Consider the following 115,343-nt stretch of genomic DNA (forward strand, 5'->3'; position numbering starts at 1 on the left):
TAGTAATGAATTTAAAAAACAGAGGGTAATGTTATACCAAAATGGCAAAAAACGAGCGGATATTGTCACCGAATACGACCTGACTAAATCCGCATTAGATAAGTGGATTAAGCAATATCAAACCACTGGTGAGTTTACAGCTCAAGCTAATCGTCGTGCTCAAGAAAATGAGCTCATAGCCCTACGTAAAGAGAATAAGCGATTGTTAATGGAGAATGACATCCTAAAGCAAGCGGCGTTGATAATAGGACGAAAATCAAATTAATCACCGAGAATCAACATCGATATAGTTTACGTGCGTTATGTCGATGTTTACAAGTGTCAAGAAATAGCTTCTATTATCAACTACAATTAACCAGTAAAAAAACAGACAAAGAGCTTAGTAAAAAAGTGAAAGCGGTATTTAACGATAACTATCAATCCTATGGAACAAGGCGACTACAAGTAGCGCTTAGAAAGAAAAGCATACTATTATCCCGTCGCCGAATTGGTCGAATCATGCAAGAAAACGGATGAGTATCAAAATATACCTGTAAAAAATATCGTGCTAATACAGAACAAAGCAACGAATCAACAGTAAGTAATCAACTTAATCGTGAGTTTACCGTAGGCCAACAACGAAAAGTGTTAGTGACTGATTTAACTTATGTGAGAGTAAAACAACAATGGCATTACCTTTGTGTGATTATTGATGTAAGCAATCGAGAAATCGTGGGACGAAGTGCTGGAAAACATAAAAATGCTCAACTGGTTATGGATGCTATCAGCCAAATCCCTATTAACTTAAATTCAGTTGAGTTATTTCATTCAGATAGAGGAAAAGAATTTGATAATCATCTACTTGATGAATGTTTACAGGAATTTGGCATTGAGCGTTCATTAAGCCATAAGGGATGCCCTTATGATAATGCTGTTGCTGAAGCAACATTTAAAGCGGTGAAAACTGAATTTGTGTCAAACACGATTTTTGATTCACTTGAACAACTCAGGCTACAATTTAATCACTATGTGGATTGGTTTAATTATAATAGACTCCATTCGTCTTTAAATTACCAGTCACCCATTGAATATAAAATGAATCTATGACCTTATCTTTTTGGTACTAAAAAGTGTGGACATACCAAAGAAAACTCTTTTTTATCGTAAATATTTTCAGACAATAAAATTAAACAGATTCTTTTAGTGATAATCCAAAATCAATAAACCCTTCAGAACTTATAACAAGACACCATTTATTTAAAGAATCAAAAAAATAATGATGTTGAGGAATATTTTCTATAGCAAAAGCAAGGAAACTATCAAATTGATTAAATTTTAAGTGTACTGCAAAATTTAAAGATGAATCATTTATATAGTAAATATCCCCGCTTTCTCTAATTTTAGTAGATATATCATTATCTACAATAAATTTTCTTATTGTAGATAACCATTTGGAATAACTTCCAAAAAGTTGATTGCTTTTGTGTTTAAAAGTTTTTGACCAATCAATTTTCGTTCCTTTCCAGTCAAAAGAATTAGATAATTTATGTGCAATCTCTTCCCAATTATCAACTAGCTCTGGTGGTTCTGATAATTGCGAAAGTTTCATTTTTATTTCATCATCAAGAGTCATGAGTCTCTCCGGGGCTTAGAAGGAAGATTAAATAGGCCTTGAAGTTTAGTTACTATTGATTCTGTAGCATCAAATAAAAAATGTTCTCCTTTCTCTTTTCCACTAAATACGTTTATATGAGCACCACTTCTTTCATCATACTCAATCCTAAACCCAGTTTTTCCATCAGCAGTAGTCATTCCAACTGGCTTCCCTTTTATAGAACCAAATTTTCCCGTATTAATTTTTTCAGCCTTAAAACCTCTTTTTTCTAACCACTTCAATGCTTTATTCATTGCTCGTTGATATGAATCTTTAGTTGATCCACAACTCCAGCCCCACGGATCCACCCAAGTCAACCCATTAGGCGCATACTGATACAGATTAAACCCACCAGCTAAACCAATCGGGTCTGGCTGAGTAAATCTACCTATATCCGGATCATAGTACCTGAAAGTATTGTAATGTAAGCCGGTTTCTCTGTCTAAATATTGTCCCTGATATCTGAGGTTTTGCTCTACTGATTCATGTTCGATTTCATGAATCCGTTTTCCCCAGAGCTGAAAGCTACATTCCCACAGTATTTTACCGTTTTCGTCGGTCAGCTCTTCCGGACAACCGTTCAGGTCAGTGTGGAAGTAGCGGATATGTTGTTCTTGGTTGCCGTCTGTATCTATCCGCGCCAGTGGTTCGTAGCTGTTCTGGTCGGTATAGATATACAGGCTGGTAGGATGATTCGGGCCGGTTTCCTGAATCATTCTTAAGCCGTCCCACAGAAAGCGGGTACGGTTGTAGGGTTTGCCTTCACGGTCTCTAGCTGATGCTTTTCAATACGCCGGCCAAGGGCATCGTAAACATACCCATAACGCTGGCTGCGGCCTGTTTGCTCAATGCGTACTTCGCTCAGGCGGTGGTCGGCGTCGTAGTGATAGTGCTGGGTTGCGCCGATGGTCTGTTTGGTCTGGGTTCTGCCGTGCTCGTCATAGCGGTAGTGGTGCCCTCTAAAATGCAGGAGCTGGTTACAGCGAATCAGGTTGTGGTTGCTGTAGTCTTCTCTGTATTTGCTGTCCAGCAGGTTGGCAGCGGCATCGTATTGCAGGGTTTCCCAGTATCTCTGGTTGCGGCAGCCTTCGATTCTGCCGGTGCGATCATAGCGGTAATCGGTCTGGCCGTGTTTGCTGTGTTTTTTGCTTACCAATCGGTCGAGGTTGTCGTACTGGTAGTTGGTACGCTGCTTTAGGGGGTCGATAACGCTGCGCAGGTTGCCGCGCTGGTCGTAGTAGTAACGCCATGTGCTGCCATTGGGGTCGACGCTGATGGTGGGTAAAGCCCAGTGGGGCAGCCACTGGGTTTGGGTGGTACGGCCGAGGGGATCGTAGTATGCTACACTATAAAAAATGTAAAACTTTCACGACTGATGAAGCAATGTAACCAAGCATCAGAAAAATGAACAATGCTGGTTAGAAACTAGAAATATGTAATAATTAATATACTATAGAAATAGGTGACATAATTAACTGTCACCTATGGCAATTAAATATATAAAATTTAATAGGATCTAAAATAATTAATAGACTTCATCTAATCAAAATAATACTATATTGAAATTATTATATATTTATTTGAAAAATGCTGCTTGATTTTTAACTGACGCTATTTCTACAAAAGACCTTCTTCTTTAAATTTGGCAAGTACTTCGCGCCCTTTTTCAGATAATTCCAGTTTTTTTAAATAAATTTTAAGTCTATTTTCTGATGCTGTAAAAAAAACCTTTGAATATTTGAGCATTGAAGATAATGTTTCATCAGGAAAAGGAATGTTAGGATTGTTATATTCATCTTCATCAGGATCATAATCATTTTCAACTTCACTTTTAATAATCATTGATAAAAATGCATCAAACGAATTTGCAACAAACTTCAGATTAGTATTTTGTTCTAGATAACCATTTTTTACAGACATGTCAAAATAGAGATCATTAACTTCATGATCCCAATAATAAACTTCGCCATTTGGGCTTAAGCAAAGTAGATCGCCATAATTAAGTGTTGCTACAGCAAAATAATTCTCAGGTATTCTATTCAGATATGTATCGTTAGTAGCTAATAAATCTTCTCTATTTTCTTTTGAAAAACCCAAAATGACCTCTAATGGTAATGATTCTCCATCACAATCAATACAGTAGTCAAAATTAACTTCAGTATCAAAAACAACTACATTATATTTTTTCAAAAAATCAATATAAGAATTGTTTGAATCTATTTTTAACTGTAACTTTGAAATACGTTTATCAATGTTTTTTGGAACATTATATTTTGATTTAAGCATGCTAACTCCTAAAATATTACCCATGTATAAGAACGGATGCACTGCCTGTATGAGGAAAGTTGTTATGCAACTCCGCATCCAAAAGAATCATATAATCTTTATCGACATGATGCCAAACCTTTCCAGGAGGAGCTTTGTCACCAGAATAACCAATTTGTTCATTTGCTATCTTATTATCATGTGCTCGATTACCATTAAATTTATTTGATGTTGCATATTGTTCAGCATACGGGGAAAAATCAGCAACACCATCTTTACTATATGTTACAGCACGTCCTTTATGATCATAAAAAGTTACAGAACCATCTGCATGGTATGTTGTTTTAGAATGATCTAAGTTTTTATTCTTTTTTGAAGGCATTCGATTTTTTCTAGCTGTTCCACATTTAACCCACCCCCACGGATCCACCCAAGTCAACCCATTAGGCGCATACTGATACAGATTAAACCCACCCAGCAGCCCAATCGGATCTGGCTGTGTAAATCTACCTATATCCGGATCATAGTACCTGAAAGTATTGTAATGTAAGCCGGTTTCTCTGTCTAAATATTGTCCCTGATATCTGAGGTTTTGCTCTACTGATTCGTGTTCGATTTCATGAATCCGCTTTCCCCACAGCTGAAAGCTGCATTCCCAGAGTATTTCGCCGTTTGCATCGGTAAGCTCTTCCGGACAGCCATTCAGGTCGGTATGGAAGTAGCGGATATGTTGTTCATAGTTGCCGTCTGTGTCTATCCGTGCCAGTGGTTCGTAGCTGTTCTGGTCGGTATAGATATACAGGCTGGTGGGGTGATTTGGGCCGGTTTCCTGAATCATTCTTAAGCCGTCCCACAGGAAGCGGGTACGGTTGTAGGGTTGGCCGTCACGGTCTATCTGATGCTTTTCGATACGCCGGCCTAAGGCGTCGTAGACGTAGCCGTAACGCTGGCTGCGGTTTAGTTGTTCGATGCGTACTTCGCTCAGGCGGTGTTCAGCGTCGTAGTGGTAGTGCTGGGTGGCGCCGATGCTCTGTTTGGTTTGGGTTCGGCCGTGCTCGTCGTAGCTGTAGTGGTGTTCTCTGAAATTCAGGAGCTGGTTACAGCGGATGATATTCTGATTGCTAGGGTCTAATTCTATTGGCCGTCTGTGGTCTAATAGGTTAGCAGCAGCATCATATTGCAGGGTTTCCCAGTATCTCTGGTTACGACAGCCTTCGATTCTGCCGGTGCGATCATAGTAGTAATCGGTCTGCCCGTGTTTGCTGTGTCTTTTGCTTACCAGCCGGTCGAGGTTGTTACATTAAGAATTATGCTAATCATTAGAGTTTGAGCTAGTACATACAATTATCTTATTGGAACATTAGCTTTTATATGTTCATGACCATAGCCTTTCATTTTTTAATTAGCTTTTAATTTTTCGAATTTTAGCTAAACCTTTTTCTAGGCTACTTATATTTTTATACTTATCGGGAACTGTACTTTTAGCGAGATATTTATACCATTCATCTACAGTAGTTTTGAATAATTCTAAGCCTTCTTGAGTAACGTTTGACATCTTAATAACAGTATCAGTTTTTAATTTTCCTGCATCATCAAAAGGTTCAAGACCAATTAATAATTCATTATTTTTTAAAAAGTTTAATAAGGCTGTTGAACTTTGAATAATATCCTCTTGCCATTGCTTACTTTTATTTCTCGTAAGTAATAATGGAATATTATGTAAGGTAAAATCAATTTTGCTCATTACTTTACTCCAATAACAGTTGATACATCATCTAATTGTGTTAATTGATTGGTATTTTTATTTTTCACAAAAATTACCCTAGCTTCGCCGATTTTGAATAGGTTACACTAATTCAAAAAACTTGGAGTGGCAACACCTATTCAAACAACAAAACTGTGGTCTGATGTGTTTGGTAACGTTTAACTGTGTACTTTGATGTTAATGATAGCTGCAATTGTAGGCCGTCAATATTTCTTCTGCATAATATGAGGTAGATTTATATTTTGTAGTTTTGCACTGATATTAGGCATGATATCTTGATATTCCTAAGCAGCGACATAATGCCACAATAGGGTAACGATGTTGATTATTTTTTAGAATTTTGATTTTCGCGCCATTGTTAGTGCAGCCTGCTTTAGGATTTCGTTTTTCATACGCAGTTGTTTAAGTTTTTTGCGTAAGGCCATTAATTCATTTTGTTTTGGAGTGCGATTACCTTTAGAGTTAAATGAGCTACTTTTACTAGATTGATTTATCCAACGTTCTAAAGCAAATGGTGTGAGATCCTATTCTTTGACCAAATCATTGCGTGATTTCCCCCTTACAGATAACGTTTCATCATTCGCGATTTGAAATCAGCGCTGAAAGTTTGTCTTGGGCATTTTTGTTGATTCATATACTTTGCTTTTTTGGCGTTAAATTTATCTTACCCCTTAAAAAAGTTATTTGAATGAGTATAGCCTATCCAATATCAATTATTTTCAATAACACTTAATTTATCCGATAAGATCCTTATCTTGCATCATGCTGGGCATAGTTATATTATGGATGTAGAGTCATATTATTTAAGGAATAAGTTATGTTAAAGTCAATTGATCCAACTACGACCCATTCTTGGAAATCTCTTCAAGCTAGCTATGAAAAACATCACAGCAAAACAATTGCGCAAATATTAAAAGAGGAAGCTAAACGAGTTGAAAATCTCAGCATTCCTTTTGAAGATGAGTTTTTGGTTGATTTATCCAAAAATAGGATAACGCAAGAAACGTTAGAACTACTCTATAAATTAGCTGATGAATGCGATCTAGTTGGTGCAACTAAAGCTATGTATAGTGGTGAAAAAATTAATCGTACAGAGGATCGTGCTGTATTGCATGTCGCACTTCGTAATGTATCAAATACCCCAATTTATGTTGATGGTAAGAATGTGATGGATGATGTTAATGCAGTACTGGCAAAGATGGAATCATTCAGTAAAAAAATCATTAGTGGCGAATGGAAAGGTTATACTGGAAAAGCGATCACTGATGTTGTAAATATTGGAATTGGTGGTTCAGATCTGGGGCCTCATATGATTACCGAAGCGCTACGTCCTTACAAAAACCATTTAAATATGCATTTTGTTTCTAATGTTGATGGTACCCATATTGTTGAAGCGCTTAAAAATTTAAACCCTGAAACCACATTATTTTTAGTAGCATCTAAAACTTTCACCACTCAAGAAACCATGACTAATGCTCAAACGGCACGAGCATGGTTACTTGATGCAGCTCAAGATGATAAAGCCGTTGCTTTACATTTTGTTGCGCTTTCAACTAATGCTAAGGAAGTTGAAAAATTTGGTATCGATACCGCTAATATGTTTGAATTTTGGGATTGGGTGGGTGGACGCTATTCATCATGGTCGGCTATTGGCTTATCAATTGTATTATCAATTGGATTTGATAATTTTAAACAATTTTTAGCTGGAGGCCATGCAATGGATAAGCATTTCCAAAGTACGCCAATCGAGAAAAATATACCTGCATTATTGGCACTAATTGGTATTTGGTACAATAATTTTTGCGGTGCTGAAACTGAAGCAATTTTACCTTATGATCAATATATGCATCGTTTTGCTGCTTATTTTCAACAAGGGAATATGGAATCAAATGGTAAAAGTGTTGATCGGAATGGTAATAAAACTGCCTATACTACTGGTCCAATTATTTGGGGTGAGCCAGGTACGAACGGTCAGCATGCGTTTTATCAATTAATTCATCAAGGTACTAAACTGATTCCTTGTGATTTTATTGCACCAGCTATTAGTCATAATCCAGTTGGTGATCATCATCCGAAATTGTTATCTAACTTTTTTGCACAAACCGAAGCTTTAGCTTTTGGTAAAACAAAAGAGCAAGTTGAACAAGAATTTATTGCCGCTGGTAAAAACCTTGACGAAGTGAAGTCTGTGGTACCATTTAAAGTCTTTGATGGCAATAAGCCAACTAATTCAATATTAGTGAAAAAAATCACCCCTTATACTCTTGGTGCGTTAGTTGCCATGTATGAACATAAGATCTTTGCTCAGGGGGTTATTTTAAATATCTTTAGTTTTGATCAATGGGGAGTAGAACTAGGTAAGCAATTAGCGGGTCGGATTTTACCTGAATTGGCAGATGATAAACCAGTAAATTCACATGATGAATCTACAAATAACTTAATTAATCAATACAAAAAATGGCGTTAAGATGTTTTAGAAAATACCTGTATGTGAGTATAAAACAAAAACCTTCAGCTTAGGCTGAAGGTTTTTTTATAAGCAATATTTATTACTTTTTAATTCGCATTATTGGCGTTTTACCTGCTTCTACTGCACCTGATAGTTTGGTGAGTTCCACAATTGTTTCCATATTAGAAATAACCACAGGTGTTAATACGGATTTTGCTTTACTTTCAAGTAGTGGTAGGTCAATTTCAATAATGGTATCGCCTGCTTTAACTTGTTGGCCTTCTTCGGCAATTCGCGTAAAACCTTCACCTTTTAGTTCCACAGTATCAATACCAAAGTGAACAAAAAGTTCAATGCCTTCATCAGATTCTAAAGCAAAAGCATGATTGGTTTCGAAGATTTTGCCAATTTTACCACTTAATGGTGCAACAATTTTATTGCCAGAAGGTTTAATTGCTACTCCATCACCAACGATTTTTTCAGCAAAAACCACATCTGGTACATCTTCGATTTTGACAATTTCGCCACTTAAGGGGGCAATAATTTCGATGCCATTTTTATTATCATCGGATACGAATTGTTTAATTTTATCGAATAGACCCATTATTGTCTCCTAACAAATTTGCTTTTCAGCAGTATAATTTTCAATTAAATCAATAATTTCTTTGGCGGTTGCTTTTTCTAATGCAGTATCAGCAAATTTTTTCGCCTCTTCATAATTTGTATTACGAATTAATTTTTTAATTTTAGGAATTGATACTGCGCTCATACTAAATTCATCAAGCCCCATACCAAGTAATAAAATTGTCGCTCTTTCATCACCAGCAAGTTCGCCACACATACCAGTCCATTTTCCTTCTTTATGAGAAGCATCTATAACATTTTTGATTAGTGTTAGTACTGAAGGTGAAAATGGGTTATAAAGATGAGAAATCAATTCATTACCACGATCAACGGCAAGCGTATATTGTGTTAAATCATTGGTTCCAATACTAAAGAAATCGACTTCCTTGGCTAAGTGATGTGCAATTACAGCGGCTGCTGGCGTTTCAATCATTACACCAATTTCAATATTTTTATCAAACGCTTTACCTTCAGCATTTAATTGTTCCTTAAGGATATTGATTTCAGACTTTAATATGCGGATTTCTTCTACAGAAATAATCATTGGGAACATAATGCGCAATTTACCAAATGCTGATGCACGTAAAATTGCACGTAATTGTGCATGAAGCACTTCTTTACGATCTAAACAGATACGAATTGCTCGCCAACCTAAGAATGGATTTTCTTCTTTTGGTAAATGCATATATGGGACATCTTTATCACCACCAATATCCATGGTGCGTACAATCACAGATAAACCATTTGTTGATTCAGCTACTTCTTTATATGCTTTAAATTGTTCTTCTTCGTCAGGATACGCTTCACGATCCATAAATAAGAATTCTGTGCGGTATAAACCAACACCTTCATAACCATTACGTTCAGCACCAGCAATATCCCGTACTGTACCAATATTGCCACAAATTTCTACTTGGTGACCGTCAAGGGTTACAGCGGGTAGATCTTTTAATTTAGCAAGTTCTTCTTTGTCACTAAGGTATTTAGCTTGAACTTGTTTTAACTTTTCTTGAGTAGTGTGATCTGGGTTGATATAAATAGCATTATTGATCGCATCTAGAATAATGAAATCACCTTGTTTGATTGCTTGAGTTGCATTAGATGTGCCAACGATAGCAGGGATTTCTAAAGAACGAGCCATAATTGAGGTATGCGAGGTGCGCCCACCAGCATCAGTAATAAAACCCAATACCATTTCTAAGTTTAGTTGAGCTGTTTCAGACGGCGTTAAGTCAGTTGCAACTAAAATACATGGCTGGCTAATAGCACTTAAGTCAACAATTTCAATACCTAAAATATTTTTTAGTAATCGTTTACCGATATCACGAATATCTGCAGCACGTTCTTTTAGATATTCATCATCTAAATTTTCGAGCTCTTTAGCTTGAGTTTCAAAAACAGATTGAACAGCAGCATCAGCGCTTGAGTGCTTACTTTGAATACGAGAAATAACTTCTTGTTCAAGATCTTCATCTTCAAGAAGCATAATATGCCCTTCAAAAATGGCCGCTTTATCTTCTCCTAATGTTGATTTCGCCCGTTCCATGATCGCATGAAGTTGTTTGCTTGATTTTTCTCGAGCTTCCTTAAAGCGCTCAATCTCAGCGTCAATCTTGTTATCAAGAATTTGTCTATTGCTAATAACAATAGGTTCTTCTTTTAATAATAGCGCTTTAGCAAAAGCGATACCTGGGGAAACAAGTGTACCTGATACCATAACATTTAATCCTTATTCAATTTTAAAACCATTCATAGCTAGTCGGGAGTTATTTATTCCAACTCGGGAATTAATTTTACTAAGTGATCAACAGCTTCTTTTTCGTCTTCGCCTTCAGCTTCAATAGTAATAGTTGTGCCTTGTGATAAAGCTAATGTTTGTAATTTAAATAGGCTTTTAGCGCTTGCACTTTTGCCATTAGATGTGACCGTGATTTCTGCGTTAAAGTTTTTGGCTTCTTTAACAAATTGTGCAGCAGGGCGGGTATGAAGACCGTTAGATGCTGTAATGGTTACATCTTGTTTATACATATTATTTTACTCCCAAAAAATTTTCGTTCTAGCGACCAATATAAATAAAAACAGCCTGAAAGGCTAGTAAGATTTCATATATCTTTTATATTAGGTCAATCGTATTATCTTAATTTATTAAGATAGTCATATTTGATCAATACTGATAGATACGAGTGATCTTATCACTGCATTTTTTAAATTCTACCTGTCCATGAATACCATGTTTTATATTTTCAAAAACCATTTCTTCACTACCATCAAGCTGTGATGCTCGTATCTCTTCTCTACAGAAAGTTTCAAATCGTTGTAATTCTTGCTCACTATCACCTAATTTATAAGCTTTAGGTAAATCTTGACCTGTTACATTAGTATGTATTTTGTTTCGCACATCAAGGACAATCATACCTTTATTTGATAGAAATAAGCCACAGGCAGTTAATGATAATGATAATCCTACAAAAAATAATAGCTGCAGAAACAATTTCATGGTTAATTCTACAATGTTCAAAATAATTCCTTTATAAAGTGCAGGAACCTGTTTATTATTTATAATTATATACTAATAATCAGAGAAAGTGCAGAGTACATTTTTTTATGATGCAATAAGACTAAGGTGAAGTTTATGTCAAATGCGATTAATTATGACGAATTTAATGGTCAACTAATTCAAAATAAAATAGGTATTACCGCAGCCGAACTGCACGGTTTTCTTTCAGGCATATTAGCTGGCGGTAATTTTGATGAAAGCTGGCATTCATTGGTTGAAGATATGTTAAATAATGGTCAAAAAATACCTGCCTCATTGGATGAAAAAATAAGCCATCTTTATACACTTACCAAACAACAATTCTTTGAAGAGGATTTCAGTTTCCAATTATTACTAAGTGATAAGGATTTATATGCACAGCTTGATGATCTAGTCGGCTGGGTGAATCATTTCTTGCTTGGCATTGGACTTGTACAACCTAAAATTAACCACATTAAAGGTGATGTTGGTGAGGCTATTTATGATCTTCGCCAAATTGTTAAATTGGGCTATGATGAAAATGAAGAGCAGCAAGAACTTGGTTTTGCTTTTGAAGAAATAAGAGAGTATGTTCGCATAACTTCGATGCTATGTTTTGATGAATTTAATGAGCCAGATATTCGCCCAACAATCCATTAATAATAATTACACACCTCAAGGTCATTATAATGATAAACACTGATATCAAAACAGAACTCTTGGCACGGCGAGAGAAATTATTAGCCGAAATGGTGCCAAATAGTATTGCTCTTTTTTTTGCAGCTCCAGAAGTTGTACGTAGTAATGATACGCATTACCCGTATCGACAAAATAGTGATTTTTGGTATTTTACTCTTTTTGCCGAACCAGAAGCGGTTTTTGTGGTTATTAAACAAAAGGATAACACGGCGAAATATGTATTATTTAACCGCAAAAAAGATGCTTTGGCAGAGATATGGACAGGTTACCGTTTAGGTCAGCAAGCCGCATTAAAGGCTATATTTATTGATGAGGCATATTTATTTGATGAAATTGATAGGATATTACCTGATTTATTAAATGGTAAAACGGCAGTTTATCATGCTGATCAACAGTATGCATATGCAGATGGTATTGTGGATCATGCGATTAACACCTTACGACAAGGTAGTAGAATGAATTTATCTGCACCTAACTGTAAAATTGATTGGCGTCCTATCGTCCATGAAATGCGCATGGTTAAATCAGATTTTGAAATAAAACTTTTACGTCAAGCTTGCAAGATTAGTGCAAAAGCTCATATTAGCGCTATGCAGAGATGTCAACCGAATATGTATGAATATCAATTAGAGGCCGAAATTTTACATGATTTCGCTTGGCATGGCGCCCGCTCACCGTCTTATAATACTATTGTAGGTAGTGGTAATAATGGTTGCATTTTACATTATGAAAATAACAGTGATCAGTTAAAAGATGGTGATTTAGTTTTGATTGATGCGGGTTGTGAATACCAATACTATGCAGGAGATATTACACGCACTTTTCCGATTAATGGTAAATTTAGCCAAGCTCAGCGTGAAATTTATGACATTGTTTTAGCATCACAATATCAAGCTATTAAATTATTTAAGCCAGGCACATCAATTATGGATGTGAATAATCATGTTGTTAGAACGATGGTAGAGGGTTTAGTTAAATTAGGTATTATGCAAGGAGATATAGATACTTTAATTGCTAACAAAGCCTACACTCACTATTATATGCATGGTTTAGGACATTGGTTAGGCATAGATGTGCATGATGTTGGTAGTGATCGCAGCCGCATTTTAGAGCCAGGTATGGTATTAACAGTTGAACCTGGGCTTTATATTAACCAAGATGCAAATGTGCCGGCACAATATAAAGGCATAGGCATTCGGATTGAAGATAATATTTTAATTACTGAGTCAGGCAATGAAGTATTGACCTCTGATGTGCCCAAAGATCCAGTGAAAATTGAAAAATTGATGGCAAACAAATTTGCTTATTAGTTGTATCGTTGCCATAATTTCTTAATTGAAGTTATGGCTTTTCCATCGACATCACTATTAATCTAGACTAATTGATTTATCGCGATTAAAGATAATTTTTATTTTTAAATCTTTGCTAGCAATTGGTTGATATTTCCAACTTTTCATGGCGTTGATTACTGAACGATTAAAAATATTATTAGGGTTGGCCTCTATTATTCGAATATTTTCAACCCGCCCATCTTTGTTAACATCAAACATAGCAATCACATAACCTTCTAAACGCATATCAAGCGCTCGCCGTGGGTATTCGGGTTGATTTCGTCTAATTGGCGAAGGGTTGCCTGAATATCGATGACTATCTGAAATCTTTGGGGCTACGGAAGTATTAGCGACATTTTCACTGGCAACCTCTTGCCTGACCTGTTGACGTGAAGCTTTTTGGGCTGGTGAGCGTTTTTTCTTCGGTTTTGATTCTTTTTTCACCACGATGTTCTTTTGGGGATCTACAGTAGGTTTGTCGGGTGTTTTTTCAACAATAGGGTCGATTGTTTCTTCTTTAACGACTTCTGGTTCAACAACTGGATCAGTGGGAATTTCTTCAATCGGTTTATTATCAATAATTTCTTTATTTTCCATACCTTTAATATCGGGGGTATTTTCTACTAATGATTGCTCGGGAGCTGCCAATTGCGATAAATCGACCATAACAGCTTTAATTGCATTATCGCCTTCATCAATAACAATATTTTCAGTAAATAAGGCCGAGCTAAACAGTAGCGCAAATAATACAAGATGTGATACTACAGAAGCCGATGTACATATATAGCGACTCTTAGGCTTCTTTTTAGTAGGGCTCAAAGGAGCCTTAGCATTATCTATGTCTATATCAAAGTTAATCTTCATAGCAATAATCATTTTTAACTTAAGTTAAGTATTCTAGATGAAAATGCTTATCATTTGTAGCATTTTTTGAAATATGATAGATAAGACCTTGTTGCATCATGATATTTATCAGATAATAGAAAATAGATATCTATTATTTATAATGGTTAGGCTGATGAACACTCCGTCAATGAATCAAATACTCGATCTTGTTAAAGACGATTTAATAAAAGTAAATCAAGCTATACAAGCAGAACTTAGTTCTGATGTGGCTTTAATTAATCAGTTAGGTAATTACATCATTAGTAGTGGTGGAAAGCGCATACGCCCTGTTATTGCATTATTAATTGCTAAAGCACTTCACTATCAAGGCGATAAACATATTATCACAGCAGCTTTTATTGAATTTATTCATACTGCCACTTTATTGCATGATGATGTTGTTGATGAGTCTGACTTACGCCGTGGTAAATCGACCGCTAATGCACTTTTTGGTAATGCTGCAAGTGTGCTTGTTGGTGATTATATTTATACACGTTCTTTTCAAATGATGGTGCGTACAGAATCTTTTAAAGTATTGACGATCATGTCGGCTGCAACAAATGTGATTGCTGAAGGCGAAGTACAACAATTGATTAATTGTAACGATCCCGATATCACGAAAGAACAATATTTAGATGTTATTTATCGCAAAACCGCACGTTTATTTGAGGCGACCGCGCATTCTGCTGCGGTCTTAGCTGGTGCAAACGAGCAACAAGAGATTGCTTTGCAAGAATATGGCAAATATTTAGGTACAGCTTTTCAAATCATTGATGATCTACTCGATTATAGCGCTGATAGCAACCAAAAATTAGGTAAAAATTTAGGCGATGATCTTAACGAAGGTAAACCAACCTTACCGCTTTTACATGCAATGCGCCACACTAAAAATGCTCAAGATGCAACTTTAATTCGTCAAGCAATAGAGCAAGGTAATGGGCGAAATTTATTAGATCGTATATTACAAATCATGGATGAATGTGGTTCGCTAGATTTTACGCTACAAACCGCTCAAGAAGAGGCTCAAAAAGCGTTTGATGTTGTCGCTATTTTACCCGATTCACCCTATAAACAAGCATTACAAGATCTTGCCTTATTGTCAGTAAAAAGAGAGAACTAATTAACAGATAAACTAGTCTGTTATTAGTTAATTTTATGCTCAAGCGCATGTCTACTTAAAATGCTTTGTCACCCGTTGTATATGCAATAATTTCAAAATTCAATTAAGGTAATTCTGTATGCTTAGAAGATTTTTGCCTATTTTTTTTATTTTAATTTCAATGATTTCGGTTCAAGGTAGCGCATCTATAGCCAAATATTTGTTTCCTATTCTCGGGCCTCAAGGAATGACTGCTTGGCGGTTATTTTTTTCGGCAATTTTGTTAGTTTTGATATTTAAACCATGGCGCAAAGCCATGACCCCAAAAGCTTTGAAATACATTTTTTTATATGGTATATCAATTGGTTGTATGAATTTAGCTTTTTATAAAGCGATTGCAAGAATTCCGATAGGTATTGCTGTTGGAATTGAACTCACTGGACCTATTGTAGTGGCAATGTGTTCTTCTCGAAAAGTGCTCGATTTTATTTGGTTAGGTGTTGCCGTTGTTGGCCTTGCTATGCTTTTGCCTATTCATCAAGCATCAAACCATTTAGATCTCATTGGGATTTTATATGCGCTATTAGCAGGAAGTGGCTGGGCATGTTATATCTTATTTGGGCGTAAAGCTAGCGCCCTTCATGGTTCATCAAGTGTCGCAATTGGGTCGGTTATTGCTTCGTGCTTTTTATTTCCTATCGGTATCTGGCAAACTGGTAGCGCCATGTTTTCATTAGAACTTATTCCGATGGTTTTTGTCGTTTCATTATTGGCATCGGCGATTCCTTATGGGTTAGATATGATGGCTTTGCCTAAATTACCGGCTAAAACATTTAGTACATTAATGAGTTTGTCGCCCGTTTTTGCAGCACTTTCTGGACTAATTGTGTTACATGAACAATTAACCTACTATCAGTGGTTAGCAATTGTTTTTATCATTATATCGTCGATGGGGACAGTACTTGCAATCAGTCAACCGACAAAGATTAAATCGACTAGACCAAGCAATTAACGGTAATACCGTGCTGTTGCGAGCACGGTAATCTCTGCAGAAAACTTTTAGTTAAAGATAGGACAAGCTATTTTTTAGCTAAAAAACAGTGTAAATGGTGATTTAACGAGGTGGGAATCCCATGCCCCCTCCGCCCATTAATCCTTTCATTTGGCGCATCATTTTCATCATGCCTCCACCTTTCATTTTCTTCATCATCTTTTGCATATCTTCAAACTGTTTTAATAGTTTATTGACATCTTGAACTTGAGTTCCCGAACCATTTGCAATGCGGCGTTTGCGCGACCCTTTAATAATTTCAGGGTTAGCGCGCTCTTTTAATGTCATTGAACCAATAATTGCTTCCATTTTTATGGTAATTTTATCATCCATTTGAGCTTTGATGTGATCTGGAAGTTGACCAACACCTGGTAATTTAGCTAGCATTGCCCCCATTCCGCCCATATTACGCATCTGCTTGAGTTGGTCTTGAAAGTCATTAAAATCGAACTTATCGCCTTTTTTCAGTTTTTTGGCGATTTTTTCTGCTTTTTCGCGATCGACATTATGCTGTAATTCTTCAATCAAAGATAGCACATCACCCATACCTAAGATGCGCGAAGCAATACGATCAGGGTAAAATGGCTCCAAAGCGTCAGTTTTTTCCCCCATTCCTAAGAATTTTATCGGCTTACCAGTAATATGACGAATGGATAGCGCCGCACCACCACGCGCATCGCCATCAACTTTGGTTAAAATAACACCAGTAAGTGGCAAAGCATCATTGAAAGCTTTAGCCGTATTGGCTGCATCTTGCCCCGTCATAGCATCAACCACAAATAATGTCTCAATGGGATTAATGGCTTGATGCAGCGCTTTGATTTCATCCATCATGTCATTATCAATGTGCAAACGACCAGCGGTATCGACAATGAGCACATCAAAAAATTGCAATTTTGCATGAGAAATAGCTTTATTTACAATACTGACCGGTTTTTCAGTAATATCAGATGGAAAGAATTCGACATCAATCGCTTTAGCCAGTGTTTCTAACTGTTTAATTGCAGCTGGTCGATAAACGTCCGCAGACACAACTAGCACTTTCTTTTTTTGTTTTTCTTTGAGGAATTTAGCTAGTTTAGCGACACTGGTTGTTTTACCGGCACCTTGTAATCCTGCCATTAACATGACAGCGGGAGGCTGGGTCGCCAAATTAAGTGAACTATTGACTTCCCCCATTGCGCTTGTCAGTTCGGCTTGAACTATTTTAATGAATTCTTGACCAGGTGTTAGGCTCTTGCTGACATCTAATCCAACGGCTTTTTCTTTAACTTGATTAATAAATTCACGAACCACTGGTAGGGCAACGTCAGCTTCGAGTAATGCCATACGCACATCGCGCAACGCATCTTTGATATTGTCTTCAGATAATCGCCCACGGCCACTGATATTGCGGAATGTCTGTGATAAACGGTCGGTTAAATTCTCAAACATATTAACTCTCGTAATAAATGAAAAATTGCCATTATCATATCAGAAAATTTCAATAAGTCCCACGATCATAATTTTGCACTGACTTGACACAAAATTGTGTTCCTGTTGAAATGAGGGAAGAGAAAAAGATCACATTGATTATGTTAATAATTAAAAAGCAACTAATAGATTAAAAAGGAGAACATCGAGTATGGCAAAAGTAATTAGTACTGACAAAGCACCAGCCGCTATTGGCCCTTATGTTCAAGCTGTCGATTTAGGTAATATGTTATTTGCCTCAGGGCAAATTCCACTAAATCCAACAACAGGTGAAATGCCAAGTTGTGTGAAAGAGCAAGCGAAACAGAGTTTAGCTAATGTTAAAGCGATTGTCACAAAAGCAGGTTATCAAGTGAATAATATCGTTAAAACCACTATTTTTTTAGCTGATATGAATGACTTTACCGCTGTAAATGAAGTATATGAAGCATTTTTTACTGAAAATAATGCTTCTTTCCCTGCTCGTTCATGTGTCCAAGTTGCACGAATCCCTAAAGATGCTAAAGTTGAAATTGAAGTTATTGCAGCTAAATAAATTACTTATCTGATTAGCACCAAAAGGTGCTAATGCTTGTCAAAAATTTTCAGGAAATAAAGCGTTTTAGTATCAATCGCACTAAAAAACGTTACATTTTGAGTTATTTTAACCTTTAATTCTTTTTAGCAAAAAAGCTGCAAATTTCTAACCAAAAATCAATTTAATTATTTGTTGTTAACCTGTTATTTAGTGATTGATTGCTGATTTAGTTGGTGCAATAATCTACAATAATTTATTACTATTTTTTGTGTCAATTTGGATTGTAAATATGTTTGAAAAAGTAGAGCCATATGCAGGGGATCCTATTTTATCGTTAGTCGTTGAGTTTATGAATGATAGCCGAGATAATAAAACGAATTTAAGTATTGGTTATTATTATGATGAAAACAGCATCGTTCCCCAATTGCAATGTATAAAAACTGCTCGTGATGATATTTATCATCTCAATCAAGGTGCACAGCTGTATTTGCCGATGAGTGGTTTACCCGCTTATTGCCAAGCAATTCAATCATTATTATTTGGTGACGACCATGTGGCTTATCAAAACAAACGTATTGCAACGATACAAACATTAGGTGGATCTGGTGCACTTAAGGTGGGGGCAGATTTTTTATATCGTTATTTTCCAAATTCACAAGTATGGGTCAGCGATCCAACATGGGAAAATCATATCGCTATTTTTAGCGGTGCAGGGTTTAAGGTAAACAAATATCCCTATTTTGATGAGCAAACTTGTGGCGTAAAATTTGAAGCAATGCTTGAAACATTAAATCAACTACCAGCTAAAAGCATTGTGTTACTTCATCCTTGCTGCCATAACCCAACCGGTGCTGATTTAACACATACGCAGTGGGATAAAGTGATTGAGGTGTTAAAGGCCAGTGATCTTATTCCATTTATGGATATTGCTTATCAAGGTTTTGGCGAAAGTATTGATGATGATGCTTATGCGATCCGAAAAATGGCAGAGACAGGCTTGTGTGGATTTGTTAGTAACTCATTTTCGAAAACATTTTCACTCTATGGCGAACGTGTCGGCGGATTATCTGTTTTATGTGATAACAGTCAAGCCGCTGGTCGCGTATTAGGGCAGTTACAAGCTACTGTTCGCCAAAATTATTCAAGTCCATCAGCTTATGGTGCGCAGTTAGTTAGTTATGTATTAAATCATCCAGAGCTTAAAGCGCAATGGTTTAAAGAAGTAGAATCAATGAGAAATCGCATTGTAACCATGCGATCAACTCTGGTTGAATTATTAAAAAAAGCTGTACCTGATCGTAATTTTGATTATTTGGTTAAACAGCGAGGCATGTTCAGTTATACCGGTTTTAATAAAGAGCAAGTTACACAATTGAAAGATAATTTTGCTGTTTATTTGGTGGGCAGCGGAAGGATGTGTGTAGCGGGTTTAAATCACCATAATATCGATCGTGTGGCAGAAGCATTTGCTACATTAAAATAAACATGTTACTAAAAGGAGTATATTTTATGTTCCATAAAGTGTTAATGTTAATATTAGGTATAGTAATGACGACTTTAGTTGTTGGATGTAACACCGTTAAAGGTGTTGGTCAAGATGTTGAATCTGGCGGAAAGGCCATTTCACATACCGCCGAAAAAGTAAGTGATAAAATGTAACTAAGGTTATATATGTCTAGCAATATTTTCGCTTTTTAACTATTTTTAGAGTAAAAATGTTACGTAATTTGTTTATAGTTACATTGTTTTTACTTATTGGGTGCGGTTCGTTAAACTATCGAACTGCACCTTTAACGCTGGAAAATTGCCAGTATTCAAACCTATCAGGTCTTGAATTTTTATTAAATAAACTCCCCTCAAATACACAAAATTATCAACGTGTTTATATTGCCCAAAGCCGAGAAAGCAAACATTTACCAAGTTATTATGCTGGAATAAAAGGTAAATTAACTGATCAAATTTTGGTACGAGATTATCCCAAAGAAACATTTTGGCGAACTCCAAATTTGTTCGAAAGGGCTTCTTTATATGATGATGGATACGATGACCTTTATATCAGTAAAGCTCAAAAAGAAGCGCGTGACCGTAAAGCCAAATTCGTAGTAAGACAAGCTGTATTGCAGAATTGCCAAATCGTTTATATCGCTATTGATTCTTTAGCCAAAGATAGGGATAATTCTTCACTCATTGAATCTAATGATTTATCAATCATTAAAAAGGCGCAAAAATGATCAAGGGAAAAGAACTTAAAGGATTAGGCGGTTGGCTAATTTTAGTTGGTATTGAATTATTTTTTTATTTTATTTTTATTGGATATGTTATTTTTTCTAGACTAAATGTGATTAATTTTATCGACGTGTGGACACAATTATTGGATCCCTACACGGAAATGCAAACAGTTCATCTGGGGCTGTTTATTTTAGGTGACATCGGTCTAAATTGTTTATTTTTGCTTTTAAACGCTTATATTATATTTTTATATTTTACTAAAAGTTATAAATTTCCTAACTTTTTTATTATATTTAGTAGCAGTTTTATTGTTTTTAAGCTAATTCAAAGATGTTGGTATTTTTTTATCGTGTTACCATTTGAGTTTAAATTCGAGTTTTCTCTTATAAAAGATATTGTTATAGCAATCATTTATACCTGTATTTGGATTGCTTATATGTTAAAGTCAGTGCGAGTCAAAAATACATTTGTTAATGATCGCCGTAGTGACGATACCTATAGCTCCACTGTTAGTTAATTGTATTAAGGAAATAAAATGACATTAAATTTAGACAGTTCAACCAATAAAAAAGTCAAAAAAGCCGTTATCCCTGTTGCAGGTTTGGGTACACGCATGTTACCTGCAACAAAAGCAATTCCCAAAGAGATGCTTCCAGTTGTTGATAAGCCACTGATTCAATATGTGGTTAAAGAGTGTATTGCAGCTGGCATAACTGAGATTATTTTTGTAACCCACTCATCAAAAAACTCAATTGAAAACCATTTCGATACTAGTTTTGAATTGGAAGCCATGTTAGAGGCACGTGTTAAACGTCAGTTATTGCAAGAAGTACAAGGTATTTTACCTAAACATGTCACAATAACCAGTGTTCGCCAAGGTTTGGCTAAAGGGCTGGGTCATGCAGTGTTATGTGCTTATCCTTTGGTGGGTGATGAACCATTTGCTGTCGTTTTACCTGATGTGATCATTGATGAGTATGAAAGTGATTTAACCAGTGATAATTTAGCCGCAATGATTAATAATTATCATGAAACCAAACATAGCCAAATCATGGTTGAGCCAGTACCCAAAGAATTAGTCTCTTCTTATGGTATTGTTGATTGTCGTGGTGAAGTGTTATCTGCAGGCAATGTTGCACAAATGTATAGTGTTGTTGAAAAACCCTCTATTGACGATGCACCATCAAACCAATCTGTGGTCGGGCGTTATGTTCTATCTGAAAAAATCTGGCCTTTACTTGCTAAAACACCATTAGGTGCTGGTGGTGAAATTCAGTTAACTGATGCCATTGCCATGTTACTTGAAGAAGACAATGTTGATGCTTATTGCATTAAAGGCCGTAGCCATGACTGTGGTAATAAACTGGGCTACATACAAACATTTGTGCAATACGCAATGCGACACAAAAGTTTAGGTAGCAATGTTAAAGCGTGGTTAAAAACCATTTAATTTTCTTAGGATAGACTCGAAACCGAAAAGGGTACTGTTTGCGCCCTTTCGGTTATATAGTTTACTTTTTGTATTAGCTTTCTGATGGCTCATTTTCAAAAGTGACATTAGGATCGTTATACACGGTCATATTCATAAGCCCTACTTCTCGATCAGTTACGACAGCCGCTGTCATTGCACCAGATACATTGGCTAAAGTTCGTGCCATATCGATAATTGGATCGATAGCTAACACCATACCAATTAAAGGGAAGTATTCAGCCATACCCATGCCAGATAAGACTACAGTTGCGGCAACCGTTGCTGTACCGGGAATGCCAGCGATGCCGATTGAACCAATAACCACCACAATGACAAGCATAATATAAAACTGGATATTAGTCTCAATACCAACCATGTGCGCTACCATCACGGCAAGTAAAGCAGGGAAGAAGCCTGCACACCCATTCATTCCCATGGTGCTACCAAGCGAGCCGACTAAATTGGCAGTGCCAGTATTTACCCCCATTCGAACGGTTAACGTTGAGATAGTCATAGGTAATGTGCCGACTGATGAGCGACTAGTAAAGGCTAATAGCCATGTTCCTAACGCTTTTTTAATAAACATCGTTGGCGAAATACCATGGATCAAGACAATAGTAATATGCATAATTAGCATAATCGCTGTTGCAATATAGACCGCAACAACAAAGTTTGAAACCTGAATAATTGCTGGTATTCCATTAGAAATAATGGTGCGAGCCAGTAAAGCAATGACCGCGTAAGGCATGTATTTAATAACAGTCATCGCAATTGACATGACGATTTTGTAAAGTGCTTCGATAAATGTTTTAAATAACGCAATGGGTTGTGGGTTTTTCTTTTCCATTCTATTGGCGGCAAGCCCCATTAAGGCAGAAAAAACAACTAAGCCCACAATGTTTTCGTTTACCATTGATGCAATAATATTGCTAGGTATTAGATTGATAAAGGTATCAATAATATTGGTGTATTGTTTTGCGTGAGCTTGATGTACAGAGTTTGAGCTCATTGTACCTAAGGCAAATAGATTCGCTAACAAAATACCTACTATACAGGCAATGGCCGTTGTAAACAGTAACCAAAAAATCCCTCTAAATGCAATTTGCGGTAGATTTTTTTTGCCCGAAAAGTCAAGAATCACTTTAACAATCGATACAAAAATGAGTGGTATCACTAACATTCGGATAAAGGCAATAAAAGTACGACCAAAAAACCCATACCATGTTGCAGTTTCTTGCATCCAGATTGTTGATATATCTGGAAACCCTGCTACAGCTTGGATCCCTAAACCAAGCACTGCACCAAGTATTAGACCAACTAACATGCGAATTGAAAAATTAACTTTTTTATCTTGTAGCGGTTTCATCACCGCAAAAAAACAAATAAGTAATAGTCCAATACTAATGAGCGTTTGATAATGGGTAATTACTAAGAACTTTTCAAAAAAAGCTCCCTGAAAAATAGCACCTGGCATAATTAGCCTCTCTTTTGATAATTCAATTATCTAGTTAACAATCTATGTTTTATCACATGATTTGATGTATAACTATAAATACATTAATGCTGCTTATTTGGCTATAGAGCCAGCAATATTTAAAATATCCCAAGGTCTGGAAAAGGGTGGCGCATACAGAAAATCCATCATGGCAAAGTCATCAATTTTTAAATTTGCCCATATTGCAGTTGCTAACGTATTTACTCTTAATACCGCACCACTCCCACCAACTATTTGCCCTCCTAAAATCTCGCGAGTATCGGCATGGTAAATTAGTTTTGCTGTTACACTTGTTTGTCCAGCAACATAGTTGCTATGGTTTTTATCTTTAACCATTACAGTTTTATAAGGTATTTTGGCTTTTTTTGCTTCGCTTTCGGTTAAACCAGCTCGCCCTGCCTCAACATCAAAAACCTTTAGGGCTGATGTGCCAATAGTACCGGGGTATTCATTATGTCCTCCGCCTAAATTTTCGCCTGCGATTTTACCAAGCTTGTTTGCGCCTGTAGCAAGCGGAATATACACCATTGATTGGCTAATTCTATGGTGAAGTGCGGTACAATCTCCAGCGGCGTAGATGTCAGTAATATTGGTTTGCCCAAAGCGATTGGTTATGACTGCGCCGTTTTCAAGTGTGTTGATCCCCATGTTTTTATAGATAGCACTATTGGGTTTTACACCTGTTGCAATGATAACAACATCTGCTGGGTATTGCGATTTATCGGTAACCACATGAGTGACTGTATGAGCCCCTTCAAAGCCTAACACGCGTTCTTGTAAGTGTAGGTCACAATGTTGTTTGATGTTTTCTTCTATCAGTTCGGTAATTTGCTCATCAAAAGCATCAACAAGAATTCTATCATCTAGCTGAATAAGTTTAACTTTTTTTTGTAGGGCAACGAGTGATTCGGCTATTTCAAGCCCAATATACCCAGCACCAACAACAATAACATTTTGGGTATTTGGATTGGTTAACGCTTGTTTGATTGCTAGCCCATCATGTAGATCGCGTAAGGTGAAGATATTTTTTAGTTGATTATTTTTAAAAGGCGGAATAATGGGGCTAGCACCAACCGCAAGTAGTAGTTTATCGTAGTTATCATCAAAGCAATTGCCTGTATTGAGATCTTTAATGGTTAATTTTTTTTGATTAACATTAAGTGCAATAACTTCATGTTGCGTCTTGATTTCAATGCCATCTTTTTGGAATTGTGCTGGTGTTCTGGATATCATTTCATTGGCATCAGTAAAGTGGTTACCAATGAAATAAGGTAATCCACAAGCACCAAACGATACAATATCCGATTTTTCATAAATACGGATGGTGGCCTCAGGGTTTGTTCTTTTGGCTTTTGCCGCAGCACTTGCGCCTGCGGCTTGAGCGCCAATGATGATTATTTTCACTTAATTTTCTCCTTAGTGCTCAGAAACAGAATTATTCAATACTAGCTTATCATACGTTATCAATTATACGGATGATAGATAACTGCTTGGTTTTAATATTTGTTAGTTTAAAATTTGAATTATTTGAAAAATATCTGCTTTTTTATTTTATTAATCGTATTATGTTGTAAAAACTTTTCAAGTTACTATGTTTTTGAATATCAGTTTTTAAGTTTAACTGGTTGAATATAATTTATTAAATCTATAATTAAATTAATCTGTAGATGAGTGTCATTTAATGCAGGAATATAATAAAAGTTTTTGCCACCTGAATTTAAAAAAACTTCTCGATTTTCTTCGTCAATTTCGTAAATGGTCTCAATACAGTCTACCGAAAATCCTGGGCAGATGACTTGCACATTTTTAACGCCTCTTTGAGCTAATGTTTGTAGTGTGCTACTGGTGCTTGGTGTAACCCATTTACCTTTGCCAAATTTGGATTGATAAGCCATTTGAATGGGGATATTTATGCCATTTTCTCGACATTTTTTGACTAATAACTGCGTGGTCATTTCGCAACGTTGTATATAATCATCATTGCGGTTATGGATATAACGCTCAGGAATACCATGATAAGAAAGCACAAGCACGTCAGGTTCTCCTTGGTGGTGAAAAGCCTGCTTAATTTGTAAATAAAGTGCATTGATATAGCTTCGATGATCGGCATAATCTCGAATATAGTCAATATGATCAATGATATTGAGCGAAGTTATAATTTGCTTGATTTTATCAAGTACTGCGAGTGTAGTGGTTGTTGAATATTGTGGAAAGAGAGGTAATACTGTAATTTTTGTGCATGATCGCAGGTTATTTAACGCAGATTGCAAATTGGGATCGCCATAAGTCATGGCTAATTCACATTGAATATTAGGTAAATGGTGTTGTAATTTATCACATAATAATCGGCTATAATGCAATAAAGGCGAGGCGTTATTTATCCAGATTTTTTGGTAATGATGAATAATATAAGGCACTCGTTTAGGTATTACGCGGTACTTTAAAATTGGATACCAAAGCAGTTTTGGCAAATCAACTACATGCCGATCAAGCAAAAACTCGGTTAGATACTGCTTTATTGCATCTGGTGTTGCCACATTTGGTGTGCCTAGATTAACTAGCAATAATCCTTGTTTTTTGTCCATAAGCGAGCCTTATTTGACACAAAGATAAGGGTTGATAACATCAAGAAGCCTACCTAGTGCGCCTTGATTTTGTTTTAATACTTGATAAGCATTTTCGCCAATCTGTTTACTATTGGTGTTATTTTCTAAAAGATCATTAATTGCTGAATAAAGGGAAGCTGGGGAGCTATCGCAAATGATCATCCCTTTAGCTGCAATAAGCTGTTCACAAATAACTTTAAAATTGAAAAAATGTTCGCCACTAATGATAGGAATATGGTGGAGAGCTGGTTCTAATGGGTTATGCCCACCATGTTTCACTAAACTACCGCCAACGAAAGCGATATCGGCAAGACCATAAAGCGTGGCTAACTCGCCCATTGTGTCGCCTAAAATGACTTGCGTTTGTTTAGTAGGAACTTGCTTACTACTACGGTTTATATAAGTTAACCCGTGATCATTAATTAATTTTTCAACTGCTTTAAAACGCTCTGGATGGCGAGGAACAATAATTAATAGTAAATCAGGATGTTTGGTTAACAAAAGTTCAAAGGCAGCTAGGATGATTTCATCTTCACCATGATGTGTGCTTGCAGCGATAAAGACTGGTTGGTTTAATTGCCATTGTTGCTTTAGCTTTGTGGTTGTTTGCCGCTGTTGATCCGTTAAATTAATGTCAAATTTGATACTACCTGTTATCGCTAAATGATCGTTTGGCAACCCCAATGCGACAAACCGTTCGCCATCTTGTTTATTTTGAGCTGCCACTATACTGATTTTTGACAATAATTTACCAATAGCCGATCCTAGTTTGTGATATCTGTTAGCAGAGCGTTGCGATAATCTAGCATTGGCAATCACCAATGGAATATTTCGTTTATGGCACTGGCAAATAAAATTAGGCCAAAGCTCAGTTTCCATAATGATAACTAACTTAGGCTGGGTCGTTTTTAAAAAACGATTTATCGCGCAAGGTAAATCATAAGGTAAATATACATGATTGACACTATCGCCGAGCAATGCTTTAACTCGCTCAGATCCTGTTGGCGTCATGGTAGTAACAGTAATAGGTAAATTAGGGTATTGCTGTTGTAGCGCTTTAATGAGTGGAATCGCAGCAATCGTTTCACCGACTGATACGGCATGCACTAACATACTATTAGCTTTCACTTTTTTTTTACAAAAACCATAGCGCTCACGCCACCGCTTTCGATAAGCCGGAGCTTTACGACTGCGCCAAAGTAACCTTAGCCACACTAAGGGCTGAATCAAATATAATAAAACGGTATATAAAATTTGCATATCAATCAATTATCTTGATAGATCAAAAAAGTGCTGACGATAATAAGCCAGCTCGGCAATTGAATCACGAATATCATCAAGCGCTTGGTGTGAACTCTGTTTGCTAATTCCTTTTAATATTTCAGGCTTCCAACGTTTGGCTAGTTCTTTGATGGTACTGACATCTAAATAGCGATAATGAAAATAGCTTTCTAAATTAGGCATGTAGTTGAATAAAAAACGGCGATCTTGACCAATGGTATTACCGCAAATAGGTGAGCAGTTTTCAGGTACCCACTGTTTTAAAAATTCGATAGTCTGCTGTTCGGCTTGTTGTTCAGTGATTGTGCTTTTTCGAACACGTTCAATTAATCCTGATTTACCGTGGGTGTTTTGGTTCCACTCATCCATTAATGCTAATTGCTCATCAGATTGATGAACCGCAATTACAGGTCCTTCAGCAAGAATAGTTAAGTTAGAATCAGTCACAATAGTTGCAATTTCAATAATACGATCGGTTATTGGATTAAGTCCTGTCATTTCAAGATCGATCCAAATAAGATGACTACTGTTAATTTGTGGTTGGTTGTTCATAATTTTTGATAGAAATTTTCTTTTTGATACGCAGTAGTGTAGCATAATTGACAATCTGTTTTAGCAAAAAATGAGTACTATGGCAAAAAATCGACTTTCCAATAATCAAAAAAGACGTGTGGCGGCAAAACATCAACAACGATTAGCCATAAGGCAAGATGAAAACCTAGCAAGTTTTTCATCACCTCGTGATGGTGTGGTGGTAAGCCGTTTTGGTAAAACGGCTGATGTTGAAGATAGTGGTGGGCTTATTTATCGGTGTAGTATTCGACGTACGTTACCTTCGTTAGTGACTGGTGATAAAGTGGTGTGGCGTGAAAGTTTAGAGCCAAAGACCAACGGTATTATTGAAGCCGTTCACCCTAGGCATTCTGAACTTGTTCGACCAGATTTTTATGATGGGGTAAAATCTGTTGCGGCTAATGTTGATCAAATCGTGATTATTTCCGCTGTTTTGCCAGAATTATCACTTAATATTATCGATCGCTATTTAGTCGCTTGTGAAAGTACTGATATACAACCCATTATTGTTTTAAACAAAATTGATTTAATCAATGATCAGCGACGTGCTGAGGTTGAAAAAAAATTGGCGATTTATACTCATATTGGTTATCAAGTGTTGTATGTTTCATGCCAGCATCAACAAGGTATTGCAGTATTACAAGATATCTTGCAAGGTAAAGTTTCAATTTTAGTTGGTCAGTCTGGTGTGGGTAAATCAAGCATTATAAATTTGCTATTACCTCATCAATCACAATCGGCGATGACTGGTGGTATTTCAGAAATATCTGGTCTTGGGCAACATACAACAACCTCGTCAAGGCTCTATCATTTACCCAATGGTGGCGATATTATTGATTCACCAGGAATACGTGAATTTGGCTTATGGCATCTAGAGCCTGAACAAGTGATAAGTGGCTTTAAAGAATTTGATAACTATCTTGGCGGTTGTCAGTTTCGTGATTGTAATCACTTTGATACGCCAGGTTGTTTGCTACAAAAAGCCGTGCAAGATGGTAATATTGCACCATCCAGGCTTGCCAACTATCATCGAATTTTACAAACAATGCAAGAAGTAAAAGCGAAAACCAACAAAAGCTATAAATAATTAGCTATTTTTTACAATAGCAACGCTTTTGCTGGCATTAAAATATGCAAAAAAAACTAAATATAATTAAAAAATCATCTACTTATAAATAAGTGGATTACTAGGTTGTAACAGCGTAGACTAGTTAAACCAAGTAAAAAAATCCAATAAAATCAATAGTTTTTCTGAATGATTTTTAAAAGTAGTATGCATACAATTTGTATATCCGTAATTTGTATACCTACTGAAAATGATTGTTGTAGCTATTTTGTATGGGAATGCGTCAATACCTAAAGTAAATTGCCGTCTTAAAATATGAAAAGGTCGTCATAAAAGACTGTTTTTGTATGTAACGCTCTAAATATTTAACTATTTTAAATAAAAATTAATGCTTTAACCAAAAATTAAAAAACTAAAAACCTAAACGACATTAAACATTGATCTGCTCACAATCAGTAGTCACCGCTAATGGCAAATAGCTTGATTGTGAGCAGTGAACGAACCTATTTACTATTGATGGCCTTTAAAGCAAAACCAATAGCGACATATGCCCAACCTTGAAAAATAAGATCAATACCTAAAAACATACCTAAAACGTAAAGGCTGTCGTATGGCCAACCAGTGATAATCATAAATCCTAAAATGAGGGTGATAATACCGGATGTGAGTATCCACCCCCAACGAGGTAAATCACGGTTATTCATAGCAGCAAATATTTGCGTAAAACCACTCATAATTAACAAAAAGGAAACCACTAAGGTTAAAGCGGACGAAACGGTAACAGGTTGGAAAAATGACATTAAACCAATAAAAATATATAGCACCCCCATTACAGCCCATAGTGCAGATTGACCGAAACTTTTAACCTGAAATGAATGTAGTGCTTGGATAATACCCGCGATCAAAATTAATGAACCAATAACATAGACCGAAAAAACAGTTGCAATGAACTGATAACCTAATGCGAAGCCTCCTAATATAATTAAAATAACACCCACTAAAATAAACCAGTTTGATTTTTGTTTAAGACCGTATAAATTATTTTGGTTAGATATCATATTACTTTCCTATTTTATAAGTTAAATTTGGGTTTGAAATTAAAATCACTTTTAAGACAGGTGGTTTTGTCACAAGTGATTAATCAGTGAAAAGAAAGGCTGTGATACAATTCATTGCACAGTAATTGTTTTGATAAAACAATTACTGTGCATATAAATTAGACAATATAATAAAACTAAATTTAAAATTAATCTTTATCTTTCAGTGCTTCGTCTAATGTTGAATAGAACATGAGTTTGTTAGAAATAGGAACAATTTTAGCTCTAGCTAATGTTTTTAATGGCTGAAATTGCAACTCACAGATTGATAAATCAACATTTTCAGGTAACTCATCAATAAAATGTATTAAAGCATTAAGCCCACCAGCATCAAGTATGGGTACCGCATCCCATTGTAGTATTATGTGTTGATATCCATTAATTTTTTGATAAATTTCTAAAAAGGTACGCTCAGCAGCAGCAAAAAACAGCGGTCCATTAATACGAAGTACTAAGGTTTTGTCATTACTGCGATTAAGTTCAACTAAACGCGTCATTCGGGCTATTCTGCGCATAAATAGAATTGATGCAAGCACGATTCCCAATGTAATAGCTATCACCATATCAAATAGTACTGTTAGTGACATACAAAGCAACATAATTAAAATATCGTCTTTAGGTGCACATTTGATAATATAAATAACGCGTTGAACCGCACTCATATTCCATGCCACGATAAGTAATAGCGCAGACATAGCCGAAAGTGGAATAAATGATAATGCTGGCGCAAAACAGATAAGCGCCAGTAAAACAACCAAGGCATGTAACACCGCAGCAATAGGTGAAGTTGCCCCCGCTTTGACATTAGCTGCCGACCGTGCGATAGCAGCAGTTGCTGAAATTCCACCAAAAAACGGCGCAATAATATTACCTAACCCTTGGCCAATGAGTTCACTATTTGAATGATGTTTGGTATGCGTCATTTCATCTAATACTACTGCACACAATAACGATTCTATAGCGCACAACATGGCCATGGTAAGCGAAATCGGTAATAAAGCGCTGAGTGTTAACCAATCCCATTTAAAATCAGTATGTTGCCAAGGTAAAGCAAATTCTGGTAGTACAGAGGGTATACCATGCCCTAGGGTATTATCGGCTAATGTATAGGTAAAACGTGAACCAATTGTTTCAATTTGATAGCCAAATTGATTAAAAATAAACATGACTATAATACCGGCAACGAGTGCAGGTAAGTGGCCAGATATTCTTAATTTAAGCCTTGGCCACATAATTAATACTATTAGTGTTACAGCTCCGACTAAGGTGTCTGCTATATTGATGGTAGGTAGTGCTTTAGTTAGCTCAATCACTTTACTAATATAACTTTCTGGCATATGTTCGAGCTGCAAGCCAAAAAAATCTTTAATTTGCATAGTTGCTATCGTAATAGCAATACCTGATGTGAAGCCTAATACAACAGGTAATGGTATATATTCGATTAATCTACCTAAGCGAATTATTCCCATTAATATAAGAAATATGCCAGATAGTAGTGTTGCAATGAGTAATCCTGATAATCCATATTGTAATGATACGGGGTACAAAATAACGACAAATGCGGCAGTAGGGCCAGAAACACTAAAGCGAGAACCACCCGTTAATGCAATAATAAAGCCTGCTATAATTGCGGTATATAGCCCATGCTGTGGTGGCACGCCACTTGCAATTGCTAATGCCATTGCTAAGGGGATAGCAATAATACCAACCGTAATTCCAGCAATCAAATCCTTGATAAAACGGGTTGTATTATAAGGGGTCGTTATACATGCTGATATAAATGCAATGCTAATTTTGGTGCGAGAAAGACTATATAATTTCATCGTGTTTAATAGACTTATGGGGAATTGTTTGGGATGCTTAATAAGATAATCTTTTTTACAAAAAATAAAAGAGTGTTACAAAAATAATCATCTTTTTTATAAATTAGATAGGCTATACTCAGTAACTTGAGAAAAAAATCAAAGATAAAAAATTACTTATAAAATCAGCATTGGAAATAAAAGCCTGTTACATTCGTGGCGTTGATAGCATTAAACCGATATAATATGACTATCATGTTACTATATCGTTATCATCTTATCTTTTAGTGGATTTTAAATCATATAGTCTAAAGGTTGTGCAAATTTGCTAACGATTAAACGATAACAGTATATACTTAATTCATTGCTTATCTCAATGCCCCAAAAGAGTACTATGTCTGTTTACATGCAAAATACTTGCTTGTGGTGGGTTGATGGGTAAACAATTAAGGTCAGTTAAGTATATCAATAACACAAAGGTATGAGGTTTATTTTTTATGTTTTCTTGGTGGGCTAAAGCTTATTTTTTTCTTATCCAAATCTTGGTGAAACTTTTTGTGAAAAGTAAACCTGTTCCTACCGATCCAATAATAGAACTAGACCTTGATACCGATAAACCAATTTTATATGTCTTACCTTATAACTCTCAAATTGATTTGATGGTGTTGCGATCGCTTTGTTTGCGATATAATTTACCTGATCCATTAGCAGGCTTAGATATCAATGGTAAAAACATTCCCGCTTACATCTATATTGATAAAGGGCCTGGTATTTTTGCATCCAACCAACAAAAAAATAAAGCAATTGAAATTTTAAGAGATTATATTTCAGCACATCAACAAAATCATGATCTTGATGTCCAAATGTTACCTGTTTCGGTTATGTTTGGTCGCAAGCCTGATATCGAAGGGAAGAAAAAACTATCATTACAGGTACTTGGCGCAACTAGCAAATTTTTAAAAATCATCACGTCAGGCAGAGATTGTTATACTCGATTTTCTCGTACAGTTTCATTTAAAGATATTCATGTTGATAAACAGCAAGATCTTCCTATTTTAGCGCATAAACTAGCACGCGTTGCACGCATCCATTTCGCCAAACAACGTATGGCATCAATCGGACCTAAGCTTCCTGTTCGTCAAGCGATGCTAAATAACTTACTAAAAAAGCAAGTAATTAGCGAAGCAATACAAGAAGAAGCAAAAAGTAAAAATATTGACCTTGATAAAGCAAAGCAAAACGCATTAGCTATTTTAAATGAAATTGCCGCTAATTTTTCTTATCGTATGCTACGAATAACCGATTTTGTGCTGACTTGGGCGTGGAATAGGCTTTATCAAGGTCTTAAAGTCACTAATGCCGATCCTGTTCGAGAGCTTGCCCAAAATGGGCATGAAATTGTCTATGCTCCTTGCCACCGCAGCCATATGGATTACCTATTACTCTCTTATGTGCTTTATCGACAAGGATTAGTTCCTCCTCATATTGCTGCTGGCATTAATTTGAACTTTTGGCCAGCAGGACCTATTTTTAGGCGATTGGGCGCATTTTTTATTCGCCGTTCATTCCGAGGTAACAAACTTTATACATCTGTTTTTCGAGAATATTTAGCGGAACTTTTTATCCGTGGTTATGCTGTTGAATATTTTGTTGAAGGTGGGCGATCTCGTACAGGTAGATTACTCGATCCTAAAACAGGTATGTTAATGATGACAATTCAAACATTATTACGTGGTGATGCAAGACCGATTACCGTTGTTCCTGTTTATATTGGTTATGAGCATGTGTTAGAAGTCGCTACCTATGCCAATGAGCTACGAGGAGCAAAGAAAGAAAAAGAAAGCTTGTGGCGTACTCTAAAAGCATTTTTAAAATTAAAAAAATTGGGATTTGGCTATGTGAATTTTGGTCAACCAATACCGTTAAATCAATTTTTGAACCAACAAGTTCCAGAATGGCGAGATGCAATCGAGCCGACTGGTGCTCAACGCCCTCAATGGTTAACACCAACAACCAATTTACTTGCCAAACAAATTATGGAGCACATCAACTCTTCAGCTGCAATCAATGCAATGAACTTATGCTGTTCAATATTATTAGCGGCAGATCAACGTGCATTAACGAAAGTTAGATTAATTGAACTGATTGATTATTTGTTAAAATTATTAAAAAATATTCCTTATTCAGAGTTGATAACCATTCCAGAACAAACGCCAGAAGAATTGTTTGAGCATGCCAAAGAAATGGGAAAATTTGTTATTACCACAGACGAAGCTGGCGAAATTGTTGGTTTAACTAACGAACAAGCGGTTTTAATGACTTATTATCGTAATAATATTCAGCATTTACTGATTATTCCAGCTATTGTGGCTAGAATTTTACTCAAACATAACCGGATTTCATCGGATGAAGTTTTAGAACAAGTAAAACGACTTTTTCCGTTAATCAAATCAGAGCTATTTGTTTATCACAATGATGAACAACTCACTGAATATGTAGATAAAATTATTAAAATCTATGCCGAATTAAACCTAATTTGTTATTCGCCAGATAAATTAACACTAAACTACTTAAAAATGTCGGAATTACAATTAATTGCTTCATCATCTAAAGATACATTGCAACGTTATGCTATTGCATTTTCTTTATTGCAAAAAGATCCAACAATTAGCCGTGCAACACTAGAAAAAGAGGCACGACTCATTGCTGAAAGATTATCCATTTTACATGGTATTAATGCGCCTGAATTCTTTGATAAAGGCGTATTTTCCACATTAGTTGCATCACTAAGAGAGCAAGGTTATTTAGATGATAAAAATGGCTCAAACTTAGCTAAAATTGAAACGATGAACAAAACACTTAAGCCTTTAATTACAACTAGAGTAATGCAAACTATCGATGATATAAACCCATTAATCAAATAATTCAAAAATACGCTAATTCGGAGATAACTTTAATGAAGTGCAATATTATTTGTTCATTGTAAGCTAAAGGCTATAACATGGTAGTTAACATCATTCTGCAAGAAACAATCAATGAGCAAGATTTTATCTTGTTGGCTAACAAATGGCAGCAAAATGCATCGGTTATCATTGAATCATTATTAGAAAATAATGAAGCTAAAAACCGTATTTTTAATCTTGCTCTAAACTATATTCCAAATTCATTTGCCGAAGCTGTCATTGATATTTTTCTTGAAGATAGTACTTTTATTATTCGTGATGATGATCTGCTAAAATGTGCAAAGCAAGGCTCTATGGGTTTAAAAAAGAGCATTTGTTATCGTAAAAATGTGCCTCAATATATTATTGATTTATGTAATTTTTATTAATCAACATATTATCTACGCTAGGAAATATAAAATATGTTAGATTTTTCCTATTTATCGGATCAAGATGGCAGTAAATCATCTCTGGTTTTAAACGATAAAAAAGCCCAATTGCTTGATCACGCTTTTACTTATTTAAGACAAAAAACTGGCATTATGATTGATCCTTATGGCCAAACAAGAATCTACCCAGACCATCAAAAAATATTAATCAATTTGTTACATCAGCATAATGACAGCGAGATCCAAAAACTCGTTTTGCTATTTAAGCAAGCATCCAGTGAAGATGAAATAATTCTTGCCGATGGTGATTAAATGGATAAATTATTTATTTAGCCATAATGACACTTACCTCAAGTTGCATTAAACTAATGCGTATTTATTACAAACGCTTAATTACAAATGCAACGATCTCATGCAAGTTATTTAAGAGGAATTTATGGATTTTATCGCTATACGTGATGTGCTTTCTAACATAAAGGATATGCCAAATCATTTTTTTTATCTTCCTGCTGATCACTCCTCTTGGACACTTGATACACAAGGCCGGTTTTTGGATGATGATGCGTTAAATAATTTTGATTCAGGTCTTTCCCAAAAAGCAATAGAAGAAGACTGGATCCCAACGCTAGAAAAAGCCGATATTGAAGATATTATTGAAGTTGCTAACAATGAATTAGGTAATCCAACATTAGAAGATTTATTTAACTCTTTTATTTTCTATATTGAAAATGACGCTTTTTTACAATATGCTGATTAAACATAAATGGCTTATGTTTTTTACACAATATGCTTGTTTAACACAAATAGTACTAGCACATAAATTATGTTATAGCATTTAAGCATGGTGATGTCTTCTAATAAAAAAGTGATCGAATTGATATCACATTTATCAACTCAACTTAATCAATTAGGCATTTTATTACAAACCAATATTGCTGATCAATTTACAGTACATAATATGGCTAGCTATGTACATATTGATATCTTAAAACACCGAATTTATCTTCGCTTCAAATTATCAATTAACGGCATTGAGCTATTTGATAACGATATCATCAATATTCAAATCACAGAGGGTATAATACATGCCACTTGCACCGTTTATTCAAATTATGGTATCGATAATGTAATGAAATACCAAAACGATCTAGATGATTTTGAGCTGGCAATCTTCGACAAAATTTTCATAGAATTATTGTCATGTATTACATCACATATTAGCTTGCTGACCCAAAGCAACTAAATAGCTTAACCAACGAAAATGATTTAAGTAACTTAACAACTTTCACTAAAGGCTGACTGATATAAATGGACATTACCCAATAATGAAGGCTAAAAAAATTTAATTAAAGTATATGATTAGCTACTATTATTTGATAATTTAAAACTGCATAATTTGGGATTAAACTTTAGAGTATCATTTATAAGTAAACTATAAGTGAAGGTAGATAAACAATAAATAGAAAAGCCAATAGAAAATGAGCCATATACAAAACATCACTCAATTGGAAAACGCCATAATCCATCAAGCTCAAGCAGAAGATGAACAATCATTTTTGTATCAATTGCATGAACTAAGTTTTTTTGATAAATCAACATTTAATCAACTATTAAATAATTGCCAAGCCTTAGCAAAAGCCTATCAACAGTTAGGAAAAACGAATAATTATAACGAGGTAGTAAAAGGCATTTTACTGATTTTTGAATATACACTATTTTCATTTTATTGCCATCATGCTGAGCATGATTACTTTCATATCAGCAATTATGGCGATGAACTAACCACCAATGACATATCTGACTATTATGATAAAATCAGATTAATCACACAACAAATCATCTTATAAACGCATAAAATAATCACTTACATGACCAGCTCAATAAGGTATTTAAACTAATGGGATTACATTTTATTATCCATATTGATAATCAACGGCAGGTACAATTTGCTATGAACGAAGAGCTACATAGTAAAATATTTAGCAAATCAACAAATTGGCGTAGCTTTAAACAATTAAAAAAAATCAGTGATTATTACAAAACTGATGCCGTTTTTAATAGCAACGAGCTAACAACATTAATAGCAGATTTGATGCAAATCACCCAACAAATCGATGATTTTCAAGATGAATTACAACAGCTCATCACTAAACTGCGTCAGAAAAATGCCAAACTATTACGCGTTACTAGCGATTAGTCATACTTAGATTATTATCCACTCATCTTTACAGCACTATCAACAAATTTTATCATGAATGACATAAATTGAGGCAAACTGTACAATATACAATTTATCTGGCTGACTGGTTTTGATAATTATGTCGATAAGCAATCAAACTGATAGCAAAAATGAGACAGTAATGTGCAAACTTCAGGATGGTAATCAATGATTGATTTTACTGCTGATATTATTAGTTATAAATCAATTGCTAATATTCAAATTGGTGATAACATTCTTTCATATCTCGATGAAATGTATCAATATTTTGATATTAACTGCCAAGAACACGAGCTTCATTTTTCAATGAGTGAGATGACTAGACAGAGTTTTTATTCATTAAATGATGATACATTGACGCTAACAACCACATTTGATGGCGATATCATTGGCATAGGATGCAACCAAAACTACCAAGGGAAATACCAAAATCAATATAAAAATGAATTATATGCAGGTATTACCATGGAAGAACTATGCTCTTTGAGCAAATTTCAGAAGATTGTATATGGCACACTGATTGTTGATAACGATTATGGCTTATATTTTACGTTACCCTCGCCTTATGACGAAATTGCCGACACGCTAAAAGACATCCCCTATGATTTAAAGCTAAATGAAATTTACGTAGCGGATAATTCCAGCTGGCAGCTTAAGCCACAAAAAAAGAAAAAGCCTAAAAAGCGCAAAATTGCCAAACCTTATTCTTATTTTTAATATTAATAAGCAATAATCTAATATGCATTACTAATTAGATGCTGTGACTTAACTATGTCCACTTAAAACACTGCTAAAGTGCCTATTATCAGATAAGAATGCACGAAAGAAAGAGCTTGCTAAACCATTTAGTTAATATTTTTAACTTGTCATAATCAAATCGAAAACTTGTTAAACTAAGACGTATATTTTACCTAAAACTTCTTTATATCAATATGATTTCCTTTCCATATTTTCGGCAACTAAAACGAGCATGAGCTTATTTTTTGATATATGTCAAACTTTGGCAATTCATACTTGCATTTCCCTTTATTTCTGCATAAGAAACGATTATTATTGATATAAATAGGAAAGTTTATAGCTTTAAAAATATAATAAATAATGTAATGTCAGTTTTCTAAGGAGTCCATATGCTATTTAACCGTAGACAGTTCTTTAAGATCTGTGCTGGTGGTATGGCAGGAACAACCATCGCCACATTAGGACTCGCTCCAAATGTGGCGCTCGCACAAACTCGCCAATTTAAATTACTCAAATCAAAAGAAACCCGTAATAACTGTACCTATTGTTCTGTTGGATGCGGAATGTTACTTTATAGTCGTGGAGATGGTGCAAAAAATGCTGAATCATCTATTTTTCACGTAGAGGGCGATCCCGATCATCCTGTAAGCCGAGGATCACTTTGTCCGAAAGGGGCAGGTGTACTTGATTTTATAAAAAGCGAACAACGTGTTAAATACCCAGAATATCGAGCTCCAGGCTCAGATAAATGGCAACGCATTAGTTGGGATGAAGCGATTGACCGCATCGCTCGTTTAATGAAAGAAGACCGAGATAAAAACTTTATTGAAAAAAATAAAAATGGCACCACAGTAAATCGCTGGACAACCACTGGTTGGCTTGTTACATCAGCGGCTAGTAACGAAACGGGTTGGTTAGCATTTAAAGTTGCCCGCGCTTTAGGTATGTTAAGCCTTGAAACCCAAGCTAGGGTTTGCCATGGTCCTTCTGTATCAAGTTTAGCTGCCACCTTTGGTCGTGGCGCTATGACCAACAACTGGAATGATATCAAAAATGCTAACGTTGTTATCGTGATGGGAGGAAATGCTGCAGAAGCTCATCCTGTTGGTTTTAAATGGGCAATAGAGGCAAAAATTAATAATGGTGCAGAATTAATTGCAATTGATCCTCGTTTTCATCGAACAGCTTCGGTTGCAGATCATTATGTCCCCATTCGTGCGGGCTCTGACATTGCATTTTTACTCGGTATTATTAATTATCTTATTACTAATAATGAAGTTAATTTCGACTATTTAGTTACACACAGCAATGCTAGCTTAATTGTGTGTGATGATTTTAATTTTGACGCCAATAGCGGTTTATTTAGTGGCTATGATGCAACTAACCGCCAATATGATCAAAGCAGTTGGGCATATCAAAAAGATGAAAATGGTTATGCCCTTCGGGATAAAACACTAAGCCACCCTCGTTGCGTTTGGAATTTATTAAAACAGCACGTTAGCCGTTATACCCCTGAAATGGTAAATAAGGTCACTGGTAGCCCAATTGAAGGGTTTCTACATGTTTGCCGTTCACTCGCTAGCACAAAAACTCATGATAGAGCCGCAACCTTTTTATATGCATTAGGTTGGACACAGCATACTTATGGTACACAAATTATTCGCACAGCGGCGATGATCCAACTGATCTTAGGCAATATAGGTGTCATGGGGGGGGGAATTAATGCGCTACGCGGGCATTCAAATATTCAAGGATTAACCGATGTCGGTTTGCTATCCAATCGTTTACCAGCCTATCTTGATTTGCCAAAAGATTCTCAAGTTTCACTTACTCAGTATTTGGAAGAAAAAACACCAAAGCCACTTGGTCCAAGTGAAGTGAACTTTTGGGGAAATTACCCAAAATTCTTTGTCAGTTTTATGAAGTCGATGTATGGTGATAAAGCGACTATAGATAATAATTGGGGATTTGATTGGTTACCCAAATGGGATAAAACCTATGATATCTTAAGATTCAGTAAATTGATGCGTGATGGTCAGGCTAATGGCTTTATCTGCCAAGGTTTTAATCCTCTTGCTGCGCTACCAGATAAAAATAGCATCCGTGACGGCTTATCTAATTTAAAATTTTTAGTTAGCATTGACCCAATGCCAACAGAAACGGCTGAGTTTTGGAAAAACCATGGTGAATCCAATGATGTTGACTCTAGCAAAATTCAAACAGAAGTCTTTAGATTGCCGTCAAACTGTTTTGCTGAGGAAAACGGAACAATAGTGAACTCTTCTCGCTGGCTACAGTGGCATTGGGCTGCTGCTCGCCCACCTTATGAATCTTTATATGATCCTGAAATTATTGCTCGTATCTTTTTAAGAATTAAAGAACTATATGCTCAAGAAGGGGGAGCCTATCACGATCCAATTGATAACTTAGTTTGGGACTATGAAGATCCTCAAGGGCCAGCGGCTGAAGAATTAGCCAAAGATTACAATGGGCGTGCGCTGGCTGATATCACTGATGCCAATGGCAATGTGATTCTTAAAAAAGGACAGCTACTCAGTGGCTTTTCGCAATTAAAAGCAGATGGTACAACATCATCAGGCATTTGGATATTCTGTGGCTCTTGGACTGAGCAAGGCAACCAAATGGCACGACGCGATCCAAGTGATCCATCAGGTAAAGGTATTCATGCAGGTTGGGCTTGGTCATGGCCGATGAATCGACGCGTACTTTATAATCGCGCTTCAGCAGATGAAAACGGTAAGCCGTGGGATCCTAAACGAGTTTTAGTAAAATGGAACGGCTCAAGCTGGGTTGGTAATGATGTGCCTGATTTTACTGCAACATTATCACCAAATACAGGGGCAGGCGCTTTTATTATGAATAACGATGGTTTAGGTGGATTGTTTTGTTTAAACCGATTAGTCGATGGCCCATTCCCAGAACATTATGAACCGTTTGAAACACCTATTACTAATAATCCATTACATCCAAATCAAGTAAGTAGCCCTGTAGCACGTGCATTTAAAGAAGATTTGGAACGCTTAGGAAAGGCTAGCCAATTCCCTTACGTGGGCACGACGTACAGCATCACTGAGCATTTTCATTTTTGGACACAACATGCAAGGCTGGCTTCAATTACTCAGCCCGAGCAATTTGTTGAACTAAGTGAAAATCTTGCAAATAAAAAAGGCATAAAGGTAGGTGATACCGTAAAAGTTACGTCATACCGAGGTTATATCAAAGCGAAAGCCGTTGTCACTAAACGACTCCCGACATTAATTGTTGATGGTAAACAAATCGAAACCATTGGAATTCCAATTGTTTGGGGATTCACTGGTCAGACAAAGAAAGGATTTTTGGTTAATGAATTAACACCACATTTAGGTGATGCTAATTCACAAACACCAGAATATAAGTCATTTTTAGTCAATATCGAAAAAGTCACCACAGCGGCATAAGGGAGGAAAACTATATTATGTCATTACAAACTCAAGATATTATTCGCCGCTCTGCAACCAATACATTAACTCCAGCGCCACGGGCTCGCGATTATCAACAAGAAGTAGCTAAATTAATTGATGTGACAACGTGCATTGGCTGTAAAGCTTGCCAAGTAGCTTGTAGCGAATGGAACGATCTTCGAGCTGAAGTTGGCAATACCGTTGGTGTTTATGACAATCCTGTAGATTTAGAACCCAAAGCATGGACAGTCATGCGATATTCAGAAGTTGAGGTTAACGGCAAATTTGAATGGCTTATTCGCAAAGATGGTTGTATGCACTGTTCTGATCCTGGGTGCTTAAAAGCTTGCCCATCAGAAGGTGCTATTATTCAATATGCTAATGGTATTGTGGATTTTCAATCTGAACATTGTATAGGTTGTGGTTATTGTGTCGCAGGTTGCCCATTTAATATTCCCCGAATTAGTAAAGAAGATAATCATTCATATAAATGTACTTTATGTGTAGACCGTGTGGCCGTTGGGCAAGAACCTGCTTGTGTAAAAACATGCCCAACTGGCGCTATTCATTTTGGTACAAAACAAGATATGATTCGCCATGCAGAGAATCGAATTATAGACTTGAAAAAACGGGGATTTGCACAGGCTGGGCTTTATGATCCACAAGGCGTAGGCGGAACTCACGTTATGTATGTTTTACACCATGCAGATCAACCTGAACTTTATCATGGCTTACCTAAAGATCCGCAAATTAGCGAAGTGGTTAAATTCTGGAAAGGTATTTGGAAACCGCTATCGGCGGCAACATTTATTGCAACATTTGGTGGCTTACTATTCCATTATATGGGAGTGGGCGCAATTGAGGTAGATGAACAAGACATTGAACAAGAAAAAGAAGCCGATAACCAAGCTCGAAAACGTCTAGGTTTACCCATTTTTCGGCGTAAACATAGTTCCCCATTGTCACAACAGGAGAATCATCATGAATAAGCAAAACATGATATTAAGAACCCCTCTTCTTGTTCGCTTCTGTCATTGGTGCATGGTTTGCCTTTTCATTTTAGCGGCACTATCGGGGCTATCCTTGTTTTTTCCATCCATTAAATTATTTGGGTTAGTGCTCGGCACTCCACAGTTAGTCAGAGCATTACATCCCATTATTGGTTGTATTGTCTTTGTACTACTGATGTTTATGTTTTTAAAACTTGCTCATCATAATATTCCAAACAAACAAGATCTGTTATGGATAAAAAACTTTAAAAAAGTGATTATGGGTAAAGAAGAAGGTATTCCCATTGGTAAATATAATGTCGGTCAGAAATTTTTATTCTGGTGCATTATGAGCTTAATTTTTGTTTTGTTTGTAACAGGAATGATCATGTGGCGACGATACTTTTCTGATTATTTTCCAATACCAGTTGTGCGTATTGCGATATTCTTTCACTCGCTTGCGGCTATTGGCTTAATTTTACTTGCTATTGGTCATGCTTATATGGCAATTTGGGTTAAGGGATCTATTAAAGGAATGATAACAGGCTATGTATCACGAGCTTGGGCTCGCAAAAATCATTCGGCTTGGTATGAAGAAGAAATGGATAAAATTTATCAAAATGAACTCAATACAAAAGCAAAGTCTGAAGTAGAATCAGCGGATGTTAAACATAAACCAGCATGATAACACTCTCTATCTCTAATTGTATTTACCGCTGATAGTTACTATCAGCGGTATTATTTTAAAAGCAAAAAACCAGTGACAATCGAAAACCACAATCAATGAGCATTTATAATGAATATAAAAATTATTCCTCAAGATCAACTTGAACAACAAGCAAGTAGCTCCGTTATTCGGCAAATTCCATTACTTTTGTATCCATCACCTAAAACACTTTATACGCATCGATCCGAGCGTTTGAAAAGCCTTGCAAGCAATAGCCCAATTAGCGATTATTTAAACTTTTGTGCAAAAATTGTTGAACAACAAGCAGATTTAATCAAACAAAAACCAATAGATATCGATGTATCATGTTTATTAAATAGTGAACATCCCCCGCTAAGCCTAGATAATTTACCACTTACAAATACGTGGCAAGATTACTTAGCATCATTATTGGACTCATGTGCCAGTACAACAGAGCAAATTACTTTAGTCATAGATCAACTAAAAAAAAATAGCTCTCAAGCGTTGCAAAATAAAGCAATACATTTACTTACAGGTGAATTTGATCAAGTTGATGGCAATGAAACAATTTTTATTTGGTCAGCTTTATCGGTTTACTACTGCCAACTGGCCAGTCAAATCAAAGGCAAAGTCATCGCAGAAAATACAGACAAACTTTGGTTGTGCCCAGTTTGCAAAAGTATGCCCTCAGCCAGTGTTATTCAATTAGGTAGCCACAGTGGTTTACGCTATTTACATTGTAGTTTATGTGAAAGTGAATGGTACGTACCTAGAATTAAGTGCACCTGTTGCGATAATATGAAGGATATACAATATCTGTCACTAGAACAGGAACTTGCAGTAACTAAAACGGAGTGTTGTGACATTTGCCATAGTTATTTAAAAATATTTGATCAAGATAAAGATCCCCATATTGAAGTCATCGCTGATGATATTGCATCATTGATTTTAGATATAAAAACAGAAGAAGAAGGTTTTGCTAAAAGTGGCGTTAATCCGTTTATATTTGCTCAAAAGCAAGATTAATACACAAAGGTCAAAATTAAGATATTCTTAATGAATATAAAAATAGAGGCAAAACGGCTGGGTAAATAGTTTATTGTTACAATATTATCAGTTGATAAACTGATTTATTAATAAAATACAACTTCACTTTTTAGCTTGATAAAGTTAAACTAGCACCACTGTACTAGTTTATGAGTTCTTATTATGAAACGCTTTTTGTTATCGCTGATAATTCTTTTAGTTACGCCTTTTTTTAGTTTTGCAGATACAATAAAAAATGTCGCTATTACCGCGATTGTAGAACATCCATCTTTAGACCAAATCCGTGATGGTGTTAAAGATGAATTAACAGACAATGGCTATAAGTTAAACGAAAATTTAACGGTTCAATACAAAAGCGCACAAGGCAGCAGCGCAACTGCTGCACAAATTGCCAGACAATTTGTCGCAGCAAAACCTGATATTATTGTTGCAATTGCAACACCGAGTGCTCAGGCAACTGCGGCTGCCACCAGACAGATCCCTGTGGTTTTTGCCGGTATTACAGATCCAATTGCAGCCAAGTTAATTAAAGATTGGCAACCTACAGGTACAAACATCACTGGCGTTTCAGATTATCAAGAAATAGGGCCACAAATCGACTTTATAAAAAAAATCGTACCCAATGTTAAATCGGTAGGATACATTTATAGCCCAAGTGAAATTAACTCAACTGTGGTATTAAAAAACCTACAAGCGCTTTTATCGCAACAAAATATCAAATTAGTTGCGGTACCTGCTCAGCGAACCGCTGATATCTCAACTGCCGTCAATACATTAAAAGGAAAAGTTGATTTAATCTACACAACAACCGATAACAATGTTGTTTCAGCTTATGAGTCATTAGTCAAATTTGCAAATGAAAATAAAATTCCTCTTTTGGCATCGTTCCCTGATGCAATTGAACGAGGCGCTGTTGCCGCATATGGCATGAGTTACTATGATGTGGGACGCCAATCAGGCAAACTTGTTGTTCGAATCTTAAAGGGTGAAAAAGCAGGCAACATTGCTCCAGAAATAGGACAAGCATTACGTCTTGCCATCAATATTGGAGCTGCTAAAAAACAAGGTGTAACATTGTCTCCTGAAGTTATCCAATCCGCTTACAAAGTCATAGACTAATAATTAATTCCAATCTATTGTAACCAACAAAACTTTGCTCATTTCGGTGGGCAAAGAGCTAGGTTATACATAATTAATTTAAGGTCAATAATATTACCGACAGCCTCGGGCTAATAAAATAACAAAATTTTATCCACACAACAAAGTGTACTTTAGTTTCATCAATCAACATTTAATGTAAAAAAATGTTTACATTTACAGCTATTTTTTAACTCTAGAAAATTATCTAAATTTGCTTTATAGTAGCTTGGAATTTATCTTAGTTGTAAATAAAATATTACAGGAGTGCCATATGCGTAATTCTATTATAAAATTTTTTATGCTACTTAGCTTATCATTGGCAGTATTTAACTCTTCAGCAGATCCTAAATCTGAGCAAAAATTTGTGGCTATTACCGCAATTGTTGAACATCCAGCATTAGATAATGTTCGTCGAGGTGTTGAGGATGAACTAAAAGATAGCGGTTATATTGCTGGCGAAAATTTAAAATTACACTTTGCAAGTGCACAAGGTAGTAGCGCTAATGCAGCGCAAATCGCTAAACAATTTGTAGCTAACAAACCTGATGTTATTGTTGGCATTGCGACACCAAGTTCACAAGCTTTAGTTGCGACAACCAAACAAATTCCAATTGTTTTCACTGCCGTTACCGATCCTGTAGCAGCAAAATTAATTCCAAGTTGGAATGCATCAAAAACCAACGTAACTGGGGTGTCTGATGCGTTATCATTAGATGCTCAAATTGACATGATGCTAAAAATTAAACCTGATGCTAAAAATATTGGTTATGTTTATAGCCCAAGTGAAATAAATTCAACAATTATACTAAAACAATTACAAGTTAAGTTAGAAAAACGAGGTATGAAAATAATAGCTGCCCCAGCTCAACGTACTTCGGATATATCAACAGCCGCAAGAAGTTTAAAAGGTAAAGTTGATATGTTTTATACCACGACTGATAACAATGTGTTTTCTGCCTATGAAGCGCTAGTAAAAATAGCAAACGAAAGCAAGATACCTCTTTTAGCATCAAACCCAGAATCAGCAGAACGTGGGGCGATTGCTGCTTTGGGAATGAGTTATTATGATCTTGGTCGTCAGGCAGGTAAAATTGTTATCCGCATACTGAATGGTGAAAAACCCGGTGATATCCCATCACAAGTGGGCAATGTTACTCAACTAACGATAAATAAAAAGGCGGCTGAACGCCAAGGTGTTACGTTATCTGATGATATATTGAAATCAGCGGCAAAAATTGTCGAAAAATAATGTTACTCTTTTATAACTATGCCGCCATTTTGGCGGTTAACTTGAATGGATTTTTTCATGTCTTTTGAATTTTTATTAGGCTCAATTGGAATTGGGCTTATTTATGCCTTAGTGAGTTTAGGTGTATTTATCTCATTTCGTTTACTTGACTTTCCTGATCTGACGGCTGATGCCAGCTTCCCTCTTGGTGGCGCAATTTGTGGATTATGCATTTATATCGGTATCGATCCTTGGATTGCGACGTTATTCGGTATGCTTGCTGGTTGCCTTGCTGGCGCAATGACAGGCATACTGTATGTTAAGCTCAATATTCTACAATTACTTTCGAGCATTATTGTAATGATAGGGCTTTATTCTATTAATTTAAGAATATTAGGTCTTGCACCTTATATTATGGATGAAACACCAAGAATGGCGGGTTCACCTAACCTTTCTTTACTGGATGCCAAAACCATATTTTCACCATTTATTGCTGATGATTACAGTAATCAATATATTATACAACCGCTTTTGGTGCTGGGATTTGTCATTGTGTGTTGGGCATTACTCAATTTATTTTTGAAGACCCAGATAGGATTAGCATTAAGAGCGACGGGAACCAATCAACGAATGGCAAAATCCCAAGGCATACCAACTGGAGGAATAACCATCCTCGGTATGGCAATATCAAATGGCTTAATTGCACTTGGTGGATCGTTATTTATACAAACTCAAGGTGGCGCAGATATTACCATTGGTGTTGGAACAATTGTCATCGGGCTTGCTTCAATTATCCTGGGTGAAAGCATCTTTCCAACAAAACGTATCTGGCTTGTTATGCTTTCAGTTATTTTAGGCTCTATTTTGTATCGCTTATTTATTGCTTTTGCATTAAGCAATGAATTCCTACAAACAATCGGCGTTGGAACAGAGGATCTAAATCTGATTACCGCAATATTGGTTGTGCTAGCTCTTGTGTTACCAAAACAACTAAAAAAACACGCTAAAAGAAGAGGGAAATAAGCATGATTAAAGTTGAACAATTACAATTAACTTTTAATCAAGGTACACCAATTGAAAATTATGTGCTACGAGGATTAAACCTAAAAATTAGTGAAGGCGAATTTGTTACCATAATTGGTAGTAATGGAGCAGGAAAAAGCTCGTTACTCAATGTAATTAGCGGAGATCTATTTGCTGACTCAGGTAGTGTTGTTATCAATGAACAAAATGTAAGTCACTGGCCAGCATGGAAGCGGGCTAGCATGGTGGCACGAGTATTCCAAGATCCTATGGTTGGAACTTGTGAAAACTTAACCATCGAAGAAAATCTTGCTATTGCTTACAATCGGGGACATCGTTTTACTCTCGCTTCAGCACTTAATAACAATATCAGATCAATATTTAAAGAAAAACTGGCGACTTTAAATTTAGGGCTTGAAAATCGATTATCGGATATGATGGGTTTACTTTCTGGTGGTCAAAGACAAGCTATTAGTTTGTTAATGTCAACACTAAAACCCTCTAAAATATTATTGCTTGATGAACATACCGCAGCACTTGATCCTAAAACAGCACAGTTTGTTTTAGATCTGACTGATAAAATTGTTTCAAAAAACCATTTAACGACTATGATGGTAACCCACTCAATGAAACAAGCATTGGAATATGGAAATCGAACAGTCATGCTGCATCAAGGTCAAGTTGTACTTGATGTATCAGGTGAACAACGCGCAAAATTAACCGTAACCGATTTATTAGATATGTTTGAAAAAACACGCGGTGAAAAAGTGACTGACGATGCATTGCTTTTAGGTTAATAATAAATAAAAAAGTAATATTTCAAGCAGAAATATTGCTTTTTGTTAATTAGATTTGTTAGTTCTGACGTAATCTGCCTGTGTTAGCTCAAACCTAATCTGACAGCTACTAGTTTTTATTTTGTGTCTGTCAGATTAAAAAGTTTATGGATAAATTCGACCGACACCTTGTAAATTGCCAACATAAAACGTATTTTGTGAATCAAGTTATCCTTGCCAAAGTATTAGACAAAACTCACTGCTATAAAAGTGTTATTTAGGTCATACGACTTTTCATATTGCTTAGGCGATACCCAGTTATTAACTCCGTGTCGGCAAACCTACTTATAATCGGTTTTAATATAGGCGAATAGGCTTTATTGGCTTCTTCCTTGTTTTGTTATCATCATGAATCATGGGTGTTAACGGATGGAAAAACTTTCAGCAATGGCATTATTTCAACAATTGCCCGTTTGCTTCAGACTTTGGCTAAGTCCATACTGTAACACTAATCTGTAACACTAATCGCTTAAAATTAGCGTTGCGATATTGGTTTTTTTGCCACTAGGTCGTCGCTTTCCTTTGAAAAATGGACGACAAAATAAGGTATTTTGGAGCGTGGTACAAACTAAATACTGATCAATATACTTAATGTATTAATCAGTAAACCATAAGATACAGCTTGCAATAAAAGGATTAATGTTATTATTTTTTTAAATAAAAACTTTAATAAAATCAATGGGTTTTCTGACTGATTTTTATTGTGCTAGAACTTGATTTGAATGGGCATACCGTATCGGTTATCTCAATACCGTTTAAGATGACCTCATCATATGAATAGGTTTGTTATGTATTTTTCAATGCAAATAATCTAACAACTCGTTTAATAATTTTCATTGGTTTATCCTTTTTTATCATCAATTTCTTTGACTTCTTTATTTAAACCCGAAGAACACAAATAAAGCTCTTGTGCATACCAGATACACTTACTTTCAACTGACGACAGACCGGCAGTGCCAGATACGATGACAACGGTTGCTTCATATATTGGTACTTCACCGGTTTGGGCGGTTGATGAAGTACACATGCGCTTTTTTAGCATTTCATTGGCTATTTTTAGTGCTTTGTTTTCTGTTTTTAGCGCGATAATTTTTGGTGGCTCATTAGTTAGCTCACGGTTACTGGTTAGGATTAAGTTGCTTAACCCATTTATCCAGCGTTGATTTACCAATACCTAAATGATTAACGATTTTAGCTAATGAAAGATGGGCATTAGATAAAGCATAATTCACCGTCTGCGGTTTGAACTTTGTACTCAATTTTTTGTGCCATAATGTGTTCGCTTATGATTGTTCGTTATAGCATATTCGTTATATTATAAAGGTGACATTTGCCGATTTTAGGGCGAGGATCAACATCATGTATTGGTATGCTAATTTGTTAGGTGCTAAAGATAAAGTTCACTTTAAATCTGTGGAGTAACTTCGACAGGAGACCAAACTGAACATTTCCACTGTATAAAATGATTAGTTAGAATTTGTTTGATATAACTTTCAAATTCAGAATTAAAATATTCATCAGATATTATTGTTATTTCAAGCGTATAATGCTCATCACACAATAATTCACTAAGCATATCAATTTTGTCTATAACGGCTATGCTAAAATTGGCCAATTCAGCTCTGGCAATATAACGACCTTTTTCATCTTTACAGGATAATTTACATTGAAATGCTGATGCTATCTTAGCCTGTATTTCTTGGAATGATTCATTATTATCAACTAATACAAAAGTTAACCACCTTGTATTTATATCCATAGAACTATCAACCTTACTAGCCAATTTAATATCACAGTATCAACTTCAACTATGATCTTATAAAAATATTCCATTCTTGCCATATCACAAGATCCATTGTTTGTATGTTAGCAAGTTTTTTTAATATTACCAATGTGTTGTTTAATATCAAAATGGATCTATCTTAACAGACCACCTTGGCGTAAAATTAGGCATCTTAATTGCCTACTTATCATATTAAGATGCGATATTACTTCAGCTAGATAGATTTGTGCTTTTAATCCATCTTACTTATCTCGGCGACGGCTTGTTAAGCTTTTGGGCTAGCTCCTCTACACATTCCTGAGCTATTTTTTTGTATTTTATCGCATTTTCTGTAGAAAAATTTTCATCAATCATTTTATAAAAGCCATCAACTGTGCCAAAAAAGCCATTTGCTTGAATAGCAAATCCCCCATTAGCCCAACAAGCAAAAATGGTTGTTAAGTTGCCTTGGTTGCTTTTGCGATAAACTATATTCTGTACTTTATCTACATCTAAATATATACCACAAGCAACGGATAAATTTTCAGGTAATAATTTGATTTTGGTTGACTCTATATTCAAGCGACCACCAATAAATAAATTTTTAGGCAATACTTGAATGTCTGTATTAGCAACACTTAAATATCCTCCTACCGATAAATTTTCTGGTAATGTTTTTATTCTGGTATTTCTTAAATTTAGATAACCGTTAACAGAAATTTTTTGAGGTAATTGTTTGATATGGGTATTTCTTAGATCAAGATCTCCCCCAACAGTTAAGTTTTCGCCTAATAATTGAATATTGGTATTTGCTAAGTCTAAATCACCGCCAACCGATAAATTTTCAGACAATCTATTAATTTGGCTATTTATTAAATATATGTCACCACCAACCGATAAGTTTTTGGGTAATGTTTCGATATCTGTATTTGCTAGATTTAAATTGCCACCAACCGATAAGTTATCCGGTAATGTCTGAATCATTGAATAGGTAAGATCTAAATTGCCGCCAACTGATAAGTTATCTGGTAATGCTTTAATCATTGAATAGGTAAGATCTAAATTACCACTAATTGATAAGTTTTCAGGTAATGATTGAATATCTGTGTGAGCTAAATTCAAATCACCACCAATAGCCAGATTTTCAGGTAGCGCTTTGATGTCTGTAAATTCTAAATACAAATTACCACCCACAGATAAATTATCCGGTAAGACTTTAATTTTAGTGATCGATAAATTTAAATCCCCACTAATTGTAAAATCATTCGGTAAGGCTTGGATTTCGGAGTCTGTTAAATTCAAACTACCATGAATAGCCATATTTTTTGGTAGCATTTGTATTTTTGTTTTACTTAAATTTAAATCACCATGGATAAGTAAATTGTCTGGCAAGACACTAATTTCTTTGTTTCTTAAACGCAAATTATCATTAATGATAACTTTATTATCTTGAACAACGTGTTTTACCCCTTTTTTAGTTAGTAATTCGAGAAATTTTTCCATAGGTTATTTCACCAATAATAAGCACTCTTCTAATTTGATATCACAAGTTATATACAATGAATTACTCAGTTAGAAATTGTCTTTGCTTTTGTCCGATTACAAGTTTGGATTACTTCATTCGGGGTTAGTTTTAAATATAATTACTACATTCGTTTTCTAAATCAATTAATAAGCTCTCAGCATTAACAATAGGAGTGCTTGATAGCGTAGGAATGGAGAAAATACCAACTTGAGTTCCTTTGGCTGATAAATCAGGCAATAATTTATTCATTATATAATCAAGCGATAATGCCTTGGGTTTATAATTCTTCCAGCCACCTAAAGCACAATTTGCAGCATATTCACGAGCAGGCCATAATATAAGAACTTCATTATTGTTATCATTTCTACCGGTTAAGGCAAACCCGTCATCGTCTAAGACCCAAGCTACTTCGTTATCAACAATTTTTTTTATGGAATAAATGTATCTTTCTTGGCTCCCTTTATTTGACATAACTTCAACTTCTTTGGCCGATAAGACTATCATAAGTGAATACTCCTTATATTTTTGCTTACGTCTAAATAAATTGTTGTAATCATAATCATCGTGTCGATGCTAAAACTAAGCTCGTTTTTTGCAGTTTAGCATACTAATTAAGATTCAGATCACTCAGCAACTCAATCCATTCTAGCAAGATAAATCTTCTATAGCAGGATTATATTACCTAAAAATATTGTAATGCTATCCCGTTTATCTGTCTAAATATTGTCTATGATGCCGAATTTTTTACTCAATTGACGTTGTAACTATCTCTCAAATGGTAGCTATCCCCCTAAAATAGTACAGCAAAAAAGTAGAAAATTGGAATGGCAACACATTTCAAACAAAAATTAAGGCGATAATTACAATAACGTTTAACGACGTATTTTGATACGAGCAATAAAAATTTCATCAGCCGAACAATGTAACAGCGTGATACCCAAATGTTCTCTTTTTGCAAATCAAAACCAATTCGCCTTGTACCATAACAATGATAGCTTCGGTTAAATAGCGTCACTACTTTATCTGCATAAAGTCTTACTGATTTTTGTTTATTCAATTTACATTGGTAATAAGCATAATATCTTGATAATACGAAATATTGACATCGTTTTGTCGGGCTATAATGATGTCGGTTTGCGTTTAGGATAGTCATTTTCACCCCATTATCAGTGCGGCTTGCTTTAAAATATCGTTTTCTATGCGGCGCTTTTTTAAGCGCTTTGCGTAAACCCTTAAAAAAGTTGTATGATTTAGTGTAACCGCTCCGAATTGGACTTATTATAAAGACGGTTGGAGAAGCAAAAAACCATTCCAAGAGGCAATTGATTTAGCGCGAGAAAAATAATGTGTATAGAATTCTTTCATAGTGAAGTCATTAACTTTTTAAATTACCACTCTTTATTTACTTTAAAATTAGACGATAGAACAAATTTTTTATATGAAAATGGAATACTTGATGAGCAATCTATGGCTCTTTCTAAGAAACAGATTTACAACAATGATATTTTAGATAGTTATCAATTATCATCGTTAATTAGAAATAAATACTTAGAAAACAAAATAAAAGACATTACCGGTAATGATATAAAAATAATTGATCATCCAGATAGTGAAATTACTGGTGTTGCTTGTATCTCATGTCGATACCTTGTTTTCAAGGATTATGAAGATTCGATTTTTGAAATATGTCCAGTTTGTGATTGGCAAACAGACCAATTAAATGAAGATGGATATAGTAAATTAAATCAAAGTTATTTAACCTCTTATATAAGCACTTCTTTATACAAAGAAAAAGTACTGCAATATCAGGATGTCTATATAAGAAAATAGCATAAATTCTAAAATAAATGCGCCAGTCTGCACCACGAAGTATTATGCCCCTAAGGATGGTTGAGCATCGAATTCAAAGACTACTGTAACCGCTGCTGGCAACACAAACACTCCCCTGCGAGGTTAGCATCCCATCCTACTCACATCCTGACAGAGCGCATCTACCAGTACGACAACCTCGGCGGGTTAGTTAGCATAAAAACACAGCAGACATGATCCTCGCAAAAAATGGCAAATGAAATTGTAAAAAAGTGTCACATGTTATCTACTACTGGATCTGTTTTAGTTAGCCTAAAGCGTAGGGCTATTCTTGAAAGTGTAGAGTATTTATGATCCTATTTTTGATGTAATGGGTCGATACGAAATTAAATATTATTAAAAAATAAAACGATAGAAGCTGGCTCAATAATTAGATATGTGTAGGATCGTGATTTATAGCATCAGGTTTACTGGTGAATTTCACAATGAAATGTCGCAACAAACCTAACTGCATCCAAAGCAAACAAAGTGCCAACTACAGCTAGCGTTACCGCTATTTCTACGACCACCTTATCGAAAAACATCAGCTAGACAGTGCAGGCGACCTCTTGCAACGTTAAAAACAGAAAAATTGTTTTGAACAAAAATATCATTCCATCCAAAGTATTTTTATATGATATATGAATTAAAAATATTTGATTATCATAATAGCTATTGTTTCGAAGCTGAATCAGATCAGATTGCAAATTATGATTTTTGTTTTAGTGGTGGATCGGATTTTATTTCAGTTAAGCTTGCAAATCTGCTGTTAGGTTATAAAGGTTTTTTAAAAGATGTTAAATGCCTTGATGCCAATGCCATTATCAATGGTCAGAGCAATTCAGACTATAACGTCTTAAATATTCTTCATTCATTATCATATATAGGTATGCATAAGCCTGATAGTGAACCAATATTAAATTATTTGCCTAATAGATCAAAGAAGTTTCATAGAATTGTCTTTAAAAAAATATCAAAGAAAACTTTTATATGGCAAGATGTCAGGAAGCTCAAAAACATGTCGTTATTTCAGATAAGCTAAGGCAATTCTTTGTTGAAAATAATGTCAAAAGAATATATTTATAACGACTTTTGTTAGCATATGCCCTAGTCATTATTAGTTTTATGTATAATTGTAACTATCGCTAAAATAGTGCAGAAACAAGTAGCAAATTCTTCATGATAAAAATAAAAAGGGTTGTATGAAGTTATTATGTAATCATTGTAAAAAACAATTTATAACATCAGAAGAGCAAGACCATTTTATCTCGGTTTCTCGCCAAAAGAATATGAAATTCATTATGATAAAATGCCATTATTGCTCAATGAGTTATGACATTAATTCGATGCTATTAAATAAGCAGGAGGATAAACAAACTGCTGTTGTAAATGGATTAAAGTGCCCTAAAGAAACATGTGCAGGTATTGTTTCTTATATTGAAGATGTCCCCCCATTTTTTGGTTGTGGTCAATGTGGTAATGTGTGGTTTAAAAAAGAAGACTTATGTAACGACATTAAAAACATAATTGCTAAATACCCTTATAGAAAACAAGCATATAATATTGTGAATGATAAATACTTGCCTGCTTTAGATAGCGAAATTCCCTCATGCTATGATGATCAAGTAAACTTGGAACAATAAATCAATTTTAGACAGATAATAATGGTTAGTTTAGCTACCTAGTGACTGGGGAAACCAATATTGCAGTGCGGATTTTAATCGGTTAGTGTTAAAGCATTGATTTAACCAAAGCATACTCTATTACAGATCCCAAAGCTCCTAATAAGAAAAATCATCTCCTTGTTTATAATTTTAATTTAGGTAATTTTAAACTAAATGAAGTTGGAACTATTTTCACCCACGAGATATTATCAATGTTTAGTTATCATCCTAATTTAATAATGATTATTTGTATAATAAACTAAACCATCATTACTTCTAATAAAATGTTCCAATATCTTCATTGTATAATAGAGTATGTAATTGCCTCTTATCAACCTTACCGATAGCCGTTATAGGCATTTCATTTAGCTCAATGACTTTTTTCGGCATTTGATAACGAGCCACTTTACTACGCAGCCAAGTAAACAATGCTTCGTTAGATAAAACTTGGTTTTTTCCTAATATAATAAAAGCAACAAATCGTTGTCCAAATTCATCATCGTTGATGGGTATGACTGTGGCTTCTTCAATTGCTGGATGCTCTAGTAACTGTTGTTCAAGATCATAAGGATATGCATTTTCTCCTGCTGATACAATCATGTCATCTTTTCGACCTTGTAAATAAAAATATCCATGTTGATCTTTATACGCTAAATCACCTGTTGAGATCCATTTGTTAGCTTGTATCGACCATGCGCACTTAATCCATAATTCGCCTATTCCTTTAACTATTTCCTGCCCATCTTGCATTAATTTTATATGTAATCCGTTAATTGGGCGGCCAATACAACTGGGTTGTTTTTCTAAATCTTCAGGTGTGGCAATTGTACATATACCGGCCTCAGATGTACCATATAAATTAAATAGCATTGGCCCCAATTTATTTTGTGTTTCTTGAACAAGCGTTTCTGCTAAAGGTGAACCACCACTAATAATACATTTCAAACTTAGTAACTTGGTGTGATCATACTTAAGTAAACGACCTAGCATTAACGGAACTAAAGTAATAACCTCTATTTTATGTTTATCTAATAACTGACTAGCTTCTTGTGTTGTAAATTTTTTATGTAAAAAAATAGTAGAGCCGAGCAGTACAGCTATGCAAAATGTAGCAATACCAAACCCATGGTAAATTGGTGTTGCGATATAAATGCTTGAATACTGATTAAGTTTTAATTTTGTAAATAAAGCAGTAAAAGGAATGATAAATCCTTTAGCTTTTGTGCTGCGCCCCGCTATTTTAAAATTGCCTGTTGTGCCACTGGTTAATACAATGATTTTGGGAAAATGACACACTTTTCTTTTTTGTGTTGTTTTCATTAAACGACCATTTATTAATCGTTGAATAGAAGGAAAATTGTCGTGATAAGTTAATAGGTTATTTTCTTTCTGTAAAAATTTAATCTCTGGATCATGAATAATTAAGTCAAATGAATACGCTTCGTCTAGTTTTTTAAATTGTGTCGCAGACATCTGTGCATTTAATAAATAGATATCTGCGCCCAATACAGATAAAGCAAAGAGAGTGTGTGCTAAATAAATGTGGTTATAAGCCATCACTGCAATCTTCTGTTTAGCTTTAACACCATAAAAAGTAGCTAGTTGATCAGCTAAATGTTGTGATTGTTTATATAGGGTACAAAAATTAATATTATCTTTTTCATCTTGAAACGCAATTTTTTGTGGGTAAAACCGTTTGCTTATATAAAGCAACGTCATTAAATTGATGCCGACAACTTTTATTGCACAAATTAAATACCAAATTCCTCTAAAGGTTAATAAGTTACATTGATAGAGTATTTTTAAAGTCTTAATCATTTTTTATTCCGTAAATAATACTGTGTTATTTTTAACCATAATGGATATAATAAAACGGAAGTTAGTTGCGCCCATATACTCCACCAAGGCTTATAATATGTCTTACGGTTAATCAATAAGTTATTAATACGCATTGCAGCCTGTTCAGCGCGCATTGCTGGCGCTTGTTGATATGCTTTAGTTGGTGCTATCATTCTAGTCTTAACCAACGGCAAATAGGTGCTGGAAACGGTGATCTTGTTGATAGCAAGCTCACTACTGGCACAATTCAGCCATTGATCAAAAGCGGCTTTAGAAGCTTGATAAGCTGCCCAGTAGGGGGTTGGCGCTAATAATACATTAATTGCTGATACGTTAATAATTTGCCCTTTATTTTTTTGTAATTCAGGAATTAATGCTAAGCAAAGTTTCACTGGAGCAAAATAATTTAATTGCATTGTTCTTTGAAAATCATGGTATCTGTCTAATGATTGCATAATTGGACGACAGATAGATTTACCAGCATTATTAATAAAAATATCAATTGTAAATTGAGATAATATTTTTATAAACTCGTTAAGCTGTTGCTCATCGGATAAATTGACAGAAAAAACGTGCACCGTTGCTTTTTGACTGGTTATCTGTTGCTTTATCGTTTCTAGTTTTTCTGTTGTGCGCGCGACTAAAATGAGTCTACAATCAATGTCTGCTATCTGATAACAAAGCGCTTCACCGATACCAAAAGTAGCACCAGTAATCAACACGGTTTTATGATGTAATCGCTGGGTAAGGAGTGCTTTATTTACTTTTATAGGAGGAAATAGAATAAATTCCAAACATCGCTTTATCGCGTTCATTGTTTTTTTATTTTTCTCTTTAAACAATAAATACCGTGTAGAATAACATAGAATTTATTATTTATTACTCATAAATAGGCGACAGTCAAAACTGTAATTACCAGATTAGGTAGCAGTTTAAACTTAATCTAACAGACGCTAACGACTTATCAGAATTCATTTTAACAAAATGAGATCCTCGCCAAAAAATGAACCTATGTCACCTTTATGATATAACTAACAATCATAGGAGGACATTGTGGCCAAAAAATTTAGCGCACAAACTGGTGAAGTACCAATATATAAAGCAACATTTGTTACCATACCCATTATTGCTAGTCTGCCGTCACTTAGAAGTTAGCGTATCAGATTACTATACTTGGCTAAAACCTGAGCCTAAATCAACGGGGTTATTTGAGAATATCAAAGCACTTTATTGTTAACATAAATCCTGCTCAAGCACACCCAGCTTAGTACATGATATCAGGGACAAGGGCTAGGATATATCATAAAGAAAGATTAGCTGAGTATGATAAAAATCAGTCAGAAAAGGCATTGATTTTATTTGATTTTTTATTTTGTAACGCGATGAAAAATAATGGCATTACTCCTTTTGCTACAAGTCTATCATTATGATGTGCGGACTAATACATTAAGTATATTGATAAATATTTAGTTTGTCATTCACCCAAAATTCCTTATTTTGTCGTCAATTTCCTAAAGGAATATTATACCTAGTAGCCAATGAAACCAAATATTACAGTGCGGATTTTAAGCGATTAGTGTTACAGCATGGAATTAACTAAAGCATTATTCACCACCTATTATTTAAACGCTATACCAAATTTTTTGGCGAGGATCTGATTGGCTCACAGAAAAATTTAAGTGGCTATCGGCTTTGGTTTGGTTAAATGGTATAGAATCCTGAATAATTTTTACAAATAGATTCTAAAGTAAATATCCAAATCATAAATAATTTATGACAAAACATAATGTTTGCGTGAATTGATTTAAATAAAGTGTGCTTTTTTATAAAACAATTTTTGAAAAAAATATTGAATCTAGCACCATAACAGTATGAATATTCTTAATATGGATTATTATAATATTGAGTAAAAATTCGAGCATGTAGATATATATCAAATGCTTTGCCATACGGTAATGATGGCCAATGTCAAAACAATTGCAACGGTTTATCCTAAAGGATATTGTTAATGATTAATTTAATTATCTCCCCTGATTCTATTCGCGTATCAAAAAGTAAAATATCAACGCAAATATTCTCAAAAATATATTTTCAGATCGGGAACATTTTCTTTCCTGATGAACAATGGGATGATTTTACCGTAGTTATATTAAATTGGTGGTTAAAAGAAGCTTGTAAAATTCAGCAAAATAACATAACTCATTTTTACTTTATGGATGGACCTTTTTATTTTGAAGTTTTTTGTATTAATAAAATTTGTAAAATCAAATTTATAGATAATCGGTTTGATAAAAAAGAAGTCGTATATAGTGGTGAAATAGAATACACATCTTTACTGAATTTATTAAAGAAAAATGCAAATTTATTAATTCGAAGCTTACCTATGGATGCCGAAAAACTAAAAGATGTCATAGAATTAAAACAAAATTTAAAATTAATACAAACTCGATTCTGTAAATAAGTTTGTATTTTTGTCTATTTTTATATTTATCTTTGGTATCAACATATGCTTTTCTACTTTACGAAAATAATGTTATTGATTACGAAGATGAGATGTATCTAACATTGCAATTCAATAGATTGTCAATAATTGAGTGTGTCTTGATTTTTATCATTGGTTTAATGGAATACCCAAGTAGCTAAATATTAAGGTTAATACGATCGATAGCTTTACCATATTGGTAAAAAAATAAGATTTAAGCAATGATAATTGAGGCGTTCTCGATATTATAATTACAGTGAACACCTTATAATGTTTATTTTGATGCGGGCTATAAATGAAAATTAAACAACAAAAATTTGAAGTGAAATATTACTGGTCTCCAGATATCGGTGATCCTTGGCTGTGGCAGCCAGAAGATAATGCAGTTTTTTATTTATTAGAGATGAATATTGGTATTACTGGCGAAGATAATTCTGATATTTACTCAATCATTGTCGCAACTCCAGCAGGAGTACTCAATTTAAATAAGGACAGAATTCAACAGCCAAAACGATATAAAATTTTATTATTAAATCAATATGATTGGGATAAAGTTAGACAATCCATAGATGAAAAGCGGGCTTGTATAAAACCAGCTGATGGTACACCCGCTTTTGATAAGTTAGTGAGTGATTTTTATTGGGAATATGACGGTATGCCATAATCACCGCATTTTGTAATTGTGCATTTGCTGGTTAAAAGTGACGATTAATTTTATTACCAAATTGTGTAATCAATTAGCTGTAATAAAGTTGCTTATTGTACATAACCTGTTTGGGATAGGTATACGTCTACAACTAGCTAGCAAGAAAATGCCAGCCTATCGTCAATAATGCTTTTATTATTGATTAATTCAAAGGATAGCAAAATGCCTTCATAATTAATGCCAAGGACAATTAATTGTTCATCGACTTTATAGTAGTAACGCATATGATCTTCATAAAGATGATCTTTAAGAATATAATTATGATTAAAGGTATCGGTTAAAATAAACGGGGATCCTAATTTAAACTCAAAGCCCAAGAAATTCAAAATTTGATTGGCTTTATCAAGTAAGAATATATTATCTATCACTTCATCAATTAATAAAACTTCAATATTATCGGCAATATAAAAAAACATAATTTGATAACCACAAATATCTGCTGTTCCTAGAATATCGGCATAGGCAAAATCTTTAATGGTATTATGTTGATCTGAATTAAAAAAATAATTGATATCAAGCGAGCTAAATTTATTTTTATTATACATATCCCAAACCTAAATTTTGTACAACCACATAACAATTTGGGGGGAGTAAAATTCGCTATGTGGTTGTAAATGAAGATTTTGATAATGAAGCGCAAACACTTCATCACCGCTCTACATTGGCACGCCAATTCATTATTAACGGATTGATGTTAAATTAGCTATGGCTTTGGTACAAGGTATCTAAAATAGAGCGTAATTGTTTGGCGTCTAATTGACCCGGTGCCGAAGCATGTTTGGCAGCGCCAAAGGTCATTGCTGAGCCAAATGTCGCACCAGCAATACGGCTCACCACACCCAGCCCAGCCATAGACATGGTAATAATGGGGGTAGTTGCGTATTGTTGGTTCATTTCGGTGGTTGCTGCAAGTAGTGTCAATACATCATCTGTTGTTTGTGGCATGACGGCAATTTTAGGAATGTCAGCACCCAGTTCCTGCATTTTCCTTAATCGGTAGATAATATCACTTTTGGATGGTGTTTTTTCAAAATCATGGTTTGATGCTACAACAAATACCTGATTTCTGTGTGCAACGGCAATAATATCTTTTACATCATCATCACCAATAAATAGCTCAACATCAATAAGGTCAATAAGCCCACTACACGCCATTTCTTTATTCAACTGAATATAAGATGTGAGTGGCCAAGGTTTAACCCCCCCTTCATTTGCGGTTCTAAACGTAAATAAAATCGGTTTATTGGGCAGTAAATCGGCTATGCTTTTAGCTGCTTGTTTTACGGCATTGATATTGTCAACTTGAGTAAAGTGATCAACACGCCACTCTAAAACGTCAAAATCAATAGATTGTAAAAACTTAACTTCATCAATTAATTCTGCTTGAGTCTTACCCACAATAGGCACAATAATTTTAGGCGCACCCAAACCGATCTCAAGTTCTTTTATGGTAATTGTTTTCATTTCATATTCCATTAGCTAGCAATTGCATTAATAGATGGTGATTTTATAACGCTTAACAATATTTATCACTGATTATCCATCATGAATAAAATCGTTAAAAAATTAGATTATTCATTAATCATTAAAACCCATTTGTTCTTTCACATATTCAATCGGTGCATCTTCACCCGTCCAAATTTTTATTTGAGCAGCACCTTGCCATAGCATCATGCCAATACCGTTTAATGTTCGGCAACCTTGTTGCTCCGCCATTTCTAATAGCTTGGTTTTTCGTGGGCTGTAAATGCAGTCGGTAACAATAAGATCAGGTCTTAACATCGTGGCATCAGTAATTAAGCTTTGCCCCTCTAACGGCTTCATCCCAACACCTGTTGCATTACAAAGCACAACACTATCTGCAATCTCTTTGCGTAATTGATCTTTATCGGCGAGATCGATAACACGCACATGGCATTGACTCGTTTGATTCAATTTTTTCGCAATGGCTTCTATCTTTGTATAGCATTCATCTTTTTGATTAAAGATGGTGATTGCTTTTACTCCATCAAGTGCTGCTTGCACAACAATGGCGGTTGCCGCACCGCCCGCTCCGAGAATGGTTATTTTTTTGCCTATCACATCAATATTGGCTTCTTTAAGCATACGCATGTAGCCCATTCCGTCTGTGTTATAGCCAGTTAACACACCATTATCATTGGAAATAGTATTACACGCGCCACTTAGTTCAACGGCCGGCGTTAACTTATCAAGGTACTGGCAGACAAGCTGCTTATTGGGCATTGATACCGCACTGCCACGCAAACCTAATGCCCTAAGCCCTTTAATTGCATCAGCAAGTTTTTCTTGATCAACTTCAAATGCTAAATAAACATAGGGAACATTCAATTTTGAATAAATCGTATTTTGCATTTGCGGGGATAAACTATGGCGAATAGGGTAGGCCATTAAACCGATTAGTAAAAAATGTCCGTCGATATTATTTCTCATTAACAACGCTCCACAATAACTTGACTTTAATATAAAAGCTTTTATGCTTAAAATTACTTCAGTAACACGAATTTGGTTTTGTCTATTGCAAAAGAGTGAGTATACACTATCAATTGCACTTTCAATACCTATCGCCTACAATAATAAGCTTTGCTTCTTAACTAAGAATCTATCTTATGAATACAATGCTTGATTTGTTCCCGTCAATAAATGCAGTTGTGGTTGCAGTAATTTGTATGTTAATTTTATCGCTTTGCCGTGTCCATGTTGTTATTAGCTTAATCATTGGGGCATTTGTTGGCGGTTTATTTAGCCATTTATCGTTAAAAGAAACCATTGATGCCTTTAACACAGGTATCAGCAATGGGGCAAATATTGCACTTTCTTATGCCATGCTAGGTGCATTTGCTGTGGCGATATCAAAATCTGGCTTACCAGAATTATTGGCAGATAAAGCGATTAAACAGCTGACATCAAGCGATGCTAAAAAACGTATCAAATGGATTTTGATTGTTATTATTGGGCTAGTAAGTATTTCCTCTCAAAATATAATTCCGATTCATATCGCCTTTATACCTCTTTTAATTCCGCCCCTATTATATGTTATGTCACGGCTACAGCTTGATAGAAGAATGATTGCGTGTATTATGACATTTGGATTAATTACTCCTTATATGTTTTTACCAGTTGGATTTGGCAATATCTTTTTGCATCAAATCTTATTAAAAAATATTACCGCATCTGGCATGGATGTAAGCCATGTTAATGTAATGCATGCCATGGCTATTCCTGCGTTAGGCATGTTTGTTGGCTTATTATGGGCTATCTTTGTTAGTTATCGTAAACCAAGAGAATATAAAATTATTCGTAGCGAAGCGAATCAAGGTGCTGTAAAAGAGGTGAATAAGCATTCACTTATTGTTTCATTATTGGCAATTGCGTTATCTTTTTCCGTTCAACTTTATACCGGCTCAATGATTTTAGGTGCCTTAATTGGTTTTATTTGCTTTATTGTATCGGGATCGATTAAATGGGGCGAAGCGGATGGTGTTTTTACTGACGGCATCAAAATGATGGCAATGATCGGCTTTGTGATGATTTCAGCGCAAGGATTTGCCGAAGTATTAAAACAAACGCATGAAATTGAACCGCTTGTTATTAATAGTGCAGCTTTATTTGCAGGAAATAAAGTGATTGCTGCCTTTGTAATGATGCTAATTGGCTTGGTTATTACATTAGGGATTGGCTCTTCATTTTCAACCGTCCCAATCATTGCAGCTGTTTATGTGCCACTTTGTGTACAACTTGGTTTTTCACCGATTGCCACGGTATGTTTAATTGGCGCATCGGGTGCGATTGGTGATGCAGGATCACCACCATCAGATACTATTTTAGCGACATCGTCTGGATTAAATAGTGATGGGCAACATGACCATATTCGAGATAGTGTTATCCCAACATTTACCCATTTTAATATTCCGTTATTTATTGCTGGTTGGATTGGATCTTTAATTTTATAAACTAATCACAATAGATAAATTAAGGTTGTCATGATTTATGAATAAAAAATTACACCAAAATATACGAGCTGTTTGTGCGCAAGCTATTTTTAATGTATTAGAAGAAGGGCAATCATTAAGTGCCACACTGACTGCTTTGCATCACAAAATAGCGGATAAAGATCGAGCATTAGTGCAAGAAATGTGTTTTGGTGTGATGCGAGTATTACCCGAGCTCAATTTTTATATCCATACCTTAATGAGTAAGGTTTTGACAGGTAAAAATAGGGTTTTGCACTATTTATTGTTAGTGGGTATTTACCAGATCCTTTATACACGTATTCCCGAACATGCCGCTGTTGGTGAAACAGTTGATGCAGTAAATACTTTGCAAAAGGCGCCATTAAAAGGATTAGTTAATGGCGTGTTACGTGAGTTTTTGCGTCAGCAAGCATCATTACAACAAAAATTTATGCAAGATGATAAGCAACAAAATAGCCGAACATTACACCCAAGTTGGTTATTGACTCGTATAAAGCAAGCTTACCCACAGCAGTGGCAAACAATTATTGATGCGAATAACCAAAAACCGCCAATGTGGTTGCGGGTTAACCAAAACCAATATTCAATTCAAGAATATCAAAAACTGTTAGCAAAACAGCATATTGAGTCAGAACCACATGATCAATTACCTTGTGCATTGCGGTTATTATCGCCCGTCAATGTTGCTAAATTACCCCATTTTGATGACGGTGCAGTGACAGTACAAGACTTGTCTGCTCAGTATGCTGCTTATTTATTAGCACCACAAAATGGTGAGCAAATTCTGGATCTTTGTGCGGCACCTGGTGGTAAAACCACGCATATTTTAGAGGTAGCGCCAAAGGCACAAGTGTTAGCTGTGGATGTGGATGCAAACCGAGCCAAACGTATTGATGAAAATTTAACTCGTTTGAAACAGCATGCTGACGTCAAAGTTGGCGATGGCTTAACGCCAGAGCTGTGGTGTGAGGGGCGTTCGTTTGACCGTATTTTATTGGATGCACCTTGCTCCGCAACAGGCGTTATCCGCCGTCATCCAGATATAAAATGGTTACGCCGAGATAATGATATTGCCCAATTAACTGAGCTACAACATGCAATCTTAACTAATATTTGGTCTTATTTAAAAATTGGTGGTACTTTAGTTTATGCCACTTGTTCAATTCTACCAGACGAAAATAAATTACAAATTGAGCGTTTTTTACAAGAAAACACCAGCGCCAAATTACAAGGTGAACTTAAACAATTTTTACCTATTGAAAATGGTGGTGATGGTTTTTTTTATGCGGTTTTAAAAAAGCATAGTTAATACAACATAAAATATGATGATTTATCAATTATTATAAATCATCATATTGATTTTTATTGGTTATATTTATTTATGATTTCAACTAACTGTTGCCCATGTTGTCGTGCTTTTGTTTTTATTTTAGCTTGCATTTCTTCAATCTCTGGTGAAATACCATATAAAAGTATTGGTGGCAGATATTCCATTTGCGTATATAAAGTTGATACTTTGACGGGCTCTAATAAATTATCCATTAAATCGTTGTGATATTTTTTATAATTTTGTTCTTGTTGTCCTATGGTTAAACTTGGTAATAGTTTTTTACCTTTTAATTTATCGCCTTTGGAGCCATAAGCAAATTGGTAAGTAAATACTTCATCAAACCATATTTTTAATATTGCCGGCATGTTAAACCAATACATTGGATATTGTAAAACGATAAGGTCATGTCTGAGTAATGCGGCTTGCTCCTCTTGTACATTGATTTGATAGTTTGGATAAAGCTTGTGAATATTGCGAATTTCAATATCCTCAACTTTATCTTGTAATGTTTCGATAATTGTTTTATTGGCGATAGACTGTTTAATATTGGGGTGACCTAAAATAATTAATGTCATAATGATACTTTTTTCCTTTTTTGCTGTTAAAATGATAGTTACTCTAATTAGTTTATTTGTAAATAAACTTATAGCAATATCTATCAAACTTGATAGTTAGGTGAATTAATGCAAATAGATGAACAAAGACCATTAAAACGTTATAACAATAAAACTTATTATTGCCCTATTAGTTTGGCAATGGATTTAGTTGGTGGAAAATGGAAAGGGGTAATACTTTATTATTTGCTTTTTGGTGAAAAAAGATTCAGCGAATTGAAAACCATTATTCCTCATATTACCGATATGACATTAAGTATACAACTTAAAAAATTAGAGGAAGATGGGTTAATTACTCGACACGTTTTTGGTGATAAACCCCCTTTAAAAGTTTTCTATAAATTAACGCCATTTGGCGAAAAATTAGGGCCTGTATTAGAGCAACTTTGTTCATGGGCGTTGAATATTTAAGATTGATATAAGCATTGAGGTGGAATGATTAAAGGCAACCTACGGATTTATCTATTTTGTTAAAAAAGTTTCAGATAACTATGTGTTTAAGTATAAAAAACTAAAAAAATCACACAATCCTAATTTGGACAATCTTTAACAGTTATGGTAAATTTTGAGCCCGTTTTATGTTAGGAAGACTTTCTGATATGGCTTACACCCTCACCTATAATGATTTACCTGAAAATATCCAACGCTGGCAAGGTTTGCCACTTTCATTAAATGGCTGCGAAGTGGTGCCTTTAGATTATAATGCAGGTAAAACAGGTTGGATTATTTATGGCAAAAAGCTAAATAAAACAGTATTGTCAAAATTCCAAAATCAACTTGCTATGCCAATGGTAATTGTTTCATCTTGGAAAATAAAAACTTATCAGATTGTTCGTATTGCTGGAGTTATGCCTAAAAAAGCCAAGGCTATTTCATTAACATTAGGCATCGATGTATCGCCAATTGACAATTTACCTACACTCCATTCACCAGGATTATTGGTTATGGATATGGATTCAACGGCAATCAAAATTGAATGCATAGATGAGCTGGCTAAATTATATGGTGTAGGTCAGCAAGTTGCGGCTGTGACTGAACAAGCAATGCATGGTGAGCTTGATTTTGCAACCAGTTTACGAAATCGGGTGGCAACTTTAAAAGGAGCGCATCAAGATCTTTTACAACAAGTAAAAGATAACTTACCGCTTACTCCTGGATTGACCTATTTAGTCAAAGAATTGCATAAAAAAAATTGGCATGTTGCTATTGCGTCAGGAGGATTTACCTATTTTGCTGATCATCTAAAGCAGAAACTAAAATTAGCGGATGTTTATGCCAACGAATTAGAAGTCAAACATAATAAATTAACGGGTAAAGTAATTGGTCAAATTGTCGATGCAAAGTATAAAGCGCGAACTTTACAACAATTAGCGACATCACTTGATATACCTATTGAGCAAACGGTGGCTATTGGTGATGGCGCCAATGATTTAATGATGCTACGTATTGCGGGTTTAGGCGTTGCCTATCATGGAAAGCCTAAAGTAGTTGAAAAAGCTAAAATTAGCATTAATTATGCAGATTTAACTGGATTATGGTGTATTTTATCAACCAGTTTATTAAGCGAAGGTTAGGAGATTAAATTGGCAAAAACCGTTAAACGTGCTTATGTTTGTAATGATTGTGGAGCAGATTATCCTCGTTGGCAAGGCCAGTGCAGTGCTTGTCATGCTTGGAATACCATTACTGAAGTTAGACTAGCAAGTACTTCAACGCGCAATGATCGATTAACGGGTTACGCAGGTAGCGGCGTTGGTCAAACAAAAATTCAAAAATTATCCGAAATCAGTTTAGAAGCGCTACCAAGATTTTCAACTGGTTTTTCCGAATTTGATCGTGTGCTTGGTGGGGGCGTTGTACCAGGTAGTGCGATTTTAATTGGCGGTAATCCTGGGGCAGGTAAAAGTACCTTATTACTACAAACCATGAGTAAGCTCTCATCACAAATGAATACGCTTTATGTGACGGGTGAAGAATCGCTTCAGCAAGTGGCCATGCGTGCACACCGATTAGGTTTACCTGCTGATAATCTCAATATGTTATCAGAAACCAGTATAGAACAAATTTGCTTATTGGCTGAGCAGTCGCAACCTAAATTAATGGTGATTGACTCTATACAAGTGATGCATCTTGCTGATATTCAATCCTCACCGGGGAGTGTTGCGCAGGTTCGAGAAACCGCCGCTTATTTAACGCGCTTTGCAAAAACAAAAGGTATTGCCATTATTATGGTTGGGCATGTGACGAAAGATGGCTCGCTAGCAGGGCCTAAAGTGCTTGAGCACTGCATTGACTGTTCCGTTTTATTAGATGGTGATGCTGATTCTCGTTTTAGAACATTGCGTAGCCATAAAAATCGGTTTGGGGCGGTAAATGAGTTAGGTGTGTTTGCGATGACCGAGCAAGGGCTTAAAGAAGTCAGCAATCCATCCGCCATCTTTTTAAGTCGTGGTGAGGAAATGCTGCCCGGCAGTTCGGTTATGGTATTGTGGGAAGGCACTCGCCCATTGCTGGTCGAAATCCAAGCATTGGTTGATCACTCGATGTATGGCAACCCAAGGCGTGTGACAGTAGGCCTTGATCAAAATAGGCTGGCATTATTGCTTGCAGTGTTACACAGGCATGGTGGATTACAAATGGCCGATCAAGATATTTTTGTGAATGTTGTTGGCGGCGTTAAAGTCACTGAAACTAGCGCTGATTTGGCATTGATTGCCGCATTAGTATCAAGTTTTCGTAATCGCCCATTACCACAAGATGTCGTTATTTTTGGCGAGATAGGTCTTGGTGGTGAAATTCGCCCCGTACCAAGTGGGCAAGAGCGTATTTCTGAAGCGGCTAAGCATGGCTTTAAAAAAGCGATTGTGCCTATAGCCAATATGCCTAAGAAGAAGCCCGAAAATATGCAGATTTTTGCCGTGAAAAAAGTGTCTGAAGCGCTAGATATTTTAGGTGATTTTTAAAAGCGATATAAATGATTAATAAAAAATTAACTATCAATCGATTAAATCACTCCGCCGATAATCGTATCGGCGGCAAGATAACATTTACACGCGATTAAATTACTCGCTAATATTCTTGTTAATAACAAATTTCATAACAAGGTTGATAGGCGCTTCCTCCTGGTAATTTCATTCGATCTTGTTTAATAAAACTACGTAATAAATTATCGAGTTGCTTCATGATTTCGGGATCACCTTGCAATTTGTATCGGCCATGCTTAGCAATTTCCTTCATACCGAATTCTTTTACATTACCCGCTACAATTCCCGAAAATGCTCGGCGTAAATCGGCTGCTAATAATTCAACAGGTTGATTTCGATGAAGATTTAATGAAGCCATATTGGCATGGGTTGGCTCAAAAGGGTGTTGTAGTGGTTCATCAATTTTTAGTAGCCAGTTAAATCCATAAGCATCACCTGTTTTTAAACGAGAAGATTTAACATGCTTAACACCATCTTTCATAATACGAGCCACTTGTTCAGGTGAGTCGATCACGATTTGGTATAATTTCGTTGCCTCATCACCTAATGTACTACGAATAAAATTATCAATAGCAGTAAAATACTCCTCACACTCTTTAGGCCCCGTTAATATCAGCGGTAATGTTTGATGTTTATTGGCTGGATTTAATAAAATACCAAGAATATAAAGTAACTCTTCGGCTGTTCCTGGGCCTCCAGGAAATATGATAATACCATGCGCCATACGTACAAAAGCTTCAAGGCGTTTTTCGATATCAGGCATAATAATCAGTTCATTTACTAATGCATTAGGTGGCTCGGCTGCAATAATTGAAGGTTCAGTCATGCCAATAAAGCGACTTTCTTTATAACGTTGCTGAGCATGACCAACCGCTGCGCCTTTCATCGGGGCTTCCATCACACCCGGCCCACAACCAGTACAAATGTTCAGCTCGCGCAAACCCAGTTGCATACCGACTTGTCGTGCATAATAGTATTCATTTTCGTTAATTGAATGCCCACCCCAACAGACAACCAGATTAGGCTCTTCACCCACATGTAGCGCATTGGCATTGCGCAAAATTGAGAAAACAAGGTTTGTGATATAAAACGAATGATCTCTTTCAAATTTGATATTAGAGATAAGTTCTTTAATGGCACTGATTTGGCTATTTAAAAAAAGAATATCGCGCAGCACGGCAAAAAGGTTTGCTTGGATTGAACGAATAATTCGCCCATCAACAAAGGCACTTTCAGGTGCATTAATGAGCTCTAATTTTACGCCACGTTCTTTACTAATGACATTAATTTCAAAAGACTTAAATCTATCTAGCAAATCTTTAGTATTATCGGTTTTACTACCTGCATTGAGTGTTGCTAGCGAACAGTTTCTATATAATTGATAAAGCTCACTATTGGCAGATTTTTTTAGAATATCGACTTCAGCTTGAGCAAGCAAATCCATTGATCCTAAAGGGCTAATATGGGTTATCATCACAACCTCCATTTGATGGTATTATCGATAAGGTGGCTATTATATACTCAAACTGATTGAATAAGTAAAGGGGATAAATTGGATAAAATCAAATAACCGCATTATTTTGCTAGACATTGTTTTAACTATAGGATTTCTGTATTTTTATTCTTTTCGGTTGGTAATAATACGAAAATTGGGTATCGTTCTTTCCTAGAAAGGTGATTATAATGGATAGCAATCGCCTTTCTACTTTCTTCACTTTACCAAGTTTAAAATTTAATCTAAAAAAGTTAAAATAAAAAATTAAATAAAATCAATAACTTTTCTGACTGATTTTTAAGTGGAAATAGGTTAATAAAAATCAACTTGTTCATAGTCAAAAAATAATGCCTATGTTAGACTGAGCCAAACTCTGAAGCTCTTTTACCTAAGTGATTTTTCATAAGGTGAATTAGCCGCGGTATAGCGCAGAAATGGCTATGCTTCCCGATTTGGATAAGGTGTTTAATGTATATATGCAATTAGTTGATTATTATCAGCGTCGATTTCAATATCTGCGTTTGTCGATTACTGAGCTGTGTAATTTCCAGTGTCAATATTGTTTACCTTATGGTTATCAATCCAAGAAAGGACATAATTTTTTGTCACTCAGTGAAATTGATCATGTTGTGGCAACATTTACTGAACTTGGGGTAAGCAAAATTCGCTTAACGGGTGGCGAGCCGACTTTACGTCGTGATTTTGTGGATATTTTGTCGCTCATTTCTTCTTACTCTAGTGTTAAAGAGCTGGCCATTACCACTAATGGCTCACGTTTATTAAAAAATATTCATCACTGGCATCAAGCAGGTTTAAATGCAATTAATATTAGTATTGATAGCTTTTCTCCGCATTTATTTAAATTAATTACGGGTCAAGATAAACTTAAAGAATTAATGCAATGTGTCGAAAAATCGTTAGAAGTAGGTATTAAAAAAGTCAAAATTAATACGGTGTTAATGAAAAGCATGAACGATAATTTAGATGATTATTTGTCATGGATTAAAGATAAACCCGTAGAATTACGTTTTATTGAACTTATGGAAACAGGTGAAAGTAGCGATATATTTAATCGTTATCACTTGTCTGGTCATGTTATTGAGGCACAGTTAATTGCACAGGGTTGGCAGTTGCAACTCAAAAATCCACTATCAGGCCCAGCTAAAGTTTATGCTCATAGCGATTATCAAGGTAAAATTGGGCTAATTATGCCGTATTCAAAAGATTTTTGTAAAAGTTGTAATCGGTTGCGTGTATCATCAATTGGTAAATTGCATTATTGCTTATTTGGTGAGGCCGCGGTTGATTTGCGTGATTTACTTCAAAATTCAGCGCAAAAACAACAACTTATAACACGCATCTTTGCTTCGTTAAAAATAAAACCAGAAAAGCATTTATTACATGTGCATAATGTCGGTATGGCTGGTAATTTATCTTATATTGGTGGGTAACTGGGTATTTTGTTTGGGTATTTTCGCAATTTGCCAATGCTGTATTGCCCAATCTAAAAGTTGCTGTTGTGTGGCATCTTGCCAGTCTTTTGGTAGGCATTGCCCTAAAAATTGCAGAGCGAGCGCCGTTAATGATTTGCTATTATTTAGCTCAATGGGCTTTGCATGGTTTTGTTTAGAAAGCTTATTGCCGTTGTTATCTAGTGCTAGTGGTAAATGGCAATAGCTTGGCAGAGAAAAGCCAAAAAGCTTATAGAGTGAAATTTGTTTAGCGGTAACAGGTAAAAGATCGGCTCCGCGCACAATTTCGGTAATTCCTTGTTTATGATCATCTAACACTACCACTAAGTTATATGCAAATAGACCATCTTTACGGTGAATAATGAAATCTTCTTGTGCACTAGCTGTTTCTACTGTTTGCAAGCCACGAATTTTATCTGTAAATTCAGAAATAGGGTGGTTTTGTTTTAGGCGAATAGCCAACTGAGATTGGTTAATCTTTAAATGCCTATGGCGACAATAACCGTCATAATGCCCGTTAGGCAATTTCTGTATCCGTTGCCTTGTACAATCACAATAATAGGCTTGCTGATGACTCAATAGCGATTGTAATACTGCTTGATAACGTTCGTGGCAAGCCGATTGATATAATACGTTATCATCCCAATATAAATGAAATGTTTCTAAAGTCTTTAAAATGAGAGATGATGCGCCTTTAACTTCTCGTGGTGGGTCGATATCTTCAATACGAACTAGCCATTTGCCATGGCAAGATTTAGCCTGTAAATAGCTACCAAGCGCTGTCACCAATGAACCAAAATGTAATGGTCCTGATGGTGACGGGGCAAAACGACCAATATAACGCTTAGGCATATCGGGTTGAATGGCGGTGGTAATTAATAACGTAGCAATTACTTGCCCATTTGTTTTTCGCGAAGTTCTGCAAGTGTTTTACAATCGATACATAAATCGGCCGTTGGTCTTGCTTCTAGGCGGCGAATCCCGATTTCCACACCACATGATTCACAATAACCGAAATCATCTATTTCGATTTTCTTTAATGTTTTTTCAATTTTTTTGATGAGCCTTCTTTCTCTGTCACGTGCACGTAGTTCAAGACTGAACTCTTCTTCTTGCGTTGCTCGGTCAGCAGGATCTGGAAAGTTCGCCGCTTCGTCTTGCATGTGCGAAACGGTTTTACCCATTTCATCTTTTAGTTGTGCAAGCCAAGCTTCTAAAATAAGCTTAAAATGTTTCAATTGCTTAGGATTCATGTACTCCTCACCTTTTGCCTCTTTATAAGGCTCAAGCCCAGCAACTGAAAGCAGGCTAAGTGAAGATGTGTTTGCTTTTTGTTCTTTTTTCACAGCAATCCCCTTAAGTGCAGATTATTTAAAAGCGCTAAACTATAGCAATAATTCAGCCTTTGGCAAATTTTTTTTATCATTTTTTTGCTTAAAACTAAATAAAATAATACAACTATATGTTATTAATTAAGATAATTACTTATCCCATTTCGTTAGTTCATTTTTAGGGCATCGAGTTACTAAGTCATATAATTTATCGTTATCGGGTAGAATCAGTTCTGGGCTGATGTCAAATAGTGGATAGAGTACAAATTCTCTATTTTTCATATGGTAATGAGGGATAGTTAGCCTTTCACTGTTAATGACTAAATCATCATAAAGCAAAATATCTAAATCTAAGGTTCTTGCTCCCCAGCGGTTGTCTTTACGCACACGACCTTGCGCTTTTTCAATTGTTTGTAGCTCGTCAAGTAGTTCAATAGGGGATAAATTCGTTGTCAGTTTTATTACTGCATTCAGATAGTCATTCTGATTTTGTGGTCCAAGAGGTTTGCTTCGATAAAAAGGTGAAATATCCGCTATTTTTGTGTTTGGCAACTGTTTTAATGCAACAATTGCACGATTGGCTTGTGCTAATGGATCTTCAAGGTTGCTGCCTAAAGCAATATAACAAGTTGACATAGTTGCGCTAATTTTCGATTTCAATTGAATGAGGCTATTTTAGCATATAATGTAATAGGCAAACATGATTATATAAATAGATTAATACTTATTGTTTCTGGCTTCGAGTTATTAAAATTTAATCATATCATCTTTAGCTTATTATTTATTGTTCACTATTTTACTTGTGGTAAAGTAAACCCAATTATCAAATCGCTATTGCATTTATTGAGAATGAAAATGAATTTAGGGCAACAATTAAGTTTTTTAATAAAAAACACACCAATAATTCGTGATCCCCAAGTTATTAATTGTGCGATTAATGGGGTAACAGATTATTTTGCTTGTAGTTTGCAAGCTTGCCATGAAGATGACGTTCAGAAATTGCTAGCGTGGATAGCAGATGAGGGGGGAAATGCTAGAGCGTGGTTAATCGGCCAAAAGAAGTTAGTTACCGCAAGGCAAGCAGCACTTTTTAATGGCTTTCAAGCGCATTGTTTAGATTATGATGATGTACATTCAGATGTTCGAGGGCATCCTTCATCGGTCATTTTGTCGGCACTTATTGCCAGCGTTCGATTAGATAATGTTAAGCAAAAGATTGATGGGCGGCGTTTTTTGACTGCTTATGTTATTGGTGTTGAGGTGATGGCTCGCTTAGGTAAAAGCGTTAATCCTGAGCATTACGAAAAAGGTTGGCATGCAACCATTACTTTGGGGGGGATCGCGGCAACGGCTGCGATTTGTTACCTTTATGATGAACTGTTTTTATCGCAAGCTTTAGCTTTGTCAGCAACTCAAGCTTCGGGGATGCGTTTGTTAATGGGCACGCCAATTAAGTTTTTGCATGCAGGCTTAGCCGCTCAACATGCCATTCAGTCCGTTGAATGGTTAAGAGCTGGCATAGATGCCGATCAGAATTTTTTAGACGATAAATTAGGTTTTTTGGCTATTTATGGGCAAGGTAATACACATTTTGATTTAAGCCATTGGGGGGATGTTTGGAAGATTGTTGAACCTGGGTTATGGTTTAAAAATTATTCTTATTGTTCAGCGGCGGCTTATGTTGCCGATGCGGGTCAATTATTATATAAAGATCCTGATTTTGATCTTGATAATGTTAGTGATATTACGATTTATTTTGTGCCATCAAATAGCGATGCAGCATTGATATATAAAATACCTTCATTAGCGCAACAAGGGCGTTTTTCGGCTGAATATATTTTGGCTTTAACCTTGTTAGGATTACCGCTAAGTTTCGAGCAGTTTTCTTCAAAACCTATTCCTTATGAAATCAAACAGTTGATGCAAAAGATGACGCGCAGTTATCAAATACAGCTTGCGCCACATCCTGATGCTTATAATGGACGTTATGTGATTATTGATATTGGTCTCAAAAACGGTAAAAAAATAAGCCAACGTGTTGATATTCCTAAAGGCTCACCTAAAAATCCATATAGCCAGAGTGAGATGTCGTTAAAGTTACTTTCCGCAGTTAAAGATAAATCGAAAACAGCACGGTTATTAACAGATATTCAGCAACTGGCAACAGGTTTGGATCTTCGCCAATTTTTATTATCTTATTCTTTTACGCTTTAATTTTCATATGTTAATCAGCAAGGCAATTTAATCACTAGTACAATTTAATCATCAATACAATGAGTTAAAGTCGTTGTGGCTATTGTTCAAATTTCGAAGTCAATTTCATCTGTTAGCTGGCGTAAAAAACGTTGTGTAATTTTATGTTGTGGGTTGTCTATGACTGATTTTGCTGGTCCTTCTTCCACAATCACGCCATCAGCCATAAAGATAACGCGGTCTGCAACGTACTTGGCAAATTCCATTTCGTGCGTCACGATAATCATAGAGGTTCGTTCTTTTGCCAGCTGTAGCATGACTTGTAAAACTTCGTGTACTCGTTCAGGATCGAGCGCAGAAGTGGGCTCATCAAATAATAGTACTTTGGGTTTGACTGCCAGTGCTCTTGCAATCGCGATGCGCTGTTGCTGGCCACCAGATAAGGTAATGGGATATTGTTTGGCATAAGGTAACATACCAACGCGCTTTAATAATGATAAGCCGAGTTTTTCCACTTCTTTTTTATCTATCTTTTGCCCAACAATAAGCGGGTAGGTAATATTTTCTAACGCTGTTTTATTTTTAAATAAATTGTAGTGTTGAAAGACCATTGCTGATTGTTTGCGTAAATTGGCTTCTTCTTTATGACTATAATGTTTCGCATCAAGCCTTGCTGAGCCAATTTGAATTGTGCCATTATTCGGTTTTTCTAATAAATTTAAACAACGTAATAAGGTGGATTTGCCAGATCCTGAAGGACCAATAATCGCAACTACTTCACCTTGCTTGATATTTAAGTTGATTTCTTTTAAAACTTCATTATTAGCAAAACGTTTAGATAAATGCGATACTGTAATCATAACATTCTCCTTAACGATGATATGGCGCAGAAAGTTTTTGTTCTAACTGTTTTTGTATCCATGAATAAATAACAACAGTAAGCCAGTAAATAATGCCAACAGCTAAATAGGTTTCAAAGTAGAGAAAAGAATTAGCGGTTAACATTTTTCCTGCTGCTAATAGCTCTTGAACGCCAACAAAAAAGGCGACAGAGGAATCTTTAAGTAATGATATAAACATGTTTCCTGTGTTTGGTAAGGCATTAATCATGGCTTGCGGAAGAATAATGCCTCTGTAGACTTGCATTTTACTTAACCCAACCGTTAGCCCCGCTTCTTTCTGCCCGTGATCAACTGACTCTAAGCTTGCTCTAAAAATTTCGGCTAAATAGGATGAGTACTTTAAGCTGAAACAGATAATTGCAGCGGTAGTTGCGCCCATTTGTTTTAAAATAGGAAAAATTTGCGGTAGACCATAATAAATAATAAAGAGTAAAACAACAGATGGTATGCCACGAAACAGTGAAATAAATAGTGCAAAAATAGAATCGATAATGATTATTTTGTTGTTGCGTAATAGCGCAATGGCTAGCCCTAATATAATGGCAATCGTAATCGATACAATGGTAATAAAAAGTGTAACGGGCAGATAAGGTAAGATCTGCGGAAATACACTTAAGAAATAATTTACATTAAAATTCATGATGTAATATCTTCACCAAAATATTTAATTGAAAGATTTTTCAATGTACCATTGGCACGTAGCTTTTCGATGGCTTGATTGAATTTTTCACGTAGCGCTTGACCTTTTTCGTCTTTACTAAATGGGAAAGCAACCTGCTCAATAGTAATTGGCTCTCCAACTAATTTGAACGGTAGATTTTTACGTTTAATTTCAGCAAGTAAAATAGGTTTAGAATTGACATAACCATCAACCCGTTGGTATTCCGTATCATACATTGCGCCATCACGGGTTTCGTAGGTTTTGATAGTTACGTTGTTATTAGGGAAAGCTTTTTTTAGGTTATTAATATGATTCGATCCTAGCACACCAGCAATAGTTTTATTTTTAAAATCAGATAGCTTATTAATATCTTTGTTATCTTTATGGGTTACAATCTGGCTACCGTAAAAGCTATAGGTGTTGGAAAAGTCATATTTATCTTGACGGGCTGGTGTTATGGCAACCGCATTTGCAACGGTATCTAAGCGCCCTGAATCAAATTGCCCCATTAAACCGCCAAATTCAGCAATCACCCATTCGACTTGATAACCTAGTTCTTGAGCAATGGCTTGAGTTACTTCAACATCAAATCCCACTAATTTGTCATCTTGTTTATAACCATTTGGATAGCTTTGTCCTGTAGATCCAACTTTAATGATATTTTGCTTTGTTACTTGGTCGTTGGATTTATTATCACAACCAATTAAGGCTAGACTGGTTAATAAAATAGCGGATAATAACGTACTTATTTTTTTCATGCTTTATTACTCCTTTGTTTCCATTGGGTATAGCTTTTATGGTTTAAGATTTTTTCAAAATAGAAGGTCGTATGATCGGGCGTTAAATCTGCTTGCCCTATTTTTTTATAACCTTTATTTATATAAGTTTGTACAAGCCATGGATGATTTGCTGCGGTACCTAAGGTCACCGCAGGTAATTTGAGTTGATTAATCAGGATTTGCTGTTCAACAAAGTTCCATAATGTATTTCCATACCCTTTACCTTTATATTGAGGATCGGTTGCAAACCAACCTAAATGCGGTAACCCATAAGGTCCAGGATTATTTCCCCATGGAAAGCGAATACTTAACGTGGATAGTAGCTGTCCCTCTTTCTCAAATAGATACACCGCATTAGATTCAATATGCTCAGCAATTTGTGATTGATTGGCGGTTGCAGCTGCAAAATGAATGCCTAATTTAGTCGTGGCATGATAAGCACGATGTAATAGTGTTTGATAAGCTGGAATGTCATTATGAGTCATTAAGCGAAAACTCATGCTAACACTCCACAATGCTCAGCATATTTAATCACTTGTTCTACTTTTTCAGGAGCAGAGCCGAGATAGTTAATAGGATCAAGCCAAGCATCAAGTTCAGATTCGGTAAACTCGTTGTTCAAGTTTGGATCTTCTAATAGGATGTCTTTAAATGGTCGATTTTGTTCAAATGCTTTCATTGCACTTTGGTAAACTAAATGGTGCGCAGTCTGTTTGCCTAATCGTTTACCTATTTCAAACATGACTTTTTCAGACAGCAGTAAGCCATTTTGTAGTTGTAAATTAGTTATCATGCGATCAGCGTTAACTTTTAGACCTTTTAGTACAGTTAATGCGATTTGTAATTGGGCTGAAATATAAAGGTTTATTTCTGGTAGTGCTATCCACTCTGCTCGCCAGCTCATGGCATCACGCTCATGTTCAACTTTCATTGATTCATGAATTAGCGCAACACTTTTTAAAAGTGGCGCCGTTAGGCTGGCTAATCCTTCTAATGCTGCTGGATTGCGTTTATGTGGCATGGTTGTTGATCCAATTTTTCCTTCAGAAAAAGGCTCTTCGATTTCGTTAATTTCGGTACGCATTAAGTTGTAAAATTCATTTCCAATTTTTCCTAATGTGCCACTGATTAGTGCTATTACCGATGAGTATTCAGAAAAACGGTCTCGTGCCGCTTGCCAGCCAATGTTAGGGGTATTAAGTCCGAGTAAAGTTAAAGCGCGTGATTCAACTTGTGGTCCTAATTTGCCTATTGATGCATAAGTGCAAATTGCTCCACTAATATTGCCGACTAATACCCGTTGTTTGATTTCGGTTAAACGTTGTAAGTGTCGAATAAATTCATCTAGCCACACCGCAAGTTTAAATCCAAAAGTTGTAGGTAGTGCTTGCATGCCATGAGTTCGCCCAACCATAGGTAAATATTGGTACTGTTTGGCTAAACGTTTTAGCTCAAGTGCCACCAGTTTAGTGTCTCGCTCAATGACAGTAAAAGACTGTTTTAATTGTAAAACGGTTGCTGTGTCGACAATATCTTGTGTGGTTGCACCGTAATGGATATATTGGCCTGCCTCGCCAACTTGTTTTTGTAGTGCATTAATTGTCGACATTAATGAGTGTTTCGCTTTTGCTGCTTCTTCGGCAATTTGATCAATTGATAGTTTTGAAGCATCGGCATTAGCAATGATTGAGTTGGCCGCTTCAATTGGAATAACACCTAGCTCGCCTTCAGCTTTGGCTAAAGCAACTTCGACATCCACTTGCCTTTTCAAGCGATTTGTTTCCGACCAAATGGAACGCATTTCACTAGTGCCGAAGTTATTTCCCAAAATTAAAAAATCCAAAACATGTGACGCCACGACATTACCCTTAATCATTGTTATTACGTTATTAAGCAATTATTAGTAATTATTGAGTTATCGTCTAATAATCAGTTTGTATATAGATATAACTAAATAGAATAAATGCATGAAATAGTTTATAAGAAAGCGGTTTTTTGCGCTAAATAACGCTAGTTTATTAAGCTATGTTTCGTATAAAAAACAACCAAAAAAATTCAATAAAATCAATGGGTTTTCTGAATGATTTTTAATGGTAGGATGATGTCGAATTTAAACGAATAAATAGAAACACTCACCATTGGAGTGCTTCTAGTGTTATGGTATAAAAAGTCGCGTTAATAATCTATTTGCTTATTAGCGGTATTAAAGCACTTCTACAATGGATTCACAAAGCCTAGACATGTTATCTAATGTCATCCCTGCTACATTAATCCGTCCTGAATTAACAATGTATATGCCATAATCGTCACGCAATTTAAGTACTTGTTCTTCATTTAAACCACTGAACGAGAACATACCATTTTGTTTAGCAATAAAACTAAAATCTTGATTTGCCCCTTTGTCTTGCAGTGTTTTGACAAATAATTGACGCATGCGGTGAATGCGTTGGCGCATATTAGTTAGTTCGTCAATCCATTCTTCTTTTAATTCCTCATTATTTAAAATATAAGAAACAATTTTAGCGCCATGTGCCGGTGGGTTAGAATAATTGGCTCGAATAATGGTTTTGACTTGGCTAAAGGCGCGCTCGGCAATTTCAGTATTTGCGGCAATGAGCGTGAAGGCTCCAACGCGCTCGTTATATAAGCCGAAATTTTTAGAATATGAGCTAGCAATAAGGAGTTCAGGGTGATGATTAGCAAATAATCGTAGTCCATAGACGTCTTCTTCTATACCTTGCCCCAAGCCTTGATAAGCTAAGTCAAATAGGGGTAACCAACCATTTTTTATGGCTAAATCTGAGATGGCTTGCCACTGTTCTGGTGTTGGATCGATGCCTGTTGGGTTATGACAGCAACCGTGGAATAATACTGCTTCGCCAGCGGCAACTTGGTTTAAGCTATTTATCAGGGCATCAAAGTCAAGTGTGTGTGTTTGTGCATTGTAATAATGGTATTCGCGCACTTCAAGGCCAGCAGTTTGAAATACACTACGATGATTGGGCCAAGTCGGATTGCTGACCCAAACACGTTTTACTTTGGTTCGGCGAGCTAAAAAATCTGCCATTATACGTAAAGCGCCAGTACCGCCAGGTGCTTGTGCTGTTCTTGCTCGTTCGTTTTCAGATCCAAAAAGCAAAATTTGCGTTACAGTATTGAATGCTTTAATACCATCAATAGGTGAGTAGCTTTTGGTGGTTTCGTCATTTAATAAAAAATGTTCCGCTTTTTTTACACTTTCTAAAATAGGTGTTTGGGTTGTTTCGTCTTTATAAACACCGACACTTAAATTAATTTTATTGGTGCGTTCATCTCTATTATAAAGATCGGCCAGTCCTAAAATAGGATCTGCCGGCGCTGCTGTTAAATATTCAAACATAATTCACCTATCTGATCTAATGACATTTAACGCATTATATACACATTATTTTATAAGATACAATTTTGATAGCATTTACGATTGCTATTGATATAGACATATATTGCGCTATTGTTGAGCGGTATTAGCTTAACAAGTAACAATTAGTTTACTTAAAAAAGTGGTTAAATCATGAGCTAGAATGGTGAATTGACCTGTAATTAGATCTTCTTTTACCACTTCGCCAGTTAAATTATTTATTGCAATAATTTCGGTATTTTCATCTGTTGATGCGATAAAAGTCGTTGGTGTTCGTTTTAATTTTTTTTGTTGGGATAAATGGGCTATTAAATTTTGCTCTAAATTGGAAAAATCATCATCATTCCATGCTTGGATTAAGGTTAAGTGGATGTTATGCAATTTAGCCGTCATATTGGCTGCATATTGTGTACCATAGAATATATGTGCGTTAGGATGTAAAGTAATGCCAACAATTTGCTCAGCAATAGCAAGATCTCTTGGTGGCTTTAATAAAAAGGGTTGCCAAAATACGGTGAGATTTTCAGTTTTTAAAATACAAGGCGAAGGTATAGCATGCAGTTCTTCACTTTGCGGTGCGTAACTGAATTGGTTAACCCAGCGAGCGGTAAAATTAAGCAAGGCGATTTTATCGGTAGTGTTCATAAACAACCCTATTTGGTATTTAAATTATTATCTAATTATACTAATTAAGTTTTGTTATGCATAATTGCTTCAATGTTTTATTTTTTGTTAAATGTTTAATTAATTAATAAAACAAAAAAGTATAAAGAAGTTTTGGTGAACAATACGTTTCAGTATAAAAAGTTAAGGAAATCAAATTAATTATTTATAATGAGGTAACATAGTTAAAAATAAGCAAAAAATAAATCTTTAACTGTTTATAAAATAGCGAATTTAATTTTCTTGCTATCCTTGGCTGAAACGTTAATAATAGTGGCGGGTAGTTTTATCCTTGTAATGCAGCAATGGCGTTAGACATTACAGTTTGTCAAAATAAAATAGCGTAAGTAGAATCATTATAATGAGATAATATGTTTATTTTAAACAATTGCAGAAAGATTAAGTTTGTTTGCTAAAACCAGTGAAATATTCAGGTTTGCAAATTAACCATATTGATAGCGTCAATAAATTATATACTTAGCATTTTACAAAGCGTTGTGTCTGGTGCGCTATGTTGATGCTGTGTAAGCGGTATCGGGTTCACATAAAATAATAACAAAAATAACATAAATAAAATAATGAATGCCGTATACAAATATTTAGTTAAGTACCATTATTCATCATTGTTAAAATAATCACTTATCAATAATAAGATTCTACCTACAGTTAATTAAGATTAATGAAGAGTGTAGAATAATGAAAAGAATGCTAATCAACGCAACCCAGCAAGAAGAGTTGCGTGTTGCGCTTGTTGATGGCCAACGCTTGTATGATTTAGATATCGAAAGCCTTGGACATGAACAAAAAAAAGCGAATATTTATAAAGGTAAAATCACTAAAATTAACCCAAGTTTAGAAGCTGCGTTCGTTTCTTATGGTGGTGAGCGCGATGGGTTTTTACCTTTAAAAGAGATTGCTGAAAGTTATTTCCCATCTAATATTTCAGGTCGTCGTAGTATAAAACATCTGCAAGAAGGACAAGAAGTCCTTATCCAAATTGAAAAAGAGATTCGCGGTAAAAAAGGCGCCGCTTTAACAACCTATATTAGCTTAGCAGGTAGCTATTTAGTCTTGATGCCTAATGATCCTCGTGCTGGTGGTGTGTCGCGCCGTATTGAGGGTGAGGAACGAGCTGATTTAAAACGTATTATTGATGCCATCGAAAAACCTAGAGGTATGGGGGTAATAGCTCGAACTGCGGGTGTTGGAAAAAGCCAAGAAGAGCTACAACAAGATTTAGATGCATTAGTTAACTATTGGACGGCAATCCAGAATGAAGCTAAAAAGCATCAAGCACCCAGTTTAATTCACAAAGAAAGCGATATTATCACGCGAGCATTTCGTGATTATTTACGCGATGATGTGGGCGATATTTTAATTGATAATCCTAAAGTACTTGAAATTGCTAAAAAACGGTTAGTCGATTTAGGGCGAGTTGAGTACGTGAGCCGCTTAAAGCTTTATGAGGGAGATGTGCCACTATTTAATCATTTCCAAATTGAAGGTCAGATTGAGTCGGCATTCCAACGTGAAGTTCGCTTGCCTTCTGGTGGTTCAATTGTGATTGATGCGACAGAAGCGCTTACAGCTATCGATATTAACTCAGCTAAATCAATCCGTGGTAGTGATATTGAAGAAACTGCATTTAATACTAATCTTGAGGCGGCTGAAGAAATCGCTCGTCAGTTACGTTTACGTGACTTAGGTGGTTTGATTGTTATCGACTTTATTGATATGACACCTGTTCGTAATCAGCGTGAGGTGGAAAATCGCCTGAAAGAAGCAATGAAGACTGATCGTGCTCGTATCCAAACAACCCGCATTTCACGCTTTGGTTTGCTAGAAATGTCTCGTCAACGATTAAGTCCTTCATTACGCGAAGCAACTCATCATATTTGCCCACGTTGTCAAGGAACAGGCACAGTTCGTGATAGTAACTCATTGTCTTTATCTATCCTTCGGTTAATTCAAGAAGAGGCGATGAAAGATAATACTGTACAAATTGATGTTATTGTTCCAGTACCAATAGCCAGTTATTTACTCAACGAAAAACGTCGTGCTATTACTAATATTGAAAGAATGCACCCTGATGTCAAAATTGTGATTGCTGGTGATGAAGAGATGGAAACGCCTCTTTATAAAGTGATTCGCAAACGCGTGGGTGAAGAGACTGATGTGCTAAGCTATAATCTTCCAAAATTGATTCGTGAGCTTGAAGAAGAGGAAGATGAGCAACAAGCTGTTGAAGTTATTGTTGAGCAAGCTGTATTATCAGGTCCCAAAGTTGAGGCATGTGTCGCACCAAAAGAAAAGACTGAGTCAAAAGCTAAAAAATCAGGTAGCCTATTTAGTGGGTTATTTGGTAAATTGCGTAAACTGTTTGTCACAGAAAAAGTGGAAATTCAGCCAGAGGTTAAGCCGAAAGCGACCAAAAGACGAGATCAACGTTCAAACAATCGACGTCAACGTAATAACCGAAATAATAGCTTGGCTGGTAACACGAATACCGTTGCAGCAAGTTCTGCTGAAGATGGCAAACCGTCGAGTAGAAATAATAATCGCAGAGCTAAACAAAATAGTAATGCAAATGCTAACCTTTCAAACTCAGCCAATCATTTTAAAGCTGATAAAACCTCGGATGAGGTGGTACCCCCAAAACAGCGTGAGGTTAGACCAAGGCGCCAGCAACGTGCATTAACGAAAAGTGTTCGTATAAAAAATGTTGATATAGCCAGACAAATTGAACAAGAAAGAGTCGTTATTCCTTCTTTATTGTTGCCAATTATTGTTTCTGAATCAGCACAATACAATAATATTGCATCGGAATCTCAACCGAAGCGTCAGCGCCGTACTTCACGGCATTTACGCATGAATGGGCAACGGAATAAGCGCCGAGTTCGTAATATAGAGCTAAAACAGTCACCAATGCCGCTTCCATTTGCAGCAGCATCATTAGAATTAGCATTAGGTCGAGTGGCTGTTGATTACAGCCAAATAGCAAATGATGCGCAAAATATTGTAGTACCTGTTATCCCTTCGCTCTTACTTCCTGTTATTGTAAAAAATGAAGAGGAAGTAAATCATGTTGATAGCGTTATTATGGATGCGCAGCCAAAAAGTTCTTTATTTGCAAAAACTCAAGAGCATTTGAAAGATAGTCAGAAAAATAGTAATCATAATGATTTGGTAATTAATGATTCACCATCAACAGGCTATTCTTCTTCAGCGATGACTAGAGCACCTGCGCCACAATATGCGGCTTGCGATGTTGAAATAAAATCGCGTGAAGAATCAAATTATCATTTTGAGGGTAAAGGCCATGCTGGTGGTTTAAGCGCACAAAATCATGCTTATGCTGCAGCAAGTAAACCGGTGATACCGGATAATCAATAAGTAAATTAAAGCACGGTGAGCTATTTTTATGCCACCGTGTTTTATTTACTTATAATATCGATAAAGATAAACAATGATTATCTATATTTTCAAAAAAATAGTCGCGTTTTTGTTTATTATCTGCGTGTTGGCTCAGATTAGCTTTTGTTTAGTCTATTTTACCCCTCATTCAACGTTTAACTTTAACAACCTCAGTTTTATTGATGCCTACAGTGTTTTTTTTAAGCAGTTACTACAAGGCCAATTCAGATTATTAACTGGTGAAACGATCCCGTTTTTTCATACATTATTGGCTACATTTGAACTTTGTATTCTTGCGTTATTTGTTGCTTTACTGATTGGATTACCTTTGGGTATTTTTCTTGGTCTTAGTAATTTTACTTGGTTAAATAGTACGATTCGCTTAGGATCTTTATTATTATATTCTTGTCCTATTGTTATGTTTGTAATTATCGTCATGTATTGGTTATCACCAACTTGGTCGGTATCGATGAATTTCGATATGTCACCAGCAGTTGCGGGTACTTCGTTATTGGATATTTTTGTTTCATCACAGACATTTCAATGGCAGGTATTATTTGAGCAGCTTCACTATTTGCTTTTGCCGATCATGATTTTAGCCATTCAACCAAGCATTATGACTATTCAATTAGTCAGTCAAAATGTAAAAAGTACAGCTAGGCAGAATTTTATCAAAATGGCAATTATTCGTGAGCGATCGCCATTTAAAGTTTTGCGTCGACACTTGTTGCCTAATTCAATCCCGGCGACCATTCCTCAGTTGACATATAATACAACTACACTGTTATTTTCAACTATGGTAATTGAAATTTTGTTTAATCGAATAGGATTAGGGCAATGGGTGATGATCGCGTATCGTCATCACAATTATTTTATTATATCTATTGCAATTCTAGCTTGTGGTTCTGTCATTAGTTTATTAACGTTATTAGGTGAAATTTTGGCAGTTGCTATTTACCCTTTGCGTCATAAGGAACATTATGTTTAGACTAGCTAGATTACTTAAAAATATAAAATTAAGCTTTAATCGCTTACATAGTAATCTTTACTTAATTGTTGGTTTTTACGGGATATTAGCGATCGCATTTATAGCATTATCTACCAAATGGTTTTTTCATGCCCATTTAAATCCTATCTATCCCTCTTGGTTACCGCCTGCTTGGTGGCCCAATGGCGATATCAATCATATATTAGGCACGAATGCTAAAGGGCAAGATATTTTTGATTATTTGTTAATTGGTTATCGTTCGACTATGTCAATGACATTGAAAGTAGTATTTTATGTGGTTGCTGTTGGTGGATTAATTAATTACTTAATGTTTTTTATATCATTTATACGATCTTTCGTATTATTTATTTTTAAATTTTGTATGGTCGTACCGCCACTACTTGGTGTGATTGTAATTAGCTTATTATTAGAAGATGATATTACTAATATGTTATTAGTGATTGGATTATCGTACAGTCCTCGCTTTATTTACAATATTCATCAACGCGCTATCAACGAGTGGAATAAAACGTATATTACGGCTTACAGGCTTGACGGATTATCTTCATTTTCAATCTTAAATCATTATATTATACCTAACATTTTACCTGTTTATTTTACTGAAATTGTTTCACTATTTTCTTCAATTCTTTTAGCTATTACCACTATAACTTTTTTAGGCTTTGCTAATGATGTTTCCCGTCCAGATTTGGGAATGATGATGTTTCAAATGAAAGATATCATTGCAACCAATTATTTGGCCTTTTTATCTCCAGGTATTGCGGTTTCAACAACAATTATTTTGGTTTATTTATTCAACTTTGGATTGTATGGTCGCCGAGCAGGACATTAACGATGGCTTTGTTAGATATTCGAAATTTAACCATTGAATTTATTACCACTGATGGTCTTTTGCGTGCAATTGACCGGATTAATCTGAAATTATCTGAAGGTGAGATTCGCGGCCTTGTTGGAGAGTCTGGTTCAGGGAAAAGCCTTATTGCTAAAGCTATTTTAGGCGTTACTAATCATAACTGGAAAATTTCAGCAGATCGCTTTTATTTTAATGATATTGATCTTCTTAAGCTAACGCCTAGGCAGCGACGAAAAGTCATTAGTGCGAATATATCCATGATATTTCAAGAGCCTCAATCTTGTTTAGATCCTTCTATGAAAGTAGGACAACAGTTAATAGACGCTATACTGAGAAGAACATTTAAGGGGCATTGGTGGCAAAGGTTATTTTGGCGTAAACATCGAGCTATTGAGCTATTACATCGAGTAGGAATTAAAAATCATCAAGAAATATTAAAATCTTATCCATTTGAATTGACTGAAGGTGAATGCCAGAAAGTTATGATAGCTATCGCATTAGCTAATCAGCCAAAACTGCTTATCGCCGATGAGCCAACAAATGCAATGGAAGCAACAACCGAAGCGCAAATATTTAGGCTATTGGCTAGCATGAATCAGAATTTGGGCACAACTATCTTGCTTATTAATCATGACCTGCAAATGGTAACCAGATGGACTGACCGTATTAATGTTCTGTATTGTGGACAAACCGTTGAAGTTGCTAATAGTGAAGATTTAATTAAATCACCTTATCATCCTTATACTCAGGCGCTGATTTATGCAATCCCTGATTTTGGTAAAGCAATGCCACATAAAAGTCCGTTAAATACCTTACCCGGTGTGATTCCATCATTGGAGCATTTACCCATAGGCTGTCGATTAGGACCACGATGTCCTTATGCACAAAAAAAATGTATTCAAGCACCCGAATTACTACCGATAAAAGATCGTTTTGTTGCTTGCCATTTTCCGTTAAATATTGATGAGTTACCATAAACAATAGGAATAAAAATGAATCCAATATTAAAAGTACGTAACTTATCAAAGCAGTTTAAAATAGCTAAAGGGCTTTTTGGTCATTTACAAATTAATGCGGTTAATCCAGTATCATTTTCATTAAATGAAGGTAAGACTTTGGCAATTATTGGGCAGAATGGATCCGGAAAATCGACCTTGGCTAAAATGTTAGTTGGTATGATAAAACCCGATAGTGGTGATATCTGGATTGCTGGTAATAAAGTTGAATACGGCGATTATAGTCATCGTTGTCAACTGATTCGAATGATTTTTCAGCATGTTGAAAGTTCATTTGATCCAAGGCTGTGTATTGGACAATTGTTAGAAATTCCACTTAAATATAATACCAATTATGATGCTCATGAGCGTGAAAAGCTAATTAGTAGTGTATTAAAGCAAGTTGGATTATTGCCCGAACATGCCTCTTATTATCCTTCCTTGATGGCAGCAGGCCAAAAGCAACGTGTCGCATTGGCAAGAGCTCTAATTTTAAAGCCCAAGGTCATTATTCTTGATGAGGCTTTGGCCGCGTTAGATATTTCTATGCGCTCGCAGATTGTTAATTTAATGCTGTCGTTACAAGCTCAACAAAATATTTCTTATGTTTATGTAACACAAGATATTGGTATGATGAAACATATTAGTGATGATATTTTAGTTATGCACAATGGTGATCTTGTTGAGTCTGGCAATACTGCTGAAGTATTGGCTTCACCATTAAGTGATATTACCCAAAAATTGATAAATAGCTACTTTGGTGAGGCGTTGACTGCTGATACATGGCGGACTGATACGCGCACTTTTTAGCTAATAAACTTAGCTATTATTTGTATTTTAGCGTGTGAGGTAATGATCACTTTCTTTGGATTATGCAGCTATTTTTAATCTGATTATTATAATGATTTTGTTAAATAAAAAATCTCGACAAATAAACTAAAAGGCACTATATTTAGCTATATGGATTTCTAGACGTCTATTTTTTGTTAAAACTAATTTATCGTTTTTAGGAGCTTTTGTTATGCCTATTTGTATTCCTGACTCATTACCCGCTGTTGATGTGTTACGTAATGAAAATGTGTTTGTTATGACCTCATCACGAGCTAATAATCAAGAAATTCGTCCACTAAAGCTTCTTTTTCTAAACCTCATGCCTAAAAAAATAGAGACTGAAAATCAATTTTTACGCTTACTATCTAATTCATCTTTACAGATAAATATTCAATTACTACGTATCGATCAACGTGAGTCAAAAAATACACCAGTTGAGCATTTAAACAGCTTTTATTGTGATTTTGATGATATTCGCGAACAAAATTTTGATGGATTAATTATTACTGGTGCGCCTTTGGGTAAAGTCGCTTTTTCTGATGTCGTTTATTGGCCTAAATTAACTGAAATTATAACGTGGGCAAAAGATCATGTGACATCGACTATGTTTGTTTGTTGGGCCGTTCAAGCTGCATTGAATATATTATATGATTTACCTAAATTTACTCGTGCACATAAGTTGTCAGGCGTTTATCAACACCAAATTGTTCAGGCTAATGCAATTTTAACGCGTGGATTTGATGATACTTTTTTAGCTCCACACTCCCGTTATGCGGATTTTCCAATTGATAAAATTAGCAATTATACAGATTTAACTATTCTGGCAAAGTCCGATATGACAGGGCCTTATTTAATGGCAACCCCTGATAAACGTATGGCATTTGTAACAGGGCATCCAGAATATGACTCATTTACATTAGCTAATGAATATGTTCGTGATGTAAAGGCAGGTATGAATCCAGATATTCCTTATAATTATTTTTCTGATAATAACCCTGATATTGCACCAAAAGCAACGTGGCGTAGCCATGCATATTTGTTATTTAGTAACTGGCTTAACTATTATGTTTATCAGTTAACGCCATATGATTTGACTACCCGTAATTTAACGATTGATGATTAATTTAGTTAATGCTCATCTTCTACTTTGCTAGTATCCGATATGTTAAAATTAACAGGAAATTAAAAGAACTCATTTTAATTGTTGTTAATGAAAATATAAAAAACAGCGATAATTTATCAAATATAATCAAAATGTATTTTTGATTATATGGTTAAACTTGTAACCAAAATGTTACTGGGCCATCGTTGATCAAAGATACTTGCATGTCGGCGGCAAATTGTCCTGTTTTAGTTGATATTTTTTGTTGGCATTGTTCGACAAAAACTTGGTAAAGTTTATTTGCTTCATCAGGTTTTGCGCCTTTAGTAAAACTAGGACGCATTCCTTTTTTAGTATCTGCTGCCAGTGTGAATTGAGAAACAACCAATACTTCGCCGTTAGCTTGGCTAACATTTAAGTTCATCTTTCCTTCGCTATCACTGAAAATACGGTAACCTAATACCTTTTCACATAAACGAATTGCTTTTTGTTCGTCATCACCTTGCTCAACACCGAGTAAAATTAGTAAACCCTGATTAATCTGCCCAAGAATATTATTGTCTACTGTAACACTAGCTTGTTTAACTCGTTGGATTAAGGCGATCATAAATTAATTACTCCGATAATGGCTGGTTATCAACTCCATGCTTTTTTTGTTGGTTATAGTCAGTTAAAGTTGCAGCAAATTCAGCACCGAACAACACAATACACCAAGAAAAATAAACCCAAACTAACATAATGGGGATGGATGATACAACACCGTAAATAAGTTGATATGTTGGAAATGAAGTAACATATAGCGAAAAAGCACGTTTGCCTAATTCAAATAATATTGCAGCGACAAGTGCACCAATGAGTGATTCTTTTAATGGCACAGGTTCGGTCGGAATAATACTATAAAGTAACCAAAATCCGATCACCGAAATTATAAATGGCAGCATGCTAAGTAAAATAGTATTTGTTGCTGCTGTTGAAAACCATTTTAGCGAAAATATGTAAGAGCTGACAGCTATGCTAGAGCCGACTAAGATGGGACCCAACGTTAATATTGTCCAGTATATAGCTAAATTGTACATAAAAGAACGTTTTCGTTTAGTTTTCCAAATACGATTAAGTGTTGTATTAATGGAATTGATGAGCAGTAGAGATGTAACAATCAATCCAATTATGCCAACAAAGGTCATTTTTTTCGTATTGGTGATGAACTGTTCTAGGTAGCTTTGGATGGTATCACTAGCGGTAGGAACAAGATTATTATAAATTAATTGTTTTAATGATTGGCTAGCATCATCAAACATCGGGAAAGCGGACAGTAATGAAAATATAACGGTAATAAGGGGAACTAGTGCAAGTATCGTAGTATAAGCAAGCCCAGCAGAATAGGTTGTTAGGCGATCGTTATTGATCCTAACCCATAACATTTTGGTAAATAGCTGTATTTTATTAAGTAGTTTCATCGTTTTTTTCTAGTTAGAAATAACACAATTATTAATCCCATTATCATTTAATGAGTTTAATACGCTATTCGCTTCTTTTTTACTCGTATATGGCCCTACGGTGACGCGATATAACTGACCTGAAGAAATGTTGCTACTAATGCCTGTCATAGCAAGCTTGGCTTTGAGTGTGTCGGCATTAGATTTATCCTTGAATGCTCCACATTGTAATAGCCATTTATTGTTAATAGTTTGTGCTGTTTGTGATGCTATGTTCGAAGTCTGATTTTGTATTGTATTTCCTGGTGAGGAAGGTGTAGCGATACGTGCATTATTAATAAAACTATCTAATATTTTTTGTCTTTCATTAGCAATTGAGCTTGATGATAAGCCAGAACTAGCATTAGGCGCTTCCAATTCTTTTAGATATGTCCAGCGCTCTTGTGGTTGCTCTGGTAAAGTTATCACAGGCGGTTGCGTTTTTGCTTTTGGTCGTTCAATAGCTTTTTTAGGGGAATTGTTTGCAATAAGATAAAGGATAGCGGAAAATAGAATAATGATAATAATAGCCAAGAACATCATCAAATTAGGCTTATTTTTTTGCTTGTTTTTTTGGGGTTGGCTCTTTTTTCTTACATAATCGCGCTGAACCACAATAAACTCTCTTCTATTATTTTATTAATATTGCATGAATGATTAGTATATAAATAAAAAAAGTGGCTTACACCACTTTTTGTTATTTTTCTTTAACTATCATAGTTAACAGATAAATATATTATGCTAATGCTTTAATTTGTTTAATTAAATTTGCTTTATGACGTGCAGCTTTGTTCTTGTGAATTAAGCCACGAGCCGCTTGACGGTCAACAACTGCTTGCATGTCTTTGAATGCTACTTCAGCTGTTTGTTTATCACCAGCTGCAACAGCTGCGTAAACTTTTTTAATATAAGTACGCATCATTGAACGGTTACTAGCATTATGTTTACGGCGTTTTTCGGATTGAACCGCACGTTTCTTAGCTGATTTGATATTAGCCAAAGTCAACTCCCAAGTTTGTATAAAAATTACATATTAATTAAGGTGGCAAAATATGCCTGATTTTATCCATTTTGTCAATGCCGTTGCACAAAAAAAATATAATTGGTAATTTTATATTTATAATAAATGTTTATTATTTGTTCATTAAAGTCTATAACCTAAAAAGAAATTTTATGTTAGAATAAAAAGAGTTTTATTTTTATTATATTTTATAAGAGGAAATCTCATGTCTATTATTAGAATGCAAGATCTTGATCTAAAAGGAAAACGCTTATTTATTCGCTCAGATCTTAATGTGCCGGTTAAAAATGGTAAGGTAACTTCAGATGCGCGTATTAAAGCATCACTACCTACTATTGAAGATGCCATTAAAAAAGGTGCTAAAGTAATGGTTACCTCTCATATTGGCCGTCCAACAGAAGGCGAATATAACCCAGAATTCTCTTTACAACCTGTTGTTGATTATTTAAAAGAACATGTGTCATTCCCTGTCCGTTTAGTCAAAGACTATCTTGATGGCGTTGATGTAAAAGAAGGCGAATTAGTTGTTCTAGAAAATGTTCGTTTCAATGTAGGTGAAGGTAAAGATGACGAAACTTTATCTAAAAAATATGCAGCGCTTTGTGATATCTATGTAATGGATGCATTTGGCACTGCTCACCGTGCCCAAGCCTCAACTCATGGTGCAGGTAAATTTGCGCCAGTTGCTTGTGCTGGTCCATTATTAGCCGCTGAACTTGATGCTTTAGGTAAAGCACTTGATAATCCTGCAAGACCAATGGTTGCAATTGTTGCTGGATCAAAAGTATCAACTAAGTTAACCGTACTTGATTCATTATCAAAAATTGCTGATCAAATTATTGTTGGTGGCGGTATCGCAAATACATTTATTGCAGCTGAAGGTTATCATGTTGGTAAATCACTTTATGAAGCCGATTTAATTCCTGAAGCGAAAAAATTAATGGCAAATTGTGAAATTCCAGTACCTACTGATGTACGAGTTGCAACAGAGTTTAGTGAGACTGCAACTGCAACTGAAAAATCAGTAAAAGACGTTAAAGAAAACGAACAAATTCTTGATTTAGGCGATAAATCAGCTGAAGTATTAGCAGATATTATCAAGAACGCTAAAACCATTTTATGGAATGGTCCAGTGGGTGTTTTTGAATTCCCAAATTTCCGCCGTGGCACTGAAATTGTTGCGAAAGCAATTGCAGATAGCGAAGGTTTCTCAATTGCTGGTGGTGGTGATACTTTAGCTGCAATTGATTTATTTGGCATTGAAGATAAAATTTCTTATATTTCAACTGGTGGTGGCGCTTTCCTTGAGTTTGTTGAAGGTAAAAAACTTCCTGCTGTTGCAATGCTAGAAGCTAGAGCAAAAGCATAATATAGATTCAGTGAAAAGGATGAGATAATTACTCATCCTTTACTTTTTATATAAATAAATTTATAGGTAATAAAATGGCTACAAAGATTTCTGATGTTGTTAAACCTGGTGTTGTAACTGGTGACGATGTTCAAAAAGTATTTCAAGTTGCACGTGAAAATAATTTTGCATTACCAGCTGTGAACTGTGTTGATACTAATACCATCAATGCAGTAATTGAAACAGCCGCTAAAGTGGGCTCACCTGTTATTGTACAGTTTTCTAATGGTGGTGCTCAGTTTATCGCGGGTAAAGGGTTAAAACTGGAAGGGCAAGAGTGCGCTGTTTTAGGAGCGATCTCTGGTGCTAAACATGTTCACCTTATGGCTGAAAAATATGGTGTGCCTGTTATTGTACACACTGATCATTGTGCTAAAAAATTACTTCCATGGGTTGATGGATTACTTGATGCAGGTGAAACACATTTTGCTAAAACAGGTAAACCATTATTTTCATCTCATATGATAGATCTTTCAGAAGAGTCATTAAAAGATAACATTGATATTTGTTGTCAATACCTTGCTCGCATGTCAGCAATGAAAATGACTTTAGAGTTAGAATTAGGTTGTACTGGTGGTGAAGAAGATGGTGTTGATAATAGCCATATGGATAGTTCGGCACTCTATACTCAACCAGAAGATGTGGCTTATGCTTACGAACGTTTAAGTGCAATCAGCCCACGTTTTACTATTGCCGCGTCATTTGGTAATGTACATGGTGTTTATAAGCCAGGTAATGTGAAATTAACGCCAAAAATTTTAGATAATTCACAAAAATATGTATCAGAGAAGTTTAACTTACCTGAAAAATCATTAAACTTTGTGTTCCATGGCGGATCTGGTTCTACACCAGAAGAAATTGCTGAAGCAGTGAGTTATGGTGTCATTAAAATGAATATTGATACAGATACTCAATGGGCTAACTGGGCAGGTGTGTTGAATTACTACAAAGCCAATGAAGCTTACTTACAAGGGCAATTAGGCAATCCTGAAGGTGCTGATGCGCCAAATAAAAAATACTACGACCCTCGCGTATGGTTACGTAAAGGTCAAGACTCTTTAGTTGCTCGTTTAGAGCTTGCGTTTAAAGAGCTTAACGCAGTTAACGTACTTTAATTTTATTGTTATTTCATTTAGTTGTAACTTAAAAGCAAGGTGTTTACCTTGCTTTGGTTATTTCTTTTTAAATAAATCTTGTAATTTTATCCGAGTTGTAGGATAATTTTGCCCTCATTTAACTTAGGGGAGCTGTCTATTTATTAATAGTTATTATTAATAGAGGCGTTTGCACCCGAGCACAGGAAACTAAAAATGGCAAAAAAAGTACAAGCTTACATCAAGTTGCAAGTTGCAGCTGGTGCTGCAAATCCTAGTCCGCCAGTTGGTCCAGCACTTGGCCAACATGGCGTTAATATCATGGAATTCTGTAAAGCATTTAATGCAAAAACAGAAAGCATGGAAAAAGGTTTACCAATTCCAGTTGTAATTACGGTATATTCTGACCGCTCATTTACTTTTGTTACAAAAACGCCTCCAGCAGCTGTTTTATTAAAGAAAGCGGCTAAAATCAAGTCAGGTTCTGGCGAACCTAACAAGAAGAAAGTAGGTAAAGTAACGAGCGCGCAAATTCGCGAAATCGCAGAATTAAAAGCAGCTGATATGAATGGTGCTACCATTGAATCGATGATGAGTTCTATTGAAGGAACTGCACGTTCAATGGGCTTGGAAGTGGAGGGTTAATCAATGGCTAAATTATCTAAGAAAGCTAAACTTATCCGCGAAAAAGTGAACGCAACTAAACAATATGACATTAACGAAGCTATTGCCTTATTAAAAGAATTAGCTACTGCTAAATTTACAGAAAGTGTTGACGTAGCTGTAAATTTAGGTATCGATTCACGTAAATCAGACCAAAATGTTCGCGGTGCAATTGTGCTTCCACATGGCACAGGACGTAGTGTGCGCGTTGCTGTATTTACTCAAGGAGCAAATGCAGAAGCAGCGAAAGAAGCTGGTGCTGAATTAGTCGGTATGGATGATCTAGCTGATCAAATCAAAAAAGGTGAAATGGACTTTGATGTTGTTATTGCATCGCCTGACGCTATGCGTGTAGTTGGTCAATTAGGTCAAATTTTAGGGCCTCGTGGTTTAATGCCAAACCCTAAAGTTGGAACTGTAACCCCTAACGTTGCTGAAGCTGTAAAAAATGCTAAGGCTGGTCAGGTTCGTTACCGTAATGATAAAAATGGTATTATCCATACAACTATCGGTAAAGCTGATTTTGATGCAGATAAGCTTAAAGAAAATTTAGAGGCATTACTTGTTGCGTTAAAACGTGCAAAACCAGCATCTTCGAAAGGTGTATTTATTAAAAAAGTTAGCCTTTCTACTACAATGGGTGCGGGTGTTGCAATTGATCAAGCAACATTAAATGCAAGCGTTTAATTAATTTAATAATTAAACAAAAAGATCGGTTGGTGTCTGGCCTTAACCAGACCCCGTCCAAGACCGTAGGTGTAGTTGAGCTTTGACTACTTAATTTTCCTACGTAGACGGTGACAGAGCCTGATAAGATATAATAGAGGGATTCTGCTCATCGTGGTTGTGCTAGCTACATATTGTAGTTAGTTAAAATAAGTCTAGGCTTTGCCTAGTATAATCCAGGAGCAATACCAATGGCACTAAATCTTCAAAATAAACAAGAAATTGTTGCTGAAGTTAATGAAATCGCCAAAGGTGCGCTATCTGCAGTTGTTGCTGATTCTCGTGGCGTAACTGTAGAAAAAATGACTGCATTACGTAAATCTGCTCGCGAAGCGGGTGTTTATATGCGTGTTGTTCGTAATACGCTATTACGCCGTGTTGTTGAGGGCACTCAATACGAGTGTTTGAAAGATACGTTTGTTGGTCCAACTCTAATTGCGTTTTCAAGTGAGCACCCAGGTGCTGCAGCGCGTATTTTTAAGGCGTTTGCAAAGGAAAATGACAAATTTGAGATAAAAGCCGCAGCCTTTGAAGGTGAGTTAATTACTGCAGCGAATATTGATCGCTTAGCAACATTACCTACTTATGAAGAAGCATTAGCTCGCTTGATGTCAACCATGAAAGAAGCCGCAGCTGGCAAATTGGTTCGCACTCTTGCAGCGGTTCGCGATCAAAAAGAAGCAGCTTAATTAGCAGCTTGATTGTGAATTTTATTAATTAAAAAAATGTAAATTTAGGAAACTATATTATGTCTATCACTAAAGAACAAATTTTAGATGCAGTTGCTGAAATGTCTGTTATGGACGTTGTTGAACTTGTATCAATGATGGAAGAAAAATTTGGTGTTTCTGCAGCAGCAGCTGTAGCTGTAGCCACAGCGGGTCCTGCTGAAGCAGCAGAAGAAAAAACTGAATTTGATGTAATCTTAAAAGATGTTGGTGCTAACAAAGTTGCTGTTATCAAAGCAGTTCGTGGTGCAACTGGTTTAGGCTTAAAAGAAGCTAAAGATCTTGTTGAATCAGCTCCAGCAACTGTTAAAGAAGCTGTTAGTAAAGCTGATGCCGATGAGCTTAAAAAGGCACTTGAAGAATCTGGTGCGGTTGTCGAACTTAAATAAGTTTATCGATAACACAGCAAATGGCTGGGGGTTTTATACCTCCAGCCTTTTTGCGCTATAATAAGTTAAAGAATTTTATTTGAAGATTATCAATAAAAGTAATAAAGAAATAGTATATTTATTAAGCCTAATCAATTGATATTTATAGATATTTTCGATGAGGTGTCAGGTGCCGTCAGTTAGCGATAGTAATCCTGATGAATATTTAATCATGCTAGAATAGCAGATAAGCAAGTTGAGGAACTAATGGTTTACTCTTATACCGAGAAAAAGCGAATTCGTAAGAATTTTGGTAAGCGTCCACAAGTCTTGGATATACCGTATCTTCTTTCTATTCAACTTGATTCGTTCCAGAAATTTATTGAGCAAGATCCAGAAGGCCAATATGGCTTAGAAGCGGCATTTCGTTCAATATTTCCGATAAAAAGTTATAGCGGTAACGCTGAGTTGCAATACGTGAGCTTTAAGATGGGCGAACCTGTGTTTGATGTTAAAGAATGTCAAATTAGAGGGATCACTTACTCAGCACCGTTGCGTGTAAAATTACGTTTAGTGATTTATGATAAAGATGCGCCAGAAGGAACAGTTAAAGATATTAAAGAGCAAGACGTCTACATGGGCGAAATTCCTTTGATGACGGACAATGGTACATTTGTGATCAACGGCACCGAGCGTGTAATCGTATCGCAATTGCATCGTAGTCCTGGTGTGTTCTTTGATAGTGATAAAGGTAAAACACACTCTTCTGGTAAAGTTCTATACAATGCTCGGATTATTCCTTATCGTGGCTCTTGGCTTGATTTTGAATTTGATCCAAAAGATAATCTTTTCGCTCGTATTGACCGTCGCCGTAAGCTTCCAGCAACAATTATTTTACGTGCGTTAGGTTTTGAAACGGAAGAAATTTTAGACATTTTCTTTGAGAAAACCATTTTTGAAGTTGGTAAATCTAAGTTAAAAATGGATCTTGTTCCAGAGCGTTTACGGGGCGACACAGCACTATTTGATATTGAATCAAAAGGTAAAATTTATGTTGAAAAAGGTCGTCGTATTACTGCTCGTCACATTCGTGAGTTAGAAAAAGATAATGTTAGTAAAATTGATGTACCTGTTGAATATATCGTTAATAAAGTTCTTGCTAAAAATTATGTTGATGAAACAACGGGCGAGGTAATTGCTTTTGCTAATACTCCAATCTCGCTAGAGTTATTACTTCAATTAACCAATGCGGGATATAAAAGAATAGAAACCTTGTTCACTAATGATTTAGATCATGGTGCATTTATTTCTGAAACATTAAATGTTGATTCAACGCGTGACCGATTAGGTGCGTTAGTTGAAATTTATCGCATGATGCGCCCTGGTGAGCCGCCAACAAAAGAAGCAGCTGAAGCATTATTTGATAATTTATTCTTCTCTGACGAGCGCTATGATTTATCTGCTGTTGGTCGTATGAAGTTTAATCGTTCTTTAGGTCGCGATGACATTGAAGGCGAAAGCGTTTTAACGAAAGATGATATCGTTGACGTGATGAAAAAATTGATTGCTATTCGAAATGGTCACGGTGAAGTTGATGATATTGACCATTTAGGTAATCGTCGTATTCGTAGCGTTGGTGAAATGGCAGAAAACCAATTCCGTATTGGTTTAGTTCGTGTTGAGCGAGCAGTGAAAGAGCGCTTATCTCTAGGTGATCTCGATTCGCTCATGCCACAAGATATGATTAATGCGAAACCAATTTCAGCTGCGATTCGTGAATTTTTTGGCTCTAGTCAGCTATCGCAGTTTATGGATCAAAATAACCCATTATCTGAAATTACGCACAAACGCCGAATATCTGCATTAGGTCCAGGCGGTTTAACTCGTGAACGAGCAGGGTTTGAAGTGCGTGACGTGCATCCAACGCATTATGGTCGTGTTTGCCCGATTGAAACACCGGAAGGTCCAAATATCGGTTTGATTAATTCATTAGCGGTTTATGCGCGGACTAATGAGTATGGTTTCTTAGAAACGCCGTATCGTCGAGTTATTGATGGCATCGTAACTGATGAAATTAATTATCTATCAGCGATTGATGAAAGTGAATTTGTGATTGCTCAGGCAAACTCAAACCTTGATGAAGATGGTCGCTTTAAAGAAGATTTAGTGACATGTCGTTTAAATGGTGAATCAGGTTTATATAGCCCTGAACAAGTTCATTATATGGACGTATCAACTCAACAAATCGTATCAGTTGGTGCTTCATTAATTCCATTCCTTGAGCATGACGATGCGAACCGTGCCTTAATGGGTGCGAACATGCAACGTCAAGCAGTACCTACGTTAAAAGCGGAAAAACCGTTTGTTGGAACTGGTATGGAACGTGCTGTAGCGGTTGACTCTGGTGTAACAGCAGTGGCTCGCCGTGGTGGTACAGTGCAATATGTAGACGCATCACGTATTGTCGTTAATGTTAACGCTGATGAGATATACGCTGGTGAAACAGGTATTGATATTTATAACTTAACTAAATATACCCGTTCAAACCAAAATACTTGTATTAATCAAATTCCATGTGTGGAATTAGGTGAGAAAGTTGAACGTGGCGATGTACTTGCCGATGGTCCATCTACTGACTTAGGTGAATTAGCATTAGGTCAAAACATGCGTGTGGCATTTATGCCATGGAATGGTTATAACTTTGAGGATTCTATTTTAGTCTCTGAAAAAGTAGTACAAGATGATCGTTTCACATCTATTCATATTCAAGAATTATCTTGTGTCTCTCGAGATACAAAGTTAGGTGCAGAAGAAATTACCGCTGATATTCCAAATGTGGGTGAAGCTGCATTATCTAAACTTGATGAGTCAGGTATTGTTTATATTGGTGCTGAAGTCCAAGGTGGCGATATTCTGGTTGGTAAAGTAACGCCTAAAGGTGAAACACAATTAACCCCAGAAGAAAAATTACTGCGTGCCATATTCGGCGAAAAAGCATCCGATGTTAAAGATACTTCGTTACGTGTGCCAAATGGTGTTTCAGGCACAGTTATTGATGTTCAAGTGTTTACTCGCGATGGTGTACAAAAAGATAAACGTGCACTTGAAATTGAAGAAATGCAACTTAAACAAGCAAGAAAAGACTTGACTGAAGAGCTTAAAATCTTAGAAGCTGCGCTATTTGCTCGTATTCGTGATGTGCTTATTTCTGGTGGCATCAAAGCAGATAAATTAGATGCTTTACCTCGTGAAAAATGGTTGACAATCGGTATAGCTAACGAAGATAAGCAAGCTCAATTAGAACAACTTGCTGAGCAACATGAAGAAATCAAAGCTGAATTTAATAAAAAACTAGAAGCTAAACGCATGAAGATCACTCAAGGCGATGATTTACAGCCAGGAGTGCTTAAAATTGTTAAAGTTTACTTGGCGGTTAAACGTCAAATTCAGCCTGGTGATAAGATGGCAGGTCGTCATGGTAACAAAGGGGTTATCTCTAAAATTAATCCAATTGAAGACATGCCATATGATGACAAGGGTCGCCCAGTTGATATTGTATTAAATCCACTAGGTGTTCCATCTCGTATGAATATCGGACAAATACTAGAAACTCACTTGGGTATGGCTGCTAAAGGCATTGGTCAGAAGATCGACACTATGCTAAAAGAGCAGCAAGAATTAGCTAAATTACGTGAATTTATCCAAAAAGCGTACGATCTTGGTTTAGGCGCTGCACAAAAAGTGAATGTAGCCGAATTTACGGATCAAGAAGTTATGACGCTTGCACAAAACTTACGTAATGGTATGCCACTTGCAACACCTGTGTTTGATGGTGCTAAAGAGCAAGAAATTAAAGCACTACTTGATTTAGGCGATTTACCAACATCTGGTCAAATTACCTTGTACGATGGACGTACAGGTGAGCAATTCGAACGTCCGGTAACTGTGGGTTACATGTATATGCTGAAATTGAATCACTTAGTTGATGACAAAATGCATGCTCGTTCTACTGGTTCATACAGTTTAGTTACTCAGCAACCATTAGGTGGTAAAGCTCAATTTGGTGGTCAACGTTTTGGTGAGATGGAAGTATGGGCACTTGAAGCATATGGTGCAGCTTATACCTTACAAGAAATGTTAACTGTCAAATCAGATGACGTAAATGGTCGTACGAAGATGTATAAAAATATTGTAGATGGTGATCATCGTATGGAGCCTGCGATCCCTGAATCATTTAATGTACTATTAAAAGAGATTCGTTCGCTAGGTATCAATATCGAGTTAGATGAAGAGTAATTTGCTAACTTAAATGATTTCTATTTATAGGGATAACTTATTAGCGATAATAAGTTATCTAATTGGTTTAACTCCATAGGAGTCAATTGTGAAAGACTTACTAAAGTTTCTAAAAGCACAAACAAAAACAGAAGATTTTGATGCTATTAAGATAGGCCTTGCCTCTCCTGATATGATTCGCTCATGGTCTTTTGGTGAAGTTAAAAAGCCTGAAACAATCAACTACCGTACGTTCAAACCAGAACGTGATGGATTGTTTTGCGCACGTATTTTTGGACCAGTAAAAGATTATGAATGTTTATGTGGAAAATATAAACGTTTAAAACACCGTGGTGTGATTTGTGAAAAATGTGGTGTGGAAGTGACTCAAGCTAAAGTGCGCCGTGAGCGCATGGGGCATATTGAGCTTGCATCACCAACTGCGCACATTTGGTTTTTAAAATCATTACCATCTCGTATCGGTTTATTACTTGATATGCCACTACGTGATATTGAGCGCGTACTTTATTTTGAATCATTTATGGTTCTTGATGGTGGCATGACAAATCTTGACCGTGGGCAAATTTTAACGGAAGAACAATATTTAGATGCGTTAGAAGAGTTCGGTGATGAATTTGATGCGCGCATGGGTGCAGAAGCGATTCAAGAATTATTACGTAATATTGATGTGCAAGCAGAATGTGAAGCGTTACGTGATGAACTTGCTACCACTAATTCTGAAACTAAACGTAAAAAACTGACGAAACGTATTAAAATTATTGAAGCATTTATTCAATCAGAAAATAAACCTGAATGGATGATTCTAAACGTATTACCAGTGTTACCACCAGATTTGCGTCCATTGGTACCACTTGACGGTGGACGTTTTGCAACGTCAGATTTAAATGATCTTTACCGTCGAGTTATTAACCGTAATAATCGTTTAAAACGCTTATTAGATTTAGCCGCACCAGATATCATTGTCCGTAACGAAAAACGGATGTTACAAGAATCAGTCGACGCATTATTAGATAATGGTCGTCGTGGTCGTGCTATTACTGGTTCAAATAAACGTCCACTGAAGTCTCTTGCTGATATGATTAAAGGTAAGCAAGGTCGTTTCCGTCAAAACTTGTTAGGTAAGCGTGTTGACTATTCTGGTCGTTCGGTTATTACTGTAGGTCCTTACTTACATTTGCATCAATGTGGCTTACCGAAAAAAATGGCACTTGAATTATTCAAACCATTTATTTACGGAAAATTAGAGCGTCGCGGTTATGCAACAACCATTAAAGCAGCGAAAAAAATGGTTGAACGTGAAGATGCGGTTGTTTGGGATATTTTAGATGAAGTTATCCGAGAACACCCAGTATTACTAAACCGTGCACCTACATTACATAGATTAGGTATTCAAGCATTTGAACCGATTCTAATTGAAGGTAAAGCGATTCAATTACATCCATTAGTCTGTGCAGCATTTAATGCGGACTTCGATGGTGACCAAATGGCGGTTCACGTTCCATTAACATTAGAAGCACAATTAGAAGCTCGTGCGTTAATGATGTCAACTAACAATATTCTTTCGCCAGCAAGTGGTGAGCCTATTATTGTTCCTTCTCAGGATGTGGTTTTAGGTCTTTACTATATGACTCGTGATAAAGTCAATGCTAAAGGCGAAGGGATGATTTTAACAGGGCCTAAAGAAGCTGAAAAACTATATCGTTTAGGTTTAGTTGAATTGCACGCTAAAGTTAAAGTTCGTATTACTGAAAGCCAACATAATAGTGTGGGTGAGTGGGAAGATACCACTTCGGTTGTTGATACAACTGTTGGTCGTGCGATCTTATGGTTAATTATGCCAAAAGGAATGAGCTTCTCTGTTATTAATCAACCACTTGGTAAAAAAGCAATCTCTAAAATTTTAAATATCTGTTATCGCCAATTAGGCATGAAAGATACAGTTATTTTAGCTGACCAAATTATGTACACAGGGTTTGCCTACGCTGCGCGTTCTGGTGTATCGGTTGGTATTGATGATATGGAAATTCCAGCGAAGAAATCGCAAATCATCAATGAGGCTGAAATTGAAGTTGCTGAGATTCAAGAACAGTTCCAATCAGGTTTAGTAACGGCAGGTGAACGTTATAACAAAGTTATTGATATTTGGGCAGCAGCCAATGAACGCGTTGCTAAAGCCATGATGGATAACTTATCAACTGAAAAAGTGATTAACTGTAAAGGTGAAGAAGAAGTTCAGTCTTCTTTCAATAGTATTTATATGATGGCCGACTCTGGTGCGCGTGGTTCTGCTGCACAGATTCGTCAGCTTGCTGGTATGCGTGGTTTGATGGCAAAACCAGATGGCTCAATTATTGAAACACCAATTACAGCAAATTTCCGTGAAGGATTAAACGTACTTCAGTACTTTATTTCGACCCATGGTGCGCGTAAAGGTCTTGCCGATACCGCATTAAAAACAGCGAACTCAGGTTATTTAACGCGCCGTTTAGTTGATGTTGCACAAGATTTAGTGGTTATCCAAGATGACTGTGGCACTTTAGAAGGTGTGGTGATGACGCCAGTTATCGAAGGTGGCGATGTTAAAGAACCACTTCGTGAACGTGTTTTAGGTCGTGTTACTGCTGAAGATGTGTTAAAACCAGGCGGTGCAGATATCTTAATTCCGCGCAACACGTTACTTGATGAAAGTAAATGTGACTTACTTGAAGCTGAATCTGTAGATAGTGTTAAAGTCCGTTCTGTTGTTTCGTGTGATACTGACTTTGGTGTTTGTGCAAAATGCTATGGTCGTGATTTAGCCCGTGGTCACTTGGTCAATAAAGGTGAAGCAATCGGTGTTATTGCTGCACAATCAATCGGTGAGCCAGGTACACAGTTAACCATGCGTACGTTCCATATCGGTGGTGCGGCATCGCGAGCAGCAGCGGAATCAAGTGTCCAAGTTAAAAACAAAGGTAGTATTAAATTAACTAATGCTAAATTTGTAACTAACCCAGACAAGAAATTGGTTATTACTTCGCGTAATGCCGAGCTAACCATTATTGATGATTTAGGTCGAATGAAAGAAACTTATAAAGTTCCTTATGGTTCGATTTTAAGCAAAGGTAATGGCGAGGCAGTTGACGCAGGTGAAACTGTTGCTAACTGGGATCCACATACAATGCCTGTTATCTCTGAGACTAAAGGGTATATTCGTTTTGTGGATATGATTGATGGTCAAACTATTACTCGTCAAACTGACGAATTAACAGGTTTATCATCTATTGCGATATTAGATGTAGCTGAACGTACTGGTGTAGGTAAAGATCTGCGCCCAGCAATTAAAATTGTTGATGCTAAAGGTGATGATATCTATTTGGCTGGTACAGAAATGCTTGCTCAATATTTCTTACCAGGTAAAGCATTAGTCCAGTTGGAAGATGGTGCTGAAATTAATATTGGTGACACGCTTGCTCGTATTCCTCAAGCATCTGTTGGTACCAAAGATATTACCGGTGGTTTACCACGCGTTGCTGATTTATTTGAAGCACGTAAACCAAAAGAGTCTGCTATCTTGGCTGAAATTGATGGTATTATTTCATTTGGTAAAGAAACAAAAGGTAAACGTCGCTTAATTATCACGCCATTGGATGGTAGTGAACCATACGAAGAGATGATTCCAAAATGGCGTCAACTTAACGTGTTTGAAGGTGAACAAGTTGGGCGTGGTGATGTGATTTCGGATGGTCCTGAATCAGCGCATGATATTCTGCGTTTACGTGGTGTTAATGCGGTGACACGTTATATTGTTAACGAAGTTCAAGAAGTTTATCGTCTGCAAGGTGTAAAAATCAATGATAAACATATTGAAGTTATCGTACGACAAATGTTACGTAAGGCAACAGTTATTCACCCAGGTGGTTCTCGTCTGCTTGAAGGTGAACAGCTTGAAGTTTCTCGCTTGAAGATTATTAATCGTGAACTTGAAGCACAAGGCAAAGAGCCGATTGTTTACTTGCATGACTTGCTTGGTATTACTAAAGCATCATTGACGACTGAATCGTTTATTTCTGCTGCTTCGTTCCAAGAAACGACTCGTGTATTAACTGAAGCTGCGGTGGCAGGTAAGAATGATGAACTGCGTGGCTTAAAAGAAAACGTTATTGTTGGTCGATTAATTCCAGCAGGTACTGGTTATGCTTACCATAAAGAACGTTTACGTAAACGCGCAATGCCATCAGTCGATGAGGTTCCAGCAACCATTTCAGCAGAAGAAGCAACAGCTAACTTAGCTGAATTGTTAAATTCTGCCGAAGAGAATCAATAATTTTTTTAACTCAATTTACAAATAGCACGCATGGCGTGCTATTTTTTTATATGATGTTTAATTTAGAAATGTAAAAGGAGATAAGGATGTATATTGTAATGAACCGTTTTAAAATTAAACGAGGTAGTGAAGATGCTTTTATTGAAATATGGCGCAACCGCGATAGCCATTTGAAAGAAATGAAAGGTTTTAATCGTTTTTACTTTTTACAAGGAAAAACAGAAGAAGATTACACGTTATTTTCTTCATTTGTTGAGTGGGATTCAAAAGATGATTTTGATGCTTGGGTAAACTCACCACATTTCAAGCATACACACCGTAACATAGATAATAGACCAAATAATAAAGATATTTATTTCGACTCAGCACAACTAGAATGTTTTGAAGTTATTTTATAAACCAAAAAACAGTTATGGTCGCCAGTAATAATAACGATAGAGTCTTATGATAAGCAGAAAGCTTTATGAGCAATGACAAATAATGGTGGAATCTGTTTTTTATAGTTGTCATTATTTTCATTCTACAGGCGTTGCAAGCCAACATTCTAGCTACAGATAATGCTATTTTACACAGAACGTTACACATTAAAACAGTGTAATAATAGACTAAAAATTATTCAGAAAAGTAATTAATTTTATTGAATTTTTATTTTTAAGCAAGTAAGGTTTCAACTTGCTTGCGTTATGAAATTTCAGATTTACCTTTCTTCAGTGTCTAAAAAACAAATCTTATTATATTTTTTATGATCTAGTTCACAAAATTGAATATCAAGATTCGCAAATGATCCACCATATAAAATAGCAATCCCTTTTGATTATTGTGTTTAACTAACTTGGTAACAAATTTCCTCTTTCTGAAGGAAAAACTCTCTATCCACATTCAAACACGTTTGTTTTACGCTTAAACCGTCCAATCTAAAATAACAATAAGAGAAATGTATTAGCTATGACCCAAATCAAATTTAGAATGTTTGAAGACAATCTTGAACCAGAGCTAGTTACCCAACAAACCATTAACATTATCAACAGTTGGTTAGCAAAGCACCAAATTATACAAAATGATGTTCAAAAAGCGATGTTATTTTCACATGTAAAAGCGATGGTTGAAAGGGCTAAAACATTAGAAAAACTACCTGAAATCGATCCTGCATTATTTGATGAACTTTCAGAAGAATCGTTAGAGCTGGCACGAAAGACGGTAGCGTTATTTGATAATTTACCAATAGAAGAAGCGTATTTATTGGCAGTTCATTATGAAGTTGCTAAAGCAAATTAAACAATTACTAGACAACTAAAAAACAATAATTAATAGGAGAAATGTTATGGCTGAGGTGGTCATTGTTATCGGCGATAGAATGGGAAAAGGGCAAAAAATTGCCACGGGAATTGATTCAGTAGCAGGTTGCCGTGCAATTGTTATTCCTGGCATGGCTGCAGATATGAAATTAGGTGATGTAATGAATAAGGAAAATGCCGATTTAGGGCTTTCTTTCTGTGGTAGTGGTGGGGCAGGTGCTATTACGGCACAAAATAAATATGGTTACCCACAGCGTCATGGTATGCGTTCAATTGAAGAAGGTGAAACGGCTATCAATGAAGGGTGTAAAGTCCTTGGTTTTGGGTTTATGGATACGGAAGAATTAGGACTGCGTATTGCAAAAGCATTTCTGAAAAAATACCCACGTTCATAATCGAAAAATGAATATGAAAAAACAAGAACAGATACTTGTGAGAGTAAAAGGTCATTGTGATTCTAAGCAACGAACATTTTCTAATGCCTTAAGTCAGGTTCAGAAAGAAGTATTGAAAAATACTAATAACATTCTGTTGCGTATAGAGCCGATTGATATTCAAGTGGTATCAGCAATAGAAAAGATAGTAATGGAACGTTTTTTATTTATTTTTTTACCAAGAAAAAAGACATTTTATGAAATCACCCTTGATGTATCTGTTAATGTAACTTTTATTGATTTAAATGATATTGAATTTACTTCTAAATAACATAACGTAAAAGGAAAGTTATGGAAATTTTAATTATTGCATTTAAGTCTATTATTATCGGTGGACTTTGTGGTTTTGGGGTTGGCGTTGGGGCTGCTCGAATGTTCCATGCGCCAACGTATCAAGGCATGGGGGCATTTCGTACATTGGGGGAGCTTAACTCATGCGAAGGCGATCCTACGGCGCACTTTTCATTTGGTTTAGGATTCTTTTTTAATGCATGGGCATCATCAGTTGCAGCAGGCTCTTTTACTCAAGATGTCGATCATAGAATCATTCCCAATTGGGGCGCTTCTTTATTGATGATAAAAAATCGTAATCTTGACGAAACCTTACACGATCCTAAAAAAATGGCTTTTGCATGCGCATTTGTTGGTATGGTTGTTGTGTTGTTTTTAAATACGACAACTTCAGTGATTCCAGATTCGCTAAAAATTACCGCAACTAAAGTTCTGGTTCCTGCTGCAAACTTGCTAGTTGCAACTGTTATGCCAGTTATTTTCTGGTTAGCCGCATTAGATGCTGGGCGCCGTAGTGGTTTTTGGGGCACATTGTTTGGAGGGCTTGCGCAGTTAATTATGGGGAATGCTGTACCTGGGCTGGTATTAGGGATATTGATTGGGAAAGGTGTTGATGATAGTGGCTGGAATCGTGTGATGAAAATCATGCTGGTGTCTGTCATTATTCTATTTGTTATGAGTGGGTATTTTCGTGGTTTTGATATGAAGATGATAAATTCATTTAGAGACGGTTTATCTTATTGGTTTAAATAATACAGGGAACATGTTATGAACACACAAACAACGATCAATAAAAGTTTTTGGTATGCTGATTGGTCATTCCCTATTATCTGTGGATTATTGTCTGCTGGTATTTTTGCTGGAACGCATACTTTCTATGTATATGGTATTGGTGCCTTTAACGAAATTGCTTTCGTTGCCATGCTTAAATCAGGAATGACTACGGGGGATTATGGTGCAGTTGCGGCTTTTGGGGCTAGCTTTTTATTTGCTCGAGTTATTGAAGGCTCATTAGTGGGTATATTGGATATCGGTGGCGCATTGCAAACCGGTATTGGGCTTGGTATACCTGCATTATTGCTAGCGGGAGGCTATACATTACCTGTTGAAAATTTCTTTGTTGCATTAATAACGGGGTTGGTTTTGGGGATCCTAACGGGTTTAATTATTATTCTGATCCGTAAATTTACGGTTAATGGTGGTTCTGGTTCAACATTTGGTGCCGATGTTATGATGGGTGCGGGCAATGCTTCTGGGCGTTTTCTTGGCCCAATGATTATTTTATCTGCTATGGTCGCTTCCATCCCTATTGGTATTGGTTCTTTATTGGGAGCACTGCTTTTTTATGTATGGAAAAAACCGATCACCGGTGGGGCTATTTTAGGCGCAATGATTTTTGGCGGTGTATTCCCAATCCTATAATATTAATTACTCTCTATAATTTATTCAATTGTAGAGAAGAGTGAAAAATTATGTATGATTTAATTATCAAAAATGCCAAACAGATTGATGAGTCAGTAACCGATATTGCTATTGTTAATGGTAAGATAGTTGCGATGGCTAGTTCTATTATAGGGCAATCTAAACGTGTACTGGATCTAAAAAATAAACATTATATTAGTGCTGGGTGGATTGATTCACACACGCATTGTTTTGCGCGATCCCCCCTCTATCATGATGAGTCAGATTTGATTGGTGTAAAGACGGGTGTCACCGCTGTTATTGATGCTGGTAGCGTTGGTGCTATTGATGTTGATGAGTTTTATCAATTAGCTCAGCAAGCAAGTACACATGTTTACTCTTTTTTAAATATTTCTAAAATTGGCTTATTAAGACAAAGTGAGCTCGCCGATATGCAGGATATTGACGCGCCGTTATTTGATGAAGTATTAGCTAAATATCCTAATTTTATTATTGGCATCAAAGTGCGAATGAGTGGTAGTGTCGTGGGTAGAAATGGCATTTTACCATTAGTTAAAGCCAAAGAAATGCAAAAAAAGAGCGGTTTGCCCCTAATGATTCATGTTGGTAATAATCCCCCTGAGCTTGATGAAATTGCCGATTTATTAACTAAAGGTGACATTATTACACATTGTTTTAATGGTAAGCCCAATCAAATTTTTGATGAACAAAATCAATTGCGTGGTTCAATCAAAAGAGCAATCGAACGTGGAGTGATATTAGATATCGGCCATGGTGGTGAAAGTTTTAGTTTTTCAGTAGCAGAACGTGCTAAATGCTTGGGTATTTACCCCAATACGATTAGCTCTGATATTTACTCTAAAAACCGTCTACATGGTCCAGTTTTTAGCTTGGCTAATGTGATGACGAAGTTTATTTGTCTTGGTTATAGCCGAAAAAGAATTATTGATAGTGTGACACAAAATGTGGCTCAAATTTTGCATATTAAAAATAAAGGTGTTTTATCGGTTGGTTATGATGCAGATTTGACCATTTTTGATATTAAACGGCAAACTATTTCATTATTAGATTCTGAAGGCGAAGTTAGGCAAAGTGATGAACAGTTTGTTCCTTTAGCATCTATTGTCGCTGATACGGGAAAGCATTTGATACGCATTGAACTAACAGAGGAAGGTAGTAAAAATGAGCTCAGAATCTCCAACTAAAAAAGATATTTATAATAAATATCACTTAAAAAAGGTAATTAATGCGTCAGGAAGAATGACCATTTTAGGTGTATCAACTCCAAGATCTGAAGTGATTGATACGGTATCATGTGGGCTAAATGAATATTTTGAAATTAAGGATTTAGTGGATAAAACAGGCCAATATATTGCGCAATTGCTCAATGTTGAAAATGCCGTGGTAGTATCGTGCGCTTCCGCTGGTATTGTTCAAGCGGTTGCGGGCTTGATTACCAAAGATGATCGTGACTTATTATTTAATTTGCATTCATCTGATAAATATGTTCCTCGTGAAATTATTGTCCCTAAAGGCCATAATATTAATTTTGGTGCACCAATTGGGACAATGGTTTCTTTAGGTGGTGGGATTATGGTTGAAGCAGGCTATGCAAATGAGTGTAAACCTGAACATATCGAATCACTAATTAATCCAGATACTGTTGCGATTTTATATGTTAAATCACATCATTGTGTACAAAAAAGCATGTTGTCGGTCGCGCAAACAGCTGCTATTGCTAGAAAATATGATATCCCATTGATTGTTGATGCAGCGGCGGAAGAAGATTTACAAACTTATTATCAACAAGGGGCTGATTTAGTGATTTACAGTGGCGCTAAAGCAATTGAAGGGCCGACCAGTGGTTTAGTCATTGGGCGTCATCAAGCGGTGGAATGGTTAAAATTACAGTCACAAGGTATTGGGCGGCCAATGAAGATAGGCAAAGAAGGTATTTTAGGATTAACAAAAGCTATTGAGCTTTATGTTACCGATCCACAATCAGAAACAGGACAACAGATGGTCGCTAAGATGACCCCATTTATTGAAAGTCTAAATACACTTAAAGGTATATCGGCTAAAGTGGTTTGGGATGGAGCTGGGCGTGATATTGCACGAGCCGAAATAGCATTTGATGCAAGTGTAATAGGTAAAACCGCAGTCGAGATAATTGAACTGATGAAACAAGGTGAGATTGCAGTGTATTTTAGAGAATATAAAGCCAATGAAGGCAAAGTTGATGCTGATGTGCGTAGTGTGACATCAACACAACTCGACATTATTTACCAAAAAATTAAAAATATTACTCAAGGAGCACAATAATGCAACTGACTCCAAATTATTATAATGATCGTGTTTGTTTAAATGTATTAGCGAATTCAATTGATAATGCGAAGGCGATTTATGAGGCAGCACAAACTTATGTTGTTGTTGGCATTTTATCTAAAAATTACGCCAATAATGAAGCAGCAATTGCTGATATGAAAAAGTATGCAGTAGCCATTGATAATGCTATTTCAATAGGACTTGGTGCTGGTGATCCTAATCAGTCAATGATGGTTTCTGAAATATCAGCTATACTCCAACCACAACATATTAACCAAGTGTTTACAGGGGTTGCAACCAGTCGAACTTTGTTAGGGCAAAAAGAATCTATCATTAATGGGTTAGTTTCGCCAACGGGAAAAGTTGGCTTAGTCAATATTGCAACAGGTCCGCTAAGCTCAAAATCTCCAGCTGCAATTGTTCCTGTTGAAACGGCTATTGCTTTATTAAAAGACATGGGTGGTAGCTCAATAAAATACTTTCCTATGGGTGGGCTAAAACATAAAGATGAATTTGCGTATGTAGCTAAATGTTGCGCTGAACATGATTTCTATCTTGAACCAACTGGTAGCATTGATCTAGATAATTATGAAACAATTTTAAAAATCGCCTTAGATGCAGGTGTGAAGAAAATTATCCCACACATCTATAGTTCTATTATTGATGAAGCAACAGGCGTAACACGGACTAATGATGTCAAACAACTTTTAGCTATCACACAAAAGCTTGTAGGATAAATAATGTCATCTAAAGTGCTATTCTCTTCTCAGCGATTAGCGTATTTATTTGATACCATAAAAAATGAAACGCTGCCACAACAAGAGTTAGCGAATCGTTTTTCGGTTTCTACTCGCACTATTCGCACTGATATTTCAGCACTTAATGGTATTTTAAGCGATTATGGAGCACAAGTTGATTATACCAAAAATATTGGATATCAACTTGTGGTAACCGATCCCATTCTTTATGCAACATTGCCTATCACTCAGGCAATTGAGCGCATCCCCCGAACAAGTAGAGAAAGAGTTTCGGCTTTATTGATTGCTTTTTTAACGCAATCCAATTCAGTAAAATTAGATGATATTGCTGGGAAATGGTTTTTAAGCCGTAGCACGCTGCAAAATGATGTTATTGAGGTTAAACAATATTTAGATAAATACAATTTATTAATCGAAAATCGTCCTTATTATGGTATGCGATTAGTTGGTGATGAGTTATCAATTCGTACCTGTTTAACCGATATTTTATGGCAACGGCATATGGCTGAAGATTTCATTACGGTTAATAGACTACGTAAAACAGTTTTAAATGATATCGATTTAGAGTATCTTGAAAAAATTCTTCAAAATCAACTTGAACGTTTTGAGCTAAAATTAAATGCTGAAGGGCAAGGATATCTACTTTATAGCTGTGCGGTTTCAATTACTCGAATTACTCAAGGGTATGAGTTACTTGAATATGATGTAGATCAAATTAATACTACTGTTATCAGCGCAGTGACTCAAATCTCTGAAGATGTTTCCTATTTCCTAGGCAGTGTGCTTTCCGATGCGGAATTTAATTATTTATGTGCTCAGGTTGTTTCTAGAACGATTATGGAATCGCCAAATCAGGCACAAAGCTTAGCAATGGTTAAACATATATTATCTTATATTAATGATACTTATCATTATAATTTATTAGAAGATAAGAAATTAAATCAAGATATATTAATTCATATTTCATCAATGTTATCGAGGATTAAATATCAAATTCGTACAACTAACCCTTTATTACATGAAATAAAAAAGTATTATCCTTTTGCTTATGATATTACGCTATCTGCTCTTGCTAATACCGAAAAGTATACTGGAGCAAAAATGACAGAGGATGAAATTAGCTACTTAGCGGTACATATCGGTGTGGCATTAGAGCGTAATTATAGCGCTGGACATGAAAGATGTGCGCAAATTTTACTTGTTAGCGAGCTTGGTAACGCAGCTTTGCGTATGATTGAGGCAAAAATTAAAAGGGATTTTCCCCATATTAAAATAAATCGCACACTTTCTTATCGAGAGTATGAACAGCTTTCCAATATTGAAGAAGATTTTATTGTTTCAACTGTTCGTTTAACAGAAAAAAATAAACAAATAGTTAAAATTGCACCATTTCCTACATCTTATCAGCTTGAACAATTGGGTCGATTGGCAATGATAGATAGAAAGATGCCTTATATTATTGAGCGTTTTTTTAGTGAAAAATTTTTTCTAATTATTGACCAACCCATGACCCAAAAGGAACTTTTTAACAAAGTTTGCAAAAAACTTGAACAAATGGGGTATGTTGATGTTGATTTTTACCCTTCTGTTATTGAGCGAGAGGCAATTGTTTCTACGCTATTGGGTGAAAATATTGCTATTCCTCACTCTGTTGGGTTGCTGGCTAAAAAGACGATAGTAACTACCATATTGGCTCCACAGGGGATCGTGTGGGATAAAAATCAAGTTGCCTATGTTATTTTTTTATTGGCAATTAGTAAAAATGAATATGAAGATGCAATGCGTATTTATAATTTATTTGTTAACTTTGTCAAAGAAAAATCTACTAAGCGTTTATTAGATAGCAAAACGTTTAATGATTTTCGTGCAATTGTCAAAGATAGCTTTGGTCGATTGTCATAATATAATGTCTGATTAGTTTATTTATTGTTTTTGTCTTAAATCGTGTTTTTAGCAAAAATTTTCTAAAAATAAAAAAATATTCAGAATAAATATTAAGGTAATAATCAATAGCTAAAACAAATTATCTTGCTTATGCCCATTGACGAAATCATGATTTAAAGGTAATATGCGCGCCTTATGGCATTGTGTAGTTTTTAGCTACGCTAAATAAATTTTTAAGGTAGTATGCATATCTTATGCAAAATAGATTACCATTAACTATTGACCCGATTAAAGCAGCACAAAAACGACTTGATTATACTGGATATTATCCACTTCAAGCGATAAAGAGGGTTGAAAATCCAAAAAGTGATATCGCCTGTA

At 35.8% G+C, this 115,343-nt stretch carries 111 protein-coding genes, 1 pseudogene and 1 riboswitch (1 of these 113 running past the window's edge); of the genes and pseudogenes, 68 read left to right on the forward strand and 44 right to left on the reverse strand.

The window, feature by feature from the left end:
• Nucleotides 1-1,086, forward strand: a pseudogene (locus A9G41_RS08985) (IS3 family transposase); the annotation flags it as partial.
• A gap of 79 nt (nucleotides 1,087-1,165) precedes the next feature.
• On the opposite strand, the gene A9G41_RS08990 reads toward A9G41_RS08985, so the two are convergent.
• Both A9G41_RS08990 and A9G41_RS08995 read right to left on the reverse strand, forming a co-directional pair.
• Entirely contained in the window at nucleotides 1,166-1,612 is a 447-nt protein-coding gene (locus tag A9G41_RS08990) for a type IV secretion protein Rhs (RefSeq protein WP_065583009.1), read from the reverse strand.
• The gene (locus A9G41_RS08995) at nucleotides 1,609-2,349 is read right to left on the reverse strand and encodes an RHS repeat domain-containing protein (protein WP_075539573.1); all 741 of its coding nucleotides are present in this window, start codon (nucleotides 2,347-2,349) and stop codon (nucleotides 1,609-1,611) included. Before A9G41_RS08995 ends, A9G41_RS08990 begins: the two co-directional genes overlap by 4 nt.
• A gap of 62 nt (nucleotides 2,350-2,411) precedes the next feature.
• Here A9G41_RS08995 and A9G41_RS14765 point away from each other — a divergent pair, with 62 nt between their 5' ends.
• Nucleotides 2,412-2,831, forward strand: a complete 420-nt coding sequence (locus A9G41_RS14765) for a hypothetical protein (RefSeq protein ID WP_075539574.1) — start codon at nucleotides 2,412-2,414, stop codon at nucleotides 2,829-2,831.
• Between the two features lie 419 nt (nucleotides 2,832-3,250).
• On the opposite strand, the gene A9G41_RS09005 is transcribed toward A9G41_RS14765, so the two are convergent.
• Entirely contained in the window at nucleotides 3,251-3,919 is a 669-nt protein-coding gene (locus A9G41_RS09005; RefSeq protein WP_065583012.1) for an SMI1/KNR4 family protein, read from the reverse strand.
• 16 nt (nucleotides 3,920-3,935) lie between these two features.
• The gene (locus A9G41_RS09010) at nucleotides 3,936-4,736 is read right to left on the reverse strand and encodes an RHS repeat-associated core domain-containing protein (protein WP_141675249.1); all 801 of its coding nucleotides are present in this window, start codon (nucleotides 4,734-4,736) and stop codon (nucleotides 3,936-3,938) included.
• Between A9G41_RS09010 and A9G41_RS14025 the strand changes: the two genes are divergently transcribed.
• On the forward strand, nucleotides 4,715-4,981 hold the full coding sequence (locus A9G41_RS14025; RefSeq protein ID WP_141675250.1) for a hypothetical protein: 267 nt from the start codon (nucleotides 4,715-4,717) through the stop codon (nucleotides 4,979-4,981). The two genes, A9G41_RS09010 and A9G41_RS14025, sit on opposite strands and share 22 nt — an antisense overlap.
• A gap of 319 nt (nucleotides 4,982-5,300) precedes the next feature.
• On the opposite strand, the gene A9G41_RS09015 is transcribed toward A9G41_RS14025, so the two are convergent.
• Nucleotides 5,301-5,642 (reverse strand): hypothetical protein, encoded by a 342-nt coding sequence (locus A9G41_RS09015; RefSeq protein WP_065583014.1) that lies wholly within the window; start codon nucleotides 5,640-5,642, stop codon nucleotides 5,301-5,303.
• Between the two features lie 838 nt (nucleotides 5,643-6,480).
• Here A9G41_RS09015 and pgi point away from each other — a divergent pair.
• A complete protein-coding gene (gene pgi, locus A9G41_RS09020; RefSeq protein WP_065583015.1) occupies nucleotides 6,481-8,130 on the forward strand; it encodes a glucose-6-phosphate isomerase in 1,650 nt (549 codons plus the stop codon).
• Between the two features lie 82 nt (nucleotides 8,131-8,212).
• On the opposite strand, the gene crr is transcribed toward pgi, so the two are convergent.
• The 4 genes from crr to A9G41_RS09040 form a co-directional block, all read right to left on the reverse strand.
• A complete protein-coding gene (gene crr / locus A9G41_RS09025) occupies nucleotides 8,213-8,716 on the reverse strand; it encodes a PTS glucose transporter subunit IIA (RefSeq protein WP_065583016.1) in 504 nt (167 codons plus the stop codon).
• A gap of 9 nt (nucleotides 8,717-8,725) precedes the next feature.
• Entirely contained in the window at nucleotides 8,726-10,453 is a 1,728-nt protein-coding gene (ptsI, locus tag A9G41_RS09030; RefSeq protein ID WP_065567349.1) for a phosphoenolpyruvate-protein phosphotransferase PtsI, read from the reverse strand.
• A gap of 53 nt (nucleotides 10,454-10,506) precedes the next feature.
• Complete coding sequence (ptsH, locus tag A9G41_RS09035; RefSeq protein ID WP_065567350.1) at nucleotides 10,507-10,764, reverse strand: phosphocarrier protein Hpr; 258 nt, start codon at nucleotides 10,762-10,764, stop codon at nucleotides 10,507-10,509.
• A 136-nt stretch (nucleotides 10,765-10,900) separates the two neighbouring features.
• The gene (locus A9G41_RS09040) at nucleotides 10,901-11,233 is read right to left on the reverse strand and encodes a hypothetical protein (RefSeq protein ID WP_065567351.1); all 333 of its coding nucleotides are present in this window, start codon (nucleotides 11,231-11,233) and stop codon (nucleotides 10,901-10,903) included.
• 135 nt (nucleotides 11,234-11,368) lie between these two features.
• On the opposite strand from A9G41_RS09040, the gene A9G41_RS09045 reads away from it, so the two are divergent.
• Together A9G41_RS09045 and pepP are read left to right on the forward strand one after the other, a co-directional pair.
• Nucleotides 11,369-11,911: a UPF0149 family protein gene (locus A9G41_RS09045; RefSeq protein ID WP_065583017.1), complete on the forward strand. Its 543-nt coding sequence runs from the start codon at nucleotides 11,369-11,371 to the stop codon at nucleotides 11,909-11,911.
• Between the two features lie 29 nt (nucleotides 11,912-11,940).
• The gene (pepP, locus tag A9G41_RS09050) at nucleotides 11,941-13,260 is read left to right on the forward strand and encodes a Xaa-Pro aminopeptidase (protein ID WP_075539575.1); all 1,320 of its coding nucleotides are present in this window, start codon (nucleotides 11,941-11,943) and stop codon (nucleotides 13,258-13,260) included.
• Nucleotides 13,261-13,317: 57 nt separating this feature from the next.
• On the opposite strand, the gene A9G41_RS09055 is transcribed toward pepP, so the two are convergent.
• Complete coding sequence (locus tag A9G41_RS09055; RefSeq protein ID WP_065583019.1) at nucleotides 13,318-14,145, reverse strand: TonB family protein; 828 nt, start codon at nucleotides 14,143-14,145, stop codon at nucleotides 13,318-13,320.
• A gap of 154 nt (nucleotides 14,146-14,299) precedes the next feature.
• Between A9G41_RS09055 and ispB the strand changes: the two genes are divergently transcribed.
• Both ispB and A9G41_RS09065 read left to right on the forward strand, forming a co-directional pair.
• A complete protein-coding gene (ispB, locus tag A9G41_RS09060) occupies nucleotides 14,300-15,286 on the forward strand; it encodes an octaprenyl diphosphate synthase (RefSeq protein WP_065583020.1) in 987 nt (328 codons plus the stop codon).
• Between the two features lie 118 nt (nucleotides 15,287-15,404).
• Nucleotides 15,405-16,277 (forward strand): EamA family transporter, encoded by an 873-nt coding sequence (locus A9G41_RS09065; protein WP_065583021.1) that lies wholly within the window; start codon nucleotides 15,405-15,407, stop codon nucleotides 16,275-16,277.
• A 102-nt stretch (nucleotides 16,278-16,379) separates the two neighbouring features.
• On the opposite strand, the gene ffh is transcribed toward A9G41_RS09065, so the two are convergent.
• Complete coding sequence (ffh, locus tag A9G41_RS09070) at nucleotides 16,380-17,750, reverse strand: signal recognition particle protein (protein WP_065583022.1); 1,371 nt, start codon at nucleotides 17,748-17,750, stop codon at nucleotides 16,380-16,382.
• A 190-nt stretch (nucleotides 17,751-17,940) separates the two neighbouring features.
• Between ffh and A9G41_RS09075 the strand changes: the two genes are divergently transcribed.
• The 6 genes from A9G41_RS09075 (at nucleotide 17,941) to galU (ending at nucleotide 21,985) form a co-directional block, all read left to right on the forward strand.
• Entirely contained in the window at nucleotides 17,941-18,324 is a 384-nt protein-coding gene (locus tag A9G41_RS09075; RefSeq protein WP_065567357.1) for a RidA family protein, read from the forward strand.
• A 271-nt stretch (nucleotides 18,325-18,595) separates the two neighbouring features.
• Nucleotides 18,596-19,789 carry an amino acid aminotransferase gene (locus A9G41_RS09080; protein ID WP_065583023.1) on the forward strand — a complete coding sequence of 398 codons (1,194 nt, stop codon included), beginning with the start codon at nucleotides 18,596-18,598 and terminating at the stop codon, nucleotides 19,787-19,789.
• Nucleotides 19,790-19,833: 44 nt separating this feature from the next.
• Nucleotides 19,834-19,965 carry an entericidin A/B family lipoprotein gene (locus tag A9G41_RS13615; RefSeq protein WP_202115353.1) on the forward strand — a complete coding sequence of 44 codons (132 nt, stop codon included), beginning with the start codon at nucleotides 19,834-19,836 and terminating at the stop codon, nucleotides 19,963-19,965.
• A 56-nt stretch (nucleotides 19,966-20,021) separates the two neighbouring features.
• On the forward strand, nucleotides 20,022-20,537 hold the full coding sequence (locus A9G41_RS09085; protein ID WP_065583024.1) for a hypothetical protein: 516 nt from the start codon (nucleotides 20,022-20,024) through the stop codon (nucleotides 20,535-20,537).
• The gene (locus tag A9G41_RS09090) at nucleotides 20,534-21,052 is read left to right on the forward strand and encodes a DUF2569 domain-containing protein (RefSeq protein ID WP_065583025.1); all 519 of its coding nucleotides are present in this window, start codon (nucleotides 20,534-20,536) and stop codon (nucleotides 21,050-21,052) included. The genes A9G41_RS09085 and A9G41_RS09090 overlap by 4 nt, the downstream gene beginning before the upstream one ends.
• Nucleotides 21,053-21,070: 18 nt before the next feature.
• The gene (galU, locus tag A9G41_RS09095) at nucleotides 21,071-21,985 is read left to right on the forward strand and encodes a UTP--glucose-1-phosphate uridylyltransferase GalU (protein WP_065583026.1); all 915 of its coding nucleotides are present in this window, start codon (nucleotides 21,071-21,073) and stop codon (nucleotides 21,983-21,985) included.
• 73 nt (nucleotides 21,986-22,058) lie between these two features.
• On the opposite strand, the gene A9G41_RS09100 is transcribed toward galU, so the two are convergent.
• The 5 genes from A9G41_RS09100 to orn form a co-directional block, all read right to left on the reverse strand.
• The gene (locus tag A9G41_RS09100) at nucleotides 22,059-23,480 is read right to left on the reverse strand and encodes a cation:dicarboxylate symporter family transporter (protein WP_065583027.1); all 1,422 of its coding nucleotides are present in this window, start codon (nucleotides 23,478-23,480) and stop codon (nucleotides 22,059-22,061) included.
• Nucleotides 23,481-23,573: 93 nt separating this feature from the next.
• Nucleotides 23,574-24,905 carry a CoA-disulfide reductase gene (locus A9G41_RS09105; RefSeq protein WP_065583028.1) on the reverse strand — a complete coding sequence of 444 codons (1,332 nt, stop codon included), beginning with the start codon at nucleotides 24,903-24,905 and terminating at the stop codon, nucleotides 23,574-23,576.
• A 200-nt stretch (nucleotides 24,906-25,105) separates the two neighbouring features.
• Entirely contained in the window at nucleotides 25,106-26,086 is a 981-nt protein-coding gene (gene hemH, locus A9G41_RS09110; RefSeq protein ID WP_075539577.1) for a ferrochelatase, read from the reverse strand.
• A 9-nt stretch (nucleotides 26,087-26,095) separates the two neighbouring features.
• Nucleotides 26,096-27,367: a lipid IV(A) 3-deoxy-D-manno-octulosonic acid transferase gene (waaA, locus tag A9G41_RS09115; RefSeq protein WP_065583030.1), complete on the reverse strand. Its 1,272-nt coding sequence runs from the start codon at nucleotides 27,365-27,367 to the stop codon at nucleotides 26,096-26,098.
• A gap of 9 nt (nucleotides 27,368-27,376) precedes the next feature.
• A complete protein-coding gene (orn, locus tag A9G41_RS09120; RefSeq protein ID WP_065567364.1) occupies nucleotides 27,377-27,940 on the reverse strand; it encodes an oligoribonuclease in 564 nt (187 codons plus the stop codon).
• A 79-nt stretch (nucleotides 27,941-28,019) separates the two neighbouring features.
• On the opposite strand from orn, the gene rsgA reads away from it, so the two are divergent.
• The gene (gene rsgA / locus A9G41_RS09125; RefSeq protein ID WP_065583031.1) at nucleotides 28,020-29,048 is read left to right on the forward strand and encodes a small ribosomal subunit biogenesis GTPase RsgA; all 1,029 of its coding nucleotides are present in this window, start codon (nucleotides 28,020-28,022) and stop codon (nucleotides 29,046-29,048) included.
• A 482-nt stretch (nucleotides 29,049-29,530) separates the two neighbouring features.
• Here rsgA and A9G41_RS09130 read toward each other — a convergent pair whose 3' ends face one another.
• Together A9G41_RS09130 and dauA are read right to left on the reverse strand one after the other, a co-directional pair.
• The gene (locus A9G41_RS09130) at nucleotides 29,531-30,085 is read right to left on the reverse strand and encodes an HdeD family acid-resistance protein (RefSeq protein WP_065583032.1); all 555 of its coding nucleotides are present in this window, start codon (nucleotides 30,083-30,085) and stop codon (nucleotides 29,531-29,533) included.
• Nucleotides 30,086-30,273: 188 nt separating this feature from the next.
• Nucleotides 30,274-31,947 carry a C4-dicarboxylic acid transporter DauA gene (gene dauA / locus A9G41_RS09135; protein ID WP_065583033.1) on the reverse strand — a complete coding sequence of 558 codons (1,674 nt, stop codon included), beginning with the start codon at nucleotides 31,945-31,947 and terminating at the stop codon, nucleotides 30,274-30,276.
• 476 nt (nucleotides 31,948-32,423) lie between these two features.
• Here dauA and plsB point away from each other — a divergent pair, with 476 nt between their 5' ends.
• The 16 genes from plsB to A9G41_RS09215 all read left to right on the forward strand — a co-directional run bounded on the left by plsB (nucleotide 32,424) and on the right by A9G41_RS09215 (nucleotide 48,586).
• Nucleotides 32,424-34,850 carry a glycerol-3-phosphate 1-O-acyltransferase PlsB gene (gene plsB, locus A9G41_RS09140; protein ID WP_065583034.1) on the forward strand — a complete coding sequence of 809 codons (2,427 nt, stop codon included), beginning with the start codon at nucleotides 32,424-32,426 and terminating at the stop codon, nucleotides 34,848-34,850.
• Nucleotides 34,851-34,927: 77 nt separating this feature from the next.
• Entirely contained in the window at nucleotides 34,928-35,257 is a 330-nt protein-coding gene (locus tag A9G41_RS09145; RefSeq protein WP_065567369.1) for a hypothetical protein, read from the forward strand.
• Between the two features lie 33 nt (nucleotides 35,258-35,290).
• The gene (locus tag A9G41_RS09150) at nucleotides 35,291-35,569 is read left to right on the forward strand and encodes a hypothetical protein (RefSeq protein WP_065567370.1); all 279 of its coding nucleotides are present in this window, start codon (nucleotides 35,291-35,293) and stop codon (nucleotides 35,567-35,569) included.
• A gap of 124 nt (nucleotides 35,570-35,693) precedes the next feature.
• The gene (locus A9G41_RS09155; RefSeq protein WP_065567371.1) at nucleotides 35,694-36,014 is read left to right on the forward strand and encodes a DUF7716 domain-containing protein; all 321 of its coding nucleotides are present in this window, start codon (nucleotides 35,694-35,696) and stop codon (nucleotides 36,012-36,014) included.
• 84 nt (nucleotides 36,015-36,098) lie between these two features.
• Nucleotides 36,099-36,500 (forward strand): hypothetical protein, encoded by a 402-nt coding sequence (locus tag A9G41_RS09160; protein ID WP_065567372.1) that lies wholly within the window; start codon nucleotides 36,099-36,101, stop codon nucleotides 36,498-36,500.
• A gap of 235 nt (nucleotides 36,501-36,735) precedes the next feature.
• Nucleotides 36,736-37,104 carry an Imm41 family immunity protein gene (locus A9G41_RS09165; RefSeq protein WP_065567373.1) on the forward strand — a complete coding sequence of 123 codons (369 nt, stop codon included), beginning with the start codon at nucleotides 36,736-36,738 and terminating at the stop codon, nucleotides 37,102-37,104.
• A gap of 50 nt (nucleotides 37,105-37,154) precedes the next feature.
• On the forward strand, nucleotides 37,155-37,454 hold the full coding sequence (locus A9G41_RS09170) for a hypothetical protein (RefSeq protein WP_065583035.1): 300 nt from the start codon (nucleotides 37,155-37,157) through the stop codon (nucleotides 37,452-37,454).
• A 189-nt stretch (nucleotides 37,455-37,643) separates the two neighbouring features.
• On the forward strand, nucleotides 37,644-38,192 hold the full coding sequence (locus A9G41_RS09175; RefSeq protein ID WP_065583036.1) for a hypothetical protein: 549 nt from the start codon (nucleotides 37,644-37,646) through the stop codon (nucleotides 38,190-38,192).
• A 410-nt stretch (nucleotides 38,193-38,602) separates the two neighbouring features.
• A complete protein-coding gene (fdnG, locus tag A9G41_RS09180) occupies nucleotides 38,603-41,671 on the forward strand; it encodes a formate dehydrogenase-N subunit alpha (protein WP_082259645.1) in 3,069 nt (1,022 codons plus the stop codon).
• Nucleotides 41,672-41,688: 17 nt separating this feature from the next.
• Complete coding sequence (fdxH, locus tag A9G41_RS09185) at nucleotides 41,689-42,663, forward strand: formate dehydrogenase subunit beta (RefSeq protein WP_082259646.1); 975 nt, start codon at nucleotides 41,689-41,691, stop codon at nucleotides 42,661-42,663.
• Nucleotides 42,656-43,348, forward strand: a complete 693-nt coding sequence (locus A9G41_RS09190; protein WP_075539578.1) for a formate dehydrogenase subunit gamma — start codon at nucleotides 42,656-42,658, stop codon at nucleotides 43,346-43,348. Before fdxH ends, A9G41_RS09190 begins: the two co-directional genes overlap by 8 nt.
• Before the next feature lie 111 nt (nucleotides 43,349-43,459).
• Nucleotides 43,460-44,377, forward strand: coding sequence for a formate dehydrogenase accessory protein FdhE (fdhE, locus tag A9G41_RS09195; RefSeq protein ID WP_065583038.1), 918 nt, complete (start codon nucleotides 43,460-43,462; stop codon nucleotides 44,375-44,377).
• A gap of 183 nt (nucleotides 44,378-44,560) precedes the next feature.
• Nucleotides 44,561-45,517, forward strand: coding sequence for an ABC transporter substrate-binding protein (locus tag A9G41_RS09200; protein ID WP_075539579.1), 957 nt, complete (start codon nucleotides 44,561-44,563; stop codon nucleotides 45,515-45,517).
• Nucleotides 45,518-45,809: 292 nt separating this feature from the next.
• Nucleotides 45,810-46,787, forward strand: coding sequence for an ABC transporter substrate-binding protein (locus A9G41_RS09205; protein WP_065583039.1), 978 nt, complete (start codon nucleotides 45,810-45,812; stop codon nucleotides 46,785-46,787).
• Between the two features lie 57 nt (nucleotides 46,788-46,844).
• A complete protein-coding gene (locus A9G41_RS09210; protein WP_065583040.1) occupies nucleotides 46,845-47,789 on the forward strand; it encodes an ABC transporter permease in 945 nt (314 codons plus the stop codon).
• 2 nt (nucleotides 47,790-47,791) lie between these two features.
• Nucleotides 47,792-48,586, forward strand: a complete 795-nt coding sequence (locus tag A9G41_RS09215; RefSeq protein WP_065567380.1) for an ABC transporter ATP-binding protein — start codon at nucleotides 47,792-47,794, stop codon at nucleotides 48,584-48,586.
• A gap of 880 nt (nucleotides 48,587-49,466) precedes the next feature.
• On the opposite strand, the gene A9G41_RS09220 is transcribed toward A9G41_RS09215, so the two are convergent.
• From A9G41_RS09220 to A9G41_RS14030, 5 genes are all read right to left on the reverse strand, one after another.
• Nucleotides 49,467-49,796, reverse strand: a complete 330-nt coding sequence (locus tag A9G41_RS09220) for a hypothetical protein (RefSeq protein WP_065583041.1) — start codon at nucleotides 49,794-49,796, stop codon at nucleotides 49,467-49,469.
• A 234-nt stretch (nucleotides 49,797-50,030) separates the two neighbouring features.
• Nucleotides 50,031-50,384 carry a hypothetical protein gene (locus A9G41_RS09225; RefSeq protein WP_065583042.1) on the reverse strand — a complete coding sequence of 118 codons (354 nt, stop codon included), beginning with the start codon at nucleotides 50,382-50,384 and terminating at the stop codon, nucleotides 50,031-50,033.
• Between the two features lie 270 nt (nucleotides 50,385-50,654).
• Nucleotides 50,655-51,890 (reverse strand): hypothetical protein, encoded by a 1,236-nt coding sequence (locus A9G41_RS09230; RefSeq protein ID WP_065583043.1) that lies wholly within the window; start codon nucleotides 51,888-51,890, stop codon nucleotides 50,655-50,657.
• Between the two features lie 130 nt (nucleotides 51,891-52,020).
• A complete protein-coding gene (locus A9G41_RS09235) occupies nucleotides 52,021-52,416 on the reverse strand; it encodes a DUF2750 domain-containing protein (RefSeq protein ID WP_218057322.1) in 396 nt (131 codons plus the stop codon).
• 286 nt (nucleotides 52,417-52,702) lie between these two features.
• Complete coding sequence (locus A9G41_RS14030) at nucleotides 52,703-53,065, reverse strand: IS3 family transposase (protein WP_141672006.1); 363 nt, start codon at nucleotides 53,063-53,065, stop codon at nucleotides 52,703-52,705.
• Between the two features lie 191 nt (nucleotides 53,066-53,256).
• On the opposite strand from A9G41_RS14030, the gene A9G41_RS09240 reads away from it, so the two are divergent.
• The 3 genes from A9G41_RS09240 (at nucleotide 53,257) to A9G41_RS09250 (ending at nucleotide 55,403) form a co-directional block, all read left to right on the forward strand.
• Nucleotides 53,257-53,742, forward strand: a complete 486-nt coding sequence (locus A9G41_RS09240; RefSeq protein WP_065583044.1) for a CPCC family cysteine-rich protein — start codon at nucleotides 53,257-53,259, stop codon at nucleotides 53,740-53,742.
• Nucleotides 53,743-54,394: 652 nt separating this feature from the next.
• Nucleotides 54,395-54,802, forward strand: coding sequence for a hypothetical protein (locus A9G41_RS09245; RefSeq protein ID WP_065583045.1), 408 nt, complete (start codon nucleotides 54,395-54,397; stop codon nucleotides 54,800-54,802).
• A 160-nt stretch (nucleotides 54,803-54,962) separates the two neighbouring features.
• Entirely contained in the window at nucleotides 54,963-55,403 is a 441-nt protein-coding gene (locus A9G41_RS09250; RefSeq protein WP_065583046.1) for a hypothetical protein, read from the forward strand.
• Nucleotides 55,404-55,700: 297 nt separating this feature from the next.
• Here the strand turns inward: A9G41_RS09250 and A9G41_RS09255 are convergent, their stop codons facing one another.
• Together A9G41_RS09255 and A9G41_RS09260 are read right to left on the reverse strand one after the other, a co-directional pair.
• Entirely contained in the window at nucleotides 55,701-57,242 is a 1,542-nt protein-coding gene (locus tag A9G41_RS09255; RefSeq protein WP_065567387.1) for an AMP-binding protein, read from the reverse strand.
• Entirely contained in the window at nucleotides 57,239-58,078 is an 840-nt protein-coding gene (locus A9G41_RS09260) for an SDR family NAD(P)-dependent oxidoreductase (protein WP_065567388.1), read from the reverse strand. The genes A9G41_RS09255 and A9G41_RS09260 overlap by 4 nt, the downstream gene beginning before the upstream one ends.
• Nucleotides 58,079-59,271: 1,193 nt before the next feature.
• Here A9G41_RS09260 and A9G41_RS09270 point away from each other — a divergent pair.
• Nucleotides 59,272-59,724 (forward strand): hypothetical protein, encoded by a 453-nt coding sequence (locus A9G41_RS09270; protein ID WP_065583048.1) that lies wholly within the window; start codon nucleotides 59,272-59,274, stop codon nucleotides 59,722-59,724.
• Nucleotides 59,725-60,040: 316 nt separating this feature from the next.
• Complete coding sequence (locus A9G41_RS09275) at nucleotides 60,041-60,409, forward strand: Imm8 family immunity protein (RefSeq protein WP_065583049.1); 369 nt, start codon at nucleotides 60,041-60,043, stop codon at nucleotides 60,407-60,409.
• Between the two features lie 137 nt (nucleotides 60,410-60,546).
• On the opposite strand, the gene A9G41_RS09280 is transcribed toward A9G41_RS09275, so the two are convergent.
• The 3 genes from A9G41_RS09280 to A9G41_RS09290 form a co-directional block, all read right to left on the reverse strand.
• Complete coding sequence (locus A9G41_RS09280) at nucleotides 60,547-60,996, reverse strand: hypothetical protein (RefSeq protein ID WP_075539580.1); 450 nt, start codon at nucleotides 60,994-60,996, stop codon at nucleotides 60,547-60,549.
• A 154-nt stretch (nucleotides 60,997-61,150) separates the two neighbouring features.
• Nucleotides 61,151-61,915, reverse strand: a complete 765-nt coding sequence (gene aroD, locus A9G41_RS09285; RefSeq protein WP_075539581.1) for a type I 3-dehydroquinate dehydratase — start codon at nucleotides 61,913-61,915, stop codon at nucleotides 61,151-61,153.
• 114 nt (nucleotides 61,916-62,029) lie between these two features.
• The gene (locus tag A9G41_RS09290; RefSeq protein WP_065567393.1) at nucleotides 62,030-62,902 is read right to left on the reverse strand and encodes a shikimate dehydrogenase; all 873 of its coding nucleotides are present in this window, start codon (nucleotides 62,900-62,902) and stop codon (nucleotides 62,030-62,032) included.
• 185 nt (nucleotides 62,903-63,087) lie between these two features.
• On the opposite strand from A9G41_RS09290, the gene A9G41_RS09295 reads away from it, so the two are divergent.
• Both A9G41_RS09295 and rsmB read left to right on the forward strand, forming a co-directional pair.
• Nucleotides 63,088-64,422 carry a Na+/H+ antiporter family protein gene (locus A9G41_RS09295; protein WP_065583098.1) on the forward strand — a complete coding sequence of 445 codons (1,335 nt, stop codon included), beginning with the start codon at nucleotides 63,088-63,090 and terminating at the stop codon, nucleotides 64,420-64,422.
• A 37-nt stretch (nucleotides 64,423-64,459) separates the two neighbouring features.
• A complete protein-coding gene (gene rsmB / locus A9G41_RS09300) occupies nucleotides 64,460-65,752 on the forward strand; it encodes a 16S rRNA (cytosine(967)-C(5))-methyltransferase RsmB (RefSeq protein ID WP_075539582.1) in 1,293 nt (430 codons plus the stop codon).
• A 53-nt stretch (nucleotides 65,753-65,805) separates the two neighbouring features.
• On the opposite strand, the gene A9G41_RS09305 is transcribed toward rsmB, so the two are convergent.
• A complete protein-coding gene (locus A9G41_RS09305; RefSeq protein ID WP_065567395.1) occupies nucleotides 65,806-66,348 on the reverse strand; it encodes an NAD(P)H-dependent oxidoreductase in 543 nt (180 codons plus the stop codon).
• A gap of 108 nt (nucleotides 66,349-66,456) precedes the next feature.
• Between A9G41_RS09305 and A9G41_RS09310 the strand changes: the two genes are divergently transcribed.
• The 3 genes from A9G41_RS09310 (at nucleotide 66,457) to radA (ending at nucleotide 69,350) form a co-directional block, all read left to right on the forward strand.
• Nucleotides 66,457-66,798, forward strand: coding sequence for a winged helix-turn-helix transcriptional regulator (locus A9G41_RS09310; protein WP_065567396.1), 342 nt, complete (start codon nucleotides 66,457-66,459; stop codon nucleotides 66,796-66,798).
• Nucleotides 66,799-66,986: 188 nt separating this feature from the next.
• Nucleotides 66,987-67,961 (forward strand): phosphoserine phosphatase, encoded by a 975-nt coding sequence (serB, locus tag A9G41_RS09315; protein WP_065567397.1) that lies wholly within the window; start codon nucleotides 66,987-66,989, stop codon nucleotides 67,959-67,961.
• Between the two features lie 9 nt (nucleotides 67,962-67,970).
• Nucleotides 67,971-69,350, forward strand: coding sequence for a DNA repair protein RadA (gene radA, locus A9G41_RS09320; RefSeq protein WP_065567398.1), 1,380 nt, complete (start codon nucleotides 67,971-67,973; stop codon nucleotides 69,348-69,350).
• A 118-nt stretch (nucleotides 69,351-69,468) separates the two neighbouring features.
• On the opposite strand, the gene ppnN is transcribed toward radA, so the two are convergent.
• Nucleotides 69,469-70,845: a nucleotide 5'-monophosphate nucleosidase PpnN gene (ppnN, locus tag A9G41_RS09325; RefSeq protein WP_065579918.1), complete on the reverse strand. Its 1,377-nt coding sequence runs from the start codon at nucleotides 70,843-70,845 to the stop codon at nucleotides 69,469-69,471.
• Between the two features lie 380 nt (nucleotides 70,846-71,225).
• Nucleotides 71,226-71,346: riboswitch (molybdenum cofactor riboswitch) on the forward strand.
• Between ppnN and moaA the strand changes: the two genes are divergently transcribed.
• Nucleotides 71,343-72,317, forward strand: coding sequence for a GTP 3',8-cyclase MoaA (gene moaA / locus A9G41_RS09330; protein ID WP_075539583.1), 975 nt, complete (start codon nucleotides 71,343-71,345; stop codon nucleotides 72,315-72,317). It overlaps the preceding riboswitch by 4 nt.
• Here moaA and gluQRS read toward each other — a convergent pair.
• From gluQRS to folK, 3 genes are all read right to left on the reverse strand, one after another.
• Nucleotides 72,297-73,190 carry a tRNA glutamyl-Q(34) synthetase GluQRS gene (gene gluQRS, locus A9G41_RS09335; protein WP_075539584.1) on the reverse strand — a complete coding sequence of 298 codons (894 nt, stop codon included), beginning with the start codon at nucleotides 73,188-73,190 and terminating at the stop codon, nucleotides 72,297-72,299. The two genes, moaA and gluQRS, sit on opposite strands and share 21 nt — an antisense overlap.
• A gap of 38 nt (nucleotides 73,191-73,228) precedes the next feature.
• Nucleotides 73,229-73,684 (reverse strand): RNA polymerase-binding protein DksA, encoded by a 456-nt coding sequence (dksA, locus tag A9G41_RS09340; protein WP_065583057.1) that lies wholly within the window; start codon nucleotides 73,682-73,684, stop codon nucleotides 73,229-73,231.
• 135 nt (nucleotides 73,685-73,819) lie between these two features.
• The gene (gene folK, locus A9G41_RS09345; RefSeq protein ID WP_065583058.1) at nucleotides 73,820-74,305 is read right to left on the reverse strand and encodes a 2-amino-4-hydroxy-6-hydroxymethyldihydropteridine diphosphokinase; all 486 of its coding nucleotides are present in this window, start codon (nucleotides 74,303-74,305) and stop codon (nucleotides 73,820-73,822) included.
• Nucleotides 74,306-74,524: 219 nt separating this feature from the next.
• Between folK and A9G41_RS09350 the strand changes: the two genes are divergently transcribed.
• Nucleotides 74,525-75,883, forward strand: coding sequence for an MmgE/PrpD family protein (locus tag A9G41_RS09350; RefSeq protein WP_075539594.1), 1,359 nt, complete (start codon nucleotides 74,525-74,527; stop codon nucleotides 75,881-75,883).
• Between the two features lie 86 nt (nucleotides 75,884-75,969).
• Here the strand turns inward: A9G41_RS09350 and A9G41_RS09355 are convergent, their stop codons facing one another.
• The 7 genes from A9G41_RS09355 to syd all read right to left on the reverse strand — a co-directional run bounded on the left by A9G41_RS09355 (nucleotide 75,970) and on the right by syd (nucleotide 82,246).
• Nucleotides 75,970-76,722, reverse strand: coding sequence for an amino acid ABC transporter ATP-binding protein (locus A9G41_RS09355; RefSeq protein WP_065583059.1), 753 nt, complete (start codon nucleotides 76,720-76,722; stop codon nucleotides 75,970-75,972).
• Nucleotides 76,723-76,732: 10 nt separating this feature from the next.
• On the reverse strand, nucleotides 76,733-77,404 hold the full coding sequence (locus A9G41_RS09360; RefSeq protein WP_065567406.1) for an amino acid ABC transporter permease: 672 nt from the start codon (nucleotides 77,402-77,404) through the stop codon (nucleotides 76,733-76,735).
• The gene (locus A9G41_RS09365) at nucleotides 77,401-78,183 is read right to left on the reverse strand and encodes an amino acid ABC transporter substrate-binding protein (RefSeq protein WP_065583060.1); all 783 of its coding nucleotides are present in this window, start codon (nucleotides 78,181-78,183) and stop codon (nucleotides 77,401-77,403) included. Before A9G41_RS09365 ends, A9G41_RS09360 begins: the two co-directional genes overlap by 4 nt.
• Entirely contained in the window at nucleotides 78,180-78,704 is a 525-nt protein-coding gene (locus A9G41_RS09370) for a GNAT family N-acetyltransferase (RefSeq protein ID WP_065583061.1), read from the reverse strand. The genes A9G41_RS09365 and A9G41_RS09370 overlap by 4 nt, the downstream gene beginning before the upstream one ends.
• Complete coding sequence (purB, locus tag A9G41_RS09375) at nucleotides 78,701-80,062, reverse strand: adenylosuccinate lyase (RefSeq protein WP_065583100.1); 1,362 nt, start codon at nucleotides 80,060-80,062, stop codon at nucleotides 78,701-78,703. Before purB ends, A9G41_RS09370 begins: the two co-directional genes overlap by 4 nt.
• A 345-nt stretch (nucleotides 80,063-80,407) precedes the next feature.
• Nucleotides 80,408-81,583: an amino acid aminotransferase gene (locus A9G41_RS09380; RefSeq protein ID WP_065583062.1), complete on the reverse strand. Its 1,176-nt coding sequence runs from the start codon at nucleotides 81,581-81,583 to the stop codon at nucleotides 80,408-80,410.
• Nucleotides 81,584-81,712: 129 nt separating this feature from the next.
• Nucleotides 81,713-82,246, reverse strand: a complete 534-nt coding sequence (gene syd, locus A9G41_RS09385) for a SecY-interacting protein (protein ID WP_065583063.1) — start codon at nucleotides 82,244-82,246, stop codon at nucleotides 81,713-81,715.
• Nucleotides 82,247-82,960: 714 nt separating this feature from the next.
• Between syd and rne the strand changes: the two genes are divergently transcribed.
• The 6 genes from rne to metA all read left to right on the forward strand — a co-directional run bounded on the left by rne (nucleotide 82,961) and on the right by metA (nucleotide 90,489).
• The gene (gene rne, locus A9G41_RS09390; protein WP_075539585.1) at nucleotides 82,961-85,657 is read left to right on the forward strand and encodes a ribonuclease E; all 2,697 of its coding nucleotides are present in this window, start codon (nucleotides 82,961-82,963) and stop codon (nucleotides 85,655-85,657) included.
• 73 nt (nucleotides 85,658-85,730) lie between these two features.
• Nucleotides 85,731-86,666: an ABC transporter permease subunit gene (locus A9G41_RS09395; protein WP_075539586.1), complete on the forward strand. Its 936-nt coding sequence runs from the start codon at nucleotides 85,731-85,733 to the stop codon at nucleotides 86,664-86,666.
• Nucleotides 86,659-87,519 (forward strand): ABC transporter permease subunit, encoded by an 861-nt coding sequence (locus A9G41_RS09400; RefSeq protein ID WP_065583066.1) that lies wholly within the window; start codon nucleotides 86,659-86,661, stop codon nucleotides 87,517-87,519. Before A9G41_RS09395 ends, A9G41_RS09400 begins: the two co-directional genes overlap by 8 nt.
• Nucleotides 87,520-87,521: 2 nt before the next feature.
• Complete coding sequence (locus A9G41_RS09405) at nucleotides 87,522-88,517, forward strand: peptide ABC transporter ATP-binding protein (RefSeq protein WP_065583067.1); 996 nt, start codon at nucleotides 87,522-87,524, stop codon at nucleotides 88,515-88,517.
• Nucleotides 88,518-88,532: 15 nt separating this feature from the next.
• Complete coding sequence (locus A9G41_RS09410; protein WP_065583068.1) at nucleotides 88,533-89,345, forward strand: peptide ABC transporter ATP-binding protein; 813 nt, start codon at nucleotides 88,533-88,535, stop codon at nucleotides 89,343-89,345.
• Between the two features lie 211 nt (nucleotides 89,346-89,556).
• Nucleotides 89,557-90,489: a homoserine O-acetyltransferase MetA gene (metA, locus tag A9G41_RS09415; RefSeq protein WP_065583069.1), complete on the forward strand. Its 933-nt coding sequence runs from the start codon at nucleotides 89,557-89,559 to the stop codon at nucleotides 90,487-90,489.
• Between the two features lie 151 nt (nucleotides 90,490-90,640).
• Here metA and dtd read toward each other — a convergent pair whose 3' ends face one another.
• From dtd to rpsT, 4 genes are all read right to left on the reverse strand, one after another.
• Nucleotides 90,641-91,075 carry a D-aminoacyl-tRNA deacylase gene (dtd, locus tag A9G41_RS09420; protein ID WP_065652491.1) on the reverse strand — a complete coding sequence of 145 codons (435 nt, stop codon included), beginning with the start codon at nucleotides 91,073-91,075 and terminating at the stop codon, nucleotides 90,641-90,643.
• Nucleotides 91,076-91,082: 7 nt separating this feature from the next.
• Nucleotides 91,083-91,925, reverse strand: coding sequence for a virulence factor BrkB family protein (locus tag A9G41_RS14035; RefSeq protein WP_065588392.1), 843 nt, complete (start codon nucleotides 91,923-91,925; stop codon nucleotides 91,083-91,085).
• Nucleotides 91,926-91,934: 9 nt separating this feature from the next.
• Nucleotides 91,935-92,558 (reverse strand): SPOR domain-containing protein, encoded by a 624-nt coding sequence (locus tag A9G41_RS14040; RefSeq protein WP_065652490.1) that lies wholly within the window; start codon nucleotides 92,556-92,558, stop codon nucleotides 91,935-91,937.
• Between the two features lie 121 nt (nucleotides 92,559-92,679).
• Nucleotides 92,680-92,943 carry a 30S ribosomal protein S20 gene (rpsT, locus tag A9G41_RS09435; protein ID WP_025316521.1) on the reverse strand — a complete coding sequence of 88 codons (264 nt, stop codon included), beginning with the start codon at nucleotides 92,941-92,943 and terminating at the stop codon, nucleotides 92,680-92,682.
• A gap of 226 nt (nucleotides 92,944-93,169) precedes the next feature.
• Between rpsT and pgk the strand changes: the two genes are divergently transcribed.
• The 19 genes from pgk to yceD all read left to right on the forward strand — a co-directional run.
• Entirely contained in the window at nucleotides 93,170-94,333 is a 1,164-nt protein-coding gene (gene pgk, locus A9G41_RS09440; protein ID WP_075539587.1) for a phosphoglycerate kinase, read from the forward strand.
• A gap of 74 nt (nucleotides 94,334-94,407) precedes the next feature.
• On the forward strand, nucleotides 94,408-95,487 hold the full coding sequence (gene fbaA / locus A9G41_RS09445) for a class II fructose-bisphosphate aldolase (protein WP_065567422.1): 1,080 nt from the start codon (nucleotides 94,408-94,410) through the stop codon (nucleotides 95,485-95,487).
• 195 nt (nucleotides 95,488-95,682) lie between these two features.
• A complete protein-coding gene (gene rplK / locus A9G41_RS09450; protein ID WP_065567423.1) occupies nucleotides 95,683-96,111 on the forward strand; it encodes a 50S ribosomal protein L11 in 429 nt (142 codons plus the stop codon).
• Between the two features lie 3 nt (nucleotides 96,112-96,114).
• The gene (gene rplA, locus A9G41_RS09455; protein WP_075539588.1) at nucleotides 96,115-96,816 is read left to right on the forward strand and encodes a 50S ribosomal protein L1; all 702 of its coding nucleotides are present in this window, start codon (nucleotides 96,115-96,117) and stop codon (nucleotides 96,814-96,816) included.
• 230 nt (nucleotides 96,817-97,046) lie between these two features.
• Nucleotides 97,047-97,544, forward strand: a complete 498-nt coding sequence (gene rplJ / locus A9G41_RS09460) for a 50S ribosomal protein L10 (protein WP_065567425.1) — start codon at nucleotides 97,047-97,049, stop codon at nucleotides 97,542-97,544.
• Nucleotides 97,545-97,603: 59 nt separating this feature from the next.
• Nucleotides 97,604-97,972, forward strand: a complete 369-nt coding sequence (gene rplL, locus A9G41_RS09465) for a 50S ribosomal protein L7/L12 (RefSeq protein WP_065642015.1) — start codon at nucleotides 97,604-97,606, stop codon at nucleotides 97,970-97,972.
• Between the two features lie 246 nt (nucleotides 97,973-98,218).
• A complete protein-coding gene (gene rpoB / locus A9G41_RS09470) occupies nucleotides 98,219-102,247 on the forward strand; it encodes a DNA-directed RNA polymerase subunit beta (RefSeq protein ID WP_065583075.1) in 4,029 nt (1,342 codons plus the stop codon).
• An 88-nt stretch (nucleotides 102,248-102,335) separates the two neighbouring features.
• Nucleotides 102,336-106,553 (forward strand): DNA-directed RNA polymerase subunit beta', encoded by a 4,218-nt coding sequence (rpoC, locus tag A9G41_RS09475; protein ID WP_075539589.1) that lies wholly within the window; start codon nucleotides 102,336-102,338, stop codon nucleotides 106,551-106,553.
• Nucleotides 106,554-106,639: 86 nt separating this feature from the next.
• On the forward strand, nucleotides 106,640-106,951 hold the full coding sequence (locus tag A9G41_RS09480) for an antibiotic biosynthesis monooxygenase family protein (RefSeq protein WP_065583077.1): 312 nt from the start codon (nucleotides 106,640-106,642) through the stop codon (nucleotides 106,949-106,951).
• Nucleotides 106,952-107,498: 547 nt separating this feature from the next.
• Nucleotides 107,499-107,828 carry a hypothetical protein gene (locus tag A9G41_RS09485; RefSeq protein WP_075539590.1) on the forward strand — a complete coding sequence of 110 codons (330 nt, stop codon included), beginning with the start codon at nucleotides 107,499-107,501 and terminating at the stop codon, nucleotides 107,826-107,828.
• 46 nt (nucleotides 107,829-107,874) lie between these two features.
• Nucleotides 107,875-108,243 (forward strand): SFCGS family glycine-rich protein, encoded by a 369-nt coding sequence (locus A9G41_RS09490; protein ID WP_065567431.1) that lies wholly within the window; start codon nucleotides 107,875-107,877, stop codon nucleotides 108,241-108,243.
• A gap of 13 nt (nucleotides 108,244-108,256) precedes the next feature.
• On the forward strand, nucleotides 108,257-108,553 hold the full coding sequence (locus A9G41_RS09495) for a DUF4312 family protein (RefSeq protein WP_075539595.1): 297 nt from the start codon (nucleotides 108,257-108,259) through the stop codon (nucleotides 108,551-108,553).
• Nucleotides 108,554-108,573: 20 nt separating this feature from the next.
• Nucleotides 108,574-109,326, forward strand: coding sequence for a DUF4311 domain-containing protein (locus A9G41_RS09500; protein WP_065567432.1), 753 nt, complete (start codon nucleotides 108,574-108,576; stop codon nucleotides 109,324-109,326).
• Between the two features lie 15 nt (nucleotides 109,327-109,341).
• Nucleotides 109,342-109,995, forward strand: coding sequence for a DUF4310 family protein (locus tag A9G41_RS09505; RefSeq protein WP_065567433.1), 654 nt, complete (start codon nucleotides 109,342-109,344; stop codon nucleotides 109,993-109,995).
• Between the two features lie 50 nt (nucleotides 109,996-110,045).
• Entirely contained in the window at nucleotides 110,046-111,200 is a 1,155-nt protein-coding gene (locus A9G41_RS09510; protein ID WP_075539591.1) for an amidohydrolase/deacetylase family metallohydrolase, read from the forward strand.
• Nucleotides 111,178-112,317, forward strand: a complete 1,140-nt coding sequence (locus tag A9G41_RS09515; protein WP_075539592.1) for a DgaE family pyridoxal phosphate-dependent ammonia lyase — start codon at nucleotides 111,178-111,180, stop codon at nucleotides 112,315-112,317. The genes A9G41_RS09510 and A9G41_RS09515 overlap by 23 nt, the downstream gene beginning before the upstream one ends.
• A complete protein-coding gene (gene dagF, locus A9G41_RS09520) occupies nucleotides 112,317-113,057 on the forward strand; it encodes a 2-dehydro-3-deoxy-phosphogluconate aldolase (RefSeq protein ID WP_065583082.1) in 741 nt (246 codons plus the stop codon). The genes A9G41_RS09515 and dagF overlap by 1 nt, the downstream gene beginning before the upstream one ends.
• Before the next feature lie 3 nt (nucleotides 113,058-113,060).
• Nucleotides 113,061-114,980 carry a BglG family transcription antiterminator gene (locus tag A9G41_RS09525; protein WP_065583083.1) on the forward strand — a complete coding sequence of 640 codons (1,920 nt, stop codon included), beginning with the start codon at nucleotides 113,061-113,063 and terminating at the stop codon, nucleotides 114,978-114,980.
• A 236-nt stretch (nucleotides 114,981-115,216) separates the two neighbouring features.
• On the forward strand, nucleotides 115,217-115,343 hold the 5' portion of the coding sequence (yceD, locus tag A9G41_RS09530) for a 23S rRNA accumulation protein YceD (RefSeq protein ID WP_065583084.1). Its footprint extends 383 nt past the window's final position; only the first 127 of its 510 coding nucleotides appear in the window; the start codon lies at nucleotides 115,217-115,219; its stop codon lies off the right edge, out of view.

It is taken from the genome of Gilliamella sp. Nev5-1 (genome assembly GCF_001690895.1).
GTDB classification, from domain to species: domain Bacteria; phylum Pseudomonadota; class Gammaproteobacteria; order Enterobacterales; family Orbaceae; genus Gilliamella; species Gilliamella apicola_C.

Excerpts from the sequence above, each read along its gene's own strand:
- A9G41_RS09010 (WP_141675249.1), bottom strand. The coding sequence starts at position 4,736 with ATGATTCAGGAAACCGGCCCAAATCACCCCACCAGCCTGTATATCTAT.
- fdnG (WP_082259645.1), top strand. The coding sequence starts at position 38,603 with ATGCTATTTAACCGTAGACAGTTCTTTAAGATCTGTGCTGGTGGTATG.
- A9G41_RS09165 (WP_065567373.1), top strand. The coding sequence starts at position 36,736 with ATGAGCCATATACAAAACATCACTCAATTGGAAAACGCCATAATCCAT.
- A9G41_RS09015 (WP_065583014.1), bottom strand. The coding sequence starts at position 5,642 with ATGAGCAAAATTGATTTTACCTTACATAATATTCCATTATTACTTACG.
- fbaA (WP_065567422.1), top strand. The coding sequence starts at position 94,408 with ATGGCTACAAAGATTTCTGATGTTGTTAAACCTGGTGTTGTAACTGGT.
- A9G41_RS09405 (WP_065583067.1), top strand. The coding sequence starts at position 87,522 with ATGGCTTTGTTAGATATTCGAAATTTAACCATTGAATTTATTACCACT.
- A9G41_RS09190 (WP_075539578.1), top strand. The coding sequence starts at position 42,656 with ATGAATAAGCAAAACATGATATTAAGAACCCCTCTTCTTGTTCGCTTC.
- A9G41_RS09525 (WP_065583083.1), top strand. The coding sequence starts at position 113,061 with ATGTCATCTAAAGTGCTATTCTCTTCTCAGCGATTAGCGTATTTATTT.
- serB (WP_065567397.1), top strand. The coding sequence starts at position 66,987 with ATGGCTTACACCCTCACCTATAATGATTTACCTGAAAATATCCAACGC.
- pepP (WP_075539575.1), top strand. The coding sequence starts at position 11,941 with ATGATAAACACTGATATCAAAACAGAACTCTTGGCACGGCGAGAGAAA.
- A9G41_RS14030 (WP_141672006.1), bottom strand. The coding sequence starts at position 53,065 with ATGACTATCCTAAACGCAAACCGACATCATTATAGCCCGACAAAACGA.
- A9G41_RS09245 (WP_065583045.1), top strand. The coding sequence starts at position 54,395 with ATGATATATGAATTAAAAATATTTGATTATCATAATAGCTATTGTTTC.
- A9G41_RS09230 (WP_065583043.1), bottom strand. The coding sequence starts at position 51,890 with ATGGAAAAATTTCTCGAATTACTAACTAAAAAAGGGGTAAAACACGTT.
- A9G41_RS09145 (WP_065567369.1), top strand. The coding sequence starts at position 34,928 with ATGGTAGTTAACATCATTCTGCAAGAAACAATCAATGAGCAAGATTTT.
- A9G41_RS09080 (WP_065583023.1), top strand. The coding sequence starts at position 18,596 with ATGTTTGAAAAAGTAGAGCCATATGCAGGGGATCCTATTTTATCGTTA.
- waaA (WP_065583030.1), bottom strand. The coding sequence starts at position 27,367 with ATGCAAATTTTATATACCGTTTTATTATATTTGATTCAGCCCTTAGTG.
- A9G41_RS09355 (WP_065583059.1), bottom strand. The coding sequence starts at position 76,722 with ATGATTACAGTATCGCATTTATCTAAACGTTTTGCTAATAATGAAGTT.
- A9G41_RS09490 (WP_065567431.1), top strand. The coding sequence starts at position 107,875 with ATGGCTGAGGTGGTCATTGTTATCGGCGATAGAATGGGAAAAGGGCAA.
- gluQRS (WP_075539584.1), bottom strand. The coding sequence starts at position 73,190 with ATGCCTAAGCGTTATATTGGTCGTTTTGCCCCGTCACCATCAGGACCA.
- A9G41_RS09210 (WP_065583040.1), top strand. The coding sequence starts at position 46,845 with ATGTCTTTTGAATTTTTATTAGGCTCAATTGGAATTGGGCTTATTTAT.
- A9G41_RS09160 (WP_065567372.1), top strand. The coding sequence starts at position 36,099 with ATGGTGATGTCTTCTAATAAAAAAGTGATCGAATTGATATCACATTTA.
- A9G41_RS09170 (WP_065583035.1), top strand. The coding sequence starts at position 37,155 with ATGGGATTACATTTTATTATCCATATTGATAATCAACGGCAGGTACAA.
- dauA (WP_065583033.1), bottom strand. The coding sequence starts at position 31,947 with ATGAAATTATATAGTCTTTCTCGCACCAAAATTAGCATTGCATTTATA.
- A9G41_RS08995 (WP_075539573.1), bottom strand. The coding sequence starts at position 2,349 with ATGATTCAGGAAACCGGCCCGAATCATCCTACCAGCCTGTATATCTAT.
- A9G41_RS09085 (WP_065583024.1), top strand. The coding sequence starts at position 20,022 with ATGTTACGTAATTTGTTTATAGTTACATTGTTTTTACTTATTGGGTGC.
- rpoB (WP_065583075.1), top strand. The coding sequence starts at position 98,219 with ATGGTTTACTCTTATACCGAGAAAAAGCGAATTCGTAAGAATTTTGGT.
- fdhE (WP_065583038.1), top strand. The coding sequence starts at position 43,460 with ATGAATATAAAAATTATTCCTCAAGATCAACTTGAACAACAAGCAAGT.
- A9G41_RS09240 (WP_065583044.1), top strand. The coding sequence starts at position 53,257 with ATGTGTATAGAATTCTTTCATAGTGAAGTCATTAACTTTTTAAATTAC.
- A9G41_RS09305 (WP_065567395.1), bottom strand. The coding sequence starts at position 66,348 with ATGACATTAATTATTTTAGGTCACCCCAATATTAAACAGTCTATCGCC.
- A9G41_RS09350 (WP_075539594.1), top strand. The coding sequence starts at position 74,525 with ATGAATTTAGGGCAACAATTAAGTTTTTTAATAAAAAACACACCAATA.
- A9G41_RS09480 (WP_065583077.1), top strand. The coding sequence starts at position 106,640 with ATGTATATTGTAATGAACCGTTTTAAAATTAAACGAGGTAGTGAAGAT.
- A9G41_RS09075 (WP_065567357.1), top strand. The coding sequence starts at position 17,941 with ATGGCAAAAGTAATTAGTACTGACAAAGCACCAGCCGCTATTGGCCCT.
- A9G41_RS09505 (WP_065567433.1), top strand. The coding sequence starts at position 109,342 with ATGAACACACAAACAACGATCAATAAAAGTTTTTGGTATGCTGATTGG.
- A9G41_RS09260 (WP_065567388.1), bottom strand. The coding sequence starts at position 58,078 with ATGAACGCGATAAAGCGATGTTTGGAATTTATTCTATTTCCTCCTATA.
- A9G41_RS09090 (WP_065583025.1), top strand. The coding sequence starts at position 20,534 with ATGATCAAGGGAAAAGAACTTAAAGGATTAGGCGGTTGGCTAATTTTA.
- A9G41_RS09045 (WP_065583017.1), top strand. The coding sequence starts at position 11,369 with ATGTCAAATGCGATTAATTATGACGAATTTAATGGTCAACTAATTCAA.
- A9G41_RS14765 (WP_075539574.1), top strand. The coding sequence starts at position 2,412 with ATGCTTTTCAATACGCCGGCCAAGGGCATCGTAAACATACCCATAACG.
- A9G41_RS09225 (WP_065583042.1), bottom strand. The coding sequence starts at position 50,384 with ATGGATATAAATACAAGGTGGTTAACTTTTGTATTAGTTGATAATAAT.
- fdxH (WP_082259646.1), top strand. The coding sequence starts at position 41,689 with ATGTCATTACAAACTCAAGATATTATTCGCCGCTCTGCAACCAATACA.
- ffh (WP_065583022.1), bottom strand. The coding sequence starts at position 17,750 with ATGTTTGAGAATTTAACCGACCGTTTATCACAGACATTCCGCAATATC.
- A9G41_RS13615 (WP_202115353.1), top strand. The coding sequence starts at position 19,834 with ATGTTAATATTAGGTATAGTAATGACGACTTTAGTTGTTGGATGTAAC.
- pgk (WP_075539587.1), top strand. The coding sequence starts at position 93,170 with ATGTCTATTATTAGAATGCAAGATCTTGATCTAAAAGGAAAACGCTTA.
- A9G41_RS09150 (WP_065567370.1), top strand. The coding sequence starts at position 35,291 with ATGTTAGATTTTTCCTATTTATCGGATCAAGATGGCAGTAAATCATCT.
- galU (WP_065583026.1), top strand. The coding sequence starts at position 21,071 with ATGACATTAAATTTAGACAGTTCAACCAATAAAAAAGTCAAAAAAGCC.
- ptsI (WP_065567349.1), bottom strand. The coding sequence starts at position 10,453 with ATGGTATCAGGTACACTTGTTTCCCCAGGTATCGCTTTTGCTAAAGCG.
- A9G41_RS09310 (WP_065567396.1), top strand. The coding sequence starts at position 66,457 with ATGCAAATAGATGAACAAAGACCATTAAAACGTTATAACAATAAAACT.
- folK (WP_065583058.1), bottom strand. The coding sequence starts at position 74,305 with ATGTCAACTTGTTATATTGCTTTAGGCAGCAACCTTGAAGATCCATTA.
- hemH (WP_075539577.1), bottom strand. The coding sequence starts at position 26,086 with ATGGACAAAAAACAAGGATTATTGCTAGTTAATCTAGGCACACCAAAT.
- A9G41_RS09270 (WP_065583048.1), top strand. The coding sequence starts at position 59,272 with ATGATTAATTTAATTATCTCCCCTGATTCTATTCGCGTATCAAAAAGT.
- A9G41_RS09410 (WP_065583068.1), top strand. The coding sequence starts at position 88,533 with ATGAATCCAATATTAAAAGTACGTAACTTATCAAAGCAGTTTAAAATA.
- A9G41_RS09250 (WP_065583046.1), top strand. The coding sequence starts at position 54,963 with ATGAAGTTATTATGTAATCATTGTAAAAAACAATTTATAACATCAGAA.
- ppnN (WP_065579918.1), bottom strand. The coding sequence starts at position 70,845 with ATGATAACCCATATTAGCCCTTTAGGATCAATGGATTTGCTTGCTCAA.
- pgi (WP_065583015.1), top strand. The coding sequence starts at position 6,481 with ATGTTAAAGTCAATTGATCCAACTACGACCCATTCTTGGAAATCTCTT.
- A9G41_RS09215 (WP_065567380.1), top strand. The coding sequence starts at position 47,792 with ATGATTAAAGTTGAACAATTACAATTAACTTTTAATCAAGGTACACCA.
- rplJ (WP_065567425.1), top strand. The coding sequence starts at position 97,047 with ATGGCACTAAATCTTCAAAATAAACAAGAAATTGTTGCTGAAGTTAAT.
- A9G41_RS09380 (WP_065583062.1), bottom strand. The coding sequence starts at position 81,583 with ATGTTTGAATATTTAACAGCAGCGCCGGCAGATCCTATTTTAGGACTG.
- A9G41_RS09495 (WP_075539595.1), top strand. The coding sequence starts at position 108,257 with ATGAAAAAACAAGAACAGATACTTGTGAGAGTAAAAGGTCATTGTGAT.
- A9G41_RS09155 (WP_065567371.1), top strand. The coding sequence starts at position 35,694 with ATGGATTTTATCGCTATACGTGATGTGCTTTCTAACATAAAGGATATG.
- A9G41_RS09065 (WP_065583021.1), top strand. The coding sequence starts at position 15,405 with ATGCTTAGAAGATTTTTGCCTATTTTTTTTATTTTAATTTCAATGATT.
- A9G41_RS14035 (WP_065588392.1), bottom strand. The coding sequence starts at position 91,925 with ATGAAACTACTTAATAAAATACAGCTATTTACCAAAATGTTATGGGTT.
- A9G41_RS09400 (WP_065583066.1), top strand. The coding sequence starts at position 86,659 with ATGTTTAGACTAGCTAGATTACTTAAAAATATAAAATTAAGCTTTAAT.
- A9G41_RS09500 (WP_065567432.1), top strand. The coding sequence starts at position 108,574 with ATGGAAATTTTAATTATTGCATTTAAGTCTATTATTATCGGTGGACTT.
- rsmB (WP_075539582.1), top strand. The coding sequence starts at position 64,460 with ATGAATAAAAAATTACACCAAAATATACGAGCTGTTTGTGCGCAAGCT.
- dagF (WP_065583082.1), top strand. The coding sequence starts at position 112,317 with ATGCAACTGACTCCAAATTATTATAATGATCGTGTTTGTTTAAATGTA.
- A9G41_RS09280 (WP_075539580.1), bottom strand. The coding sequence starts at position 60,996 with ATGTATAATAAAAATAAATTTAGCTCGCTTGATATCAATTATTTTTTT.
- A9G41_RS09255 (WP_065567387.1), bottom strand. The coding sequence starts at position 57,242 with ATGATTAAGACTTTAAAAATACTCTATCAATGTAACTTATTAACCTTT.
- syd (WP_065583063.1), bottom strand. The coding sequence starts at position 82,246 with ATGAACACTACCGATAAAATCGCCTTGCTTAATTTTACCGCTCGCTGG.
- orn (WP_065567364.1), bottom strand. The coding sequence starts at position 27,940 with ATGAACAACCAACCACAAATTAACAGTAGTCATCTTATTTGGATCGAT.
- A9G41_RS09100 (WP_065583027.1), bottom strand. The coding sequence starts at position 23,480 with ATGCCAGGTGCTATTTTTCAGGGAGCTTTTTTTGAAAAGTTCTTAGTA.
- ispB (WP_065583020.1), top strand. The coding sequence starts at position 14,300 with ATGAACACTCCGTCAATGAATCAAATACTCGATCTTGTTAAAGACGAT.
- aroD (WP_075539581.1), bottom strand. The coding sequence starts at position 61,915 with ATGAAAACAATTACCATAAAAGAACTTGAGATCGGTTTGGGTGCGCCT.
- ptsH (WP_065567350.1), bottom strand. The coding sequence starts at position 10,764 with ATGTATAAACAAGATGTAACCATTACAGCATCTAACGGTCTTCATACC.
- A9G41_RS09275 (WP_065583049.1), top strand. The coding sequence starts at position 60,041 with ATGAAAATTAAACAACAAAAATTTGAAGTGAAATATTACTGGTCTCCA.
- A9G41_RS09040 (WP_065567351.1), bottom strand. The coding sequence starts at position 11,233 with ATGAAATTGTTTCTGCAGCTATTATTTTTTGTAGGATTATCATTATCA.
- A9G41_RS09205 (WP_065583039.1), top strand. The coding sequence starts at position 45,810 with ATGCGTAATTCTATTATAAAATTTTTTATGCTACTTAGCTTATCATTG.
- A9G41_RS09175 (WP_065583036.1), top strand. The coding sequence starts at position 37,644 with ATGATTGATTTTACTGCTGATATTATTAGTTATAAATCAATTGCTAAT.
- rsgA (WP_065583031.1), top strand. The coding sequence starts at position 28,020 with ATGGCAAAAAATCGACTTTCCAATAATCAAAAAAGACGTGTGGCGGCA.
- A9G41_RS09510 (WP_075539591.1), top strand. The coding sequence starts at position 110,046 with ATGTATGATTTAATTATCAAAAATGCCAAACAGATTGATGAGTCAGTA.
- rplL (WP_065642015.1), top strand. The coding sequence starts at position 97,604 with ATGTCTATCACTAAAGAACAAATTTTAGATGCAGTTGCTGAAATGTCT.
- rne (WP_075539585.1), top strand. The coding sequence starts at position 82,961 with ATGAAAAGAATGCTAATCAACGCAACCCAGCAAGAAGAGTTGCGTGTT.
- A9G41_RS09360 (WP_065567406.1), bottom strand. The coding sequence starts at position 77,404 with ATGAATTTTAATGTAAATTATTTCTTAAGTGTATTTCCGCAGATCTTA.
- A9G41_RS09370 (WP_065583061.1), bottom strand. The coding sequence starts at position 78,704 with ATGAGTTTTCGCTTAATGACTCATAATGACATTCCAGCTTATCAAACA.
- A9G41_RS08990 (WP_065583009.1), bottom strand. The coding sequence starts at position 1,612 with ATGACTCTTGATGATGAAATAAAAATGAAACTTTCGCAATTATCAGAA.
- A9G41_RS09290 (WP_065567393.1), bottom strand. The coding sequence starts at position 62,902 with ATGAGAAATAATATCGACGGACATTTTTTACTAATCGGTTTAATGGCC.
- A9G41_RS09130 (WP_065583032.1), bottom strand. The coding sequence starts at position 30,085 with ATGATATCTAACCAAAATAATTTATACGGTCTTAAACAAAAATCAAAC.
- A9G41_RS09395 (WP_075539586.1), top strand. The coding sequence starts at position 85,731 with ATGATTATCTATATTTTCAAAAAAATAGTCGCGTTTTTGTTTATTATC.
- metA (WP_065583069.1), top strand. The coding sequence starts at position 89,557 with ATGCCTATTTGTATTCCTGACTCATTACCCGCTGTTGATGTGTTACGT.
- A9G41_RS09005 (WP_065583012.1), bottom strand. The coding sequence starts at position 3,919 with ATGCTTAAATCAAAATATAATGTTCCAAAAAACATTGATAAACGTATT.
- A9G41_RS09515 (WP_075539592.1), top strand. The coding sequence starts at position 111,178 with ATGAGCTCAGAATCTCCAACTAAAAAAGATATTTATAATAAATATCAC.
- dtd (WP_065652491.1), bottom strand. The coding sequence starts at position 91,075 with ATGATCGCCTTAATCCAACGAGTTAAACAAGCTAGTGTTACAGTAGAC.
- plsB (WP_065583034.1), top strand. The coding sequence starts at position 32,424 with ATGTTTTCTTGGTGGGCTAAAGCTTATTTTTTTCTTATCCAAATCTTG.
- A9G41_RS09295 (WP_065583098.1), top strand. The coding sequence starts at position 63,088 with ATGCTTGATTTGTTCCCGTCAATAAATGCAGTTGTGGTTGCAGTAATT.
- A9G41_RS09365 (WP_065583060.1), bottom strand. The coding sequence starts at position 78,183 with ATGAAAAAAATAAGTACGTTATTATCCGCTATTTTATTAACCAGTCTA.
- A9G41_RS09055 (WP_065583019.1), bottom strand. The coding sequence starts at position 14,145 with ATGAAGATTAACTTTGATATAGACATAGATAATGCTAAGGCTCCTTTG.
- crr (WP_065583016.1), bottom strand. The coding sequence starts at position 8,716 with ATGGGTCTATTCGATAAAATTAAACAATTCGTATCCGATGATAATAAA.
- A9G41_RS09485 (WP_075539590.1), top strand. The coding sequence starts at position 107,499 with ATGACCCAAATCAAATTTAGAATGTTTGAAGACAATCTTGAACCAGAG.
- rplA (WP_075539588.1), top strand. The coding sequence starts at position 96,115 with ATGGCTAAATTATCTAAGAAAGCTAAACTTATCCGCGAAAAAGTGAAC.
- A9G41_RS09200 (WP_075539579.1), top strand. The coding sequence starts at position 44,561 with ATGAAACGCTTTTTGTTATCGCTGATAATTCTTTTAGTTACGCCTTTT.
- moaA (WP_075539583.1), top strand. The coding sequence starts at position 71,343 with ATGCAATTAGTTGATTATTATCAGCGTCGATTTCAATATCTGCGTTTG.
- A9G41_RS09235 (WP_218057322.1), bottom strand. The coding sequence starts at position 52,416 with ATGATAGTCTTATCGGCCAAAGAAGTTGAAGTTATGTCAAATAAAGGG.
- rplK (WP_065567423.1), top strand. The coding sequence starts at position 95,683 with ATGGCAAAAAAAGTACAAGCTTACATCAAGTTGCAAGTTGCAGCTGGT.